At 61.0% G+C, this 110,736-nt stretch carries 116 protein-coding genes and 1 other RNA gene (2 of these 117 cut by a window edge); 61 read left to right on the top strand and 56 right to left on the bottom strand.

The genetic code is table 11. From position 1 onward, the window contains the following. A protein-coding gene (gene trxA / locus ACMU_RS04680; protein ID WP_035256686.1) for a thioredoxin crosses the window boundary here: on the bottom strand, window positions 1–175 show its 5' portion. Its footprint begins 146 nt before the window's first position; only the first 175 of its 321 coding nucleotides appear in the window; it begins with the start codon at window positions 173–175; its stop codon lies off the left edge, out of view. A 75-nt stretch (window positions 176–250) separates the two neighbouring features. On the opposite strand from trxA, the gene ACMU_RS04675 reads away from it, so the two are divergent. Next, window positions 251–811: a TetR/AcrR family transcriptional regulator gene (locus ACMU_RS04675; RefSeq protein ID WP_035256683.1), complete on the top strand. Its 561-nt coding sequence runs from the start codon at window positions 251–253 to the stop codon at window positions 809–811. Here the strand turns inward: ACMU_RS04675 and ACMU_RS04670 are convergent. Further along, window positions 808–1,716, bottom strand: coding sequence for a LysR family transcriptional regulator (locus ACMU_RS04670; RefSeq protein ID WP_035256680.1), 909 nt, complete (start codon window positions 1,714–1,716; stop codon window positions 808–810). The genes ACMU_RS04675 and ACMU_RS04670 overlap by 4 nt on opposite strands. Before the next feature lie 118 nt (window positions 1,717–1,834). On the opposite strand from ACMU_RS04670, the gene metF reads away from it, so the two are divergent. The 3 genes from metF (at window position 1,835) to ACMU_RS04655 (ending at window position 4,175) form a co-directional block, all read left to right on the top strand. Then, a complete protein-coding gene (gene metF, locus ACMU_RS04665; protein ID WP_035256678.1) occupies window positions 1,835–2,710 on the top strand; it encodes a methylenetetrahydrofolate reductase [NAD(P)H] in 876 nt (291 codons plus the stop codon). A 45-nt stretch (window positions 2,711–2,755) separates the two neighbouring features. Continuing rightward, window positions 2,756–3,241: a PaaI family thioesterase gene (locus ACMU_RS04660; RefSeq protein WP_035256674.1), complete on the top strand. Its 486-nt coding sequence runs from the start codon at window positions 2,756–2,758 to the stop codon at window positions 3,239–3,241. A gap of 148 nt (window positions 3,242–3,389) precedes the next feature. Next, window positions 3,390–4,175 (top strand): SDR family NAD(P)-dependent oxidoreductase, encoded by a 786-nt coding sequence (locus ACMU_RS04655; RefSeq protein ID WP_051587980.1) that lies wholly within the window; start codon window positions 3,390–3,392, stop codon window positions 4,173–4,175. Between the two features lie 87 nt (window positions 4,176–4,262). Here the strand turns inward: ACMU_RS04655 and ACMU_RS04650 are convergent, their stop codons facing one another. The 3 genes from ACMU_RS04650 to ACMU_RS04640 form a co-directional block, all read right to left on the bottom strand. Next, on the bottom strand, window positions 4,263–5,321 hold the full coding sequence (locus tag ACMU_RS04650) for a DUF2235 domain-containing protein (protein WP_051587977.1): 1,059 nt from the start codon (window positions 5,319–5,321) through the stop codon (window positions 4,263–4,265). Further along, a complete protein-coding gene (locus tag ACMU_RS04645) occupies window positions 5,308–7,608 on the bottom strand; it encodes a xanthine dehydrogenase family protein molybdopterin-binding subunit (RefSeq protein WP_035257497.1) in 2,301 nt (766 codons plus the stop codon). Before ACMU_RS04645 ends, ACMU_RS04650 begins: the two co-directional genes overlap by 14 nt. 62 nt (window positions 7,609–7,670) lie before the next feature. Beyond that, complete coding sequence (locus ACMU_RS04640) at window positions 7,671–8,804, bottom strand: type III PLP-dependent enzyme (protein ID WP_035256671.1); 1,134 nt, start codon at window positions 8,802–8,804, stop codon at window positions 7,671–7,673. Window positions 8,805–8,927: 123 nt separating this feature from the next. Here ACMU_RS04640 and ACMU_RS04635 point away from each other — a divergent pair, with 123 nt between their 5' ends. From ACMU_RS04635 to ACMU_RS18640, 5 genes are all read left to right on the top strand, one after another. Next, window positions 8,928–9,359 carry an Lrp/AsnC family transcriptional regulator gene (locus ACMU_RS04635; RefSeq protein WP_035256669.1) on the top strand — a complete coding sequence of 144 codons (432 nt, stop codon included), beginning with the start codon at window positions 8,928–8,930 and terminating at the stop codon, window positions 9,357–9,359. A 109-nt stretch (window positions 9,360–9,468) separates the two neighbouring features. Beyond that, window positions 9,469–9,861: a COG4315 family predicted lipoprotein gene (locus ACMU_RS04630; protein ID WP_035256666.1), complete on the top strand. Its 393-nt coding sequence runs from the start codon at window positions 9,469–9,471 to the stop codon at window positions 9,859–9,861. A 160-nt stretch (window positions 9,862–10,021) separates the two neighbouring features. After that, window positions 10,022–13,066 (top strand): valine--tRNA ligase, encoded by a 3,045-nt coding sequence (locus tag ACMU_RS04625; protein ID WP_035256663.1) that lies wholly within the window; start codon window positions 10,022–10,024, stop codon window positions 13,064–13,066. Between the two features lie 170 nt (window positions 13,067–13,236). Next, complete coding sequence (gene thrS / locus ACMU_RS04620) at window positions 13,237–15,168, top strand: threonine--tRNA ligase (protein ID WP_035256660.1); 1,932 nt, start codon at window positions 13,237–13,239, stop codon at window positions 15,166–15,168. Between the two features lie 97 nt (window positions 15,169–15,265). Next, on the top strand, window positions 15,266–16,282 hold the full coding sequence (locus ACMU_RS18640) for a Hint domain-containing protein (protein ID WP_051587974.1): 1,017 nt from the start codon (window positions 15,266–15,268) through the stop codon (window positions 16,280–16,282). On the opposite strand, the gene ACMU_RS04610 is transcribed toward ACMU_RS18640, so the two are convergent. Next, window positions 16,276–16,611, bottom strand: a complete 336-nt coding sequence (locus ACMU_RS04610) for an arsenate reductase family protein (RefSeq protein WP_035256658.1) — start codon at window positions 16,609–16,611, stop codon at window positions 16,276–16,278. The two genes, ACMU_RS18640 and ACMU_RS04610, sit on opposite strands and share 7 nt — an antisense overlap. 204 nt (window positions 16,612–16,815) lie before the next feature. On the opposite strand from ACMU_RS04610, the gene ACMU_RS04605 reads away from it, so the two are divergent. Then, window positions 16,816–17,022, top strand: coding sequence for a cold-shock protein (locus ACMU_RS04605; protein ID WP_035256655.1), 207 nt, complete (start codon window positions 16,816–16,818; stop codon window positions 17,020–17,022). A 63-nt stretch (window positions 17,023–17,085) separates the two neighbouring features. Here ACMU_RS04605 and ACMU_RS04600 read toward each other — a convergent pair whose 3' ends face one another. Both ACMU_RS04600 and ACMU_RS04595 read right to left on the bottom strand, forming a co-directional pair. Then, window positions 17,086–17,328, bottom strand: a complete 243-nt coding sequence (locus ACMU_RS04600) for a hypothetical protein (protein ID WP_051587972.1) — start codon at window positions 17,326–17,328, stop codon at window positions 17,086–17,088. A gap of 146 nt (window positions 17,329–17,474) precedes the next feature. Then, window positions 17,475–17,687 carry a hypothetical protein gene (locus ACMU_RS04595; protein WP_152544509.1) on the bottom strand — a complete coding sequence of 71 codons (213 nt, stop codon included), beginning with the start codon at window positions 17,685–17,687 and terminating at the stop codon, window positions 17,475–17,477. A gap of 220 nt (window positions 17,688–17,907) precedes the next feature. On the opposite strand from ACMU_RS04595, the gene ACMU_RS04590 reads away from it, so the two are divergent. The 3 genes from ACMU_RS04590 to ACMU_RS04580 are packed head-to-tail and all read left to right on the top strand — an operon-like array spanning window position 17,908 to window position 20,756. Next, complete coding sequence (locus tag ACMU_RS04590; RefSeq protein ID WP_035256645.1) at window positions 17,908–18,930, top strand: DctP family TRAP transporter solute-binding subunit; 1,023 nt, start codon at window positions 17,908–17,910, stop codon at window positions 18,928–18,930. Window positions 18,931–18,978: 48 nt separating this feature from the next. Beyond that, a complete protein-coding gene (locus tag ACMU_RS18635) occupies window positions 18,979–19,482 on the top strand; it encodes a TRAP transporter small permease (RefSeq protein WP_161635623.1) in 504 nt (167 codons plus the stop codon). Further along, entirely contained in the window at window positions 19,482–20,756 is a 1,275-nt protein-coding gene (locus ACMU_RS04580) for a TRAP transporter large permease (protein ID WP_035256642.1), read from the top strand. The genes ACMU_RS18635 and ACMU_RS04580 overlap by 1 nt, the downstream gene beginning before the upstream one ends. 5 nt (window positions 20,757–20,761) lie before the next feature. On the opposite strand, the gene thyX is transcribed toward ACMU_RS04580, so the two are convergent. After that, window positions 20,762–21,673 carry an FAD-dependent thymidylate synthase gene (thyX, locus tag ACMU_RS04575; protein WP_035256639.1) on the bottom strand — a complete coding sequence of 304 codons (912 nt, stop codon included), beginning with the start codon at window positions 21,671–21,673 and terminating at the stop codon, window positions 20,762–20,764. A 217-nt stretch (window positions 21,674–21,890) separates the two neighbouring features. Here thyX and ACMU_RS19415 point away from each other — a divergent pair, with 217 nt between their 5' ends. The 4 genes from ACMU_RS19415 (at window position 21,891) to ACMU_RS04555 (ending at window position 25,358) form a co-directional block, all read left to right on the top strand. Next, a complete protein-coding gene (locus tag ACMU_RS19415; protein ID WP_161635622.1) occupies window positions 21,891–22,790 on the top strand; it encodes a hypothetical protein in 900 nt (299 codons plus the stop codon). Window positions 22,791–22,800: 10 nt separating this feature from the next. Further along, on the top strand, window positions 22,801–24,153 hold the full coding sequence (locus ACMU_RS04565) for a surface lipoprotein assembly modifier (protein WP_035256637.1): 1,353 nt from the start codon (window positions 22,801–22,803) through the stop codon (window positions 24,151–24,153). A gap of 72 nt (window positions 24,154–24,225) precedes the next feature. Beyond that, on the top strand, window positions 24,226–24,654 hold the full coding sequence (locus ACMU_RS04560; protein WP_035257490.1) for a VOC family protein: 429 nt from the start codon (window positions 24,226–24,228) through the stop codon (window positions 24,652–24,654). A 14-nt stretch (window positions 24,655–24,668) separates the two neighbouring features. Beyond that, window positions 24,669–25,358, top strand: coding sequence for a DUF1194 domain-containing protein (locus tag ACMU_RS04555; RefSeq protein WP_051587967.1), 690 nt, complete (start codon window positions 24,669–24,671; stop codon window positions 25,356–25,358). Here the strand turns inward: ACMU_RS04555 and ACMU_RS04550 are convergent. Then, window positions 25,355–25,852 (bottom strand): MarR family winged helix-turn-helix transcriptional regulator, encoded by a 498-nt coding sequence (locus ACMU_RS04550; protein ID WP_201769867.1) that lies wholly within the window; start codon window positions 25,850–25,852, stop codon window positions 25,355–25,357. The two genes, ACMU_RS04555 and ACMU_RS04550, sit on opposite strands and share 4 nt — an antisense overlap. A gap of 77 nt (window positions 25,853–25,929) precedes the next feature. Continuing rightward, a complete protein-coding gene (locus ACMU_RS04545) occupies window positions 25,930–26,193 on the bottom strand; it encodes an FAD assembly factor SdhE (protein ID WP_035256634.1) in 264 nt (87 codons plus the stop codon). An 81-nt stretch (window positions 26,194–26,274) separates the two neighbouring features. Here ACMU_RS04545 and ACMU_RS04540 point away from each other — a divergent pair, with 81 nt between their 5' ends. Together ACMU_RS04540 and ACMU_RS04535 are read left to right on the top strand one after the other, a co-directional pair. Then, entirely contained in the window at window positions 26,275–27,477 is a 1,203-nt protein-coding gene (locus ACMU_RS04540) for a pyridoxal phosphate-dependent aminotransferase (RefSeq protein WP_035256632.1), read from the top strand. Window positions 27,478–27,633: 156 nt separating this feature from the next. Continuing rightward, entirely contained in the window at window positions 27,634–28,050 is a 417-nt protein-coding gene (locus ACMU_RS04535) for a hypothetical protein (protein WP_035256630.1), read from the top strand. Here ACMU_RS04535 and ACMU_RS04530 read toward each other — a convergent pair. After that, window positions 28,047–29,393 carry an MATE family efflux transporter gene (locus ACMU_RS04530; RefSeq protein WP_035256629.1) on the bottom strand — a complete coding sequence of 449 codons (1,347 nt, stop codon included), beginning with the start codon at window positions 29,391–29,393 and terminating at the stop codon, window positions 28,047–28,049. The genes ACMU_RS04535 and ACMU_RS04530 overlap by 4 nt on opposite strands. A gap of 75 nt (window positions 29,394–29,468) precedes the next feature. After that, a complete protein-coding gene (ppk2, locus tag ACMU_RS04525; protein WP_035256627.1) occupies window positions 29,469–30,392 on the bottom strand; it encodes a polyphosphate kinase 2 in 924 nt (307 codons plus the stop codon). A 160-nt stretch (window positions 30,393–30,552) separates the two neighbouring features. Here ppk2 and parE point away from each other — a divergent pair, with 160 nt between their 5' ends. Further along, window positions 30,553–32,517 (top strand): DNA topoisomerase IV subunit B, encoded by a 1,965-nt coding sequence (gene parE, locus ACMU_RS04520; RefSeq protein ID WP_035256625.1) that lies wholly within the window; start codon window positions 30,553–30,555, stop codon window positions 32,515–32,517. Window positions 32,518–32,562: 45 nt separating this feature from the next. Beyond that, window positions 32,563–33,735 (top strand): tetratricopeptide repeat protein, encoded by a 1,173-nt coding sequence (locus tag ACMU_RS18630; protein WP_051587965.1) that lies wholly within the window; start codon window positions 32,563–32,565, stop codon window positions 33,733–33,735. Between the two features lies 1 nt (window position 33,736). On the opposite strand, the gene ACMU_RS04510 is transcribed toward ACMU_RS18630, so the two are convergent. After that, window positions 33,737–34,195, bottom strand: coding sequence for a DUF302 domain-containing protein (locus tag ACMU_RS04510; protein WP_035257483.1), 459 nt, complete (start codon window positions 34,193–34,195; stop codon window positions 33,737–33,739). A 133-nt stretch (window positions 34,196–34,328) separates the two neighbouring features. Here ACMU_RS04510 and ACMU_RS04505 point away from each other — a divergent pair, with 133 nt between their 5' ends. After that, entirely contained in the window at window positions 34,329–34,772 is a 444-nt protein-coding gene (locus ACMU_RS04505) for a DMT family transporter (RefSeq protein ID WP_035256622.1), read from the top strand. Window positions 34,773–34,840: 68 nt separating this feature from the next. Here ACMU_RS04505 and ACMU_RS04500 read toward each other — a convergent pair whose 3' ends face one another. From ACMU_RS04500 to ACMU_RS19200, 6 genes are read right to left on the bottom strand one after another with little or no spacing between them, the layout of a single operon-like run. Then, window positions 34,841–35,524: an ABC transporter ATP-binding protein gene (locus tag ACMU_RS04500; protein WP_035256621.1), complete on the bottom strand. Its 684-nt coding sequence runs from the start codon at window positions 35,522–35,524 to the stop codon at window positions 34,841–34,843. Beyond that, complete coding sequence (locus ACMU_RS04495) at window positions 35,517–36,803, bottom strand: lipoprotein-releasing ABC transporter permease subunit (RefSeq protein ID WP_035256619.1); 1,287 nt, start codon at window positions 36,801–36,803, stop codon at window positions 35,517–35,519. The genes ACMU_RS04500 and ACMU_RS04495 overlap by 8 nt, the downstream gene beginning before the upstream one ends. A 52-nt stretch (window positions 36,804–36,855) precedes the next feature. Then, a complete protein-coding gene (locus tag ACMU_RS04490; RefSeq protein WP_035256616.1) occupies window positions 36,856–37,347 on the bottom strand; it encodes a DUF2937 family protein in 492 nt (163 codons plus the stop codon). Window positions 37,348–37,374: 27 nt separating this feature from the next. Further along, window positions 37,375–38,331, bottom strand: a complete 957-nt coding sequence (locus ACMU_RS04485; RefSeq protein WP_035256614.1) for a serine hydrolase domain-containing protein — start codon at window positions 38,329–38,331, stop codon at window positions 37,375–37,377. Continuing rightward, a complete protein-coding gene (proS, locus tag ACMU_RS04480) occupies window positions 38,331–39,662 on the bottom strand; it encodes a proline--tRNA ligase (RefSeq protein WP_035256612.1) in 1,332 nt (443 codons plus the stop codon). The genes ACMU_RS04485 and proS overlap by 1 nt, the downstream gene beginning before the upstream one ends. A 21-nt stretch (window positions 39,663–39,683) precedes the next feature. After that, a complete protein-coding gene (locus ACMU_RS19200; protein ID WP_152544507.1) occupies window positions 39,684–39,899 on the bottom strand; it encodes a hypothetical protein in 216 nt (71 codons plus the stop codon). A 78-nt stretch (window positions 39,900–39,977) separates the two neighbouring features. On the opposite strand from ACMU_RS19200, the gene ACMU_RS04475 reads away from it, so the two are divergent. Genes ACMU_RS04475 through ACMU_RS04455 form a run of 5 tightly spaced genes read left to right on the top strand, consistent with a single transcriptional unit; the run spans window position 39,978 to window position 46,400 of the window. Then, complete coding sequence (locus ACMU_RS04475) at window positions 39,978–40,796, top strand: LysR family transcriptional regulator (protein WP_035256609.1); 819 nt, start codon at window positions 39,978–39,980, stop codon at window positions 40,794–40,796. Between the two features lie 47 nt (window positions 40,797–40,843). After that, window positions 40,844–41,908 (top strand): AI-2E family transporter, encoded by a 1,065-nt coding sequence (locus tag ACMU_RS04470; RefSeq protein ID WP_035256607.1) that lies wholly within the window; start codon window positions 40,844–40,846, stop codon window positions 41,906–41,908. Beyond that, window positions 41,905–42,594 (top strand): HdaA/DnaA family protein, encoded by a 690-nt coding sequence (locus ACMU_RS04465; RefSeq protein ID WP_035256606.1) that lies wholly within the window; start codon window positions 41,905–41,907, stop codon window positions 42,592–42,594. The genes ACMU_RS04470 and ACMU_RS04465 overlap by 4 nt, the downstream gene beginning before the upstream one ends. A 34-nt stretch (window positions 42,595–42,628) precedes the next feature. Then, window positions 42,629–44,797: an RNA degradosome polyphosphate kinase gene (locus ACMU_RS04460; RefSeq protein WP_035257481.1), complete on the top strand. Its 2,169-nt coding sequence runs from the start codon at window positions 42,629–42,631 to the stop codon at window positions 44,795–44,797. Between the two features lie 46 nt (window positions 44,798–44,843). Further along, the gene (locus ACMU_RS04455; protein WP_407636987.1) at window positions 44,844–46,400 is read left to right on the top strand and encodes a Ppx/GppA family phosphatase; all 1,557 of its coding nucleotides are present in this window, start codon (window positions 44,844–44,846) and stop codon (window positions 46,398–46,400) included. On the opposite strand, the gene ACMU_RS04450 is transcribed toward ACMU_RS04455, so the two are convergent. From ACMU_RS04450 to ACMU_RS04425, 6 genes are read right to left on the bottom strand one after another with little or no spacing between them, the layout of a single operon-like run. Beyond that, entirely contained in the window at window positions 46,397–46,753 is a 357-nt protein-coding gene (locus ACMU_RS04450; protein WP_035257477.1) for a hypothetical protein, read from the bottom strand. The two genes, ACMU_RS04455 and ACMU_RS04450, sit on opposite strands and share 4 nt — an antisense overlap. A 37-nt stretch (window positions 46,754–46,790) precedes the next feature. Further along, window positions 46,791–47,825 carry an endonuclease/exonuclease/phosphatase family protein gene (locus tag ACMU_RS04445; protein ID WP_035256604.1) on the bottom strand — a complete coding sequence of 345 codons (1,035 nt, stop codon included), beginning with the start codon at window positions 47,823–47,825 and terminating at the stop codon, window positions 46,791–46,793. Further along, on the bottom strand, window positions 47,822–48,505 hold the full coding sequence (locus tag ACMU_RS04440; RefSeq protein ID WP_035257476.1) for a molecular chaperone DjiA: 684 nt from the start codon (window positions 48,503–48,505) through the stop codon (window positions 47,822–47,824). Before ACMU_RS04440 ends, ACMU_RS04445 begins: the two co-directional genes overlap by 4 nt. A 31-nt stretch (window positions 48,506–48,536) precedes the next feature. Beyond that, entirely contained in the window at window positions 48,537–49,028 is a 492-nt protein-coding gene (locus ACMU_RS04435; RefSeq protein ID WP_328286651.1) for a GNAT family N-acetyltransferase, read from the bottom strand. Then, window positions 49,016–49,642 (bottom strand): VOC family protein, encoded by a 627-nt coding sequence (locus ACMU_RS04430; protein WP_035256601.1) that lies wholly within the window; start codon window positions 49,640–49,642, stop codon window positions 49,016–49,018. Before ACMU_RS04430 ends, ACMU_RS04435 begins: the two co-directional genes overlap by 13 nt. A 3-nt stretch (window positions 49,643–49,645) precedes the next feature. After that, a complete protein-coding gene (locus ACMU_RS04425; protein WP_035257473.1) occupies window positions 49,646–50,002 on the bottom strand; it encodes a VOC family protein in 357 nt (118 codons plus the stop codon). Between the two features lie 141 nt (window positions 50,003–50,143). Between ACMU_RS04425 and nhaA the strand changes: the two genes are divergently transcribed. Beyond that, window positions 50,144–51,331, top strand: a complete 1,188-nt coding sequence (gene nhaA, locus ACMU_RS04420; RefSeq protein ID WP_035256599.1) for a Na+/H+ antiporter NhaA — start codon at window positions 50,144–50,146, stop codon at window positions 51,329–51,331. 90 nt (window positions 51,332–51,421) lie between these two features. Here nhaA and scpA read toward each other — a convergent pair whose 3' ends face one another. Then, window positions 51,422–53,557 (bottom strand): methylmalonyl-CoA mutase, encoded by a 2,136-nt coding sequence (gene scpA / locus ACMU_RS04415; protein WP_035256596.1) that lies wholly within the window; start codon window positions 53,555–53,557, stop codon window positions 51,422–51,424. Window positions 53,558–53,631: 74 nt separating this feature from the next. On the opposite strand from scpA, the gene ACMU_RS04410 reads away from it, so the two are divergent. Continuing rightward, window positions 53,632–54,081: a DUF4174 domain-containing protein gene (locus tag ACMU_RS04410; protein ID WP_035256594.1), complete on the top strand. Its 450-nt coding sequence runs from the start codon at window positions 53,632–53,634 to the stop codon at window positions 54,079–54,081. Window positions 54,082–54,097: 16 nt separating this feature from the next. Here ACMU_RS04410 and ACMU_RS04405 read toward each other — a convergent pair whose 3' ends face one another. From ACMU_RS04405 to ACMU_RS04380, 6 genes are all read right to left on the bottom strand, one after another. After that, on the bottom strand, window positions 54,098–56,095 hold the full coding sequence (locus tag ACMU_RS04405; protein WP_035256592.1) for an acetyl-CoA carboxylase biotin carboxylase subunit: 1,998 nt from the start codon (window positions 56,093–56,095) through the stop codon (window positions 54,098–54,100). Window positions 56,096–56,216: 121 nt separating this feature from the next. Then, window positions 56,217–56,417: a hypothetical protein gene (locus ACMU_RS04400; RefSeq protein WP_035256590.1), complete on the bottom strand. Its 201-nt coding sequence runs from the start codon at window positions 56,415–56,417 to the stop codon at window positions 56,217–56,219. A gap of 322 nt (window positions 56,418–56,739) precedes the next feature. Continuing rightward, window positions 56,740–57,099 (bottom strand): hypothetical protein, encoded by a 360-nt coding sequence (locus tag ACMU_RS04390; protein ID WP_035256588.1) that lies wholly within the window; start codon window positions 57,097–57,099, stop codon window positions 56,740–56,742. 72 nt (window positions 57,100–57,171) lie between these two features. After that, complete coding sequence (locus ACMU_RS19840; protein WP_268870853.1) at window positions 57,172–57,306, bottom strand: hypothetical protein; 135 nt, start codon at window positions 57,304–57,306, stop codon at window positions 57,172–57,174. 234 nt (window positions 57,307–57,540) lie between these two features. Then, window positions 57,541–57,927, bottom strand: coding sequence for a hypothetical protein (locus ACMU_RS04385; RefSeq protein ID WP_236626195.1), 387 nt, complete (start codon window positions 57,925–57,927; stop codon window positions 57,541–57,543). A 79-nt stretch (window positions 57,928–58,006) separates the two neighbouring features. Beyond that, window positions 58,007–59,539 (bottom strand): acyl-CoA carboxylase subunit beta, encoded by a 1,533-nt coding sequence (locus tag ACMU_RS04380; protein ID WP_035256586.1) that lies wholly within the window; start codon window positions 59,537–59,539, stop codon window positions 58,007–58,009. A gap of 179 nt (window positions 59,540–59,718) precedes the next feature. Between ACMU_RS04380 and ACMU_RS04375 the strand changes: the two genes are divergently transcribed. Beyond that, a complete protein-coding gene (locus tag ACMU_RS04375; RefSeq protein WP_035256584.1) occupies window positions 59,719–60,945 on the top strand; it encodes a multidrug effflux MFS transporter in 1,227 nt (408 codons plus the stop codon). Between the two features lie 64 nt (window positions 60,946–61,009). Then, on the top strand, window positions 61,010–62,419 hold the full coding sequence (locus ACMU_RS04370) for a helix-turn-helix domain-containing protein (protein ID WP_035256583.1): 1,410 nt from the start codon (window positions 61,010–61,012) through the stop codon (window positions 62,417–62,419). On the opposite strand, the gene ACMU_RS04365 is transcribed toward ACMU_RS04370, so the two are convergent. Further along, the gene (locus tag ACMU_RS04365) at window positions 62,416–62,661 is read right to left on the bottom strand and encodes a YdcH family protein (protein ID WP_035256581.1); all 246 of its coding nucleotides are present in this window, start codon (window positions 62,659–62,661) and stop codon (window positions 62,416–62,418) included. The genes ACMU_RS04370 and ACMU_RS04365 overlap by 4 nt on opposite strands. Before the next feature lie 67 nt (window positions 62,662–62,728). Continuing rightward, window positions 62,729–63,613, bottom strand: a complete 885-nt coding sequence (locus ACMU_RS04360; RefSeq protein ID WP_035256580.1) for a DMT family transporter — start codon at window positions 63,611–63,613, stop codon at window positions 62,729–62,731. A gap of 146 nt (window positions 63,614–63,759) precedes the next feature. On the opposite strand from ACMU_RS04360, the gene ACMU_RS18625 reads away from it, so the two are divergent. Continuing rightward, window positions 63,760–65,358 (top strand): calcium-binding protein, encoded by a 1,599-nt coding sequence (locus ACMU_RS18625; RefSeq protein WP_051587960.1) that lies wholly within the window; start codon window positions 63,760–63,762, stop codon window positions 65,356–65,358. Between the two features lie 33 nt (window positions 65,359–65,391). Here ACMU_RS18625 and ACMU_RS04350 read toward each other — a convergent pair whose 3' ends face one another. The 3 genes from ACMU_RS04350 to ACMU_RS04340 form a co-directional block, all read right to left on the bottom strand. Continuing rightward, a complete protein-coding gene (locus ACMU_RS04350; RefSeq protein WP_035256579.1) occupies window positions 65,392–66,132 on the bottom strand; it encodes a YebC/PmpR family DNA-binding transcriptional regulator in 741 nt (246 codons plus the stop codon). Between the two features lie 132 nt (window positions 66,133–66,264). Next, on the bottom strand, window positions 66,265–68,043 hold the full coding sequence (locus ACMU_RS04345) for an SLC13 family permease (protein WP_035256577.1): 1,779 nt from the start codon (window positions 68,041–68,043) through the stop codon (window positions 66,265–66,267). 73 nt (window positions 68,044–68,116) lie between these two features. Next, window positions 68,117–68,932, bottom strand: a complete 816-nt coding sequence (locus ACMU_RS04340; protein WP_035256574.1) for a TIGR00282 family metallophosphoesterase — start codon at window positions 68,930–68,932, stop codon at window positions 68,117–68,119. Window positions 68,933–69,071: 139 nt separating this feature from the next. Here ACMU_RS04340 and ACMU_RS04335 point away from each other — a divergent pair, with 139 nt between their 5' ends. The 9 genes from ACMU_RS04335 (at window position 69,072) to ACMU_RS04295 (ending at window position 78,041) form a co-directional block, all read left to right on the top strand. Beyond that, window positions 69,072–70,016: a 2-dehydro-3-deoxygalactonokinase gene (locus tag ACMU_RS04335; RefSeq protein WP_081805391.1), complete on the top strand. Its 945-nt coding sequence runs from the start codon at window positions 69,072–69,074 to the stop codon at window positions 70,014–70,016. Next, window positions 70,009–70,884: an SMP-30/gluconolactonase/LRE family protein gene (locus ACMU_RS04330; protein ID WP_152544506.1), complete on the top strand. Its 876-nt coding sequence runs from the start codon at window positions 70,009–70,011 to the stop codon at window positions 70,882–70,884. Before ACMU_RS04335 ends, ACMU_RS04330 begins: the two co-directional genes overlap by 8 nt. Next, on the top strand, window positions 70,881–72,053 hold the full coding sequence (locus ACMU_RS04325; RefSeq protein WP_035256571.1) for an enolase C-terminal domain-like protein: 1,173 nt from the start codon (window positions 70,881–70,883) through the stop codon (window positions 72,051–72,053). The genes ACMU_RS04330 and ACMU_RS04325 overlap by 4 nt, the downstream gene beginning before the upstream one ends. Window positions 72,054–72,057: 4 nt before the next feature. Beyond that, window positions 72,058–72,831, top strand: a complete 774-nt coding sequence (locus ACMU_RS04320) for an SDR family oxidoreductase (RefSeq protein ID WP_035256569.1) — start codon at window positions 72,058–72,060, stop codon at window positions 72,829–72,831. A 20-nt stretch (window positions 72,832–72,851) separates the two neighbouring features. Further along, entirely contained in the window at window positions 72,852–73,826 is a 975-nt protein-coding gene (locus ACMU_RS04315; RefSeq protein ID WP_051587957.1) for a substrate-binding domain-containing protein, read from the top strand. Window positions 73,827–73,884: 58 nt separating this feature from the next. Then, window positions 73,885–75,387, top strand: coding sequence for a sugar ABC transporter ATP-binding protein (locus tag ACMU_RS04310; RefSeq protein ID WP_035256567.1), 1,503 nt, complete (start codon window positions 73,885–73,887; stop codon window positions 75,385–75,387). 14 nt (window positions 75,388–75,401) lie between these two features. After that, entirely contained in the window at window positions 75,402–76,400 is a 999-nt protein-coding gene (locus ACMU_RS04305) for an ABC transporter permease (RefSeq protein WP_035256565.1), read from the top strand. Between the two features lie 67 nt (window positions 76,401–76,467). Beyond that, window positions 76,468–77,193: a FadR/GntR family transcriptional regulator gene (locus ACMU_RS04300; protein WP_051587954.1), complete on the top strand. Its 726-nt coding sequence runs from the start codon at window positions 76,468–76,470 to the stop codon at window positions 77,191–77,193. Beyond that, window positions 77,190–78,041, top strand: coding sequence for an aldose 1-epimerase (locus tag ACMU_RS04295; protein ID WP_051587950.1), 852 nt, complete (start codon window positions 77,190–77,192; stop codon window positions 78,039–78,041). Before ACMU_RS04300 ends, ACMU_RS04295 begins: the two co-directional genes overlap by 4 nt. On the opposite strand, the gene ACMU_RS04290 is transcribed toward ACMU_RS04295, so the two are convergent. Beyond that, window positions 78,038–78,583, bottom strand: coding sequence for a 5-formyltetrahydrofolate cyclo-ligase (locus ACMU_RS04290; protein WP_035256562.1), 546 nt, complete (start codon window positions 78,581–78,583; stop codon window positions 78,038–78,040). The two genes, ACMU_RS04295 and ACMU_RS04290, sit on opposite strands and share 4 nt — an antisense overlap. Next, window positions 78,580–79,962, bottom strand: a complete 1,383-nt coding sequence (gene mgtE / locus ACMU_RS04285; RefSeq protein WP_035256560.1) for a magnesium transporter — start codon at window positions 79,960–79,962, stop codon at window positions 78,580–78,582. Before mgtE ends, ACMU_RS04290 begins: the two co-directional genes overlap by 4 nt. Before the next feature lie 106 nt (window positions 79,963–80,068). Between mgtE and guaD the strand changes: the two genes are divergently transcribed. Next, entirely contained in the window at window positions 80,069–81,379 is a 1,311-nt protein-coding gene (gene guaD / locus ACMU_RS04280; RefSeq protein ID WP_035256558.1) for a guanine deaminase, read from the top strand. Between the two features lie 64 nt (window positions 81,380–81,443). On the opposite strand, the gene hisN is transcribed toward guaD, so the two are convergent. Beyond that, entirely contained in the window at window positions 81,444–82,238 is a 795-nt protein-coding gene (gene hisN / locus ACMU_RS04275) for a histidinol-phosphatase (protein ID WP_035256555.1), read from the bottom strand. Window positions 82,239–82,322: 84 nt separating this feature from the next. Continuing rightward, window positions 82,323–82,688 carry a helix-turn-helix domain-containing protein gene (locus tag ACMU_RS04270; RefSeq protein ID WP_035256552.1) on the bottom strand — a complete coding sequence of 122 codons (366 nt, stop codon included), beginning with the start codon at window positions 82,686–82,688 and terminating at the stop codon, window positions 82,323–82,325. Window positions 82,689–82,983: 295 nt separating this feature from the next. On the opposite strand from ACMU_RS04270, the gene ACMU_RS04265 reads away from it, so the two are divergent. After that, a complete protein-coding gene (locus ACMU_RS04265; protein ID WP_035256549.1) occupies window positions 82,984–83,955 on the top strand; it encodes an NADPH:quinone oxidoreductase family protein in 972 nt (323 codons plus the stop codon). Here ACMU_RS04265 and ACMU_RS04260 read toward each other — a convergent pair. Further along, window positions 83,914–84,810: a LysR family transcriptional regulator gene (locus tag ACMU_RS04260; protein WP_051587948.1), complete on the bottom strand. Its 897-nt coding sequence runs from the start codon at window positions 84,808–84,810 to the stop codon at window positions 83,914–83,916. The two genes, ACMU_RS04265 and ACMU_RS04260, sit on opposite strands and share 42 nt — an antisense overlap. Before the next feature lie 120 nt (window positions 84,811–84,930). On the opposite strand from ACMU_RS04260, the gene ACMU_RS04255 reads away from it, so the two are divergent. Both ACMU_RS04255 and ACMU_RS04250 read left to right on the top strand, forming a co-directional pair. Beyond that, entirely contained in the window at window positions 84,931–85,143 is a 213-nt protein-coding gene (locus ACMU_RS04255) for a DUF1127 domain-containing protein (protein WP_051588052.1), read from the top strand. A gap of 120 nt (window positions 85,144–85,263) precedes the next feature. Further along, window positions 85,264–86,046, top strand: a complete 783-nt coding sequence (locus ACMU_RS04250; protein ID WP_035256547.1) for a Bax inhibitor-1/YccA family protein — start codon at window positions 85,264–85,266, stop codon at window positions 86,044–86,046. 48 nt (window positions 86,047–86,094) lie between these two features. Here the strand turns inward: ACMU_RS04250 and ACMU_RS04245 are convergent, their stop codons facing one another. The 8 genes from ACMU_RS04245 to ACMU_RS04215 form a co-directional block, all read right to left on the bottom strand. Then, entirely contained in the window at window positions 86,095–86,598 is a 504-nt protein-coding gene (locus ACMU_RS04245) for a GNAT family N-acetyltransferase (RefSeq protein WP_035256545.1), read from the bottom strand. Window positions 86,599–86,670: 72 nt separating this feature from the next. Next, the gene (rpmG, locus tag ACMU_RS04240; protein WP_035256543.1) at window positions 86,671–86,838 is read right to left on the bottom strand and encodes a 50S ribosomal protein L33; all 168 of its coding nucleotides are present in this window, start codon (window positions 86,836–86,838) and stop codon (window positions 86,671–86,673) included. A 285-nt stretch (window positions 86,839–87,123) separates the two neighbouring features. Continuing rightward, window positions 87,124–87,496, bottom strand: an RNA gene (rnpB, locus tag ACMU_RS18665) — RNase P RNA component class A. A gap of 11 nt (window positions 87,497–87,507) precedes the next feature. Next, a complete protein-coding gene (locus ACMU_RS04235; protein ID WP_328286650.1) occupies window positions 87,508–88,020 on the bottom strand; it encodes an N-acetylmuramoyl-L-alanine amidase in 513 nt (170 codons plus the stop codon). A 3-nt stretch (window positions 88,021–88,023) separates the two neighbouring features. Next, window positions 88,024–88,611 (bottom strand): hypothetical protein, encoded by a 588-nt coding sequence (locus ACMU_RS04230; RefSeq protein WP_051587944.1) that lies wholly within the window; start codon window positions 88,609–88,611, stop codon window positions 88,024–88,026. A gap of 91 nt (window positions 88,612–88,702) precedes the next feature. Then, entirely contained in the window at window positions 88,703–90,184 is a 1,482-nt protein-coding gene (gene gatA, locus ACMU_RS04225) for an Asp-tRNA(Asn)/Glu-tRNA(Gln) amidotransferase subunit GatA (RefSeq protein ID WP_035256539.1), read from the bottom strand. Continuing rightward, window positions 90,184–90,471 (bottom strand): Asp-tRNA(Asn)/Glu-tRNA(Gln) amidotransferase subunit GatC, encoded by a 288-nt coding sequence (gene gatC / locus ACMU_RS04220; protein WP_035256535.1) that lies wholly within the window; start codon window positions 90,469–90,471, stop codon window positions 90,184–90,186. Before gatC ends, gatA begins: the two co-directional genes overlap by 1 nt. 36 nt (window positions 90,472–90,507) lie before the next feature. Further along, window positions 90,508–91,170 carry a ceramidase domain-containing protein gene (locus ACMU_RS04215; protein ID WP_035256532.1) on the bottom strand — a complete coding sequence of 221 codons (663 nt, stop codon included), beginning with the start codon at window positions 91,168–91,170 and terminating at the stop codon, window positions 90,508–90,510. Between the two features lie 824 nt (window positions 91,171–91,994). Here ACMU_RS04215 and ACMU_RS04210 point away from each other — a divergent pair. After that, on the top strand, window positions 91,995–92,687 hold the full coding sequence (locus ACMU_RS04210) for a metal-dependent hydrolase (protein WP_035257455.1): 693 nt from the start codon (window positions 91,995–91,997) through the stop codon (window positions 92,685–92,687). On the opposite strand, the gene ACMU_RS04205 is transcribed toward ACMU_RS04210, so the two are convergent. After that, window positions 92,684–93,136 carry a nucleoside deaminase gene (locus ACMU_RS04205; RefSeq protein ID WP_035256529.1) on the bottom strand — a complete coding sequence of 151 codons (453 nt, stop codon included), beginning with the start codon at window positions 93,134–93,136 and terminating at the stop codon, window positions 92,684–92,686. The genes ACMU_RS04210 and ACMU_RS04205 overlap by 4 nt on opposite strands. 51 nt (window positions 93,137–93,187) lie before the next feature. Between ACMU_RS04205 and ACMU_RS04200 the strand changes: the two genes are divergently transcribed. The 10 genes from ACMU_RS04200 to dtd all read left to right on the top strand — a co-directional run bounded on the left by ACMU_RS04200 (window position 93,188) and on the right by dtd (window position 102,275). After that, window positions 93,188–93,988 carry a pseudouridine synthase gene (locus tag ACMU_RS04200; RefSeq protein ID WP_035256527.1) on the top strand — a complete coding sequence of 267 codons (801 nt, stop codon included), beginning with the start codon at window positions 93,188–93,190 and terminating at the stop codon, window positions 93,986–93,988. A 73-nt stretch (window positions 93,989–94,061) separates the two neighbouring features. Next, window positions 94,062–94,883: a TerC family protein gene (locus ACMU_RS04195; protein ID WP_035256524.1), complete on the top strand. Its 822-nt coding sequence runs from the start codon at window positions 94,062–94,064 to the stop codon at window positions 94,881–94,883. Window positions 94,884–95,034: 151 nt separating this feature from the next. Continuing rightward, the gene (locus ACMU_RS04190) at window positions 95,035–95,928 is read left to right on the top strand and encodes a 5-bromo-4-chloroindolyl phosphate hydrolysis family protein (RefSeq protein ID WP_035256523.1); all 894 of its coding nucleotides are present in this window, start codon (window positions 95,035–95,037) and stop codon (window positions 95,926–95,928) included. Window positions 95,929–95,959: 31 nt separating this feature from the next. Then, window positions 95,960–97,153 carry a toxic anion resistance protein gene (locus tag ACMU_RS04185; RefSeq protein WP_035256521.1) on the top strand — a complete coding sequence of 398 codons (1,194 nt, stop codon included), beginning with the start codon at window positions 95,960–95,962 and terminating at the stop codon, window positions 97,151–97,153. Window positions 97,154–97,156: 3 nt separating this feature from the next. After that, a complete protein-coding gene (locus ACMU_RS04180) occupies window positions 97,157–98,101 on the top strand; it encodes a DUF2927 domain-containing protein (RefSeq protein ID WP_236626194.1) in 945 nt (314 codons plus the stop codon). Window positions 98,102–98,192: 91 nt separating this feature from the next. After that, entirely contained in the window at window positions 98,193–99,308 is a 1,116-nt protein-coding gene (locus ACMU_RS04175) for an SPFH domain-containing protein (RefSeq protein ID WP_035256518.1), read from the top strand. Window positions 99,309–99,313: 5 nt separating this feature from the next. After that, window positions 99,314–99,706, top strand: a complete 393-nt coding sequence (locus tag ACMU_RS04170) for a Rid family hydrolase (protein WP_035256514.1) — start codon at window positions 99,314–99,316, stop codon at window positions 99,704–99,706. A gap of 29 nt (window positions 99,707–99,735) precedes the next feature. Then, the gene (locus ACMU_RS04165) at window positions 99,736–100,827 is read left to right on the top strand and encodes a TFIIB-type zinc finger domain-containing protein (RefSeq protein ID WP_035256511.1); all 1,092 of its coding nucleotides are present in this window, start codon (window positions 99,736–99,738) and stop codon (window positions 100,825–100,827) included. A gap of 74 nt (window positions 100,828–100,901) precedes the next feature. Further along, window positions 100,902–101,825 carry a carbohydrate kinase family protein gene (locus ACMU_RS04160; RefSeq protein WP_035256509.1) on the top strand — a complete coding sequence of 308 codons (924 nt, stop codon included), beginning with the start codon at window positions 100,902–100,904 and terminating at the stop codon, window positions 101,823–101,825. Between the two features lie 3 nt (window positions 101,826–101,828). Further along, window positions 101,829–102,275 carry a D-aminoacyl-tRNA deacylase gene (dtd, locus tag ACMU_RS04155; protein ID WP_035256499.1) on the top strand — a complete coding sequence of 149 codons (447 nt, stop codon included), beginning with the start codon at window positions 101,829–101,831 and terminating at the stop codon, window positions 102,273–102,275. On the opposite strand, the gene ACMU_RS04150 is transcribed toward dtd, so the two are convergent. After that, the gene (locus tag ACMU_RS04150; protein ID WP_081805389.1) at window positions 102,266–103,162 is read right to left on the bottom strand and encodes a LysR family transcriptional regulator; all 897 of its coding nucleotides are present in this window, start codon (window positions 103,160–103,162) and stop codon (window positions 102,266–102,268) included. The two genes, dtd and ACMU_RS04150, sit on opposite strands and share 10 nt — an antisense overlap. Window positions 103,163–103,303: 141 nt before the next feature. Between ACMU_RS04150 and urtA the strand changes: the two genes are divergently transcribed. From urtA to urtE, 5 genes are all read left to right on the top strand, one after another. Further along, window positions 103,304–104,566, top strand: a complete 1,263-nt coding sequence (gene urtA, locus ACMU_RS04145; protein ID WP_035257450.1) for an urea ABC transporter substrate-binding protein — start codon at window positions 103,304–103,306, stop codon at window positions 104,564–104,566. A gap of 72 nt (window positions 104,567–104,638) precedes the next feature. Beyond that, entirely contained in the window at window positions 104,639–106,600 is a 1,962-nt protein-coding gene (gene urtB / locus ACMU_RS04140) for an urea ABC transporter permease subunit UrtB (protein ID WP_035256495.1), read from the top strand. Between the two features lie 4 nt (window positions 106,601–106,604). Further along, a complete protein-coding gene (gene urtC, locus ACMU_RS04135) occupies window positions 106,605–107,837 on the top strand; it encodes an urea ABC transporter permease subunit UrtC (protein WP_035256493.1) in 1,233 nt (410 codons plus the stop codon). Beyond that, window positions 107,834–108,574 carry an urea ABC transporter ATP-binding protein UrtD gene (gene urtD, locus ACMU_RS04130; protein WP_035256490.1) on the top strand — a complete coding sequence of 247 codons (741 nt, stop codon included), beginning with the start codon at window positions 107,834–107,836 and terminating at the stop codon, window positions 108,572–108,574. Before urtC ends, urtD begins: the two co-directional genes overlap by 4 nt. A gap of 1 nt (window position 108,575) precedes the next feature. Beyond that, entirely contained in the window at window positions 108,576–109,271 is a 696-nt protein-coding gene (gene urtE / locus ACMU_RS04125) for an urea ABC transporter ATP-binding subunit UrtE (protein WP_035256489.1), read from the top strand. A gap of 37 nt (window positions 109,272–109,308) precedes the next feature. Here the strand turns inward: urtE and ACMU_RS04120 are convergent, their stop codons facing one another. The 3 genes in view from ACMU_RS04120 to ACMU_RS04110 are tightly spaced (at most 13 nt apart) and all read right to left on the bottom strand, a layout consistent with a single transcriptional unit that may run on beyond the window. Beyond that, window positions 109,309–109,632 carry a hypothetical protein gene (locus ACMU_RS04120; RefSeq protein WP_152544504.1) on the bottom strand — a complete coding sequence of 108 codons (324 nt, stop codon included), beginning with the start codon at window positions 109,630–109,632 and terminating at the stop codon, window positions 109,309–109,311. A 13-nt stretch (window positions 109,633–109,645) separates the two neighbouring features. After that, window positions 109,646–110,269 carry a hypothetical protein gene (locus ACMU_RS04115; RefSeq protein ID WP_035256484.1) on the bottom strand — a complete coding sequence of 208 codons (624 nt, stop codon included), beginning with the start codon at window positions 110,267–110,269 and terminating at the stop codon, window positions 109,646–109,648. 11 nt (window positions 110,270–110,280) lie between these two features. After that, window positions 110,281–110,736: the end of a xanthine dehydrogenase family protein molybdopterin-binding subunit gene (locus tag ACMU_RS04110; RefSeq protein ID WP_035256481.1), read on the bottom strand. Its footprint extends 1,797 nt past the window's final position; only the last 456 of its 2,253 coding nucleotides appear in the window; the start codon falls outside the window, past its right edge; its stop codon occupies window positions 110,281–110,283.

The raw sequence follows: 110,736 nt of genomic DNA, 5'->3' as shown, positions 1-110,736 counted from the left end.
AGTTTGCTTTCATGATCTTCACCTTACCATCCATCTCGGCCGCGATTTCCTGCAAAACGGGTTCAATCGCCTTGCAGGGCGCACACCAATCGGTGCCGAAATCAACCAGAACCGGCAGATCGGACTGATGGACTTCGCGTTGAAAGGTTGCATCTGTGACGTTTTCGATTGGCATGCTGCCCTCCTGATAACTGGTTGCAGCAATGGCAGCTCACTATTTATGTTCAAGAACATAAATAGGAGGCCGCACATGCCTTATACGCCGGAACACCGCGCCCAGACCCGGGCGAAGATCGTCACTGCGGCGCGGCAAATGTTCAATCTGCATGGGTTTGACGGAGTGTCGATCGATCAGATCATGGCCCATGCCGGTCTGTCGCGCGGTGGGTTCTATCACCACTTTGTCAGCAAGGAGGCCCTGTTTGCTGAAGCAGTGGTCAGCTTTCTTGACACCGCTCGACCCGCCGAACTGACCGGCCCCGCCCTGATCCGCGCGGCCATGACCGGGTATCTTAGCGAGGCGCATCTGAACGAGGTCGCCGACCAATGCCCAATGATCGCAGTCCCTTCCGACGTGGCCCGAGGTGGGAAAGACGTCAGGCGGTCTTACCAACGGGTGTTTCAGGCGACGTTGAATCAGTTCGAAACCAACCTGCCCGGCCCAACCGAACAGGCGCGCCAAAAGGCGCTGATGCTGTGCATTCTCAGCATTGGCGGCATGATTCTGGCCCGTACGATGGAAGACGCGGCATTGTCAGATGAAATCCGGCAAGCCGCAGCTGGCGCGCCCGACGCGCTTGGGCTCGACTAACCGCGTTGCAGCTTTACGGCCTCGGTCCGGGCCAGGCGGATGAAATGCGCCATAAAAGGTTTGGCCGCGTCGTCATCCCGGATGGCAGCATACATGCGCCGTGTGACGTTGTCCTTTGTCAGGGGGCGCGTCACCAGATCATCGGCCGCCGGGCCACCAACGCGCACCACCCAGTCCGGCAGCACGGCCACCCCGCGCCCCGAGGCCACCAGCATCAGGATCACCGCTGTCAGTTCTACCTGCCGGACTTCGGCCGGTTCAACCCCTGCCGGTGTCAGCAACTCTTTGAAAACATCCAGCCGGGCGCGGTCCATCGGATAGGTGAACAAGGTCTGATCGGCCAGATCCGTGGCCTCGATGAATTCTTTTTCCGCCAACTTATGGCTGCGCGCGGCAATGAAAGCCGGGGAGTAATCAAAGAGTGGTTGAAACGCGACGCCGGTCATATTTTCTGGATCGGACGAGATCACCAGATCCACCTCTTCACGCCCCAGCGCCGGCAGCGCCTCGAAGCTCAGCCCGGCGCGGATATCGACATCCACCTCGGGCCAGACCTTGCGGAAATCTTCCAGCACCGGGATCAGCCAGTCGAAACAGGCGTGGCATTCCATCGCGATATGCAGCCGGCCCACCTTGCCCTCGTGCAGGGCGCGAAACTCTTCCTCGGTGGCGGCGATCTCGGGCAGCACCTTGTCGGCCAGCCGCAACAGGCGCAGGCCCGCCGCCGACAGTTTCAGCGGTTTCGACCGGCGCACGAACAGCTCGGTCCCGACCTGTTCCTCCAGCCCCTTCACCTGATGCGACAGCGCCGATTGTGTCATGTTCAGAAGGTCCGCCGCGCGGGCCAGCCCCCCGGCCTGATGCACCGCGCGGATGGTACGAAGATGTCTCAGCTCCAGATGCATGCCTGCGCGCGCCTCATATTCTTCTTGAGTATTATGAATTTGTTTCACATCGCGGCCTGTGCGACAAGGGGCAGCCCGAACACCCCGCCTGCCCAAACAGACCGCAAGGATTGCCCCGATGTCCGCCCCGACCATCTCGTTCGAATTTTTTCCGCCGCAATCGCTGGAGGCCAGCTTTCGCCTGTGGGACACCGTGCAGGCACTGGCCCCGCTGAAGCCCAAGTTTTCGTCGGTCACCTATGGCGCGGGCGGCACCACGCGCAAGCTGACCCATGACGCGGTGACCACGATCCACAAGAATTACGGGCTGAACGTGGCCGCGCACCTGACCTGCGTAAATGCCAGCCGCGATGAAACGCTGGAAATCGCCAACGCCTATGCCGAGGTGGGCGTGACCGAGATCGTGGCCCTGCGCGGCGACCCGCCCAAGGGCCAGGGGTCGTTCACCCCGCATCCCGATGGTTTTGCCAATTCGGCGGAATTGGTCGCGGCCTTGGCGGAGACCGGCAAATTCACCCTGCATGTGGGCGCCTATCCCGAACCGCATCCCGACGCCAAGGCAGCGGGTGACGACGTCGCGTGGTTGAAACGCAAGGTGGATGCGGGCGCGAATTCGGCCATCACGCAGTTTTTCTTTGAGGCCGACACGTTTTTCCGGTTCCGCGACGCGTGCGTCGCCGCCGGAATCGACGTGCCGATCCTGCCCGGCATCCTTCCGATCGAGAAATGGAAAGGCGCGCGAAATTTTGCGCTGCGCTGTGGTACGCAGGTTCCTGCCTGGCTGGACGCGGCCTATGAGAAAGCTATTGCCGAAGGGCGCGAAGCCGCATTGGGTCAGGAACTGGCCATCAAACTATGCGACGACCTGCTGAGGGGTGGCGTGGACCATCTGCATTTTTACACTCTGAACAAGCCACATCTGACCATGGCGGTATGCGATTCCCTGGGCATCACATCTGACGTAGCGTCAGAGAACACGCCCGAGCTTGCCTGAGTTCAAAAGGCGGACTTTACTGCCCCGTAGGTAACGGAGGCCGCCATGACACAGTTTTTCGCCCAATCGCCCGATCAGGTCTTGCCGCAATCCGAGTTGTTGAAAATCTCGGGCCTTGATTTCATGCAAGGCATCCTTGATGGCAAGATTGCCGGCCCGCCGATCTGTCGCTTGATGAATTTCCACCTGGCGTCAGTTGCCAAGGGCGAGGTTGTGTTCGAGGGCGCGCCGGAATTTGCGGCCTCGAACCCGATTGGGTCCATCCATGGGGGGTGGTACGGCACGGTTCTGGACAGCTGCATGGCCTGTGCGGTAATGACCACGGTGCCGCAGGGCAGTTTTTACACGACGCTGGAATACAAAGTGAACATCACCCGTGCCATTCCGGTGGGTATGGCGATGCGCGCCACGGGCCGCATACAACACGGCGGACGGCGCACCGGCGTTGCCGATGGCGCATTGCGTGGATTGGACGATGGCAAGCTTTATGCCACTGGAACCACCACGTGCTTGATCATGAAAGGTGTCTGATCCAGTAGAGCGCCTGACGGCGCGTGCCTTTGGTCTCGCGCTGCGCCTTTGGCTTCGCGCTCGGGTCAGGCGCGTTGGACACGGTCGCCAAAGCTTTACATCACTATGAAATTGCGATCCAAAGGAAACCAGTGTCTGAGGGGGCGAAATGAAAAGGTTTCTGGAAGGTCAGGTTGCCGTTGTAACGGGGGCCAGCAACGGCCTTGGCGTTGCGACGGCACGTTTCCTGGCACAGGCAGGAGCCGCGGTTGTTGTCTCTGCCCGCCGGGCCGATCCTTTGCGGGCCCTTGCCGCTGAACTCAACGAGTGGCAGTTGCCCGCCGTGCCGTGCACCGCAGATTTACGCAGCGATCAGGACATCGCAAGGCTTTCCCAAACCGCATTGCAGGCGTTTGGCCGTATCGACATCGTGATGAATATCGGGGGAACTGCCGACGGAATTGGACGCAATTTGTGGGACGTCAGCGCGCGGGAATGGGACGAGATTCGCGCCGTCAACATCGATGGGCCGATGTCGTTGGTCCGGCATTTTCTACCCGTAATGTTGCGTCAGGGCGGGGGGCGGATGCTGTTCTTGTCTTCGTCTGCTACACAGCGCCCCGTGCCACGTTCGGGGGCTTACGCGGCATCGAAAATGGCGGTGAATGGTTTGGTTCACAGCTTGCCGTTGGAAATCGGGGAAGTGCCGATTGCGTTTAATGCGTTTAACCCCGGCCCGGTGGACACCGAGACCCATCGTGACGTGATGCGCGGCCTGCAACAGACCGGCCCAACGGTTGTTCGGTCGGCCGAGATGGCTGCGGCGATGCCTCTGTGGCTTTGCGCGCCGCATACTTACGGCATGACGGGACAGTTTCTGCATTGGCGGGACGAAGATATCTACGCGGCGGTGCAGGGTTTTGCAGCCGATGTAAACCTGCCAAACCGGAGGTAATCACCTGGTGCGCCTTGCGGCGCATTTCCCTCGCCTCGCTTTACCGCCAGTTGGCGGCACGCTCAGGCAGGTGGGGGACGATCGGGTTCACATTTGTGGCTGCGGTTCGGATTGCGTTGTACCCGTGGCCGCCTGCGCGGATGGGTGGATGCTTTCCGATGGGTCCTGCCCAACGACACGTTTGCGACGAATGAGGAAGAGTTTGCCCCATCCGCGCAGTGTTCCAACCGATGGGGCAGACGCATCGCAGGGAAACTGCGCGCGCCAACCTTCGGGCAGGGGCACATTGCATCCTTCGAGGCGTTCCAGCATCCAGACCAATGGGATGTTGGCCAGCGGGCGCGCCTCGACAACACCGTTGAGATGCCCGCCAACGTCGCCATGGCTGCCACGGAACCACATCTGGGCAACGCGGCCCTCGCGGCCTTCGTCACATTCCCATAACTCCGGCTGGAAGACGGTGCGCGTTTCGTCCAGAGCGAGCGCGTGGAAGCCGTGTTTCACGACGCTGCTGAGATGGTGGTGGTGGAACGCATGGGCTGGTTCGGTCAACTTCCACAGAAGCGGTAGGCGCAAGCCCAGCGCCTTGACCGTGTCCCAGACGCCGATCATCTCGATCTTTGCATCGCTGTGGCAAAACCTGCGGCGGAACGCGGCACGGATCGTGTCGTCGCCTGCGCATTGGTAGTGCCGATAGGCTTGGCGGATGTTGCGGACGGTTGCCTCTTCTGCCTTGAGCAAGCCAACTTCGTCAACAACCCCGGCCAGAGACCGAACGGCGAAGGCGCCACGTGAATAGCCCATCAGGATAATCCGATCGCCGGGGTGGTATCGCGACGCCAGATAGCCGTAAGCGCGGCGAATTTGCCGGTTGATGCCACGCCCCATCGCCACGTCGCTGGTGGATCGCCAATCGGTCCATTGAATGCCGGCTTCGTAGTAAAGCGAAAGGCCCGCACCGGGCGGAGCCTCGCAAAGCAGTTTATAGGTCAGCCCGGCATTTGTTTCGCGCCCCTCGCTAAGCGAACTGGATGTGCCGTCCAGAATGATAACATGGGTCAGGGCCTGCCGACCGACGGCGCGTGTTTGTTGCGCCGGGGTGCGGCGGCCGGTGATCCAATGCCATATGCGCTTACTGAGCGTCACCCCTGCCTGCCTCTTGCATCATCTCCCACACACGTAAAGGCGTGAACGGCATATCGGCCTGCCTTACGCCCAACGGCCAAAGCGCGTCGAGAACGGCATTGCCAACAGCACCCAGCGCGCCGACAGTGCCAGCCTCGCCACAGCCCTTCATACCCATCATGTTCGCGGTCGAAGGCACGGGTTCGGTGGTAAACCCCATCATGGGAACATTATCGGCCCGCGGCATGCCGTAATCCATGAACGTTGCCGTGAGCAGCTGCCCGTCCTCGTCGAACACCACACGCTCGGTGATGGCTTGGCCGATGCCCTGCACCACGCCGCCATGCACCTGCCCTTCGACCAGGGTAGGATGCAGCATATTGCCGAAATCGTCGGTCACAGTATAGCGCACCACCTCAACCTGCCCTGTTTCGCGGTCAATCTCAACCTCGGCAACGTGGGCGCCATTGGGGAAAGACCGGCCGTCGATCTTTTGGCTGGCCTCTTGCCGCAGCAGGTCTTCGCGACCGGCTTTGCGGGCCATCTCGGCCGCATCCAGCATGCTGGGCGTCTGGTTCGAACCGGGGCTGCGGAAGGTGCCGTCGTCGAAGCTGACACTCTCTCCTTCAACCCCCATCGCATCGGCGACAATGGGCGTGAATGCAGCAATGGTCTGTTGCACGGCCGCATAGTTCGCACCAGTCTGCACCGTGACCGAGCGCGAGCCGCCTGTACCGCCGCCATGGGCGATGCGGTCGCTGTCACCCTGCACCACATCCACCAGTTCAACGGGAATGCCGGTTTCATCGGCCACGTACTGGGCATAAACGGTTTCGTGTCCCTGCCCGGTGGATTGCGTGCCAACATAGACATTCACCCGGCCTTCGTCGGTGAACTCCAACGTCGTGGTCTCGTTATCGTCGCCCAGGATCGATTCAACGTAATAGGACAGGCCCATCCCCCGCAGTTTGCCCGCGTTCTCTGATGCCGTGCGGCGTGCCGCAAATCCGTCGCGATCCGCCTCGGCTTCGACACGGCCCAACACCCGCCGGAAATCCCCCACATCGTAAAGCTCGCCCGAAACGGTCTTGTAGGGGAAATTCGCCACGGGAATGAAGTTTTTGCGGCGCAGCTCCCAGTCATCCACACCCAAAACTTTGGCCGCGTTATCCATGGCACGTTCAAGTACATAGATCGCCTCGGGCCGCCCTGCGCCGCGATAGGCGTCGACCTGCGTTGTGTTGGTATAGACGCCCTGCACGGATTGATGGGCAACCGGCACGTCATAGGCCCCGGTCAACACGCGAGCAAAGAGGTTCGATTGGATGTATTGCGCGAATTGCGAGTTGTAGGCGCCCAGATCCGACCGCGTATGCACACGATAAGCCAGCACCTTGTGGTTCTCGTCAAAGGCCAGTTCAGCCCGGGTTTGCAGCGCGCGGCCACCATTGTCTGACAGCATGGATTCCGTGCGGTCCGCCATCCAGCGCACCGGCTTGCCCAGCACCATCGCCGCATGGGTCAGCGCGATGTATTCGGGATAGCCAAAGGCCTTCATCCCAAATCCACCGCCCACATCGGGCGTCAGTACCTGCACCTGTTCGGGCTCCAGCGACAGGTGCCGAGCCAGGTCGCGTTTCAGCCCCCAGACCCCCTGCCCGCCATAGCCAACCGTCAGCTTGGCGCCATCCCAGTTGGCCCACATTCCACGCGGCTCCAACGAAACGGCCATCACCCGGTTGCCGGTGACATCGGTCGAGACCACATGCGCCGCGCTGTCAAAGGCGGCCTGCGTGGCCTCGGCGTCGCCAAGTTCCCAGTCAAAGGCGATATTGCCCGGTGCCTCGGGGTGGATCTGCGTGCCTTCGCCGCTCAGTGAAAGGGCCGGTTCGATCTCGTCAAAGTCGAACAAGACCATCTCGGCCGCGTCCTGTGCCTGTTCCAGCGTTTCGGCCAGGATCAGGGCAACCGGTTCTCCGACAAACCGTACCCGCCCCTTGGCCAGAGCCGGGCGTTCAGGTGCGGCACCCATAGTGCCGTCGCGGTTCTGAATGGTTGATGCTGCCAGCCCCATCACCACACCGGCGGCCTCCATGTCAGCTGCGGTTATCACCGCATGAACACCATCCGCCGCACGCGCATCGCTTACGTCCAGTTCGGTTATGTCGGCATGTGCGATAGGCGAGCGCAGGAACCAGCCAAACAAGGCCCCATCCGGTGCGCTGTCTTCCACATATTGCCCTTCACCTTTTAGAAGGCGCGGGTCTTCGACACGGTTTACGGTCTGGCTTTTTCCGAATTTTGTCATGGCCTGCTCCCCCAGGTTGTCGATGCCAACGTAATGGCTAATCGCCAACTGTCCAGTGCAGACTAAAGTTCCATAACCACGCAGATTTTATGCCTTCCGTAACCATTGAAATGCGTTACGGTGGTTGTTGAATAGGCCCCGATCCCGGCGATCAGAATATAGTCTCCCTCGGCCAGGGTTTCGGGCAGCATCAGTGAGTCCGGTAACTTGTCGACACTGTCGCAGGTCGGCCCAAAAACCGGCCAGGATTTCGACGGGCCACCCCGGCGTTGCCCATCTGGTCGCAGAACCTGCAAACGGTTGATATTGCCCATCAGGGGCGCTTCGGCCAGGCCACCATAAATGCCATCGTTCAGGAACACCTCGCGGCCATTGCGCACTGCACGCACCTGAACGGCAAGGCTCAATCCCTCGGCAGCCAGCGCCCTGCCCGGCTCGCAAACCAGTTTGGGGGGCAGCCCGCCAAATGCCATATGTGTGGATTCTCGGATGGCATTGAAGATCGGTCGCAACCGGGGGCGATCTCCTGCGCGGTGCGAGGGGAACCCACCCCCAACATTCAAACGAGCCAGCCGCACCCCCGCATTGCGCGCAATATCCGCCGCGGCAAGTATATAGCTGCTCCAGGCAGCCGGGTCCGTGCATTGCGTCCCAGGGTGAAAGGTCAACGACGGCGTCAGACCCGCCGCAGCCACCTTTTGCAGCAATTCGATCGCCGTATCAGGCGTTGCGCCGAACTTGGCACCAAAATCATACACCGCCCCTTTAACCGGCAGTTTGAACCGCACCGACACTTCGGTGCCTTTGGGCAAAACCTCGGCCAGTTTGGTCAGCTCGCACGGCGCATCCACCGAATACGAGGCCACACCCGCCGCCACCGCCGCCGCCACCTCGGCCCGCGACCGCACCGGGTTGTTGTAATGCAGCGCCGCGCCTGGCACCAATTCGCGGATCAAAGCGATCTCGCGTGGCGAGGCAACGTCGAATGCCGTGATCCCCGCCGCGGTCAGATTGCCAATCACCAAGGGGTCGGGGTTTGCCTTCACAGCATAGGTGACCAACCCCGGAAAGCCCGCAATGAACCCGGCGGCTTGTGCCTGAACCTTGGCCGGGCTCAGAAACACCACTGGTGCGTCCGGCCTGTGTCGGGCCAGGTAGCTGGACGGGTCATGATAAATCTGTTGGGACAACTCCATGAACTTGCTCCGATTTTTCCTGCCTCACATTCATTGTGCCCCGGAATCACGGCAATTCCCCTTGTCAGATCGGGTGTTTTGCCCAAAACTCCGATCAATCTGACGAAAGAAGCGGCAATTTGCATGGACACTCTCGACCGCAAGATCATGACTCAGTTGACCGAGGACGCGCGTGTTTCGGTTTCGGTCCTTGCACGGCGTCTGGATGTGGCGCGCACAACTATTCAGGCGCGGATCGAGCGGTTGGAAACAAGTGGCATCATTGGTGGCTATACCCTGCGTCCGGGTCCGGCATTGGTAAAGCACCGCCTGCGGGCAACCGTCCTGATTACAATCGAGCCGCGCGCGCAGCCAACTATCCTGACTCGGTTGCGGGCCATTGACGCGATCATCGCTGTACATACGACCTCGGGCCGGTTCGATCTGTTGGCCGAAGCCGTCGCAGACACCCCCGCCGCGCTGGACGAAGTGCTGGACGAGATTGGCCAGATGCCCGGCATCCGGGGTTCTGAAAGCCTGATCCACCTGTCGACAAAGATCGATCGCGGGCTCTGAGACCATTTTTCAAAAAAAATTCCTTGCGGCGGAATAACCGGGCCAGCCCGTGCGTTACCTCGGTGCAAACGCCGGACAGGCCGGCGGCTAGAACCCAAGGAAGACCCTCATGCGTATTGTTTCGATCCTCACCACCGCCGCCTTCGTCGGCCTGACCACCTTGTCTGCCAATGCCGCCGGTCACGGCGCCGCTGTCGTTGTCGAGACGGAAAGCGCCCTTGGCCAGATCCTGGCCGACGCGAACGGCATGTCGCTTTACACATTCGACAAAGACACCAGCAATGTTTCGAACTGCAATGGTGACTGTGCTGTCAGCTGGCCACCGCTGCTGGCCGCGGACAGTGCCCACGACAATGGCAAACTGACAGTCATTGACCGCAACGATGGCAGCCGCCAGTGGGCCTATGACGGCGAACCGCTGTATTTCTGGGTTGGTGACACCGCGCCAGGTGAGGTGAACGGTGACGGCGTTGGCGGTGTTTGGCACGTCGCCAAACCGTAACGCCCCCTGTTGCGCGGCACCCCCGCGCAACCGCCGCCCGGATCCCGGTTTTCCCCGGTTATGCGCCGCGTCCGGGCGGCAAGCCCCCTGCCCCCTTTCCCTTACCCGTTCCGCACGCTAAGACAGGCAAAATTTGCCACGTAACGCGGGACAGACCTCCATGCCGATGGAAAAGACCTTCAACGCAGCCGAAGCCGAAAATCGCCTTTACCAAGCCTGGGAAGAGGCCGGGTGCTTCACCGCCGGCAAACATGTGCAAAACGCCGAAACCGGCACCTTCTGCGTGATGATCCCGCCCCCCAACGTGACCGGCAGCCTGCATATGGGCCATGCCTTCAACAACACGCTGCAAGACATCCTGACCCGCTGGCACCGAATGCGCGGCTTTGACACGCTGTGGCAGCCCGGCACCGATCACGCCGGCATCGCCACCCAGATGGTGACCGAGCGCGAGATGGCCGCCAACCAGGAACCCAGCCGCGCCGAGATGGGCCGCGAGGCCTTCACAAACCGCGTCTGGCAGCAAAAGGTCAAATCGCGCGGCAATATCGTCGGTCAACTCAAACGCCTCGGGGCCTCCTGCGACTGGTCGCGCGAGGCCTTCACCATGGGCGGCGCGTCCGGCGACCCCGACAAGGGCAAAGGTCCCAATTTCCACGACGCCGTCATCAAGGTCTTTGTCGATCTCTACAACAAGGGCCTGATCTATCGCGGCAAACGCCTGGTCAACTGGGACCCGCATTTCGAAACCGCCATCTCCGATCTCGAGGTCGAGAACATCGAAGTGGCCGGCCACATGTGGCATTTCAAATACCCGCTGGCCGGCGGTGCCACCTATGAATATGTCGAGAAAGACGAAGACGGCAATGTCACCCTGCGCGAAACGCGCGACTATATCTCCATCGCCACCACGCGGCCCGAAACCATGCTGGGCGATGGCGCGGTGGCCGTGCACCCGTCAGATGAACGTTACGCGCCAATTGTCGGAAAGCTCTGCGAAATCCCCGTTGGCCCCAAGGAACACCGCCGCCTGATCCCCATCATCACCGACGAATACCCCGATCCCGACTTCGGCTCGGGCGCGGTGAAAATCACCGGCGCGCATGATTTCAACGACTACCAGGTGGCACGGCGCGGCGACATCCCGATGTACCGCCTGATGGACACCAAGGGCGCCATGCGCGCCGACGGCAACCCCTATGCTGACGAGGCCACCATCGCCATGGCCGTGGCCCAGGGCGCACGCACCCTGACCGAGGGTGAGGCCGACGCCATCAACCTCGTCCCCGACGACCTGCGCGGTCTGGACCGGTTCGAGGCACGCAAACGGGTGGTCAACCAGATCACCGCAGAAGGGCTGGCCGTGATGGTCCCCAACCCCGCCGCCGCTGAAGAGAGCCCCGAAGGGGCCGATGAAGCCCCCGCAAAGATCCCGCTGGTCGAAAACAAACCCATCATGCAGCCCTTCGGTGACCGCTCCAAAGTGGTGATCGAACCGATGCTGACCGACCAATGGTTCGTGGACGCCGAAAAAATCGTCGGCCCGGCGCTGGACAAGGTGCGCGACGGCACGGTGAAAATCCTGCCGGAATCGGGCGAGAAAACCTACTATCACTGGCTCGACAATATTGAGCCCTGGTGCATCAGCCGCCAGCTGTGGTGGGGGCATCAAATTCCGGTTTGGTACGGGCCCAAGGTTGACGCGAAAGAAGCGTGTTTCGGATTGGACTATGACAGCTCCGAGCTGGTTCCATTCTGTGCGGCGAGCGAAGATGAAGCATTTGAACTTGCTCAGGCGTTCTATGAAAAATCCAAAGTCATAGCGCATGTTGAAGGCAATGACATTTTTGAGGATGCAATGGAAACGGCAGTACTAACAGATAGCGATGACTTTGTCATTCTGCGCCGCGACCCCGACGTCCTCGACACCTGGTTCTCGTCGGGCCTCTGGCCCATCGGCACGCTGGGCTGGCCCGAAGACACCGACGAACTCAAACGCTATTTCCCCACCTCCACCCTGATCACCGGCCAGGACATCCTGTTCTTCTGGGTTGCCCGCATGATGATGATGCAACTGGCCGTGGTGGACGAGGTCCCGTTTACCGAGGTCTACCTGCACGGCCTTGTCCGCGACGCCAAAGGCAAGAAGATGTCGAAATCTGTCGGCAACGTCGTCGACCCGCTGGATATCATCGACGAATTCGGTGCCGACGCGCTGCGGTTTTCCTCGGCCGCCATGGCCTCGCTGGGCGGGGTGCTGAAACTCGATATGGAGCGCGTCAAAGGTTACCGCAATTTCGGCAACAAGATCTGGCAATCCCATATCCTGGCCGAGATGAACGGCGTGTTCGAGGTTGACACCACCACCCGCCCCACCCCCACCCATCCGGTGAACAAATGGATCTTGGGCGAGCTGGGCCGCACCCGCGAAACCGTCGACGCCGCGCTGGCGGATTACCGGTTCAACGATGCCGCCCAGGCGCTTTACGCGTTCTTCTGGGGGATGGTCTGCGACAAATACAACGAGTTCACAAAGCCGATGTTCGGCGATGCCTCGGTACGTCTCGAGACACAGCAGACCATGGGCTGGGTGCTGGATCAGTCGCTGATCCTGCTGCACCCGATCATGCCGTTCATCACCGAGGAACTCTGGGCACAGCGCAATCGTGACACAATGCTGATCCACGCCGAATGGCCCAGCTATGGCGCCGAGCTGGTGGATGCGGCTTCGGATGAAGAGATCCATTGGGTGATCAACCTCATCGAAAGCATCCGGTCTGTCCGCGCGCAAATGAACGTGCCCGCCGGTGACTTCGTGCCCTTGGTGCAGGTCGCCGCCGATGACGCCGCACGGAACGCCTGGGCAAACAACGCGCCGCTGATCCAGAAACTGGCCCGCGTGTCCGAGTTGACCGAGGCCGATGCGGTGCCCAAAGGCTCGGCCCCGATCACGGCCAAAGGCGCAACCATCGTGCTGCCGCTGGCGGGTCTGATCGATGTCGAGGCTGAAAAGGCCCGGCTCGAGAAAAAGCTGGCCAAGCTGGCCAAGGAGCTGGGCGGCCTGCAGGGGCGTTTGAAGAACCCCAAATTCGTCGCCTCGGCCCCGGCCGAAGTGATCGAGGAAACCAAGGAACTGGCGGCCGAGAAAGAAGACGAAAAAGCCAAGCTTGATGCCGCATTGCAGCGACTTGCCGAAATGGCCTAACACATTGCTCATCGGACCCTCCGGGCCCTTTTCGCAACCCCGCGCGAAAAGGGCCGCAAGGCCCGATGAGCGGCCTTGACAGCCCCTCGTTTCCCCGCCAAAACGCCCCGCAACACTATAACCCGCAACCGGGCGTTCCGTGGGCGCCAAACCGACGAGGAGCCAGCAGAATGGCCACAATCTCTCTCACTTTTCCCGATGGCAATGCGCGCGACTATGACGCCGGTGTAACGCCGGGTGAAGTTGCGGAAAGCATTTCCAAATCGCTGTCCAAAAAGGCCATTTCGGCCACGGTGAACGGCGCGCATTGGGACATGCAGTGGCCCATCGATAACGATGCGTCCATCGCAATTCACACGCTCGCCGACGACGCACAGGCGCTGGAACTGATCCGTCACGACTGCGCCCATATCATGGCCCGCGCCGTGCAGGAGATCTGGCCCGACACCAAGGTCACCATCGGCCCGGTGATCAAGGATGGCTGGTATTATGACTTTGACCGCGCCGAGCCGTTCACGCCCGAAGACCTGGCACTGATCGAAAAGAAGATGAAGGACATCATCAACCTGCGCGACCCTGTCCGGACCGAGGTCTGGGACCGGCCGCGCGCGATCAAGCACTACGAGGACAATGGCGAGCCCTATAAGGTGGAGCTGATCGATGCCATCCCCGGCGACGAACCGCTGCGCATGTATTGGCATGGCGACTGGCAGGACCTGTGCCGCGGCCCGCACTTGCAGCACACAGGCCAGGTGCCCGCCGATGCGTTCAAGCTGATGTCGGTGGCCGGTGCCTATTGGCGCGGCGACAGCGACAACGCAATGCTGCAGCGCATCTATGGCGTGGCCTTCAAAAACCGCAAAGACCTGCAAGCCCACCTGACCATGCTGGAGGAGGCCGCCAAGCGCGATCACCGCAAGCTGGGCCGCGAGATGGACCTTTTCCACTTCGAAGAGGTCGCCCCGGGCTCCATCTTCTGGCACCCGTCGGGTTGGCGAATGTTCCAGTCGCTGATCGCCTATATGCGCCGCCGGCAGGAGGCCGCGGGCTATGTCGAGGTCAACTCGCCCGACATCATGGACAAAGCCCTGTGGGAGCTGTCGGGCCACTGGCAGAACTACCGCGAAAACATGTTTCTGGCCGAAACGCAGGATGACCGCGAATACGCGCTCAAACCGATGAACTGCCCCGGACACATGATGATTTTCAACCAGGGCATCAAAAGCTACCGCGACCTGCCGGTAAAAATCGCCGAATTTGGCAAGGTGCACCGGTACGAGCCCTCGGGCGCATTGCATGGCCTGTTGCGGGTACGCAGCTTTACGCAGGACGACGCGCATATCTATTGCACGGATGAACAGCTGACCGAGGAATGCCTGAAGGTCAACGACCTGATCCTGTCGATCTACAGCGATTTCGGCTTTGACGATGTGCATGTGAAACTGTCCACCCGACCCGAGAACCGCATTGGCAGCGATGAAAGCTGGGACCGGTCCGAGGGTGCGTTGAAAACAGCGCTGGACCAGGCCGGGATGAGCTATACGATCTTTGAAGGCGAAGGGGCGTTTTATGGACCCAAGCTGGAATATGTCCTGCGCGACGCCATCGGACGCGACTGGCAATGCGGGACGTTGCAAGTCGACTATAACCTGCCCGAACGTTTCAGCTCCACTTACGTGACGCAGTCGGGTGAAAAACGCGCGCCGATCATGTTGCACCGGGCGCTGTTTGGCTCGTTGGAACGTTTCACCGGCATCCTGATCGAACAACACGCCGGCAAGTTGCCGTTCTGGTTGGCGCCCCGCCAGGTTGTCGTGGCTTCCATCGTTTCAGACGCCGACGCCTATGTGCACGAAGTGGTTGCCACTTTGCGGGCCAAGGGTATTCAGGCCGAAGCAGACATTCGCAACGAAAAGATCAACTACAAGGTCCGCGAACACTCGTTGGGCAAGGTTCCTGTGATTCTGGCCGTTGGCATGAAAGAGGTAGAGGACCGCACCGTAACTGTTCGAAAACTGGGCGAAAAATCCACCGCTGTTGTCGATTTGAACACTGTTGCGACAGAGCTTGCGGCCGAGGCCACCCCACCCGACCTGAAGTAGGTCATAATTTACTTGTTGCCCTGAAAATGCCCCGGTCGATCCGCATTTCGGCCGGGCTCGGCTCGCAGATACGAGCCGTGTAATCAGGGAATGTTAAATGGCGAACTACTTTGTACAAGGGTACCATATCGAGGATTTTTCCGGCCGCTTGGGCAGCAATCGGACCATCAACAAGGAAACAACGGGGTCAAGGCTGGAAGGTACCAGCACGACATTGTCCGGTGACGCTGAAACTGTGGGGTTTTCAGTAACGGATGACGACGCAATGTTCGAAGACGCCTTTCAGGAAACGGGTGATTTTTCGGTCCTGAACAGTGACCTGACCCTTGGCGACACGACCTTTCCCGCCGGCTCGCATATCGAGTTGGAGTTCAGCCTGACAACCGAAGAAGGCATCACATTATGGGTTGCCAGGATCGGCGATGGCACCTCGAATTCCGGTCAAAACCAGATCATCCTGTCCTCAGAGCCGCTGACACCCGGGCAGACTTACACGATCGCGGACTCGCAAGACGGTGTCGATATCCCATTTTCGTCGATCTGCTTTGTCAAAGGCACCCGGATCGCGACACCGGACGGTTACACGCTTGTTCAGGATCTGCGGCCCGGCGATTTGGTGCGCACGCGGGATGACGGGACACAGCCGGTTCAATGGGTTGGTTCGCGTCTTTTGTCTTTGTGGCATCTTGCGCGCGCGCCGCAGCTGGCGCCGATCCGTATTCGCAAAGGCGCGCTGGGGAACGGCACGCCGCGTCGCGACCTGCTGGTCTCGCCACAGCATCGCATGGCGATCAATGGATGGCGGGCAGAATTGTTGTTTGGCGCACCTTCGGTTTTGGTCTCTGCAAAGGCCTTGCTGAACGACACAACCATTACCGTTGAACGCGGCACGCCTTCGGTGGCCTATTTCCACATCCTGCTGCCCAAGCACTCACTGGTCCTTGCGAACGGGGCGTGGTCCGAAACACTTTTGACCGGCCCCGAGGCGCGGGCAACGCTTTCAGCGGAACAACTCAACGAATTGAATGCCCTTGTACCGGATTGGCAGAGCAAGGCGGTGCAGTCCGCCCTGCCCACCATTCGGTCGGCTGATGCGCGGTTGTTGGTCTATTGACCTAAGGCCGCTTTCGTCGATGCCGACCAACCCAGAAACAGCTGGTCGCCGGATTGAATTACGGGGCGTTTCATCAATGTTGGGTGGGCTTGCAGCAAAGCCAACGGATCACCTGTGCGTTCCTCGTCGGACAGCGTTCGCCATGTGGTGGAACGACGATTGACCAACGCTTCACCAAAGGCATCAAGGAACGTCTGCAGTTCTGCTTCGGTCAGCGGGGCCTCGCGCACGTCTTGCAGGGAAACCGTGTCATCCCCCGCCTGCAGCGCCTTCAAGGCCTTGCGACACGTGTCGCAATTCTTCAGTCCCAGAATTTTTTTTTCTGTCATCTCACCCTCGATACGGACACCGCTCAACTTATGGCAGTTTCCAGTTATTTCTTGATTTTAGCGCGATTCGCCCCCCATGCTTTGTCCACGACGACAGAATTTCAATGCCCCCGCTACTCCTTAAGTTGCAGCAGGACGAATTGGAACAATCTGGCTGTGAATTGCCCCACCAGTACGGGGCGCAAGATACGAAGGAGATCCGGGATGCCCACCGGTACCGTAAAGTGGTTCAATACAACCAAAGGCTATGGCTTCATCGCACCTGATGACGGCGGCAAAGACGTTTTTGTTCATATCTCGGCAGTTGAGCGTGCCGGCCTGACAGGTCTGCGCGACAACATGAAAATCGAATTTGAAATGATTGATGGCCGTGATGGTCGCCAGTCTGCTGGCGATCTGAAACCCCTTTAAATCTTTAGACATGACACAAAGCGCTGCCCCGCCGGGTGGCGCTTTCTTGATATCCGTTGCTGCTTAAGCCGGATCGCGGGGCAAACTGGGCACAAAATGCTCGCCCATCGCCACGATACAACTGTGCCCGGCGGCATAGGTCATCACCAACGTCCAGTCTCCGCGGTCGGACGACCACATTTCCATAATCTCTTCTGGCCCACGTAAACCGCTGGCCACTTTGCGCTCGCCCATTTGCCGCTCCAGTCGCTGTACCATCTCGTCGCGTGGGGCACAGACAACCTCTGCGATCGGTGACGCAGACATTGCGGATTGTCCGGATAGAACCAAACCAAATACGATTAGAACACGGAAAATGGACACGGGCGTTTTCACCTCACGACTGCTTCGTGAAGTTATTGTAACAGAATTACGACACTTTTGTTACACAAATACGCGAGACAGCCCGCGCCCTATTCCGGCGGCCCGGCAAAGAGCGTGCGCACCTTGGTGTAAATGTATTCAGGGCCAGGCAGGCACGTGGCCGGCGTGTCTTGCGAAGGCGCCGTCGCGCCGCAAGCCCCCGGCGCCCCATAGCTGAGGCGATCCGCCGGCCCGCCATGCCGCGACACCAGCACCAGGCAAATCGTCAGCGCACAGATCGTGCACGCAGCAATTCTCAGCATTTGCGCCCCCATTTGCGCCATGCGCGATTGAAATCATTGGATAAACGGTAGTCGCGCATGGGTTGAAGTCAATGCGCCTGCGGCCGGGAAACGGATTGTCGCGCGCGTTGCAACAAGATGCGGGGGTTAAATTCGCTTGACTCATTCATATTCGAACTGCTTCTATTCAAATGCGAACTATCCATTGCAAGTTGGAATCGATTTCTGGGAGGAAAATCCAATGTTCGACACACTATCCAAATGGGCTGCGGCCGCCGTTTTGACGGTTGGCGCGACCACCGCTGTGCACGCGGCCGACGTGACGGTGAAATTCGCCAGCGCCTTCGCGTCACCCGAAATTGCCGAGTATCAGGCCATTGCCGCCTTCAAGGATTTCGTCGAATCCCGCAGCGGCGGCGAGATCGAGATCAAGCTGTTCGCCCAATCGCTGGGTGGCGACCGCGAGATGTTCGAACAGGTTCAACAAGGCTCGCTGGAAATGTCGTTCCCGGCTGATGGCGCGATCGCTGGCTTTTATCCGCCGGTTCAGGTGCTGTCGATTCCCTATGCGGTGCCCAGTTCCACCGTGGCCTGGCGGCTTTTTGAAAGCGACTTCATGAAGGGCCTGACCGACGACATGCGCGAACAAACCGGCGTGCGCACGCTGGCCTTGTCGGAAAGCGGGTTCCGATCGATGAGCAACAATGTCCGCACCATCAAGACCCCCGAAGATATGGTGGGCCTGAAGATGCGCACCATGGAAAGCCCGGTCTTTATGGAACTGATGCGGTCACTGGGTTCGGTGCCCACGCCGCTGCCGGCAACCGAGATCGTGATCTCGTTGAAACAAGGCGTGGTGGACGGGCAGGAAAACCCGATCCCGACCATCGCCAATTCGGGCATCGGCGAGGTGCAGAAATTTGTGTCGGCCGACGAACACGTGCTGGGCGTACAGTTTGTCATCACCAATGACGAATGGTGGAACGGACTGGAGGCCAAGCATCAGCAGATCCTCAAAGACGGCTCGATCCTGCTGGCGCAGCTGTCGCAGGCCACCAAACAGGCGCAGATGGACGAGGCCATTGCCAAGCTGGAAGGCATGGGGACCGAGGTCTATATCAACTCGCTGGCTGAAAAGCGGATGTTCCGCGACGTGGCCCAGCCCGGTGTGCGCGCCTATATCGAGGGCCTTCTGGGCACCGAGATCGTGGCCGATTACCTGGCCGCAGTCGACCTCGCGACCGAGCAGGTCTACGGCAACTGACGAAATTCTCCCGCCCCTTCCCGCGGCAACGCGGGTGGGGGTCTGGTGGTGGGTGAGCAGATGAATTTCCTGAACGGATACAGCCGGTTGGTACGCGGCGTTGACCAATGGGCGCTGAACCTGGCGGCGGCGATGCTGCTGGCGATTGTCTGCGTGAACGCACTGTCGATCTTCTTTCGCTACGTGGTAGAGGCGCCGTTGTCGTGGAGCGAAGAGGCCATGCGATACGGCAATATCTGGGTCACCTATCTGGGGGCCATTGCCGCGCAGGTGCGGTCTGACCACATGCGGTTAGAGCTGCCCTATGCCAGCCACCCGACGATGGGCCAAGTGCTGCGGCTGTTCGGGGCGGCGGCGGCGATTGTTCTGGCGCTGTTTCTGGTCTGGCTGGGCACGCGCGGGGCGCTGGCCGCACTTGGACAACGCTCGCCCTCGGCCCGCATCCCGATGAGCCTGCCTTATGCCGCCGTGCCGTTGGCGGGCATCGGTATCTTGCTGGCCGCCGGTTACAGCTTTCTGTGCGCGTTGCGGCGCGTGGAAGAGGTGCGCTGATGCCCGTTGTCATCGGCGCCTTTATCCTGTTCCTGTTGCTGGGTCTGCCGCTGGCTTATGCCTTCGGGCTTGCCGGATTGTGGGGCATTCACGAGACCGGTCTGAACCTGAAAGTGGTGCCCACCCGCCTGATCACCACGATCGACAGCATGACGCTGCTGGCAGCGCCGTTCTATATTCTGGCGGGCGAGATCATGAATGCCGCCGGCATCACCGACCGGCTGGTGCTGCTCAGCCGCCGGATCGTGGGCGGCATCCGCGGCGCGACGGCTTATGCCAATGTTCTGGCCTCGATCTTTTTCTCTGGCATCTCGGGCAGCTCGGTCGCCGACACTGCCGCCCTGGGCCAGATCTTCGTGCACGGCATGGCGCGCGAGGGGTATTCGCGCGCCTTCTCGTCGGCCGTCACCGTGGCCAGCGCGATTATCGGCCCGATCATCCCGCCCTCGATCACCGCGGTGATTTATTCTGCGATTACGGGGGTTTCGGTGATCTCGCTGTTTGTGGCGGGCGTGGTGCCGGGGCTTTTGTTCGGGCTGGCCTGTTTCGCGGTGATCTTTGTGAAGGGCCGGCGCGGCGGTCTGCCCGAACCGCAACGCGTCGCCGACGACGGCACGCCCACATGGCGGTTGCTGATCGACGGGCTCGCGGTTTTGTCACTGCCGGTGGTGATTGTCTGGGGCACGGTGGGTGGCGTCTTCACCCCGACCGAGGCCGGGGGCGTTGCCTGCCTGCACGCGCTGTTGCTGGGTGTGTTCGTGTTCCGGTCGATCACGCTCAAAAGCTTCTGGACCGGCCTGCAAAACGCCGCGCGGTCCAGCGCCACGGTGTTTTTCCTGGTGGCGATGGTGTCGCTGGCCTCGTATGTGCTGATCATCGAGGGCATCGGCTCGATCACGCAAATCCTGCAGATCTGGTTCGCCGATCAGCCGGTGCGGTTCATGCTGGGCAGCGTCGGGTTGCTGCTGGTGCTGGGCATGTTCCTGGAGCCGACGATCATCATCATCGTCTTTATCCCGCTGCTGACCCCGGTGGCGCGCAACCTGGGCATTGATGATGTGCATTTCGCCATGGTGGCGATCCTGACGCTGACCATGGGGATGATCACGCCGCCGGTGGGGATCAACCTGTTCATCATCCTGCGCATCGCCAAGATCGGCATGCTGCCATTGCTGCGCGAACTTTCCGCCTTTCTGGTGGCCGAGTTTGTCGTGATCCTGCTGATCATCTTGGTACCGGCGCTGTCAGTGTGGTTGCCGAACCTGCTGACCTGACCCGGTCAGCCGTCGCTCAGCACCGCCTGAAACTCGCGCCATTCGCCCTTGGACATGCCCGATGCCTCTTGCGTGACCTCTTCGCCCTTCAGCATGCGGCGGATACAGTCGATGGCCGAGCCCGACAGGTTCACCCCGCCCATGCGGTAATCAGCGAACGCGGCATAGGCGTGCGGCACCCAGTCGGCGACAATCTTGCAGATCTCGTCGGCATAGACGCGGATCTCATATTGCGCATGAGCATCGGCCCGCAAGCGCAGGAAATGAAACAGATTATGCAGATCAACCTTCCAATACCACTGGGTATAGACATTGGCCGGCAGGTTCATCCGCGCCAGCTCGCGCGCCAACCCGTCCTGGCCGTCCTGGCTGATCATCTGTTCGTAATTGTCATAGGCGCGGTGGCTGTCGGATTTCAGAATCTCCAGCACCCGCGCAGCCTCGGCCCCCTGCAGCGCCGCCCCGCGCCCCTGGTTGTTCACCGTTGACTGCGCCGCCAGCGCGTCGGGCTCGGGGATATAGAATTCGCGGTCCAGGATCGAATAGCGGGCCGAGTATTCGTTCACATTCGCGGTGCGGTGGCGGATCCATTGCCGCGCCACAAAAACCGGCAGCTTCACGTGCAGCTTAACCTCGCACATCTCGAACGGGGTCGAGTGCCAGTGCCGCATCAGATAGCGGATCAACCCGGCATCGTTGCTGACCGATTTGGTGCCCTTGCCATAGCTGACCCGCGCCGCCTGACAGATCGCCGCGTCATCGCCCATATAGTCGATCACCCGCACGAACCCGTGGTCCAACACCGGATAGGCGGTGTACAGATGCCCCTCCATCCCTTCGGACACGGCGCGCAGCGTTGGCGTGGCATTGGCGCGCAGGGCGTCGATCTCGGCAATCTGCTCGGGGCTCAGCGGCATGGGTGTTGATCCTCTTGGTCTGGGGCATGAGTCGCTCTGCCACTATATCTATGGCGTGCGCGCCCGAAAACCGCCACATACGGTTTGGCGACGATTTTTTGCCGCGGGCATTTCGGCAACGGGTCATCAGGGGCGAATCAATAATCGTTGACTTTTGGGCCCTTAACCCGGACCCTTGCCAACAAAAATACGAAGCAGTCAAAAAAAGAGCAGGTTCATGTTTCGGCAAGCAGCAACAATAGCCGCCATTATGGCGGTTGCCTCCTGCAGTGGCAGTGCAGGTGATGATGGCACCAACTTGGTAACCATTGGTGTCTCTGGCGACATTGACGACGTGGGAGACCCCACGCTGGGCCCCGGCGATCCGATTGAACGCTTCGAGGAAGAGGGGCAGGCAAGCGCCATTACCTATGACCCCGGCACAGATACCTTCACCGTGGATAACCTGGCCTTTGATGGCACCGGTGTCTACGACCGCGACGACGAGGTTGCGACCCTGAACGGGTTCCGCGTCTATGAAAACAACAACCCCACCGAACGGCGCGCGTACAAGGCGCTGTATCTGGAAAGTGCCAGCGGGCTGAGCCGTGTCGCCGTTGTTCGTACAGGCTCCTACCTGGGCTTTGGTTTTGGGGGGTTTGTCTATGCCCGTGACGGTGAGGTTGTGCTGCCAACCACCGGTCAGGCAACGTTTCAGGGTGACTATGCCGGTCTGCGCGTGTTCAGCGGCCAGGGCGGCATTCAATACACCACCGCCGATGCCGAGTTGATTGTCGATTTCGAAGACTTCGTGTCGACCCGTGCCGTTGAAGGCACACTGACCAATCGGCAAATCTTCGACACAAGCGGCGCATTGGTGGACACCTTGCCCACCTTGATCCTTGCCACGGGTGACATCTCGGATGCCGGCGAACTGACCGGCAATGCCAGCAGTCAGCGGTTCGATGCGGGCGCCGGTGCCTTTGTCGATTTCGAAGAGGGCAACTATTACGGCATCATTGGCGGCGCTGATGCGGACGAAATCGTGGGCGTCATCGTTGTTCAAGGCACGGATCCGGACGACGCCACCATCGGTTTCCAGGAAACCGGCGCCTTCATCGCGATCGAGACGCCATAAGGGGGCCGTCATGCGGCGCGCCCTTCTTTTTGCGGCTTGGCTGGCGCTCTGCCCTGCCCTGAGCTTTGCCGAAGCGACGGATCTGTCCCCCGGACAGATCCGAGATGCAGCACGAACGGCCCTGAAAACCGGGCAGCCCGAGATTGCACGCGATCTGGCTGCGGCCCTTCTTGAACGCGACGCCAGCGATATCTCGGCCAAGCTTTTGCAGGCACGCGCTGTCCGGGATCTTCGGGAATTCGACCAATCGATTGCCTTGGCCAAAGATGCGTTTGATCTGGCCCAGACAGACCTTCAGCGCTATGCAGCCGCCATGGTTGTTGCGCAGGCGCTGTCGTCCAAAGGCGCGCGCACCCGGGCACAGCTTTGGCTGCGACGCGCCGTGGATCTGGCACCCGACGAACGGCTAAAAGCAAACGCCATTCGCGACTTTCAATATGTGCGCGACCGCAATCCCTGGTCATCCAATCTGAGCTTCGGGGCAACGCCAAATTCCAACGTCAACAATGGCTCCAAGTCCGACACCGTCATTATTGACGGAATCGAGCAGACCCTGAACGGGGATGCCAAAGCCCTCTCCGGCATGGAATACCAACTGAGCGCCGACACGGAATACAGCCGGCAATTGTCCGAGAGGATGTGGGTCTTTGGCGGCGGCGCGGTTGAAATGCGGCGCTACACCTTGTCCTCGGCCGCGAAAGCACAGGCCGTGTCGCTGACCGGCAGCGACCTGCGATATGACGAAGCGGAACTGACATTTGGCACCACGTTCTTTGCGACCCCATCGGCAGGTCCAACCACGGCTGCCGTCAGTGCGGGCCGGGGGTGGTACGCAGGTGCGCCCCTGGTCGACTTCGTGCGGCTGTCTGTGGACCAAACGGTTCCAATTTCGCAGACCAAACGCCTCAGCTTTGCGTTGCTGGGCGACAGCCAAACCCGAATCAATGATCCTATCAATTCCTCGGTTTCATGGACGGCACAGACCGCCTTGAGCCAGAAAATGGGCAATGGTGACCGCCTGCAATACAGTCTTTCACTGCGCGACACGGCGTCGGACGGTGGCGCAACCGCCCATGAAGGATGGAGCGCTGGCATCACCTGGACACGGGCAAAACCGGTTGCCGGAATGCAGCTTTCCGCGGGATTGACCTTTGACGGGCGTCACTATGACGAGGCCTTTTTCGGCACCGAACGCCGCGCGGACCGGGGGGTTTCGGCCGAGATCTCGGTCGTTTTACCCAAATTGGAAAAATTCGGATTTGCACCAGAAATCAGCTTTTCGGCGGCCCAAAATCTTTCTAACGTGGGTCTATATGAGACCCGTGATTACGGAGTGACTTTCGGATTTCGCTCGGCTTTTTGATTTTTTAGGCCGCGCCCCTAACACTGTCACAGATTAATGATAATCTGAGGCCACTAAACAGGAGTGACCTTCGTGAAAGTCAAATATCTGCACACCATGGTCCGGGTTAAGGACCTGGACAAATCTATTGCGTTCTATGAGTTGCTGGGTCTGCGCGAAACGCGTCGGCATGAAAGCGAAGGGGGTCGTTTTACCCTGGTCTTCATGGCTGCCGAGGGCGACGAGGACTGCCCGGTTGAGCTGACCTATAACTGGGACGGTGACGAGGGGCTGCCATCGGACGGGCGCCATTTCGGCCACCTTGCCTATGCGGTCGAGGATATCTATGCGATGTGCCAATCGTTGATGGATGCCGGCGTTACGATCAACCGCCCGCCCCATGACGGCCGTATGGCCTTCGTTCGCAGCCCCGACAATATCTCGATCGAGATCCTTCAGGACGGCGAAGCCAAAGAGCCGGCCGAACCCTGGACCTCGATGGGAAATACCGGACATTGGTAAGGGCATTTGCCCTTTTGGCGGCCCTTTGCGGGGCCGCCGCACCGGCGCAGGCGGCGTGTCGGCTGGCCTTGTTGATCGGTTTGGATATCTCATCCTCGGTGGATGCCCGCGAAGACGCGTTGCAACGCGCCGGTATGGCCGCGGCCCTGCGCGCACCAGATGTTCAGAAAGCCCTGCTAACACCGCAAGGTGCCTCTGTCGCCTTGGCGATCTACGAGTGGAGCGGGCGCTATAAGCAGGTCGTGGTTGTCGATTGGCGCGTTTTGGACAGCGTACAAGCTATAAATGCCGTCGCCTCACAGGTTGAAACGTCACGACGGACCCTGCGCGGCGATCCGACCGCCATAGGACACAGTCTTGATTTTGCCGACCAGATGTTTGCCGACGCCCCGCGATGCGATTTCCAAACGCTGGACCTGACAAGTGACGGTGTGAATAACGACGGCTACGGACCGGCGGTTGCGTATCGACGGGGTGTTCTGGCCGAAACGACGGTGAATGTTCTGGCTGTGGGCGGCAGTACCACGGACGACCAAACCTTGTACGATTTCCACATCGACAAGGTCCTGCGGGGCCCCGGCTCGTTTATCGAGATTGCGCGTGATTACAGTGACTTCGCACGTGCAATGCACAAGAAACTGTACCGCGAGGTTGAATTGCAGGTGTTCGGGAACACGACTATCCAAGCACCCAAAGGCGGCTAATAGATATAGCGGATCTGATCCGTCCAGTACCGCTCCATCCGGCGCAAAGCAGCGGTAATATCTTCAAGCGTTTCAAAGCCAACGGCGCCTTTTTCTTCAAGACCAACAGCGTGGCGGGCAAAGAGATCCGCGACCAGGTCGCGAATATCCCGCCCGCGCGCCGTCAGCCTGACACGCACTGACCTCCGATCAATCTCGCACCGCTGGTGGTGCATATAGCCTGCTTCGACAAGTTTCTTGAGATTGTAGGACACGTTGGAGCCTTGGTAATACCCCCGGCTCTTCAATTCGCCCGCTGTTACCTCGTTGTCGCCGACATTAAAAAGCAACAATGCCTGAACCGGGTTGATTTCCAACTCGCCAACACGCTCAAACTCGTCCTTGATCACGTCGAGCAAAAGGCGGTGCAGCCGCTCAACCAGCGCCAGCGCCTCGAGGTAGCCCGTCATGTACCCGCGCGTCTTGGCCGCGGCAAAGGGGGCTTGCATGCTCATAATCTTCTCCGTCCATTTCTGGTCAGAGCCGACCTTGGGCCAGATGTTCAAAGATTCGGTTAAAGAAAATTGTCTGTTCAGCGCGGTGTCGCGACCGAGGTGATACGGGCAACCAGATCTGCAAATTCAGGCGCCGCCTCGACGCGCCCCGTAACCCAGGTAAACAGCTCCTGATCGTTTTCCTGCATCATCGCCTCGAACTGATCCAGCGTTGCATCATCCAGCGTGGCCAACTCGGCATCGCAGAACCGGCCAAGGATCACATCCATTTCCTTCATGCCCCGGTGCGTGGCGCGCATATAAATCCGTTTCAGGCGTATGTCGCGGGGCAATTCAGTCATTTCACGATCCTTTCGCGCTTGAACGCCGGGTGCCCTGCTCTTATGACGGAGCCGGTTTAACTTCAATCCCGGAGCTTTCAGATGCCGTTCCTGTCCGATACCCTGTCGCGTGTCAAACCCTCGCCGACCATCGCGGTCACGAACAAGGCGCGCGAGCTGAAGGCCGCGGGCAAAGACGTGATCGGCCTTGGCGCCGGTGAGCCCGATTTCGACACGCCGCAAAACATCAAGGATGCCGCCAAGGCCGCCATTGATGCGGGCGAGACGAAATACACCGCCGTTGACGGCATCCCGCCGCTGAAAGATGCGATTTGTGCCAAGCTGAAACGCGACAATGGCCTGACTTACGAGCCCGCGCAGGTGTCGGTTGGCACGGGCGGCAAACAAATCCTCTATAACGCCCTGATGGCCACGCTGAATCCCGGCGACGAGGTGATCATCCCTGCACCATACTGGGTCAGCTATCCCGATATGGTTCTGCTGGCTGGCGGCACGCCGGTTGCGGTGGAATGCGGGATCGAAAACAGCTTCAAGATGACGGCAGAGCAGCTTGAGGCGGCGATCACGCCCAAGACCAAGTGGCTGATCTTCAACTCGCCGTCGAATCCCACCGGGGCCGGTTACAGCTGGGACGAGCTGAAGGGGTTGACCGAGGTGTTGATGCGCCACCCGCATGTCTGGGTAATGACCGACGACATGTACGAACACCTCGTCTATGACGTGTTCGAGTTTTGCACGCCCGCGCAGGTGGAACCGGGTCTTTATGACCGCACGCTGACCTGCAACGGGGTGTCGAAAGCCTATGCCATGACCGGCTGGCGGATCGGCTATGCGGCCGGTCCGGTGGAGTTGATCGCGGCCATGCGCAAGGTGCAAAGCCAAAGCACGTCGAACCCCTGTTCGGTCAGCCAGTTCGCCGCATTGGAGGCGCTGAACGGCCCGCAGGATTTCCTGGCTCCGAATAACGAGACCTTTGTGCGCCGCCGCAACCTGGTGGTTGAAATGCTGAACGCGGCCGAAGGGATCGCATGCCCGACACCCGAAGGCGCGTTCTACGTGTACCCGTCGGTTGCAGGTTGCATTGGCAAAACCTCGGCCGGTGGAACGGTGATTGCCGATGACGAAGCTTTTGCCAGTGCACTGCTGGAAGAAGAAGGTGTAGCGGTGGTGTTTGGTGCGGCCTTTGGCCTGAGCCCGAATTTTCGCGTTTCCTACGCAACTTCGGACGAGGCGTTGAAAGAGGCTTGCACACGGATCCAACGCTTCTGCGCTGGTCTTAGCTGAACTGTTGCCTAATTGTGCGCCTTTGGCGCGCTGCCCTGATCTCGTGGCCCGCCTTTCGGCGGGTCCCCTCGGGCTGTCGCCTGCCTTGGGGTTTGCGCAGCACGCGGGTGGCTGGTATGGCTTGAAGGGCAAGAAAACCTGAACCAAGGCAAGGGCATGGCCGGCGATCTTCCAGAGTACTTTTACCGGGTTCGCGAGAACGGGGCCGTTGTGTTCCGGATTGACACCGAGAACAGGCATCGGCGGATCGACATGGACCAGATTGCCGTCGTTAACGTCAAGAACGGCGAGATCAAAGCCCATGGCGACAGGGTCTTGTCCGAAGACGATCTGGCCGAGATCACGGAATGGATGGAAGCGCGTCAGGCGCTTTTGGCCGAGCGGGATGTTGATGACATCCTGCGTGCAGTGGATCACCTGAACCTGACTGCGCAATGGGCGCAATCCCGTGCCAGCGAAGATCAACTGGAAGAAGTCACGGATGCGTTGCTGTTGGCGATGCACGACTTGCGATCGGTTCTGGTGCGCAAGAAATCTGACCGCCTGATGAAAGCGTCTCGCGACAAAGGCTAGATCCTGACACCACGCGTCCAGAACCGGTGCATCAACAGCACCGCTGCCACTCCGAGACCGACGGCGAGGCCGATCCAGACGCCAACACCTTCCCAACCCAGCGGAAAGCCAAGCAGATAGCTGACAGGCGCGCCGATGGCCCAATAACTGATCGCGGCGATGACCATGGGCACCCGTGTGTCCTGAATACCGCGCAGCAGGCCAAGCGCCATGGCCTGGCACGCATCCGCCAACTGGAACACAGCCGCAGCGGCAAGGAACACCGCACCCAATGCGATAACCGCGTCACGCTGTGGATCGTCGGGGGCTATGAATGAGCCAACAAGCACATCACCGAAGGTGAGGAAAACAAAGATTGTCAGCGCGGTAAACGCCAATGACACGCAAATGGCGACCTGCGCACCGTGGCGCAATCCGACAGGATCATTTCGACCCAGCGCACGCCCTGCCCGCACCGTCGCGGCCCCCGATAAGCCCAGATGAAACATAAAGGCCAAAGCCGAGATATTCAGCGCGATCCCATGCGCCGCCAGCGGCAGTTTACCCAACCAGCCCAACATAATCTGCGAGGCATTGAACAGGCCCACCTCGGCCAGGTTCGTCAGCCCAATGGGCCAACCCAGGCGAAATACCTGTGCCATCGCATCTGCGTCACGCCGCCACAACCTCTCGAACATCGCGTGTTCGGGCAAGGCGCGCGCGACATAACCCGCCGTCAAGAGCAAGGTCAGCACATGGACCGCAACCGACGCCAGGGCAGCGCCCCGGATGCCGAGCTCGGGCGCCCCCCAATTGCCAAAGATCAACGCGTAGTTCACCACCGCATTCAACAGAACGGACAGCAGGGTGATGGCCAAGACCACTTGTGTACGTTCCAGCCCGGCCAGGTAATTCCGCAAGACGAGCGCCACAAGCGCCGGAAAGATCGACAGTCCCATCAGGCGGGTGTATTCCTGTGCGATCGCCGCAAGCTCGGGGTCTTGGCCAAGCGTGATCAAAACCGCCTCTGCCCAGAAAAGCGGTGGTATCGTCACCAATCCGTAAATCACCGAAACCCACATGCCCATGCGCGTGATCCGGCGCACCTGTGGACGGTCACCAGCAGATTCAGCCCGCGCCACCATGGGCATCACTGCAAAGGCAAACCCGGCGCCCAGGATGAACAGGATAAAGAACACCCCACCGCCCAGAACCTGCGCACCAAGCGCGTCCAGATCGTACCATCCCAGCATTACCGTGTCGGTCATCACGATGGCAAACTGCGCCACCTGGCTGCCAATCATCGGCAGGCCAAGCGTCAAAAGCGCCCGCAGGTGCTGCATATGAGACATGGGTGTGGTCATCCCCCACCCTTATGCCCGGCGCGGGTTCAGGACAAGCGGCAGAATTGTCTGGTTACGATTGGAATTGTGACGCCCCTATGCAGTGTCAGATTGCCCCGGACGTTTCACGCGGTGGTCGGGATGCAGCGACGTTCCAAGGATGTGGTCGGCCCGGTGGATCACGTGGCTGGCCTGCCCCACGATCAGCGGGTCAGGGGCGCGGGCGATCTTGGTATCCTTGCCCGGATAATCAAGCGAAGACAGGAAATGCCGCATACATTCCAGCCGTGCGCGTTTCTTGTCGTTGGACTTTATGATCGTCCAGGGCGCATCGGCGGTGTCGGTGTAAAAGAACATCGCCTCCTTGGCCTCGGTGTAGTCTTCCCATTTGTTCAAAGAGGCTTTGTCGATGGGCGACAGTTTCCAACGTTTCAGCGGGTCGGTCTCGCGCGACTTGAACCGCAGGCGCTGCTCCTCCTGAGTGACCGAGAACCAGTATTTGTACAGGCGAATGCCTGACCGCACCAACATCTGTTCCATCAGTGGGGTCTGACGCATGAACTCAAGGTATTCATTGGGTGAACAAAACCCCATAACCCTCTCAACCCCGGCGCGGTTGTACCAGGAGCGGTCATAGAACACCATCTCGCCGGTGGTTGGCAGCTCGGTGATGTATCGTTGAAAGAACCACTGTCCTTTCTCTTCCACCGTAGGCTTGTTCAATGCCACCACGCGGGCCGAGCGCGGATTCAGATGCTCGGTGAACCGCTTGATGGTGCCGCCCTTGCCCGCTGCATCGCGCCCTTCAAATAACAGAACAAATTTCTGCCCGCTTTCCTGTGCCCAAAGCTGCACTTTCAAAAGCTCGGCCTGAAGTGCGGCCTTTTGACGTTCATAGCTGCGGCGCGACAGCTTGGTGTCATAAGGGTATTGCCCGGTTTCAAAGGCATGCGCGACCTTGTCGGCGCTGATCTGTTGACCGTTGGCGCGGCGGGGTTGGGTGATGGCTCCGTTTTCCATGGTTGCTCCTTGCTGTTGTGACCACTGCTATCGCGAATGAATTCGCCGCGCCTTGATGCGTGTCAAAAAGCTGTTACAAAAACTCTGCGCCGAATTGCCATTGCCCCTTCACCGCAAGGGATGCTCTAATAGGTGCAAGCAACCACAATATCGAGCACCCATGTCCGCACCCGACCTCCTTTCGCAGGGCGAAGACCCTTCTGACTACAACGCCGCCTCGATCGAGGTTCTTGAAGGGCTGGAGCCTGTGCGCCAGCGCCCGGGCATGTATATCGGCGGCACGGATGAACGCGCGCTGCACCACATGGTGGCCGAGATCCTCGATAACTCGATGGACGAGGCCGTGGCTGGTCACGCCAACCGGATCGAGATCGAGTTGCACGAAGATTTCTCGGTCACCGTCCGCGACAATGGCCGTGGCATCCCCATCGACCCACATCCCAAATTCCCCGACAAGTCCGCGCTGGAGGTGATCTTGTGCACCTTGCACGCGGGCGGCAAGTTCTCGGGCAAGGCCTATCAAACCTCGGGCGGCCTGCACGGCGTCGGCTCGTCGGTCGTGAACGCGCTGTCGGATTCGCTGGTGGTGCAAGTCGCCAAGAACAAAGAGCTGTTCGAACAACGCTTTTCGCGCGGTCTGCCGCTGGGCGGGGTGGAAAAGGTTGGATCGGCACCCAACCGGCGCGGCACCACCGTGACCTTCCACGCCGACGACCAGATCTTTGGCCACCACCGGTTCAAACCCAAGCGCCTGTTCACGCTGGCCCGGTCCAAGGCCTATCTGTATTCGGGCGTCGAAATCCGCTGGAAATCTGCCATCGAAGATGGCGAAACCCCAACCGAGGCCGTGTTCCACTTTCCCGGCGGTCTGAAGGACTATCTAGGCGAGGTTTTGGGCAAGGCCACCACCTATGCCGAGGTGCCATTTGGTGGAAAGGTCGAGTTCAAAGAGAAGTTCGGCGAACCCGGCTATGTGGAGTGGGCCATCAACTGGACCCCGTCTCGCGACGGGTTCATCCAGTCCTATTGCAACACCGTGCCCACCCCGGAAGGCGGCACCCATGTCACCGGTTTCTGGGCCGCGATCCTGAAAGGTATCAAGGCTTATGGCGAGCTGTCGGGCAACAAGAAAGCCGCCCAGATCACCCGCGACGACCTGATGACGGGCGGTTGCGCGCTGGTCAGCTGCTTCATCGCCGATCCGTCCTTTGTCGGCCAGACCAAAGACCGCCTTTCGACCGAGGCCGCCGCCAAGATGGTGGAAAACTCGGTCCGCGACCATTTTGACAACTGGCTGGCGGCCGACACAAAATCCGCCGGTGCGATCCTCGATTTCCTTGTGCTGCGGGCCGAGGAACGCCTGCGCCGCAAGCAAGAGAAAGAGACCGCCCGAAAATCCGCTACCAAACGGCTGCGCCTGCCCGGCAAGCTGGTCGACTGCACCCGCCAGCAACGCGACGGGACCGAGCTGTTCCTGGTCGAGGGCGACAGCGCCGGCGGCTCGGGCAAAGGCGCCCGCTCGCGCGAGACACAGGCGATGCTGCCCCTGCGCGGCAAGATCCTGAACGTGCTGGGCGCGGCCAGCTCGAAACTGGGCTCAAACGCCGAGATCAACGACCTGTGTCAGGCGCTGGGTGTCGGCATGGGCACCAAGTTCAACATCGACGATCTGCGCTATGACAAGGTCATCATCATGACCGACGCCGATGTCGACGGCGCCCATATCGCCAGCCTGCTGATGACGTTTTTCTTCACCCAGATGCGCCCGCTGATCGACCACGGCCACCTCTACCTCGCCTGCCCGCCGCTGTTCTGTCTGAAACAAGGCGCCAAGCGCGTCTATTGCCTGAACGAGGCCGAACGCGACGCCTGGCTGGAAAAGGGCCTGGGCGGGTCCGGCAAGATCGAGGTCTCGCGCTTCAAAGGTCTGGGCGAGATGAACGCCAAGGATCTGAAAGAAACCACGATGGACCCAGAAACCCGCAAACTGATCCGGGTGACCATCGACGAGGATGAACCCGGCGAAACCGCAGACCTGGTGGAGCGCCTTATGGGTAAAAAGCCGGAAATGCGGTTTCAATACATCCAGGAAAACGCTAGATTTGTTGCAGAGCTGGACTTATAAAGCCCATATTCTGCGATTTTCAACATTTGGCGTACAGGTGATTCAATGAGGTGTTTTATTATCAGCCCTATTGGGGCAGAAGATTCTCCAAGCAGACAGGTGGGAGATGACTTTTTTAATTTGCTCATGGTGCCCGCCTTACGCGGGTACAAATTTGAACCAATCCGCGCAGACAAGATTTCGAAGTCCAGTCAGATTACTGAGGAAATCGTTGAACTAATTCAGAACTCAGAACTTTGCATTGCGGATCTGACAATGCAAAATCCCAACGTATTCTATGAAGTCGGGCGTCGACATGAAACGGGCCGACCAATTATTCTGCTTGCGCGCAAGGGCGAAAACGTGCCGTTCGATTTGGCGGGAAACAGAATTATTTTTTATGATTTGTCCAACGCAAAGAGTACAATTGAGACCATAAATTATATTTGCTCGTTCATTGACGAGTTGACCGCAACCGGCCAGATACTTGGAAGCTCGAAGAACGCTACTTTATCCACAATTCTCGTGGAAGTTGAAAAAGTTCACACTCTACTAAAGGGTGGGCTTCAAAAAATTGCACGGCCGGATCATCAGGTCGGTGCGCCACGAAGTCAAAGAGTAAAAGATATTGAGCTGCTAAAGATGCCGCCCGCCCATGCATTTATTACAGCATTGGAATCTGGCGATATTGAAGGTGCTAGGTCTGTATTGCCGCGCGTAAAGGAGTTTCTTGGAAAAGAACAGTATTTATCTGCCCTTGCGAGTCTTGCAGAGGTTGGTGACTCCGACGCAAAGGACGAGCTTGTTTCACAATTTATGGAGCTTGCGGAGTCTGCTTCAGAATCGAGCGTTTTGGTTATTCTGGCAGGGCTACGCGACTATTTTACGAATACGTCACAATTGGAACCAGGGCTTGAAGTTTTCAGAGACCTTCTGTCGCACTATCAGGGTTCAGGCGCCGGGAACGTATCAGTTTTGTCGAATATTTTTAATCGTCTCCAACAATTGTCATTTTCAAATAATGATTTTTTGGATGCGTTGCAATACGCCCTTGAGGCAGTACGACTTTCACCGGACGATGACAGCTATACCTACAATGCGTATCTCATCGAACGTGAACTGGGGAATACTGAAGAAGCAGTACAATACGCGCAGAGGTTTCTTGAGCTTACTGAAGACATGGAAAGTAGATTTGCAGTCTTGGCGAAAGAGTATCTGGCAATTGAAGGCGCAGCCTGACTTAGTATGCCATTTGCAGGATCGCCTCAAACACCCCATCCAACTCACCCGCCGCGGCCGCCAAATCCGCCCCGCCCTCATCCATATAGGGCGCAAACACATAGCTGGGCGTCTTATAGCTCAGAAACCCCGAGCCATCCGGCTCTTCGGTCACGTAAATCCGGATCGGCGCCTCGATCATCGCCGCCGTGCTCAGCCCAAGAATGCGCACCGCGTAGACGTTGTTGAAAATCCCGATCACCCGGTTGCCCGGAATGGTGATCCCGCGCGACTTCGCGGCACCCGTGGGCCCGGCCTGCGTGACCACACCCATGCCATTGGCCTTGGCCGCCGCGCGCACGTCCTTGACCAGCTGCGCATAAGGTTTGTCGCTGTCCATCACCACCCACCCCTCGCGCGGGTCCACCGATTGGGCATGGGCCGGCATGGCAAGGGCAATCATCAACAATAAGGCGCGCATAGGGTCCTCCTGACGCTTCAGTGCGGCCACCCTAGCACCGTGGTCCAAAGACCCAGGTCACAAAGCCGCGAGACGGGGCTTGCCCCCTGCCCCCACCTGAGACAGGCTGCCAACAACCGTGGGAGGGCACCGAATGAACACCGCACCGTTTTATGCCTCAGTCATGCTGGCCGCAGGTATCGGCATCCCGATCCTCGCCGCGCTGAACGCAAGGCTGGGTCAGCATATGGGCTCGCCGGTCGCGGCCGCCGTGGTGCTGTTTGTCGTGGCCTTCCTGACCGCAACGGCGGTGGTTCTTGTCGCCGGGCCCGGCGCGTTGAGCCAGGTGACAACCGCCCCCCGCCACCTGCTGCTGGCCGGATGCCTGATCGCGTTCTACGTGCTGACCATCACCTGGATCGCGCCAAAATTCGGCGTCGGCAACGCGGTGTTCTTTGTGCTGCTGGGCCAGCTGATCTCGGCCGCCGCGATTGACCATTTCGGCCTCTTCGGCGCGCAGATCAGCCCCCTGTCGCTGGCCCGTGCCGCCGGTATCGGCGTCATGGCCCTTGGTGTCGCCATCACCCAAATGGCCTAAGCCCCACAGGCCCAGCCGCCTTTGGGCGCGTCGGGGGCGGGCGGGTGGGACGCGCCCAAAGGCGGCGCTCAGCCCGCGATAAGGCGACCACCCTCCAACCGCACCATGCGTGTCATCCGCGCCGCAAGTTCCAGGTTATGTGTGGCGATTACTGCCGACAGCCCGGTCTCTTGCACCAGGTTCACCAACGCCGCGAACACCCGATCCGCGGTATCGGGGTCCAGATTTCCGGTCGGCTCATCTGCCAACAACAGTTGCGGCGCGTTGGCCAGCGCCCGGCAAAACGCCACCCGCTGCTGCTCGCCCCCCGACAAGGCCGCTGGCCGATGCCCGGCACGTTCAGCCACACCAACCCGGTTCAACAAATCCTCCGCCCGCGCCCGTGCCGCCGCCGCTGAAACACCGTTCGCCAACTGTGGCAACACGATATTCTCCAATGCTGTGAACTCGGGCAGCAAATGGTGGAACTGATAGACAAATCCCACGTTCTGCCGCCGTATGGCCGTGCGCCGTCGGTCACCAAGGCCCGCGGCATCCTGGCCCGCAATGGCGACGCGCCCCGCATCCGCGCCATCCAGCAACCCTGCAATATGCAGCAAGGTGGACTTACCCGCCCCGGACGGCGCCACAAGGGCAACAATCTCACCCGGTGCAACCTGCAGATCAGCGCCACGCAGCACCACCAGCTCGTTGGGTTTCCCGCGGTTATAGGCCTTTTCAACGCCGGCAAGCTCCAACACCAGATCACTCATAGCGCAACGCCTCCACCGGGTTCATCCGCGCCGCGCGCCGGGCTGGAAAAATCGTGATGACAAAGGACAAAAACAACGACAATCCCACCGCTGATAACACATCGACCAATTGCAGTTTCGCCGGCAGCTTATAGATCCCGCGGATCGACGCATCCCAGACCCCGCCCCCCGAGGCACCGTTCACAAAGGCCAGGATCGCGTCGAAATAGGCCGCAAACAGGCAACCCAAGATTACCCCCAAAGCTGTACCCACCAGCCCCACCAGCGCACCGCACAAAAAGAAGACCCGCAGAACCGAACCCTCGCTCAGCCCCATCGTGCGCAAAATCCCAATGTCGCGCCCCTTGTTCTTCACCAGCATCACAAGGCCCGAGATGATGTTCATCGAGGCGATCAACACCAACACCGACATCAGCACGAACATCACCGTGTCTTCCACGTCCAGCGCCCGCAGGAACGAACTGGCACTGTCGCGCCACGTCCACAAAAGCGTGCGTTCGCCGCCCGCTTTCAACAGGTCAAGGCTGTAACCTTCAATCTGATCGGGATCTTCGACGATCACTTCGATCTCGTCGGCAACCCCCTCGCGGTTGAAATAGATTTGCGCCTCGGCAAAGGGCATGTAGACGCGGGTCTTGTCCACGTCGTAGCGCCCCGCCGAGAAGACATAGACCACCTCATAGGCTTTCACGCGTGGGCTGCGGCCCAGAGGGGTCTGAACACCGTTCGGCGAGATCAACTTGATCTTGTCACCGACGTCCACGCCCAGCGTTCGTGCGATGCCTGAACCGATGGCGATCCCTTCGTCAAACCGCTCGATATCCCCTTTGGCCGTTTCTTCACGCACAACGCCGGGAATTGTTTTCAGGTCTTCGGCCGCAATGCCGTACACCTCGACCCCGGCGTTCTGGCTGCGCAGATTGGCCATGACCTGCCCTTTGATCAAAGGCGCTGCGCGCAAAACACCCTCAACATCGGCAATACGCGCCGCCATGTCCTGATATTCGGTAATCACGCGGGTGGTTTGGCCGGTTTCGGTGACATAAACGGTGGAATACACGGTGACATGCGCGTTCACGCCCAGGATCGTGTCGACGAACTCGGCCCGAAACCCGGCCCGCACCGCCAACGTGATGATCAGGGCGGCAACCGCCAACATGATGCCGATCAGGCTGATCCAGGTCATCACGCTGACCCCGCCTTCGGCCCTGCGGGCGCGCAGGTAACGCCACGCGATCATCCATTCATACCGTGAAAACGGAGGGGTCTGCCCGGCCATGACGGCTCCTTTTATGGTTCACGCGGCAAACTGGGGCCGATCGCCCCGCAGGTCAAGCGCGACGGCGGAACGGTCGGCGAAGAAGGGCCGCCAAGGCACTGATAAGCCCCCACCCCGCCAAAAACCCGATCCCGGCACAGATCAGCCCATCGGTCGTCACCGGCACCGCCGGCTTGTAATCGTCCCATGTACGCCGCGCGAGGTCCACATCGGCAAATCGCCAGGGCTGCGACAACCGTTGCAGCGCAGTTTTACCCGACAAGGTGTCATAGTCGGCGCTCAGCCGGTCAAAGCGAACCAGACTGTTTACCAGGTTGTCCCGCAAGGTGGTCTGAAACTCGGTGCCGCGCTGCATCTGCGCCAGCGCCTCGTCGCGGGTCAGCCCCGCCGCCTTGGCCGAGATATCAAACCCCGTAGCCACGATCCGCAATTCGTCCACCGCGCCCGACAGCCGCTGCAGATATTGCTGCGAGAATTCAGGGAACTGCGACAGGCCCACTGCCCCTGACAACCCACCCACCATGGTCAGCATTCTAAGGATCATGCCCGCCTCCGATCGTTTAGATCTGCCTCAATTCGAGAATAGCGCTTGGATCAGGCTGCGATCAAGCGCGCCCATGGCATTCCCGTCTATACAAGCCTCGTAGGCGGCAAAGAACGACCACGTTTTGCCCCAACTGACAGTATAGCTGCCGCCGTTGCCTCTGCCGTCGCCAAAACACAACGATCCAAAATGCCAATGATTAAAACCGTTGCCGCTCGCACGTCCAATCATACCCATGCCGTAAAACGCCCCGCCGCCCATATCTGCCCGCGGCAAGTTGCCTGCATCCGAACGCACATGGGTGGAACGATGGAACCGGGCATAATCTTCAGCGGACATGCGCCAGCCGCCCCACGGCCCAAACGCGCCTGAAACTGGTGACAATTCGCCCGACGCGATACCCAGCGGTTTGAGCACCCGACGGGCGCAAAAACTGTCATAGGCTTCACCAGCCACAGCTCCGATTACCACGCCAAGGATGGCGTAATTCTCGTTGTTATAGGCAAAAGTTTTCGGCCCAAGCTTCTTGCGTTCCAAAGCGCGCTTCGTTGCCTTGCCCCAGCGGGGGCGCGGGTCAAATCGCCACCTCCCCATAGGTCTCTGGGTTTCGTCCGGCGTCAGGCCACTTGAATGGGTCAACAGCTGCGCGATCGTGATGTCACCGCCCTGTCCCAGCAGGTCTTGAAGCGTTGCATCAAAGGTCAGGCGGCTTTCATCGACGAGCGATTTAATGCAGGCGGCGGTGATGGATTTGGAAGTACTTTGCAGCTCGACCGGTTGATCGGCGGCGAATCCGCGTGCATAGCGCTTAACAACCTTGTCACCGCGCATAAGAACACCAACCGAAGGTGGGTTTCCAACGCTGTCCAACCAGCTATCGAAGAAGACACCTACCTTGGCCGTATCCGCCACAGCGGCCCCGGCCCCGATCACCATAGCCAAGGCAAGACGGAACGCACCTCGCCACAGCGCCCGCTTTGCCATTAGGTGTAAATCTCGATGATCCGCGCCACGGCGGCTTCGGGCGCCATCTCGACGCTTTCGCCGGTTTTGCGGCTGGTCAGTTCCACAACCCCGTTTTTCAGCCCCCGCGGGCCAACGGTGATGCGCCAGGGCAGCCCGATCAGGTCCATCGTTGCAAACTTGCCGCCGGCGCGTTCGTTGCGGTCGTCGTAAAGCGGATCCAGACCGGCATTGGTCAGCTGTTCATACAGCGCCTCGCAGGCCGCATCGGCCGCTTCGTCGCCCTGGCGCAGGTTCACGATGCCGCAATGGAACGGCGTCACGCCTTCGGGCCAGATGATGCCGTTGTCGTCATGGCTGGCCTCGATGATCGCGCCGATCAGGCGGCTGACGCCGATCCCGTGGCTGCCCATATGCACCGGCACCTGCTCCTGCTGGTCGTTGACCACGGTGGCGCCCATCGCCTCGGAATACTTGGTGCCGAAATAGAAGATCTGGCCCACCTCGATCCCGCGCGCGCTGCGGCGGCGATCCTCGGGTATCTCGTTAAACAGCGCTTCGTCATGGGTTTCATCGGTGCGGGCGTATTTGGTGGTGAACTCTTCCATGATCGACTGGCATTGCACCACATCGTCATAGTCGATCGCCCGGTCGCCAAAGCTCAGGTCGGTGACCGCGCTGTCATAAAACACCTCGGACTCGCCCGTTTCGGCCAGTACCAGGAACTCATGCGTGTCGTCGCCGCCGATGGGTCCACTGTCAGCGCGCATCGGGATGGCTTGCAGGCCCATCCGTTCAAACGTGCGCAAATAGGTCACCAGATGGCGGTTATAGGCGTGCAGCGCGGCTTCTTTCGTGAGGTCGAAGTTGTAGCCGTCCTTCATCAGGAACTCGCGCCCGCGCATCACGCCGAACCGCGGCCGGCGTTCATCGCGGAACTTCCACTGGATGTGATACAGCGTCAGCGGCAGGTCCTTGTAGCTGTTCACATAGGACCGGAAGATATCGGTGATCAGCTCTTCGTTGGTGGGGCCATACAACATGTCGCGCCCGTGCCGGTCGGTGATACGCAGCATCTCTTCGCCGTAATCGTCATACCGCCCGCTTTCGCGCCACAGATCGGCCGATTGCAGCGTCGGCATCAACAGCGGGATGTGGCCGGCACGCTGCTGTTCCTCATGCACGATCTGTTCCAGCTTTTGCAGCACTTTATAGCCCAGCGGCAGCCACGAATAGATCCCCGCCGACGATTGCCGGATCATGCCCGCGCGCAGCATCAGACGATGGCTGACAATCTGCGCCTCGGCGGGCGTTTCTTTCAGAACGGGCAGGAAATAGCGGCTCAGGCGCATTGGCGTCTCTTTTGCAAGTATTCAGTGGCTTTTTTGCCTTTTCGCCGATGTGATGTGCAATAGCAAGCGCCGCCAGCGGCTGTGCACATGGTGAAATGCGGCCACGATCCCACGCTTGCGCGCTTGGCGCGCCTTTCGCCGCCTTTCTTCTTCCATTTTCGTAAATGTTTCTTGTTCGGCGCGATAGGACGTGAACGGCTGCTCGGCTCGAATTTTTCCTGTAAATATTGGCATCATGACGCTTCTCCTGTAGCCTAAGTTTACGCTCAAACACGTGGCCGCGCCGCCACCACTTGCACAAGTAGGTTTGCAAAAATGAAAGCCAGCCTGGATGACATCGCCCTGTTTCTCGACGTTGCCAGCCATGGCGGGCTGGCAGGCGCGGCGCAGGTCAGTGGCACCTCGCAAGCCACGGTCAGCCGGCGTATGACGCGCCTGGAGCGGGATCTGGGCAAGCGGCTGTTCCTGCGCGGGCGACACGGGTATGCCCTGTCCGCCGAGGGGCGCGCCCTATTGCCTCTGGCCCGCGCCTTGCGGCAAAGCGGTCAGCAGGTGGAAGACTGGACACTGGCAGAGGCACGCCCGGCCCCCGTGCGCATTTCGGGCGGAACCTGGACGTCGCTTTGGATGGCCACCCGTATCGGGCAGGTCTGGCGGCCCGATCTCAACTGGGCGCCGGTCTTTGTGCCTTCGGAGGCCCGGCTGGACATCGCCCGCCGCGAAGTGGATATCGGCATTCGCAATGACAAGCCGACCCAGCCATGGCTGGCCGCGCAACCACTGCGCCATATCCATTACGCCGCCTTTGCCCGCGACGCCGCCTGCGGGGGGTGGATCACATCGGGCAATATCGCCCACCCCACCCCGTCGGCGCGATGGATTCGCGCGCAAGACGGCCCCGCCGCGCTGCATGCCGACGATCCTCGCCTCGCCGCGCAACTGGCACAGCAAGGGCTGGGCCGCGTCGTGTTGCCCACCTTCGCCGCCGGTCTGATCCCCGGCCTACAGCAGGTCAGCGACCCGATCGCGGATCTGTCTCACCGCGAATGGTTGGTCAGCCACCATGACGGTCGGCACGATCCCCCAACCCGAACCGCGCTGCGCGCTATTGCAACACTGGCGCGAGGCGCTTGAAACTTATGCGCCAATGGTCAAAGTAGGGCCAAGCAAGCGAGGGTTTCATGGCACTGCCGATTGACAAGCAACTCAGGTATTGGGGCATCGTGTTGGCGGTTATGCTGTTGGCACTTTGGTTTCTGGGCGGTGTGCTGTTGCCCTTCGTGATTGGGGCTGCAATCGCTTATTTCCTTGATCCCGTGGCAGATCGGTTAGAGATCATGGGGTTCAGCCGTGTCTGGGCCACGGTGACCATCACATTGATTGCATTGGTGATTTTCGTGATTATGGCGCTGGCCATCATCCCGTTGATGATCGACCAATCCCTGGCGCTGGTCAATATCGCCCCGCAAGCTGCCAGCGATCTGCAGGCCTATCTGACCGCGCGCTTTCCGTCCCTTGCCGACAGCGACAGCGTGATCCGGCAGTCTTTGCACTCGCTGGGCCAGACGATCCAGTCGCGCGGCGGCGAGCTGGTGAATGCAGTGGCCAATTCGGCCCTGTCGCTGCTGAATGTGCTGACGCTGGTGGTTCTGGTGCCGGTAATCACCTTCTACCTGTTGATGGATTGGGACCGGATGGTGGCAGAGATCGACGCGCTTTTGCCCCGCGACCACGCCCCGGTAATCCGCGATCTAGCTGGTCAGGTTGACCGCACATTGGCCAGTTTCATTCGCGGCCAAGGCATGGTTTGCGTGATCCAGGGCACGTTTTATGCCGTGGCGCTGATGATCGCGGGGCTGCAATTTGGTCTGATCGTCGGGTTCATCGCCGGGCTGATCTCGTTCATCCCCTATGTGGGCGCGCTGGTGGGCGGCGCATTGGCGCTGGGTCTGGCGGTGTTCCAATTCTGGGGCGATTGGCTGATGATCGGGGTGATCGGCGCCATCTTTGCCGCCGGACAAGTGATCGAGGGCAATTTCCTGACCCCCAAACTTGTGGGCGGCTCGGTTGGGTTGCACCCGGTCTGGCTGATCTTCGCGCTGTCGGTCTTTGGGTCGGCTTTCGGATTTGTCGGCATGTTGGTCGCTGTGCCCGTTGCGGCCTCCATCGGGGTGCTGATGCGGTTTGGCGTGGGGCGCTACATGCAAAGCCGCCTGTATCAGGGTCGCGGCACCACAGACGAATGACCGGTCAACAACTGCCCCTGAACCTGCCCCACCGCACCGCGTTGGAGCGCGGAGATTTTTTTGTCGCCGCCCCCAACGCCGTGGCCGTTGCGCAGATCGACGCCTGGCCCGACTGGCCGCAACGCAAACTGCTGTTGTTGGGCCCTGTGGGCGCGGGCAAGACACATCTGGCACATGTCTGGGCGGCGCAAACCGGTGCCTTGGTCTTTGATGCCAATATGCTTGCCCAGGCGGATATCGACGGGCTGGCTCAATGTGGCGCGGTTGTGGTCGAAGATTGCGACGCACTTGCCGGGAACCAACCCTGCGAAGAGCAATTGTTTCACCTGCATAACTTGCTTTTGGCCGAAGGCGGCAGCCTGTTGATGACCGGCCGCAACGCGCCGAAACTCTGGCCGTTTGTCCTGCCCGATCTGGCCAGCCGTATTCAGGGCACCGCCGCTGTCACGCTGCAGGCACCTGACGACACGCTTCTGGCGGAAGTGCTGAAGAAACTGCTGGCCGACCGGCAACTGACGGTTGCCGATGGCTTGATCCCTTACCTGTTGGGACGGATGGAGCGGTCTTTCGCTGCTGCCCAATGGGTGGTCGATGCATTGGACCGACAGGCACTGGCAGAAAATCGCAAAGTAACCACACGTTTGGCCGCGCAGATACTGGACAATCCCAAGGGTTCTGCCCCATAAACTGCGCCTCTTTTTAAGGTTTCCTGCCCCCATGATCTCGCCTGCTGATTTCCTGAAATCCCCTTTGCCTGCCCCGATCGACGTGCCCGAAACGCACCGCACCGGCCCCAAACGGTTCGGCAATCGCGAGCTCAGCTGGCTGGGTTTCAACTGGCGTGTGCTGGACGAGGCCCGCAACCCCCGCGTGCCCTTGCTGGAACGGTTGCGGTTTGTGTCAATCTCGGCGACCAATCTGGACGAGTTTTATACCGTCCGTGTTGCGGGGCTGCGGGAACTGGCGCGCAAGGGGGTAACCACGCCCGCCGCCGACGGTCTGACACCGCACGAACAGTTGCGCCTGATCGACAAGGACGCGCGCAAGCTGATGCAGGCGCAACAGACCGTCTGGAACCAGCTCAAGCGCGAGATCGAGGCCGAGGGCATTCAGATCCTAAGCCCGTCAAAGTTGACCAAGGCCGACAAGGGCCATCTGGCCGAATACTTCCTGCAAGGGGTCTTCCCGATGCTATCGCCACTGGCGATTGACCCGGCGCACCCTTTCCCGTTTATCGCCAATACCGGATTTTGCCTTGCGCTGCAGCTTGAGCGCAAAAAAGACGGCCGACCCCTGCGCGCCATCCTGCCCATCCCGGCCCAGACCAACCGCTTTGTCCCCCTGCCCGATCGCAACGGCAACAAGCGTTTCTTGCCATTGGAAGACCTGCTGGTGATGCATATCGACCAGTTGTTCCCCGGCTATGCCCCCACCGGCAGCTGTACGTTCCGCGTTCTGCGTGACAGCGATCTGGAGGTCGAGGAAGAGGCCGAAGACCTGGTACGCGAATTCGAGGTTGCCCTGAAACGCCGCCGCCGCGGTGAGGTGGTGCGCCTGAAGATGTCAGCAGGCGCGCCCGAGGACCTGCGCCGTGTGATCGTGTCGGAACTGGACATCACCGAGGCCGAAGTGGTCGAGGTGCGCGGGTTGATTGGGGTTGGCGACCTGTCGGAACTGGTGGTCGACGACAGGCCCGACCTTTTGTGGCCCGCCTTTGCGCCGCGTGTGCCCGAACGGGTGCAGGACCACGACGGCGACATGTTCGCCGCGATCAAGCAGAAAGACATGCTGCTGCATCACCCTTACGAGACCTTCGACATGGTGGTGCGGTTCCTGCAACAGGCCGCGCGCGACCCCGACGTGGTGGCGATCAAACAGACGCTTTACCGCACCTCGAAGAACTCGCCGATTGTCGAGGCACTGTGCGAGGCCGCCGAGGATGGCAAATCGGTCACCGCGCTGGTGGAGCTTAAGGCGCGTTTCGACGAGGCCGCGAACATCCGTCAGTCGCGCCGTCTGGAGCGATCCGGTGCGCACGTGACCTATGGTTTCATCAACTACAAGACCCACGCCAAAATCTCGACCGTGGTGCGGCGCGAGGGCGATCAGCTGGTGACCTATACCCATTACGGCACCGGCAACTATCACCCGATCACTGCCAAGATCTACACCGATCTGTCGTTTTTCACCTGCGACCCGGCGCTGGGGCGCGACGCGACCAAAGTGTTCAACTATGTCGGTGGCTATGCCGAGCCGGACGGGTTGGAAAACCTGTCCATCTCGCCCCATTCGATGAAATCCACCCTGATCGACTGTATCCGCCGCGAGGCCGAGTTTGCCCGCAACGGTCGCCCGGCCGAGATCTGGGGCAAGGTGAACTCGTTGATCGAGCCCGACATGATCGACGCGTTCTACGAGGCCAGCCAGGCCGGCGTGAAGATCAACCTGGTGATCCGCGGCATCTGCGGGCTGCGGCCCGGCATCAAGGGGTTGTCGGACAATATCCGGGTGAAATCGGTGGTGGGCCGTTATCTGGAGCATTCGCGCATCGCGTGCTTTGGCAATGGCCACGGGCTGCCGTCGAAAAAGGCGCGGGTGTTCTTTTCCTCGGCCGACTGGATGGGGCGCAACCTGAACCGGCGCGTCGAAACGCTGATCGATGTCAAGAACCCCACCGTCAAGGCACAGATCGTCAGCCAGATCATGGCCGCCAACCTGGCCGATACCGAACAAAGCTGGGTGATGAACGCGGATAACAGCTATACCCGCCACCCGGTCAACGGCAACGGCTTCAATTGCCACCGGTTCTTCATGGAAAACCCATCGCTGTCGGGCCGGGGATCAGCGGGCGCTGCCGACGTGCCGAAACTGGCGCATTCCAAGGATTGACGCGGGCCACCGCGTCCGGGCAAGATCAGATAAAAAACAAGGGGATATGCCAATGAGCGGCGAGATGGCTGCCGAGGCCCACGAAGATTGGGGCCCGTTTGGCGAACCAATTTTCGAAAGCCCCTCGGCCCGGGCCTTGTCACGGGTCGGCGTTGTGGATGTCGGCTCGAACTCGGTTCGATTGGTGGTGTTTGACGGCGCTGCACGCAGCCCCGCGTATTTTTTTAACGAAAAGCTCATGTGCGGCCTGGGTGCCGGGTTGTCTGAAACCGGGCGGCTGAACCCCAAGGGACGCGAACGCGCGTTGGAGGCACTGCGCCGGTTTGCTTTGCTGGCCGAGGGCATGGGCGCCTCGCCCATGACAGTGATCGCCACCGCCGCCATGCGCGAGGCCAAGGATGGCCCTGACTTTGTGAAACAGGTCAAAAAGGAAACCGGCCTGCGCATGTGGGTCATCGACGGCAAGGAAGAGGCCCGCCTGACCGCGCAGGGCGTTTTGTTGGGCTGGCCCGGTGCCGACGGGATCGTGTGCGATATCGGCGGCTCGTCGATGGAGCTGGCACAGGTGCGCGACGGTGGGGTTGGCAAACGCGAAACGTCCCCCCTTGGCCCGCTGAAACTGGCCGGTGTTCAGGGTGGCAACAAGGCAGTGTCCAAAGTCATCCGGTCCGAGGTGAACAAATTGGTCAAGGCCGTCGGCAATCACCGGCGATTGTACCTTGTGGGCGGTTCGTGGCGCGCAATCGCGCGATTGGATATGGAGCGGCGCGGCTATCCACTGTTGGTTTTGCACGATTATCATATGACGCCCAAAGCCATCCGCGAAACAATCAAATGGATTGGACAGAACGATCTGGAAGAACTGCGCACACGCACCGGCACCTCGGCAACGCGTATGGCGCTGGTCCCGATGGCCTGCGAGGTTCTGGAGACGCTGATCGACCGGCTGAAGCCCGAGGACATCTTTGTCTCAAGCTATGGGGTGCGCGAGGGCCTGCTTTATGAACAGATGTCCGATGAACAGCGCCGGCGCGATCCCCTGATCGAGGCCTGCCAATTCGCCGAGGCCTCTTCGTCGCGCATCCCTGGTTTTGGTCGCAGGCTTTATGACTTTGTCCGCCCTGTTTTTGCCGATGCCGTCCCCGAGCAACGCCGCCTCGCCCGTGCCGCCTGCCTGCTGCACGACACTGCATGGCGCGCGCATCCCGATTACCGGCACGAGGTTTGCTTCGACAACGCCACGCGCGCCAACCTGGGCGGCTTGGACCATCAGGGCCGCGTGTTCCTTGGGTTGGCCTTGCTGCACCGTTACAAGAACAACCGCGAGGGCACCCGGTTCGAAGCGATGTTCAGCCTTTTGGACAAAGACCACCTGCGCATGGCCGAGACACTGGGCAAAGCGATGCGGTTTGGGGCCATGTTCACCATGAAGAACCCCGAACAGATGGCCACCCTGCACCCGCGTCCGGATGAGGGCGTATTGGAATTGCAGCTCAGCGGTGATGCGCTGGGGCTTTTTGGCGAAGTGGCCGAGGCACGGTTTCAGTCGCTGGCCCGCGCGATGGACCTGCGCACCATGGTCACGGTGACCAAGGCCGGCTAGATCTCGATATCTGGCGCCTGTTCGGGAAGGGTTTGCATCTCGGACGGGGACTTCCGGCGGATGATAATGTCGCCATTAGGCAGACGCTCGGGCATGTGATAGGCATCCAGATTGTCGATCATGCCCAGCAATTCCTGCATCGCCGGTTCCATCTGCTGCATCAGTTGACGCATGGCTGGTTCGACATTGTCGGTCAGTTCGCGCAGGGCCGGTTCCATTTCGTCTGCGAGGCCGCGCATGAATAATTGCGCGCCCTGCTCCAGCAGCGACAAACCTTCGCGCATGTCACCCTCGGCCCGCGCCGCACCCGTGGTTGCCAAAGCCACTGCACCAATAATAAGAACCTGTTTCATGTGCATATCATAGCCCATTTCGCTTCCATTCCAAAGCTCAGAGGTTCAGGTCAACCGAAACCGGGAAGTGATCGGACGCAGTCAACAGAGCTTCGCGCAGTTCGGGCATGGCATAGCAATCGGGGTCATCAAATGGATGCCAGATACGCCAGTTGGGTGCGCGTTGCCGCAAGTCAGGCGAGACCATGACATAGTCCAGCAAAGCCGAGAGATATCGTTTTTGATCAGACAGATAGAACCGGGCGCTGGCCAGGAACGCCGTCGCGCGACCCTGCAGGATCATCCGCGCATGCGGATCGAACAGACGATGGCCGGCATCCTCCAACGCGGTGCCCAACACAATCTCGACCCCCGACCGGCCAAACAGCTTTTCATATTCGTCCAGCCCGGGGCCGTCGTTGAAATCACCCAGCACGATCAGCGGATCACCGCCCAAAAGGTGGCCGGTCACCCGCTGACGCAGCCAGATGCACTGTGCCAATTGCTTGCGGCGGTTCTGAATTGAAATGCGGATCTCATCCTCGCGCGATTTTGCGCCATGCGGGGCCTTGGACTTGGCATGCACCCCGATCATCCGAAAGGCAAAACCGTCCTTGGTTTCCATCGCCAGTTCCAACGGAGGTTTCGACCAGCGGATGGGCTCGGGCGCTGCATCCACGTCAAGGTCCCACCGAAAAACGCTGTCAAAACGCGGGGCATCGGAATTGCCCTTTTTGCCGGTCTCCATCCCGATGGGGTCGTGGCGCGCGGTCAGTTTGTCAGGGTCGTAAAGCAGCGCGATTTCCTGCTGCGTCTCGTTGCCGAACCCGATGACCGCTTTGCGGGCACGAATGCCAGCAAAGGTTGCAAATTGCTCCAAAGCCGGGACGGTGGCCCGGCGGCTTCCCTGATCCGGCGCTTCAACGACCATGACAGCGTCGGCATCTAACGCGTTGAAAACAATACCAAGCGAGGCAATCTGATCGCGTCGCGTCACATTCCAGCGTGCCGACCACTCGCCATCATCCAGCAACTGCCCCTGATCATCGAATAGCGCGTTGAACCATTCGACATTGTAGGTGGCAATCCTCAAGCGGCGCGTTCCTGTTGGATTTCTTCCCAGGCACGGTTCACGGCGATCAGGCGCGCCTCGGCCATCTTGATGGCTTCTTCGGGCACACCACGCGCTACCAGCCGGTCGGGGTGCGATTCGCGCACTGTGTGCCGCCATGCCGCCCGGATATCGGCCATGGGTGTTTCCGGCGTAACGCGCAGTACCGAATAGGGGTCAGGATCGGCATCCGGTACAAACCGTGTTTTCAATGACCGGAAACAGGGCTGCGCAATGCCCAGAATATCGGACACTCGGGTCAGAAACTCATCTTCGTTCGGGTGATACTCACCATCTGCCACGGCGATGTAGAACAGCCCCTCAACCAGATCGACCAGCGGCTGGTATTCGTCGCCGAACATCCGCTTGATCCGCTGCGCGTATTCTTCGTACCCGGCCACGTCCTGGCGGGCCAGGTTGAACACCTTGGCCGCCGAATCCATCGCGTGCGGCGGAATGTCGAACACTTCGCGAAAGGCCGTGACCTCGTCGCGGGTCACCTGCCCGTCCGCCTTTGCCATTTTCGCGCCAAGGGCGATCACGGCAATGGTAAAACCCACGGATTTCTCAGGGCTCGACCGCAAACGGTCGAACACTTCAGTCAGCGATTCGCCCTGCGCAAGGGCAGAGACAGCGTCGGCAATGCGGTTCCAGATCGACATGATCACAATCTAGTGGCTCAATCGCCGCTTGTCAGGGCGACAAATGGACAATTTTTTGCACGAGCACGAGATCGAGCCATTGGCCCGCTTTGCGCCCAACATGCGGCATATGGCCGGTTTGGCTGTACCCCCGGGCCAGATGGAACCGCAAACCGGCGGAGTTGGTGCCACTCAGCGCGCCGACCAGAACGTGGATACCTTGCTGCGCGGCGCGGTGTTCCAACGCATCCATCAAGGCGCGACCTGCCCCCTGCCCCTGCGCATCCGGCGACAGATAAACCGTATGCTCGGCGGTATGCGCATAACCCGGACCGCCCCGAAACGGTCCATACGTGGCAAACCCCCGAACCCGATCGTCACATGCAACCAGACATGGCCCCCGTCGGATGCGGTCTGCAATTTCCGCAACGGTCTTTTCAACGGTGGTGAATGTCGACAGGCCGTCGCGGATCTCGGCGTTCCAGATTTCAGCGATGGCCGGGGCGTCGCCGGATGTGGCATCGCGAATGGTCAGCTGATCCAAACGCTGCCTCCTGGTGTTTCGATCTGCGCCCGCAGCTGTTTTGCCGGGCCTTTCAACACCACGATTCGCGGGTCCAAAACATGGTCCAGCGCAACCGTCAGTGCCGCTGCGTCGGGATGGATCACCTCCAGCCGCGTCAGGCGGCAGCCGCGGTCGGGCAATCGTTCCGCCGGGTGCTGGACATCGGGCGGCCAGCTGAGCAAGGCCGGCGCCGCGCCGTCAAAGGCAATCCGCCCATCCTCTGGCACCGCCATCTGCCAGCGCAGGTCCCCCCGGGACAATTCCAGCACCGGGGTTTCGTCGAATCCCAACGCGCCCTGTACCGCCTCGGCGTCATCGCATCTGAGCGCCCAATGGCTGAGGCGCGGCGGCCCCGCAAACCGGTCCAGATCGAACCACCGTGGCCGCCCCGGCGCGGGGGCCGAGGGATTGACCGCGATCACCTCGAAATATTCTGCCGGGCCCAAGGACAGCAGCCGGTTATGCGTACCGAACTTCGGGTGTTGCCCCCCGGGTTCCAGCGGCACCCCCAACAGGTGCTCGATGGCTGTGGCGCCTTGTTCAAGATCGGTACAACTGACCACCAAATGGTCCATTCGCAAGGAACGCGGCATCTCTTACCCCTCTGCCGGTGGTTGCCAAAGTTCAATCGGCGTGCCCTCGGGGTCATAGATCCGGGCAAAATCGCCATAGGGCGTGCCGATCCAGTCGTCCTGCTGCGTCACGTCGATCCCGGCAGCGCGCAGATCGCCCATCAGCGCGGCCAGGTCGGCAACCTTGAGGTTGATCATCCACTGCTTGCCCTCGGGCCAATAGTCAGTGTCGTCCTTGAAGGGCGCAAAAACAGCCGGGCCTGCCGGTTGCGGCCATGGCTCGATCGAGGGCACGCCAAGATAGGTGCGATACCATTCCATCAACGCATCCGGGTTGCGCGACCGAAAGAAGATGCCGCCAATACCGCTCACTTGTGCCATTTCGCCGCCTTTTATCGGTTTTGCCCGGGATTTCGGGCAGGTGCGACAAAGTTTACGCCGCTTTTGGTCCAAATCCATTTGAAAAGCGCGCCGCATGTGCCATTTCGTTCATAAGGATTTTTGTCAGATAAGGATAACTCCATGCTTTTGCGCGCTATTGACCGGTTTTTCAGCCACGAGGCCTCGGGCGGCTTGTTGCTGATGTTCTCGGCCATTGCGGCTTTGTTGGTGGCCAACTCGACGTTTCAGCCGCTCTATGATGGGGCCCTCGGCAGCTACCTGGCGGTGACAATCAATGGGGACGGCCTGAACAAACCCATCCTTCTGTGGATCAATGACGGGTTGATGGCCGTGTTTTTCTTTCTGATCGGGCTGGAGCTTAAGCGCGAGATGCTGGAAGGCAAGCTGAAGAACCCGCGCGACGTGGTGCTGCCCGGCATGGCGGCCGTGGGTGGCATGCTTGTGCCCGCCGCGATCTATCTGGCATTGAACTGGGGGAACCCGGCGACCATCGGCGGCTGGGCCATCCCGGCGGCCACGGATATTGCCTTTGCTCTTGGCGTTTTGGCTTTGATCGGCACGCGCGCGCCGTCTTCGCTGAAGGTGTTTCTGCTGACGCTGGCCATTCTGGACGATATGGGCGCAATCCTGATCATCGCGCTATTTTATACCAGCGAGCTGAAGGTGGACTATTTGCTATATGCGCTGGTGCCACTGGCGATCATGATCATTCGTCAGCAACGCGGGGCGCACCGTATGGCGCCAACACTGTTGTTGGGTGTGGTGATGTGGGTTTTCGTGCTGAAATCCGGCGTACATGCGACCCTCGCGGGCGTGATCACCGCCTTCTGCATCCCGCTGAAGGACAAATGGGGCAAGTCGCCCCTGCATGCGATCGAACATGGTCTGAGCCCGTATGTTTTTTACGCCATTGTGCCCATTTTTGCGTTCGCCAATTCGGGCGTGGTTCTGACCGGTCTGACCCTTAATGACCTTCTGGCACCGTTGCCTCTGGGCATTGCGCTGGGTCTGTTTGTGGGCAAGCAGATCGGCGTGTTTGGATTGACCTGGGTGATGGTGAAAACAGGCCTGGCGCGTCTGCCGCACGGGGCCAACTGGTTGCATATCTATGGCGTGGCCTGTCTGGCGGGGATCGGGTTCACCATGTCACTGTTCATCGGTTCGCTTAGCTTCACAACAGCGGCCGAGATGAACGGTGTGCGCCTTGGTGTTCTGCTGGGTTCGATCCTGTCCGGGATCGTTGGCTATGCGGTTCTGCGCTTTGCCCCGCAAGAACAGCCGGACGAACCCGAAGCCGTCGCCGCCTGATCCGGTTCTGTTACCAAAAGGAATCCCCTGCCCCATGCGGGACAGGGGATGCTGTTTTGGGTCGCTGGCGCTCCGTTGGGTGTTCGGTTGTCAGCCTTGGCGCGCATCCGCGATGAGGCGCAAGATATCTTGCGCGGCTTGCGGGATATTGGTGCCCGGACCGAAGATGGCCTTGACCCCGTTTTCATAGAGATAGTCGTAATCCTGCTGCGGGATCACACCGCCGCAGATCACGATGATATCTTCGGCGCCTGCCTCTTTCAGGGCTTGAACAAGTTTGGGGGCAAGCGTCTTGTGGCCTGCCGCCTGCGACGAGATGCCGACGATATGCACGTCATTGTCGACCGCGTCCTGCGCGGCCTCTTCGGGTGTTTGAAAGAGCGGGCCCACATCCACGTCAAAGCCGATATCGGCGAAGGCGGTGGCGATGACCTTGGCACCGCGGTCGTGGCCATCCTGGCCCATCTTGACCACCAGCATACGCGGGCGACGGCCCTCGGCCGTGGCGAAATCTTCAACCGATTTCTGGATGGCTGCGAAGTCTTCATCACCTTCGTAAGCCGCGCCATAGACGCCGGCGAGGGTCTTAACCTCGGCGCGGTGACGGCCAAAGGCCTTTTCCATTGCCATACTAATCTCTCCTACCGTTGCGCGGGCACGTGCCGCCTCAACCGCCAGTCGCAGAAGGTTGCCCTGACCGCTTGACGCCCCGGCCTGCAGCGCGTCCAGCGCGGTGTCGCAAGCGGCCTGGTCGCGGCTTGCGCGGGTGCGTTCGATGCGCGCAACCTGCGCTTCGCGCACGGCCACGTTGTCGACATCCAGAATGTCGATCGGATCTTCCTTTTCCAGACGGAACTTGTTCACGCCCACGATCACCTCGTCGCCGCGATCCACGGCGGCCTGGTAACGGGCGGCGGATTCCTCGATCCGCAGCTTGGGCATGCCGGTGCCCACGGCCTTGGTCATGCCGCCCATCTCGTCGACCTCTTCGATGATCTTCCAGGCCTCTTCGATCAGCTCGTTGGTCAGGCTTTCCACGTAATACGACCCCGCCAGCGGATCGACGACCTTGGTCACCTTGGTCTCGTTTTGCAGGATCAGCTGCGTGTTGCGCGCCACGCGGGCCGAAAACTCGGTGGGCAGCGCAATGGCCTCGTCAAACGCGTTGGTGTGCAGCGACTGGGTGCCGCCCAGAACCGCGCTCATCGCCTCGTAGGCGGTGCGCACGATGTTGTTATAGGGGTCCTGTTCCTGCAAGCTGACGCCCGAGGTCTGGCAATGGGTGCGCAGCATCAGCGATTTGGGGTTTTGCGGGTTGAACCCCGACATGATGCGATGCCACAGGAAGCGCGCGGCGCGCAGCTTGGCGATCTCCATGAAGAAATTGGTGCCGATGGCAAAGAAGAAACTCAGCCGCCCGGCAAACGCGTCGACATCCATGCCCGCATCCAGCGCCGCGCGCACGTATTCCTTGCCGTCGGCCAGGGTGAAGGCCAGCTCTTGCACCAGGTTCGCGCCGGCCTCTTGCATGTGATAACCCGAGATCGAGATCGAGTTGAACTTGGGCATATCGGTCGAGGTATATTCGATAATGTCCGAGATAATTCGCATGCTGGGTTCGGGCGGATAGATATAGGTGTTGCGCACCATGAACTCTTTCAGAATGTCGTTCTGAATGGTGCCCGACAGCACGCTGCGATCCACGCCCTGTTCCTCGCCCGTCACGATGAAATTCGCCAGGATCGGGATCACCGCACCGTTCATCGTCATCGAGACCGAGACCTTGTCCAGCGGGATGCCGTCAAAGAGGATCTTCATGTCCTCGACGCTGTCGATGGCCACGCCGGCCTTGCCCACATCACCCACCACGCGGGGGTGATCGCTGTCATAGCCACGGTGGGTGGCCAGGTCGAAGGCGACCGATACGCCCTGCTGCCCGGCATCCAGCGCCTTGCGGTAAAAGGCGTTGCTTTCCTCGGCGGTAGAAAACCCAGCATATTGGCGGATCGTCCACGGGCGGCCGGCATACATCGTGGCCTTGGGCCCGCGCGTGAACGGCGCCGAACCGGGGACCGAGCCCATATGCGCCAGACCTTCGGTATCTTCGGCGGTGTAAAGCGGCTTGACGTCGATGCCTTCGCGCGTGTGCCAGGTCAGGTCGTCCAGCGGGCGGCCCCGCAGCTCTTTTTCGGCCATTTTGGCCCAATCAATGCGCTTGTCCGTCATCGCCTTATCCTTTTGCCGGGGCAAAGGCCGGGCGGGCCTTCGCAAAGCCGCAATCGCGGCCTATATCTAAATGTATGAAACTGTTGATCAGCCTAGCCGCGGCGCTGATGCCGCTGGCCGTTTTGGCCTCCGAAGCGCCCACTCCGCTCAGCCAGTGGCAAGAGGATCCCACCGTGATCCTGCCTGCAGGCGAACTGAAACTGGAAGAGTTCCAATGGGTTGCGCGGCCCGTGGTGATTTTCGCCGACAACCCGGCCGACCCGCGTTTTGCCGAGCAGCTGGACCTGCTGACGCGCGATTTCGACCTGCTGGTGGACCGCGACGTTGTTGTCATAGTTGACACCAACCCGGCCGACCGCTCGGCTCTGCGGACCGAGCTGCGCCCCCGAGGTTTCATGATCGCGCTGGTGGCCAAGGATGGCCGCGTGAACCTGCGCAAACCCCGCCCCTGGAGCGTGCGCGAACTGTCCCGCGCCATCGACAAGATGCCGCTGCGCCAGGACGAAATCGGCCGCGCCAAGTGATATGCGGGGCTAAGGCTCACTCGAACTCCATGATCACGTCATCCACCGCCAGGCTGTCACCGGCACCGGCGTTGATCTTCGAAATCGTTGCGCGTTTCTCGGCCCGCAGGATGTTTTCCATCTTCATCGCTTCGACCGTGCACAGGGCCTGACCTTCCTGCACCTCGTCACCCACCGCGACATCCACCTTCACGATCAGGCCAGGCATCGGACAAAGCAGCATTTTCGAGGTGTCGGGCGGCAGCTTCTCGGGCATCAACGCGGCCAGTTCGGCCTGTCGCGGGCTGTAGATTTTTACATCCAGATCGGCGCCGCGATTGCGGATGCGGAACCCGTTGGTAATCTGATCCACTTTCAGAACCAACGGCGTGTCGCCCACAGTCAGCCGCGCCAGCGATTGACCGGACACCCAGTCCGAGGTGACGCGCAGCGTATCGTCGTTCAGGAACACCGTTGCACCATCGGCATCGGCATCGATCTCCAGCGCAAAACTCTCACCCTGCAGCGAAACCACCCAGTTGCGGCCCACCTTGCGTTCGTGATTGTCCAAACGGCCCGAGATACGGCTGCGGCGAATTTCGGCAACACGGTACATGGCAGCAGTGGCAGCAGCGATCCGTTCCAACGCGGCATTGTCCAACTGCACGCCTTCAAACCCGTCAGGGTATTCTTCGGCGATAAAGGCCGTGGTCATGTCGCCCGACACAAATTTCGGATGGTCCATAACGGCGGAACAAAACGGCAGGTTGTGGCCGATCCCCTCCACCTCGAACGCGTCCAGCGCCTTGCGCATCTCTTCGATGGCCTCGCCGCGGGTTGGGGCCCATGTGCACAGCTTGGCGATCATGGGGTCGTAATACATCGAGATCTCGCCGCCTTCGTAGACGCCAGTATCGTTGCGCACCGCGTGCGTGTCATCGGCCACCTCGGCAGGCGGACGATAGCGGGTCAAACGCCCGATCGACGGCAGGAAGTTGCGATAGGGATCTTCGGCATAAAGACGGCTTTCCATCGCCCAACCGTTGATCTGCACATCGTCTTGCGTGATCGTCAGCGCCTCGCCATTGGCCACGCGGATCATCTGTTCCACAAGGTCCACACCGGTGATCAACTCGGTCACCGGGTGTTCCACCTGCAGCCGCGTGTTCATTTCTAGGAAATAGAAGTTCCGGTCGCCATCCACGATGAATTCGACCGTGCCCGCGCTGGTATAGCCCACCGCCTTGGCCAGTGCGACCGATTGCTCGCCCATGGCTTTTCGCGTGGCGGCGTCCAGGAACGGGCTGGGCGCTTCTTCGATCACCTTCTGGTTCCGCCGCTGGATCGAGCATTCGCGCTCGTTCAGGTAAATCCCGTTGCCATGGGCATCGCACAGCACCTGAATTTCGATATGGCGCGGCTGGGTCACAAATTTCTCGATAAAGATCCGGTCATCGCCAAAACTGTTGGCCGCCTCGTTTTTCGAGCTTTGGAACCCCTCGCGCGCCTCTTCATCGCTCCAGGCGATGCGCATACCCTTGCCGCCGCCGCCGGCACTGGCCTTGATCATCACCGGATAGCCGATCTCGTTCGAAATCTTGACCGCCTCATCGGCGTCCTCGATCAGGCCCATATAGCCCGGCACGGTGCTGACGCCTGCGTCCTGCGCGATCTTCTTCGATGTGATCTTGTCGCCCATCGCCTCGATCGCGCCTTTGGGTGGGCCGATAAACGCCACGCCCGCGGCTTCCAGCGCCTCGGCAAATTTCGCGTTCTCGGACAGAAAGCCATAGCCCGGATGCACTGCCTGCGCGCCGGTCTGGGTGATGGCATCCATCACCTTGTCGATCACAATATAGGATTGGTTGGCCGGCGGCGGGCCGATATGCACCGCCTCATCCGCCATTTCCACATGCAGCGCATTGCGGTCAGCATCAGAATAGATGGCGACAGTCCCGATCCCCATCTTGCGGGCGGTCTTGATGACCCGGCAAGCAATCTCGCCGCGGTTGGCAATCAGGATCTTGTCAAACATCTCTGTGTCCTTCCTTTAGGCCGCGCCAAACAAGCGCGCAAAAAAATGACCGCGCGGGCGGGTTGCCCGGCGGTCATCGGTTGTTGGGTTCGTTGTCCGGCCGGATTGGCCTGCTATCTTGTTAGTTACATACGCCTGCGTCGTCACACAGGGCGCCACCTGCGGCACCCACGGCTGCACCGGCGGCAACATTGTTACCCGTTGCATCGGCGATAAGGGCCCCTGCGGCCGCGCCGGCAAGCGCCCGTTCCGCATCCGTGTCCAGACACCCGGCCAGGGCCAGGACAAAAACCGGTGCAACTGCAAGTTTGAAAATACGCATACTGCTCTGCCTTCCTTTGCTATTTCCGCAATAACCTTAGCACAAAGGCCCATGTTATCCGCTAGCAAAGAAGGTTTTCGGGGGGGATTGTCGGCAAATGCCCGCCCATATCGCCCTTGATAAAAAGCTGGTTCGACCAAAACACGGCCGAACCAGCCAGAAGGGGAAGGGTAACGGTTTGTACCACCGGGCAACCTTTGGGGATTTGCAGCTGCCCGGACAATTCCGACGCTGGCGCAGTTCCGATCCAACGCAAAGCCCGTCACGCGCCGCGCGTCGGATTGAGCCGAAATTCGCCCAAAACTTGTGCCCGCTGGCAAAATCACGCCGAATACCCCCCGTCGATCGCTTCGGGGAACGAGGCCTGTGCGACACCGACATCAATTTGCAGCAGCGCGTCATAGCTTTCGGCGTCAAACGGGTCTTCGGCCGGAATCACTTCGCGCCCGAACAGCCACGACAGCCGACCGGCATCCAGATTGCCACGTTCAAACGGCTGGTCGCCAAACTGCTCCCACAACGCCTTTATGAACCCGGCATCCGCGCGGCGATCGGCCGGGCGACGGTCCGCATAGCGTTCGCGCGCCACCAGCTTGGTAGCACCCGATTTGCTTTCGCGACGAATTGTGAATTGATAGTCGGTGCCGGGAAGTCGGCTGGGAAACCCGCGGTGTTTCAGCATGCCAGGCCTCCGTTCGCGAACGGGCCTGCAAGGCGGGTTTCTTGGGCGGCAGCGAACTGCCGCCCAAAGAGATTATTTGTATTTGCCGCCGGCGGTGTCGACTTCGACTTCGGTTTCAACAAATACGGGAGGCTCTTCCTGTTGGGCGCAAGCTGCAACAACGGCAACGAACGACAGGGCAACCAGGCCTTTAACGAATTTCGACATCTGTCTCTCCAACACAAGTTTCGCGCAGCGAGACCTCCGAACTGGGGGCCCAACCGCGTCATTTTTCGACAGACCACGTGTTTATGGTCAGCGCATATCTTATCCAAGCAAGAACCAAATGCACGCGCCCAATTACCCAAACCACCATTTTGTGACGAGAAAGCCGCATTTTTCGGTGGAATTCGGCCGACAATCTTTAACGCGCGTTTTGCCGGATTCGGCTTAGGGGAAAGTTTACTGATCATGGGCAGGCCTCCGTTTCGCATGCGTAATCCAACGCGCGCGATATTCGGGGTTTGCCAGCAGATCGGCAATCGTCTGTTCGATCGAAGATTTGGGGTAGGTCCGGGCAGAGACCTCTCCTCCCGCCCGGACCCGAAGGTGCGTGCCGTCCTCCTCGACCCGCACCATTGGACAGAACCCCCTTACACGCCGCAGCGCGCGCCATAGATCCTGTCTGATCTGCGTTGCCAGCCGGACCTTGTTCACCCGGGGCAAAACCGTATCTGCCGCGACATGAAACCGCAGGTTTGGCCGTCGCGCAAGCGTGAATGCATCGGGTTCGTACAAAAAGTACCATCCGTTCCGCTTCTCTTTTGCAAATGTTGCGCGATTGGTCATACCGAACCTTGTTCATGGCCGTCACATCTGACGCGACGGAAAGAGTTTACCGCAGTCGGGCCGCCCTGATTCCTGCAGGTCAGAGGGGGATATTGTCGTGCTTCTTCCAAGGGTTCTGCAGCCTTTTCCCCTTTAACGAGGCAAAGGCCCGCGTCACCCGGCGCCGGGTTGAATGCGGCTGAATCACCTCGTCGATGAAACCGCGTTCAGCGGCCACAAACGGGTTGGCGAACCGGTCTTCGTAATTCGCCGTGTGCTGCGCGATCTTGTCGGCATCGGCCAGATCGGCGCGGTGGATGATCTCTGTCGCGCCCTTGGCGCCCATCACCGCGATCTCGGCAGTGGGCCAGGCATAGTTGAAATCGCCGCGCAGGTGCTTTGACGCCATCACGTCATAGGCCCCGCCATAGGCTTTGCGGGTGATCACGGTGACCTTGGGCACCGTCGCCTCGCCATAGGCAAACAGCAGCTTGGCACCGTGTTTGATCACCCCGCCATATTCCTGGCTGGTGCCGGGCAAAAAGCCGGGCACATCCACCAGCGTCAGGATCGGAATCTCAAACGCGTCACAGAAACGTACGAAGCGGGCTGCCTTACGAGAGCTATCAATATCAAGGCAGCCCGCTAAAACCATGGGTTGGTTGGCCACCACCCCAACGGTTTGTCCTTCCAACCGGACAAAGCCGGTCAGGATGTTCTTGGCGAAATCCTCTTGGATTTCAAAAAAGTCGCCCTCATCCGCCAGCTTCGCGATCAGTTCCTTCATGTCGTAAGGCTGGTTGGGGTTGTCGGGGATCAGCGTGTCCAGGCTCAGCTCGACCCGGTCGGGCGCGTCAAAGAACGGGCGCACGGGTGGCTTTTCGCGGTTGTTCAGCGGCAGGAAATCCACCAGCCGTCGCACCTCGGCCAGCGCCTCGACATCATTGTCAAAGGCGCCGTCGGCGACACTGGATTTCTTGGTGTGGGTGCTGGCACCACCCAGTTCCTCGGCGGTGACGACCTCGTTGGTGACGGTTTTCACCACGTCGGGGCCGGTCACGAACATGTAGGAACTGTCGCGCACCATAAAGATGAAATCGGTCATTGCAGGTGAATACACCGCACCGCCCGCGCAGGGCCCCATGATCAAGCTGATCTGCGGCACCACGCCCGAGGCCATGATATTACGCTGAAACACCTCGGCATAGCCCGCCAGCGAGGCCACGCCTTCCTGAATGCGCGCCCCGCCCGAGTCGTTGATCCCGATCACCGGCGCGCCGTTCTGCACCGCCATGTCCATGATCTTGCAGATCTTTTGTGCGTGCGTTTCCGACAGCGAGCCGCCGAACACGGTGAAATCCTGGCTGAACACATAGACCATGCGCCCGTTGATCGTGCCCCAGCCGGTGACCACGCCGTCGCCTGCGGGCCGGTCCTTCTCCATCCCGAAATCGGTGCAGCGATGGGCCACGAACATGTCGAACTCTTCGAACGAGCCCTCGTCCAGCAAAAGTTCAATCCGTTCGCGCGCCGTCAGCTTGCCTTTCTTGTGCTGGCTGTCGATACGGCGCTGACCGCCGCCCAGACGGGCGGCATCGCGGCGGGTTTCAAGCTCTTGCAGAATGTCTTTCATGACGGGGCTCCCTGACCTTTGACGCGGTGATAGGCGAAAATGCTGCGCCGCCAAAGAAATTTCCGGCAAATTTGCAAATACTTGGCAACAGTCATCGCGCGAATTGGAAAGTTGCAAATTATCAAAAATTCACCCGGTCCAGACTGGAAACGCGCCTCAAGTCAGCATAGCTGACATGTATGAGCTCTGAACAACCGGCGCGGTTTCTCGACCGCTCCACGCCACCCCATGTTGTCACACTGGTATTGATGGCGGGCCTTTCGGCCGCCGCAATGAACCTGTTCCTGCCGTCGCTGCCCTCGTTGGCGGCACATTTTGACGTGGAATACGGCACTATCGGTTTGGCGGTTGGCCTGTACCTGGCCGTGAACGCGCCCATGCAGATCCTGATTGGCCCCCTGTCGGACCGATATGGGCGGCGGGCGATCACCTTGATCGGCTTTGCCGTGTTTGTTGTGGCCACGCTGGGCTGCATTCTGGCCCCGAATGTCGAAGTCTTCCTGTTGATGCGCATGCTGCAAGCCACCGCCGTGGCCGGTATCGTGATCGGCAGGGCCGTGATCCGCGACGTGGTGTCAAACCCGGACGATGCGGCGTCGATGATTGGCTATGTCACGATGGGCATGGCCCTTGTCCCGATGGTGGCGCCGGCCTTGGGCGGCGTGCTGGACACCTATTTCGGCTGGCAGGCAACTTTTGTTGCGCTGTTGATCATGGGGATGGCAATGCTGACACTGGTCTGGGCAGATATGGGGGAAACCTTCACGCCACGCCCGATCACACTGGCCAAGCAATTCTCGGAATACCCTGAACTATTTCGCTCGCGCCGGTTCTGGGGATACGCTCTGATCTCGGGCTTTTCCTCGGGCGCTTTCTTTGCCTATCTGGGCGGCGGTCCGAAAATCGGCGAGGAGGTCTATGGCCTGACCCCCGCCATGGTGGGCGCGTTCTTTGGCATGCCTGCGCTGGGATACATGATGGGCAACTTCCTGTCGGGCCGCTTTTCCGGGCGCCTTGGCCTGGGCCGCATGATTTTTGCGGGCACCTATACGGTATCGGCCGGCATGCTATTGGCGCTGTTTACAACGTCGCTGAACCTTGGCCATCCGCTGGCTTTCTTTGGCCCCATGGTTCTTTTGGGCCTTGGCAACGGTCTGGTGATCCCCAACGCCACGGCGGGCATGATCTCGGTCCGGCCACATCTGGCCGGCAGCGCCTCGGGGCTGGGCGGGGCGATCATGCTGGGTGGTGGTGCGACCCTGTCGATGATCGCAGGCAACCTGATGGACCACGGCGCGGCGGAACGCCCGTTGCTGCTGCTGATGCTGGCCAGCTCTGTCGCGGGGATCGTGACGATGCTGTATGTTCGCCACGTGGACCGCAAAGAGGCCGCGGCCACCGCCTGACTTGACGCCCGGGTTTGCAAACCCCATTCTGGCCACCAGAATAATTGCAAACTTCAGGACCTGAATGGCGAACCAGAAACTCTATGCCGGCGTCAAACTGCGCGAAACCCGCAACCGGCTGGGCCTGACGCAAAAGGATTTTGCCGCCAAGCTGGGTGTCAGCCTGCCCTATCTGAACCAGATGGAGAACAACAACCGCCCGGTATCCACCGGCGTGGTTCTGGCCCTTGCGCAGGAGTTCGGGTTCGATGTGACCGAGCTCAGCACCGGCGATGCCGAACGCGTGGTGACCGACATGCGCGAGGCACTGGCCGATCCGGTATTCGCCGAAGACGCGCAACCGCCCCTTGCGGACCTGCGCCTTGCGGCCTCGAACGCGCCCATGTTGGCCCGCGCCTTTCTGGACCTGCACCGGGCCTACCGTCAGATGCATGAACGCCTCGCTTCACTGGACGAGGCATTGGGTCGCGCCGATGCGCATATTCAGCCAAGCCCGTGGGAAGAGGTGCGCGACTTCTTCCACTATTGTGACAATTACATCGACGCCGTGGATCACGCGGCAGAGCGTTTCGCCACCGAAGACGGACCGGCAGATATCGAACACCGCGCTGACGAAGCACTGGCAATGCTGGGCGTCCGGGTCGCTGCCGGGCCGGCCGATACGCTGCGCGGCTATGACCCCGAGGCCAAGCGCCTGACCATCGCCGCCAGCGCCGATGGGCCCACGCGCCGGTTCCAGATGCTGCATCAACTGGCCTTGCTGCAACAAGGCGCCTTATTGGACGCGACGCTCGACTTCGCCCGGTTTCAAACCGACGAGGCCCGGGCCATCGCGCGGATCGGTTTGGCAAACTATTTCGCCGGCGCGGCGCTTATGCCCTATGGCCCGTTTCTGCAGGCCGCGCAGGACACGCGTCACGATCTGGAACGTCTGGCCCGGCGGTTTGGCGCCTCGATCGAACAGGTGGCGCACCGGCTGTCCACCCTGCAACGGCCCGGTGCCAAGGGTGTGCCGTTCTTTTTTGTGCGTGTCGATCAGGCCGGCACCATCACCAAACGCCATTCCGCCACGCGGCTGCAGTTTGCCCGGTTCGGCGGGGCCTGCCCTTTGTGGAACGTACATTCGGCGTTCGAAACACCCGGCCAGTTCCTGCGCCAATTGGCGGAAACGCCCGACGGTGTGCGCTTTTTCTGCCTGGCCCGCGACGTGTCGAAACCGGCCGGCGCCTGGGGCGCGCCGGTCCGGCGGTTTGCGATCGGGCTGGGATGCGAAGTGCAGCACGCACCCCAGATCGTCTATGCCGACGGGATGGATCATGGCCACCGGTCGGCCTTTGCACCGATCGGTATTTCCTGCCGGATCTGCGAGCGGGCCGATTGCCACCAACGTTCGGTTCCCCCACTGGAACGTAAGCTGAGCGTTGATCACAACCGCCACGCCACCCTGCCCTACGCAATCAGCGATCAGGGTTAGGCCGCTTCGCGTGCGAGGATCGCGGCGATCTGATCCTTCAGCCACATCCGCTCGCGCCGCATGTCGGCCTCGTGCGTATCATCGGTGGCTTCGACCTGGGTTTCTGCCCGATGCACCGCGCGATTGATCTCGTGATAGGTGTCGGCTAACCGGGCAAAATGCGCGTCGTGCAGGCGCAGCTTGCGCATCAGTTCGATCTTGTCCGGAAACTCCTCGGCCAGTTCATGGGGCGTGTGGGACATTTGGGCCTCTCCTCGTTGCTTTCGCAAGAAGGTTAATCCGGCCCGAAACCGCGCACCTTGATCCCGATCAAACCCGGCCCTCGCGGCGCAGCTGTGCCTCGCGCAGGGCTATAAAACTGGCCGCCGCCATGATCACCACACCGCCGACAATCACCCAGACATCCACCGCCTCGGCAAACAGCGCCCAGCCCAGCAGCACCGACCAGACAAGCTGCAGAAACGTAACAGGCTGCGTCACCGACAGGGGCGCCACCGCAAAGGCCCGGGTCATGGTATAATGGCCCGCCGTCGCCAAAGCCGCGACGATGAACAGCCAGACCAGTTGCTCCAGTGTCGGTGGGATCCACACCGCAAAGGCCAGCGGTGCCAACCCGATGGTCACCGTCACAGACAACATGCCGACAATCGCCGTCGCACCGATCTTGCCACTCAGCTTGCCGGTCAACAGATAACTGGCCGCAAACATGACGGCCGTGAACAACATCCCCGTATGCCCCGGTCCGATCTCACGCAGGCCGGGGCGCAGGATAATCGCCGCGCCGACCAATGCCGCAACCACCGCGGCAATCCGACGCGCTGCCAGCCGCTCGCCCAGAAAGATCGCGGCGCCGATGGTCACGTAGACCGGCGTCAGGTATCCCATCGCCGTCACCTCGGCCATCGGGATACGGGCCATGGCAAAGAACCACATCGCCACCCCCAGCGTATGCACCACGCCACGCGCGCCCCCCAACAGCAGGATTTCGCGCGTCCAACGCGTGGCGCGCATTGGTCCGATCATCGGGATCAAAAAGACCAGCCCCAGCACATAGCGCAAAAAAGCCGCCTGCGCCGCGGGCAGGCTGTCGCCGACAACCTTCACCGTCGCGGTGACACCGACAAAACAGAAACCGGTCGCCAGCATCCACAAGGCACCGACCAGCGGCTTCGAATTATCGGCAGAGGTTTGCATGGCATCATCAAGGCGGAATCACGGGAAAACACAAGCGCAATCGCCGGTGGCTATCGGTGGCGCAGAAAATCAGCTAAGGTGGTGCGAATTTTGAATTAATGATTACGGCGGTGGTCTTGGCGATCCGTCGAATAGGGGAGATGACTATGGCTTCTGCAAAGGCATATTTTGATACAGTGAACGAAGTTCAGGGCGATCTGGACACACTTTCCGATCTTTCCGGCGATATAGGCACGGCCGCCACGCTGGCCACCGAAGTTCTGGAGCTTCCTGGCGATCTTGAGGCCAAACTGCGTGAAAAGGCCGATCTGGTTGATCTGCCGAATTCGATCGTGACGCTTCTGGGCGCGCTGCCCTTTGGCATCGGCACCGCGATCAAACAACTGGACAACATCGCCAACTCGGTTTCCGGCACCATCGATGCGCAGGCCGATGTTCTGGGCGCGCTGGATGACGCATGGGCACCCGCCCGCAATGCCGTGGACCAGATCGACAGCGCCAACGACACCGCGGGCGGCATCATCGACGGTCTGTCGGCCGAAAACCAGCCGCGCGTGGCCGAGGCGGCGCTGATCTTTGACGCGATGGGCTCCGAGAGCTTTTATAACGACACCGCATTGGCCGGGCGCATGGGGCAATACCAGTTTCTGGCCGATGGGTGGTTCACCATCCGAGACGGCGCCCTTGCCCCTCTGCAGGCGGCGATTTCCGGTATCAACAGCGCCATCACAGCCATCGACAATGCCGTGCCTGATCTTTCTGCGGTAACCAAGGCGCTGGACGACGCGCTGGGTGTATTCAACGGTGCCAAATCGGTGGCAAACTCGATCAGGGATGCCATTGATATCTCGATCAAGATCCCGCCTTTCGGCCCAACGATCAACATTCTGAACGTTCTGGAAACGATCACCAGCTGGATTGATCTGGTGGTGGGGTTCGTCGAGGATTTCGTGATCGACGTATTTGCCAATCTTGGCATTAACATCAACTCGGTCTTCAACTCCATTGCCTCGGAAATGTTGGGCTTTCTCAATCCGTTCTTCGATATCTTCGATACCTTGCAGGCGGTCACGGCACCGCTTTTGGGGCAGCTTGAAGGTGTCATGAACTCGGCCCTCAATCAGCTGAACGCGCTGATCAGCAGCGTCGACGCCGTGGTGGAACCCGGTGGTTTGTTCGACAACATCATCGAAGGCGACGCGGCGGATAACGACATCGCGGGCACCAACATGGAGGACGCGATTTTTGGCAAAGCCGGCGAAGACATGATTAACGGCGGATTTGGCAGCGACTTCCTGTTCGGTGGCGCCGACGGCGACACGATCATCGGTGGGTTTGGCAATGACGAGATGTTCGGCGGATCTGGCGGCGACGTGATCCTGGGGATCTTCGGAAACAACTATTACGATGGCGGGCTGGGCGACGATATCCTGCTGGCCCAGGACGGCGACGACACGCTGAACGGCGGCGCCGGGTCGCGCGACTTCCTGATTGGCGGCGGCGGAGCGGATGATTTCCTGTTCCTTGCCGGCAATGAAACCGACATCATCTTTGATTTCGAAGACAATATCGACGACCTGCTGATCGACGCCAGCCTTATGGCAGGTGCCACGGATGCGCAGGATTTCCTGAACCGCGAGGCATTTGATATCGGTGGCAACACGATCATCAGCCTGACCGGTGACGTGATCATCCTGCTGGGCATATCGACCACCGAATTGGTGGACGATATTCAATTCGTCTGAGCCAGAGCCCGTTTTCCAAAGAATTGGCGCAGCTTACAGCTGCGCCATTACCTCGTCCGGGGCTTCGAAATTGGTGGTGACGCGCTGAATGTCGTCGTCATCTTCCAAGGCATCCACCAGCTTCATCAGTTTTTGCAGGCCAACCAGGTCCAGTTCGGTTGTTGTTGTGGGCTGCCAGATCAGCTTGGTCGATTCTGATTCGCCCAGCTCGGATTCCAACGCATTCGACACGTCGTTCAGATCGGTATCGCCGCAGATGATGCGGTGCCCGTCTTCGCTGCTTTCCACGTCATCGGCGCCGGCCTCGATCGCGGCCATCATCACCGTGTCGGCGTCGCCCGCATCGGCGGGGTAAAGAACCTCGCCCTTGCGTTCGAACATGAACCCTACCGAGCCGGTCTCGCCCAGGTTGCCACCGTTCTTGGAGAAGGTCGAACGCACGGTGGACGCGGTGCGGTTGCGGTTGTCGGTCATCGCCTCGACGATCACCGCCACGCCATTGGGGCCATACCCTTCATAGCGGATTTCCTCGTAATCCTCGGCATCGCCGCCGGTAGCCTTCTTGATCGCGCGTTCGATGTTGTCCTTGGGCATCGACTGGCCCTTGGCTTCTTTCACCGCAAGGCGCAGGCGCGGGTTCTTCTCGGGATCGGGGTCGCCCATCTTGGCGGCCACGGTGATCTCTTTCGAGAGTTTGGAAAACAGTTTCGACCGCACGGCGTCCTGGCGCCCTTTGCGGTGCTGAATATTGGCCCATTTAGAGTGGCCTGCCATGGGAAGCTCCGAGATGTCTGAACAGTTCCGAAACTCTATATGTCAGGCAGGGGCGCGGGGGCAAGCCCGGGTGGCGTGCTCGTCGGACTCGCGCCGGCGGCGCGGCCCTTCTCGCACGGGTGGCGCCTGTCCTCAGAGAGGCCAGATAAACGGGATTGCGGCCGAGGCGATCAGGCCCACCGACAGGTTCAGCGGGATGCCCACCCGCAGAAAGTCGGTGAACTTGTAGCCGCCGGGACCATAGACCAGCATGTTGGTCTGGTACCCGATTGGCGTTGCAAAACTGGCCGAGGCGGCAACCATCACCGCGATGACCAAGGGCCGCGGATCAACCCCCAGCGCGCTGGCCAACCCCACCGCCACGGGTGTCACAACCACCGCGACGGCGTTGTTGGATACCAGTTCGGTCAGGATCGAGGTCAGCAAATAGATGGCCCAGACGATCAGGAAGGGCGGCAAGCCTTGCAGATAGGGTGCAACGGCCTCGACGATCTTCTCCACCGCGCCTGAAGCCTGCAACGCCGCTCCCACCGCCAGCATAGAGAAAATCAGCGCCAGCAACCGACCATCGACAAAGGAAAACGCCTCGTCTGCATCGATACAGCGGGTGATCAGCACAAAGGCCACGGCCAGAACGGCCAAAAGGAAGATCGGCGCGATGCCGAAGGCGGCCAGGGCCACCATGGCCAGCAACGTGCCAATGGCCAGCGGTGCGTGGCGACGGCGATAAGCGCGCGCGGTGGTCTGCGAAATATCGACAAGGTCCATATCAACGGCCAGCCGCTGAATGTCTTCCGGCGCGCCTTCCAGCAACAGCGTGTCACCCACGCGCACCACGAGGTCGTCCAGCTGCCGCCCGATATTCTGGTTCCGGCGGTGCACGGCCAACGGGTACACACCGTAGCGACGGCGCAGGCGCAGGGTGCCAAGGCTGCGCCCCACCATCCGGCAACCCGGCGTGATCAGCACCTCGACGGTTGAGGTTGCGACCTGGCTCAACTCGTCCACGGCCCGCACGGATTTGGATTTGCGAATACCCAGAACCTCGTCCGCGCCGGTCCTTAGAACCACACGGTCACCCCGTTCCAGCACAACATCAGACATTTCGCGCCTCAGCGAGGCGTCGCCGCGCAACACGTCGATCAGGCGGACGCCGCCGCGCTTAAACATGTCCACATCGGTCACGTTGCGCCCGATCAGCTCGCTGCTTTCGGGGATCGCCACCTCGGTAAAGAACTTCATCTTGGACCGATCCGTCAGCATCCCGGCCATCGTCTCGCGCCGGGGCAAAAGCTTGGGCGCAATGAAGCGCAGATAGATCATGCCCCAGGCCACCACGATGATACCCAGCGGCGTGACCTCGAAAATCGTGAACGGCTCCAACCCCTGGGCGCGGGCAACGCCGTCCACCAACAGGTTGGTCGAGGTTCCGATCAGCGTCAGCGTGCCGCCCAGAATGGCGGCGTAAGACAGCGGGATCAGCAGTTTCGAGGCCGACCGTCCCAAGGTCTGGGCCAGCTGGACGAAAACTGGGATCATCACAACAACCACCGGTGTGTTCGACACGATGGCCGAGCTGAGCGCGACAAATCCCAGCAACACGGCCACTGCCAGCACCGGGCGCTTGCCCGCCGATTGCACCGTTCTCTGCGTGAATGAATCCAAGGCACCGGTCCGGACCAGGGCCCCCATGACAACAAACATCGCCGCAATGGTCCACGGGGCCGGGTTCGACAGAACCTCCAACGCGGCGTCGTAAGGCAGGATTCCCAGAACCAGCATCAGTGCTGCACCCGAAATGGCAACAACTTCAGCGGGATACGTCTCGCGGATGAACAGGACGAACATGATCGCCACGACCGTCAGCGACAGGATAGCCTGCGCGTCCGGCGAGAAAAAAGAGCTGAGCATCAAGTGGATTCTTCTGCAGCCAAATCGATCGCATTCTGTCGGTCTGCTGCCCCGGGGGCAAGCAGAACATGTATCAATCCGCGTGTGTTTGCGCCAGGACGCCCCCATGACGCAACATTGCCACGTTTTTGGTCAGCCCCGTGCGGTCATCGGTCTCGATCACGACGCCCGACAAAGTTGCGGCCCCGTCGGCAGGGGTAAAGCGGCCCTTTGACATGCCGGTGATAAAGCGGCGCATCGGCTCGGCCTTGTCCATACCGATGACCGAGTGATAGTCACCGCACATTCCCGCATCGGTCTGATACGCGGTGCCCTTGGGCAGGATCATGGCATCACCGGTCGGTACATGGGTGTGGGTGCCGACCACAAGGCTGACCCCGCCATCGCACCAATGGCCCAACGCCATTTTCTCAGATGTCGCCTCGGCATGCACATCCAGGATCACCGCCTGAACCGTCGCCCCCAGGGGGTGACTTTTGATCACTTGTTCCACCGCCGAGAACGGATCGTCGAACGGGCGCTTCATGAACACCTGTCCCAGCACCTGCATCACCAGCACCTTGCGCCCACCCGGCGCGTTATAGATGCGGAACCCCCGCCCCGGCGCGGCCTTGGCAAAGTTCAGCGGACGCACAATGCGCGAATCCTGCTCGATGAAGGTCAGCATGTCCTTTTGATCAAAGGCATGGTCGCCAAGCGTCAGACAATCGACACCGGATTCGAGCAATTGCCTGGCATGTGCGGGCGAAAGCCCGGCCCCCGACGTTGCGTTTTCACCGTTCACCACAACAAAATCCAGCCCCAGCTGCGCGCGCAGCGGGCCGATGCCCTCGATCACGGCTGTGCGGCCGGATCGGCCAACGATGTCTCCGAGAAACAGTATTTTCATGGGCTTAAGCCCTAGGACGCGGCCCGGCAAAGCGCAAGGGGCGTTCGTCAATCCCCCCTTGTCGGGGGGCTTTCCTCACGAGGCGGCGGCCGGGGCGGATGAATAAATACTACTTTTTAATTGACTCATACTATTTTAAATGTTTCGATCCCCCCAAGCCAAACACAGGGAGGACGTGGTGGGCGCCGAGGGCACATTCATTCTGGGGGACTGGGGCACATCCGCGCTGCGCCTTTGGCTCGTGGACGCTGACGGTTTCGTTTTGGACCGTCTGCAGACCACGGACGGGGCCGGCACCCTTCAGGGTGATGCGGCGGGCGCGGTGTTCTCTCGTGTCACCCAGCCGTGGCGGGCCAAGCATTCTCCCCGAATTGCCATCCTTTGCGGGATGGTGGGGCGCCGCGGCGGCTGGGTTGAAGCTCCTTACCTGACGCCTGATCGCTGGTCAGAGCTGCCACAACACGTGGCGCATCTGCGCCTGCCGGACATGGATGTGCGCGTTGTGCCGGGCCTGCGGACCCGCGCTGCAGATGACGTGATGCGTGGCGAGGAGACTCAAATCCTTGGCCTGACGCGGCATCAGCCGGATTTTGACGGCGCAATCTGCCTGCCGGGCACCCATACGAAATGGTGCCAGCTGGCCGGGGGACAAATTGCCAGTTTCCGCACCGAGATGACGGGCGAGCTGTTCGCGCTTTTGTCGCGATCCTCGGTCCTGCGCGATGCGGTAGGACCGGGCTTTGACGATGCAGCCTTTGACATCGCCACCGCCGAAGCCCTGAACGATCCGCGCGCCATGGGCCGCCTTTTTGGCATCCGCGCCGATTGGCTGCTGCGGGATACCGATCCTGCGGCGGGCCTCAGCCGCCTGTCTGGCCTTTTGATCGGGGCCGAGGTTGCCCGCGCGATACCTGACATCAACGGGCAGAACGTTGCGCTGATCGGCACCGGAGAGCTTACCGACAAATATGCCCGCGTCCTGCGCTTTGCCGGGTATGACGTACAGATCCAATCGGGTGAGGAAATGGCCATCGCGGGCCTGACCTCCATTGCCAACCAGATGTTTGAGCTGACCGATGGATAGTGTGACCTGCACCACTTTCGACGCTCGAAAATGCACCTTGGGCGAAGGGCCGTTCTGGCACCCCCTGCTGGGGCAACTGTTCTGGTTCGACATTCCGAACCGCAAGCTGATGACCACTGGACAGGATTGGGCCCTGCCCGTCACCGGCAGCGCCGCCGGCGTGATCGACCACGACCGCCTGTTGATGGCCACCGAACGCGGGGTGGAACAGTTCGACCTGCATACCGGCAACATGACGCTGCTGCACCCGGTCGAGCAGGACAACGCCGTCACACGCTCCAATGACGGGCGCGTGGACCGGCAGGGCGGGTTGTGGTTCTCGACCATGGGGTGGAACGCCGAACCGGGCGCCGGCGCGATCTATCGCTATGCCGACGGCGAGGTGCGTCAGTTGCATCCCGGCATCACCATCCCCAACGCGATCTGTTTCGCACCAAATGGTGGCCGCGCCTATTTCGCCGATACCGCGCAGCAACTGCTGTTCAGCCAGGTACTGGACCGCGACACCGGCTGGCCCGTGGCCGCGGCGCGTGTGCTGGTCGATTTCACCGAAACCGGCCTGAACCCCGACGGCGCGATCACCGACACCGACGGCAATGTCTGGATCGCCATGTGGGGCGACGCATCGCTGACCGGCATCGCCCCCGATGGCACGCAGATCGGCCGCATCCCCCTGCCCGCGCCCCATGTGACCTGCCCTGCCGCAGATGGCGACGGGTGCATCTATGTCACCTCGGCCCTGCAGGGCCTGCCCGATACCGCCCGCGCCGAGGCCGACCCCTCGGGCAAGACCTTTGTGCTGCAGGACGCCTTCGCCGCCTTGCCCGACCGCCCCGTCCTATTCTTCAACCCGGAACCCGCTTCATGAAAATCACTGCCATCACCTCTCATGTCTGCAATGCCGGGATGCGCAACTGGATCTTCGTGAAGGTCGAGACCGACCAGCCCGGACTGGTCGGATGGGGCGAAGCGACGCTGGAATGGAAGACGCGCGCGGTGACCGGCGCCATCGACGATCTGGCCCCGCTGATGATCGGCACCGACCCGCGCGACATCGAGCAGGCAATGCAGCGCATGCTGCGCCACGGGTTCTGGCGGCTGGGTGTTGTGGGGATGAGCGCGGTCAGCGGTATCGAAATCGCCCTGTGGGACATCCTCGGCAAATCGCTGAACGTGCCGGTCTGGCGCCTGCTGGGCGGCAAAACCCGCGACCACCTGCGCAGCTATACCCATCTGGGTCTCGGCAATCAGCAGGCCGTTTATAACTCGGACACCGCCGCTTCGCTGAAGGACCGCGCGCTGGAAGTGGTCGAAATGGGCTATGACGCGATCAAGGTTGTCTGCGTGCCCTATACCCATTACCTCAGCACCCCCGCCGCCGTGCAGGATCTGGACAACCTGATGTCCACCCTGCGACAGGCCGTGGGTGGCAAGGTCGACATCATGGTCGATTTCCACGGCCGCCCGGCCTCGGCCGCCGCGGCGCGCCCCTATCTGGACGTGCTTAGCCATTACAACGTGATGTTCGCCGAAGAGCCCGTCCCGCCCGAGGATATGGCCGGCCATGCCGCGCTGACCGCCGAAGGCCGCGTGCCGATTGCCAGTGGTGAACGCCTGATTGGCCGTCGCGAGTTCGACCCCGCCATTGCTGCGCGCGCCTTCGACATCGCGCAGCCCGATATCGTGCATGCGGGCGGGCTGTGGGAAACGCGCAAGATCGCCGCGCGGGCCGAAACCGCCGGTATCGGCCTTGCCCCGCACAACCCGCTGGGCCCCATCGCCGGGGTTGCGGCGCTGCATTTCGGCATCGCCACGCCCAACGTGGTGATACAGGAGGAAATGACCGGCGCTGTGCCGTGGTATGATCAGGTTGTGGGCTGGCCCATCACGCGAAAACCGGGCAAATGGGACTTGCCGACTGCTGCGGGCCTTGGCGTTACGGTTGATGAAGCCGCCATTGCAGCGCATCCCTTCCAACAGGAACCCTTCGTTGCGGCCGATGCGGTCGGGCGCGACGGGACCATTCTGGATTGGTAGGCACATGCACAGATTGAACGGAAAAACAGCCATCATCACCGGCGCCGGGCGCGGCATCGGCGCTGCCACGGCACAGCGCTTTGCCCAGGAAGGCGCCGCCGTTGCGATCCTCGAGATCGACGCCGCGGCGGGGCAGGCACAGGCCGACGCCATCACGCAGGCCGGGGGCAAATGCGCGCATTTCACCTGCGACGTCACCGATACCGGCAGCGTCGAGCGCGCGGTGGCCGAGGTCACCGATATCTTCGCCGCACCCAATGTGCTGGTGAACAATGCCGGCGTGAACGTGTTTCACAAGCCGCTCGAGATGGCGCAGGACGATTGGGACCGCTGTATGCGGCTGGATCTTGATGCCGCATGGATCTGCGCCCGCGCGGTCCTGCCGGGCATGCGCGCGCAGCGCACCGGCAGCATCATCAACATCGCCTCGACCCATGCGATGCAGATCATCCCGCATACCTTCCCCTATCCCGTCGCCAAGCACGGCCTGATCGGGCTGACACGGGCGCTGGGGATCGAATACGCCGCCGACGGCATCCGGGTGAACGCGATTGCGCCCGGCTATGTCGAAACCCAGCTGGCGCTGGATTACTGGGCTGGCTTCCCCAACCCCGAGGCCGAGCGGCAAAAGGCGATGGACCTGCATCCGCCCCGCCGCATCGGCCAGCCGGTCGAGGTGGCCAATACCGCGCTGTTCCTGGCCTCGGACGAGGCCCCGTTCATCAACGCCGAAACCATCGCCATCGATGGGGGGCGGACGAAACTCTACCACGAGTAATTCAACTGAGGAGGAATTGAATGAAACTCGCTGTGCAAACTACTGCTATTGCTGCGCTTTTGGCTGGTATCGCCGGAACCGCTGCTGCCGATGACATCCGCATCGGCTATATCAACAAGATGGGCGATCACCCCTGGTTCGTGGCCGAGGTCGAAGGCGCCCGTGGCGCCGCCGAGGCCGCCGGTGCCAGCTTCACCGTGCAGGACGTTCAGTTCAACGCCGACATGGCCATCACCGCGCTGGATACGATGATCGGCGACGGCGTTGACGGTATCGCCATCGTTGTACCTGACCGCGGCATCGGCCCGGTGGTCGCCGCGCGCGCGGCCGAGGCTGGTATCAAGCTGGTTGCCGTCGATGACGACATCTATCACCAGGACGGTACCAAGGTGCCTTTCGTGGGGCTGGACAGCTATAATATCGGTCAGGCCGTTGGCAATGAACTGGCGCGCCAGTTCACCGCCTCGGGCTGGGATGCCGGCAGCCTGCGCCTTGCCTCGATCGAGGATCGCAAGGCCGATACCTGCATGCAGCGCAACAAGGGTGCCGAGGATGCGTTCCTTGCCGCTGTGCCCGGTGTCAGCGCCGATCAGGTGGTGCGCGTCGCCTATGACAACACCATGGTCAACGCCATCGACGTGATGACCACCACCCTGACCGCCAACCCCACCGTCGAGAACTGGATCTTCTATTCCTGCAACGACGATGGTGTGCTGGGGGCCGCGCGCGCGCTGGAAAACTCCGGCTATTCCGCTGATCAGGGCATTGGCATCGGCATCGATGGCAGCCGCGCCTGCGACGCCTTCGGCAATGGCCGCGCCTCGACCTTCAAGGGCACGATGTGGTTCAATGCGGCCAATCACGGCAAAGATGCAGTGAACCTGCTGATCTCGGCCATCAAGGACGGCGCCGATATGCCCGAGAACACCTTCTCGCAGCCCGAGTTGGTGAACCTGGACAATTTCGGCGACTACAAAGACGGGTTGTGCGGCTAAGCCCACGGGCGGCGGGTCCTGCGACCTGCCGCCACCCAACCGCCTAAAGGGACAAGGCATGCAAGACATCATTGAAATGACAGGGATTTCCAAGCGCTTCGGCGTGGTGCAGGCCCTGGCCGAGGTTGATCTGAGCTTTCGCCCGGCCGAGGTTCTGGCCCTTGTCGGCGAAAACGGCGCGGGCAAGTCGACGCTGATGCGTATCCTCGAAGGGGTATTTCCGCCCGATACCGGGGCCGTGGTGGTCGATGGCACCCCTGCTGCCTTTGCCGAATCCCGCGACGCCCATGCGGCGGGCATCCGTGTGATCCATCAGGAGCCCGAGATCGTGCCCGACATGACGGTGGCCGAAAACATCTTTGTCGGCGACATGCCACGGCAGGGCAAATGGTTCCTTGATCGCGGTGCGCTGAACCGGCGCACGGCCGAACTGCTGGCCGAGTTCGGCATGTCCGGCGATCTGCGCCCCACGCAGAAATGCGACCGTCTGGGCCCCGCGCAGCGCCAGATGATCGAGATCATCCGCGCCGTGCGCGCCGGTGGCCGCCTGATCGCCTTTGACGAGCCCACCTCGTCGCTCACCGATGACGAGGCGCGGCGGCTCTTTCGCATCATCCGTCGCCTGCGGTCCGAAGGCACCGCGGTGATCTATATCTCGCACCGCCTGAACGAGGTGATCGACCTGGCCGACCGCATCTCGGTCCTGCGCGACGGGCGCATTGTGTCAACCACCCCGGTGGCCGAGGAAACCCCCGACACAATCGCGCAGAAAATGGTGGGGCGCGAGTTGAACACCCTGTTCCACCGCACGCCGAAACTGCAGGGCGAGTTGGTGCTTGAGGTTGCCAATGTCTCGTCCGCCCATGTGCAGGAAACCAACCTGCAAATCCGCGCGGGCGAGGTTGTGGGGCTTGGCGGCCTGATGGGCGCGGGCCGGTCGGAACTGGCCAAGGCGATCTTCGGCTTTGACCGCACCACCGCCGGCACCGTGCGCATGGGGGGCAAAACCCTGCCGCCGGGCAACACGGCGGCGGCCATTCAGGCCGGCATCGGCTTTGCCCCCGAGGATCGCAAACATGAATCGCTGCTACTGATGCGCTCGATCCTTGAAAACGGCTCGATGGTGATCCCCGATCTGGTCTCGACCTATGGGTTCTTCAACCGCTCCCGCGCCAAAGACGTCGTGGGCGAGGCCGCCAAGGCCATGAAGATTAAGGCGCCCAGCCTGGACACGCTGGCCGGCGACCTGTCCGGTGGCAACCAGCAAAAGGTGGTTCTGGCACGCTGGCTGGCCCGTTCGCCCAAACTGCTGATCCTTGACGAACCCACCCGCGGCATCGACGTGGGTGCCAAATCCGAGATCTACAAGCTGATCGATGACCTGGCGTCGCGCGGCATCGCGATCCTGCTGATCTCGTCCGAAATGCCCGAGCTGATCGGCCTGTCCGACCGTGCATTGGTGATGGCCGATGGCCGCATCCAGGCCGAGTTGGCCGGTGACCAGTTGACCGAACAAAACATCCTGAAACACGCCATGCCCGAAACGGCAACAGCGGCTTGAACGGACCCAAGACCATGACAGACGAAACACTGAATACCTCCAGCGCCACCGCAAGGCAGTCGCTCTACGAGATCACCGTGGGCCGGATCGGCATCCACAACCTGTCGCTGATGCTGGCGCTGCTGGTGCTGATCGTCGTTTTCGGCAGCCTGCGCGGCGACGTGTTCTTTTCCACCCGCAACCTGCTGAACATGGGCATGGGCATCGCCATCCTTGGCGTGCTGGCCATTTCGCAGACGGCGGTGATCGTGTCGGGGGGCCTCGATATCTCGGTCGGCTCCATTGTCGGGCTCACCACGGTGGCCGTCGCCTCGGCCATCCAGTCCTCCGAGGCCGCGGGGCTGGGCATTGCCGCCGGTATCCTTGTGGGTGCCATGGCCGGGCTGGTGAACGGGGTGATCATCACCTATGGCCGGGTGAACGCGGTGATCGTGACGCTGGGCACAATGGCGATCTTTCGCGGTATCGCCTTCATCATCTCGAACGGCCAGTCGATCTCGATCTTCAACGACGCGTTCCGCCAGATCGGCATTGGCCGCATCCTTGGCATTCCTTTCCCGATCTGGGTGCTGGTCGCCACCGCGATCCTGTTCCAGGTGTTTTTGTCGAAATCCATCGTCGGGCGCAATTTCTACGCCATCGGCGGCAACCCCGTGGTGGCCAAGTTCGCCGGTATCAACCTGAACCGCTATCGCGTCGGCACCTATGTCATGAGCGGCGCGGTCGCCGGCATTGGCGGCATTCTTCTGGCCGCGCGCACCGGTTCCGGACAGCCGATCTCGGGCAGCCAGGGGTTGGAGCTTGAGGCGATCACCGCCGCCTTCCTCGGCGGCTGCGCCATGCAGGGCGGCAAAGGCACGGTGGCCGGCGCCTTGCTGGGCGTGGCGGTGATCGGCATCCTGAACAACGGCATGATCTTGACCTCGGTCCCAACTTTCTATCAGTTACTGGCCAAAGGGTCGTTGCTGATCCTGGCGGTGATCTTCGCCGAGTATCAGCAAAACCGCACATGATCGCGTTTGATCCAAAGGGCCCGCCTGATCTGACAGGCGGGCTTTTGACCAACCAGAGGCCCCGCGTTTGAACGACCTGCCCAACCAACCCAAACATGCCCGCCTGACCCGCGACATCGCGGTCAGGATCCTGACCGGCGAATACCCCGTCGGCCACCGCCTGCCGGTCGAGGCTGACCTGATCGAAGGGCTCCAGGTGTCGCGCACCGCCCTGCGCGAGGGGCTGCGCACGCTGGCGGCCAAGGGGTTGGTGGTGTCGCGCAAGCGGCTGGGCACCATGGTCAATGACCGTGACAAATGGAACCTTCTGGACCCCGACGTGCTGGGCTGGATGGACAATACCGACATCCACCTCGATTTCCTGCGCCAGGTCAGCGAGGCACGCCTGATCTTCGAACCGCAAGCCGCCCGCCTTGCCGCACGCCGCGCCACCGCCGTGCAGGTTGCAGAGATCGAAACCGCGTTCACCGCCATGACCGCCGCCGATACCGAGACCAGCCGCATCGATGCCGACGTGGCCTTTCACGTGGGCATCCTGAACGCCTCGCAGAACCACGTGCTGCAAAATTTCGGCGCGATCATCCGCACGGCGCTGCGCGCCTCGTTCCGGCTGTCGGATCAGGCGACCGAAAGCTACACCAACACACTGGACCTGCACGGTGCCGTCCTGCGTGCGATCCGCCTGCAGGACGAGGAAAACGCGTCCCAGCGCATGTTCGAGCTGCTGAACAAATCGGTGGCCGATCTGGGCCTGCGCCCGTTGGCCATGCCAGCCGCCGCGACCGAGCAATGACGCCCCTGACCCACCTGCGCGCCGGGCCTGCTCATCTGCAGCTTGCGCCCGAACTGGGGGGTGCCATCGCCGCGCTGACGGCGGATGGCCGCCCGGTGCTGCATCCCTGGTCGAACGACCCGGCGCGGTTCAACCCGGCATCCATGGTACTGGTGCCTTTCTCGAACCGTATCTCTGGCGGTGGGTTCACGTGGCATGGGCGGCGCCACGACGTCCCATGCGACGCGGACCGCCCGCTGCCCATCCACGGTGACGGCTATCGACGGGCATGGGAGATTGTGGTTGATGGTGCTGCCGCTCGCATGACCCTTGCACAGGGCGCCATCGGCCCGTGGCGCTATACGGCCGCGCAGGACATCACCCTTGCGCCGGACGCCCTGTCGGTCACCATGACGCTGACCAACACCGGCCCGCATCCCCTGCCCTTTGGCGGTGGGTTCCACCCCGGCCTCCCGCGCAGCGCGGATACCCGTTTGCAATTTGACGCCGCAACCGTGTGGCTTGAGGACAACAGCCACCTGCCAACGCAGGAATTGCCGCTGGCAAGCGCGCCGGAATGGCGGTTCGACACCCCGCGCGCCCTGCCCGACGGGTTGATCAATAACGGCTATACAGGCTGGACCGGCGCCGCCCGGATCACCCAGGGACCGGACGCGGTGTCCTGTGTTATCCGTGGCATAGGGGCCCCCTTTGCACAGGTCTATTCGACGGGCGCACAGGCGGATTTCTTTTGTTTCGAACCGGTCTCACACCCGGTCGACGCCGTGAACCTGCCGGGTCAGCCGGGCTTGGCCGACCTGCCGCCCGGCGTCAATATGCAGATCGGCATGCACATCGCCTGGGGTTAACCCAACACGCCCTCTTCGGTGACAATCAGGTCCAGCGCCTGATCAAAGGGGTCCAGCGGCAAGGCGTCCGCCCGTTGCGCCGCGTATGCCAGCCCCACCGCAAGACATTCGCCATTGGCGCGCAACGCGGCAAGGGTGCGGTCGTAAAACCCGCCGCCATAGCCCAACCGGAACCCGGCGCCGTCAAAGGCCAGCATTGGCACGATCACCACATCGGGCACCACGATGGGTGTGCCCTCGGGCACCATCACGCCAAACGCCCCTGCAACCAGCGGCGCCTCGGGCGTCCAGCGGCGGAATTGCAGCGGCTGGCCCTTGCCCGGAACCTCGGGCACGCAGGCGTTTTTCAACGCGCCCATAGCCGGGCGCGGGTCCATCTCGTCGCGAATTGGCAGGTATCCCGCGATCACCCGATCCGCGTGCGGGGCCAACACCGCGCGCAGCGCCTCCAACGCCGGGTTTGGGTCTACTTCGGCAAAGGCTTTGGCCCTGCGCACCTTGGCCGCCGCCCGCGCCGCCTTCTTGTCCTGTGCGATGCTCACAACAGGATCACCGCCGCCAATCCAAGGAAAGCGAAAAAGCCCACCACGTCGGTCACCGTTGTCACAAACGCGCCCGAGGCCAGCGCCGGGTCGGCCCCGGCCTTTTCCAGCGCCACCGGGATCACGATACCGGCCAGCCCCGCAATCACCAGGTTCACCACCATCGCTACGCCGATCACCACACCCAGCATGGGTGATCCGAACCAGATCAGCGCAATCGCCCCCATCACGACCGCAAAGATCACCCCGTTGACCAGCCCCACCAAAACCTCGCGCCGCACCACCCGCCAGATGTTCGACACCGTCAAATCCTTGGTCGCCAACGCCCGCACCGCCACCGTCAGCGACTGCGTGCCCGCATTGCCGCCCATCGACGCCACGATCGGCATCAGCACCGCCAGCGCCACCAGCTGCGCAATGGTGGCCTCAAAAGTCGAGATCACCATCGACGCCAATATCGCCGTGATCAAATTCACGAAAAGCCACGGGAATCGCCGCTTCGTCGTCGCCACGATGCCATCCGATGGGTTGGATTCGCTGATGCCCGCCAGACGCAGGATGTCCTCTTCGTGCTCCTCGTCCAGCACGTTCATCGCGTCGTCGATGGTGATCACGCCCACCAGGCGCTCTTGGGCGTCGACCACGGGGGCCGAGATCAGGTGGTACTGGTTGAACGCATAGGCCACCTCGGCCTCGTCCTGGGCGGCCGGGATCACGCGAAAGCTTTCTTCGAAAATCTCGGTCAGCGGCACCGCGCGTTTCGACGCCAGCAGCCGGCCCAGCGTCACATAGCCCACCGGCCGCATCGCCGGGTCCACCACGATGATGTGATAAAACTGGTCGGGCAGCTTTTTCTTGTTCGACCGCAGGAAATCAATGGCGTCGCCCACGTTCCAATGCTCCGGCGCGGCCACCAGCTCGCGCTGCATCAGCCGCCCGGCCGAGGTTTCGGGATAGGCCAGCGCCTGTTCCACCGCCACCCGGTCGGCCACGTCCAGCGCGTTCAGAATCGCCTGCTGCTCGGGCACTTCCAGATCTTCAACCAGATCGACCACGTCGTCCGATTCCAGATCGCGCACCGCCTCGGCCACCGCCGCATCCGGCAGGAACCCGATCACCTGACGCCGCACATCCTCGTTCAGTTCGGAAAGAACGTCGCCGTCCACCAGATGACCGGCCAACAGCAGGATCTCGCGCCGATGCCCGCCATCCACCTGTTCCAGAAGGTCAGCAATATCCGCCGGGTGCAGGCCGGAAAACAGCGCGTCCATCCGCACCTTGTCGCCCGCGGCAACCGCCAACCTGACAGAGGAAAACAAGTCCTTTTCAAGCGCATAGCCGTCTTCAGCTTCAGCCTCTTGAAGGGGTTCGTCCAGCATAGCCCTGCCCTCGTTCTGCTCTTGCAGGCAGCATAGACAATGCCACGGCCGGAAAACAGAGCCTCTTGCGATTTACCTCTGCGCCGTTTCGCCCTATGCCTGAGATATGCCTGAAACCAACACGAACCGCCCGAAAATCCTGCTTGGCCAAACCTTGGCCTTTGACGGCAGCCCGTTCGATACGGGCGTTGATGCGGCGCGCTATGAACGGCGCGGCGCGGTGGCGGTGGTGGATGGAAAGATCGCCAAAAGCGGCAATGCGGACGACATCAGGAATCATTTTCCTGATGCAGAAACAGTGGATTACGGCGGATACCTCATCCTCGCGGGTTTTATCGATGCCCATGTGCATTACCCGCAGACCGCGATGATCGCCAGTTGGGGCAAGCGGCTGATCGACTGGCTGAACACCTATACCTTCCCCGAGGAATCGAAATTCGGTGACCGCGCCTATGCCGATGACATTGCCGGGCGACACCTCGACATCACGCTGACCCATGGTACCACCACGGTGGCCAGTTTCTGCACCTCGCACCCCGAAAGCGCCGAGGCGTTCTTTGCCGCGGCCAAGGCCCGCAATATGCGCGTGGCCGGTGGCAAAACCTGCATGGACCGTAACGCGCCCGATACGCTCTGCGACACGCCACAGCGCGCTTATGACGAAAGCGCCGCCCTGATCGCCAAGTGGCACGGGCGGGGCCGCGCGGTTTATGCGGTTACGCCGCGTTTTTCGCCCACGTCGACGCCCGAGCAGCTGGCTGCGATGGGGGCGCTCTGGGCCGAGAACCCGACAACCCTGATGCAGACCCATCTCAGCGAGCAGGTGGACGAGATCGAATGGGTCAAATCCCTTTACCCCACCGCGCGCGACTATCTGGACACGTACGAGGCGCACGGCCTTCTGGGCCCCGGCGCGATGTTCGGCCACGCCATCCATCTGGAAGACCGCGAGCGGGACCGGCTGCACGAGGCCGGCGCCGCGTTGATCCACTGCCCCACCTCGAACTGCTTCATCGGCTCTGGCCTGTTTGACATGGGCGGGCTGATGGCGGCTGGGCATCTGGTGGGGCTGGCCACCGATACCGGCGGCGGGTCCAGCTTTTCGATGCTGCGCACCATGGCGGCGGCCTATGACATCGCACAGCTGCGCGGCACCGCCCTGCACCCCAGTCAGCTGATCTGGCTGGCCACGGTTGGCTCGGCCCGCGCCATGCGCATGGCGCATCAGATCGGAAATCTTGAACAAGGTCTTGAGGCCGACTTAACCATTCTTAACCTCGCCTCAACCCCGGCCATCGCACAGCGTCACGCCATGGCCGACGATATCTGGGAGGCGCTGTTCCCCACCATCATGATGGGCGACGACCGCGCCATTGCTGACGTTTGGGTCGCGGGAACACGGGTCGAAAAGTTGTAACTTTGCGATGTTGGTATGGTCTGAACTTTAACAAACTCGTTAAAGTTTTTCACAAATCCCACATTTACGGATTGTTAAGAAGTTTCAACGCCTCTGCATGAATTTCTGGATTCGCCGCCGCCAGAACCCGCCCACCATCATGGGCTTTGCCGCCCTGCCAATCGGTCACAATGCCGCCCGCCGCCTCGATCACCGCGATTGGCGCGTGGATATCGTAAGGGTGCAGCCCGGCCTCGATCACCAGGTCAATCTGCCCCGCCGCCAATAGCGCATAAGCATAGCAATCGCAGCCATAGCGTGTAAGGCGCACTTCCCGCTCAACCCTCTGAAATAACAGGCGTTCTTCGTTGCTGCCGACCTCGGGGAAGGTGGTGAACAGGATCGCTTCGGACAAAGGCCGCGCGGCGCGCGTTTGCAGTTCTCGTCGCCCCAGAGGGCCTTCAACCCAGGCCTGCCCAAAACCGCCAAGGAACCGCTCGCCGATATAGGGCTGATCAATCACGCCCAACATGGGGCCGTCTGCCCCGGAGGCCGCGATCAGCACACCCCATGTTGGTGTACCGGACAAGTATCCGCGGGTCCCGTCAATCGGGTCCAAAACCCAGGTTATCCCTGTTTTTCCAATGGTTTGCCCATATTCTTCGCCAAGGATGCCGTCCTCGGGACGCCGCCCTTGCAGGACATCGCGCATGACCCGCTCTGCCGCTTTGTCGGCAGCGGTGACCGGATCGAATCCCCCGTCGGCCTTGTTGTCGACCCCCAGATCAAGCGATCGAAAATGTCGCAGCGTCGCCGGGCGCGCCGCGTCAGCCAGCGCAAGCGCGGTGTCAATCAGGTCTGTGTGAAGGTCGTTGGTCATGATGCCCCCTTGGCGTGTATCGCGGGGGACATCCCCGTCCGGGCCGAGCGTTAGCGCCGCGCGGCCCGGGCGTCAATCATCGCCTCAGGCAGCGTCACTCAGAACACGGGCCAGTTCGAACAAACGGCGGCGCTGGTTCTCGGGGATGGCATAGTAGGACCGCACCAGCTCCAACGCTTCCTTGTCGCTCAGCAGATCAGCCGGCACGCCGGCTTCCTCGGCTGCGGTCTCACCCACCAGACCTTCGAAGAAAAAGCTGACCGGAACTTCAAGCGCGTCAGAAATATCCCAAAGACGCGAGGCACTTACGCGGTTCATACCTGTTTCGTATTTCTGGATCTGCTGGAACTTAATTCCCACACGTTCCGCAAGTTGTTGTTGTGTCATACCCACCATCCAACGGCGGTGACGGATACGTTTTCCCACATGGACATCTACAGGATGTTTCATTTTGTTATCTCCTTCTCTACCCCTCACTTAAGCAATTTCCGTGCCAAGGTGAGCGGAAAGGTTAAAAAAATGTGAAAAATCGCTTTATGCGGGAGATATCAATGGCTTTAGACACGTGTCTTTTAAGGTGAATTTCTGGTAGACCAGTAAGCCAGCGGTCCGAATTTGCACAACGCATTTCTCCTTCTGCGTGTTTTGCATTTTGCAATGCATTTTGCAAATTGGTCAAAAATTTGCTGTGGTATTTTGCAACTCAAACAACTACATCTGCGCAAGATTATTGCTTGGAGGCCACATGAAGTGCTTTGAGATCCCAGAGAAGGGCAAGAATGGTGCCATAGTTGACCGGGACGCGCCGGAAGCGCAGAGCGGGCAGTACCTGATCGATGTGACAGCATGTGGCCTGAACTTTGCAGACCTGTTGATGGGCGAAGGCAAATACCAAGAGCGTCTGCCGTTCCCCCTGATCCCGGGGATGGAGGTGGCCGGTGTTGTCCGCGCGGTTGGCAAAGGTGTTGATCCTGCTGCGGTTGGCCAACGGGTGGCAGCTTTCTGCGGTGCAGGCGGGTTGGCAGAACAGGTGGCCGTACCGGCAGAACGTTGCCTGCCTGTCCCGGAAGATATGACAGATATCGAGGCGGCAGGTTTCCAGATTGCGTACGGAACCTCGCATGTGGCGCTGGACCATTTGGCGCGCCTCAAACCCGGTGAAACCCTTGTGGTTACGGGGGCTGCGGGCGGTGTGGGCCTGACGGCGGTTGAGATTGGAGCACTCATGGGGGCCAAGGTCGTTGCCTGCGCCCGTGGGGCAGACAAGCTGCGCGTGGCGCAAGAGGCGGGTGCCCACCACCTGCTGGATAGCGACACCGCCGACCTGCGCGCGGAAATCAAGGCGCTGGGTGGTGCAGACGTTGTGTATGACGCAATCGGTGGCGAACAGTTCGACGCCATCCTGCGTGCAACCAATCCCGGTGCGCGCTTGCTGCCCATCGGCTTTGCAGGCGGTGCGGTACCGCAAATCCCAGCCAACTATCTGTTGGTCAAGAACCTGACCGTCTTTGGTTTTTATTGGGGTGGATACCTAAAACTGCACCCCGAGGTCGTCACGGGTTCCATGTCCACGCTCATGTCGTGGTTTGCACAAGGAAGACTGCGTCCAGTGGTCAGCCAGGCCACCCCCCTGCCCCAGGCTGCGCAGGCTTTGGATGACCTGCGCGCCCGGCGATCAACCGGCAAGGTTGTAATCACTGTCAACCAATCGGGGTGAACCGCGTTTGCAATAGTTCTGCCGCAACAGGTCCCGCATCGCACGAACGGCTTGCGGACGTGCGCCCTCGGCGGTGTACATGATCACCCGTGTCAGGGGCAATTCAGGCAACGCGCCGGCGTGATTGACCTCCTCTAGGTAGCGCGGCACATGGCCCTCCATGGCAGAATGCACCGCCAGGTCGGCACTGACCGAGGCCTCGATGGTGCGGGTCGAATCGCTTTCGACCGCCATTTCCCACGCAATGCCGGCGTCATCCAAGGCGCTCTGAACAAGGGGGCGGAAGAAACAATTGTACTCGTAAGCCAGCCGCAACGGCCGCCCGCGCCATGCAGCCCCCCCCGGCGCGCCAACCCAAACCAGGCGCTGCTCGACCAGAACTTCGCCCCCGGCATCGGGCTGTTCTTCTGTTGTCAGAATGATGTCAACCTTACCCTGCGCGAACTGCTCTTTCAGCTTCGTCGTGTAAGACGACAGCAAGTTCACCTTCACGCGCGGCATTTCCTGTGCAAAACGCTGCAGAACCTGCGGGATGAACGGATAGACAATGTCATGCGGCACCCCCAGCACCAGCTCGCCTTCATAGTCGGTTGAGGTCATGCGGCTGAGCAACTCGTCGTTCAATTGCAGCATCCGGCGGGCATAACCCAGCAGTTGCTCCCCCTCGCCCGTCAGCGCAATCTTGCGGGCACTGCGATCAAGAAGCGTGGTGTCCAGCATCTCTTCAAGGCGCTTGATCTGCATTGATACGGCCGACTGTGTCAGGTTCAGGAAACCCGCGGCACGCGTCACGCCTCCAGTTTCGGCAACCACGACAAAGCTGCGCAAGGCGGTCAGGTCCAGATTTCGCGGCATATCAATTCCCCTGATGGTTCACATGAAAAACATTCGTTTGAGAAATGATAGCGGATCGCACAAATACATCAATAGAAATGATGAAGAACACGGAACACATCACGAAACCAGGAGATGAAAATGTCTGACTTTACGCATATCGCCCCCTTCCGCCACGCCAAAGGTTTCTCGTTTTTGCGCCTTTTGAACCGCATCAGCGCCGTTTCTCGGCAAAGACGCGCACTTGCGAAGCTGACCGACCACGAACTGGAAGATATCGGCATCACTCGCGCACAGGCTGAAGCCGAAGCAAAGCGTCCCGCATGGGACGCACCGCACGGCTGGCGGCAATAGCTCAAATTGAAGGCAACGCACGTGAAAAGCTTGAATTTCCAGTCCAGACGACCAATATTCTGTCATTAAAGCCGGGGGCAATATGCCCGCCGGGCTGCCCCACTGATTTTGGAGGATTTGATGGCAGAATATGAAACGATCCGCACCGGCCGCATCGGCGCAGCCGCTGCGCAGATCGATGCGGGTCTGAAGGCCCACATGAACAAAGTCTACGGCACGATGTCGGTTGGCATGCTGATTACAGCGCTGGCGGCCTGGGCCATTGCGGGCCTTGCCGTCACCACCGATCCGTCGACAGCCGCCGTGCAGCTGAATAACGGCACATTGTTGACCGCCTTTGGCTCGGCCATCTACCTGTCGCCCCTGCGCTGGGTGATCATGCTGGCCCCGCTGGCGGTTCTGTTCCTTGGCATGGGGGCGGTGATGCGCCGTGCCTCGGCATCGGCGGCACAGCTGTTCTTCTTCGTCTTTGCCGTTCTGATCGGCCTGTCGCTGAGCTCGATCTTCATCGTCTACACGGCCTTCTCGATCGTGCAGACGTTCCTGGTGACCGCGGTCGCCTTTGCCGGCCTGTCGCTTTATGGCTACACAACCAAGCGCGACCTGTCGGGCATGGGCACCTTCCTGGTGATGGGCCTGATTGGCCTGATCGTGGCGATGATCGTGAACATCTTCCTTGGTTCCGGCATTCTTGCGCTGGCCATTTCGGCGATCGGCGTGCTGATCTTTGCCGGTCTCACCGCCTATGACACGCAGACGATCAAAACCGAATACCTGGCCCACGCCCATCACGGCGATCAGGAATGGCTGGACAAATCGGCCACCTTCGGTGCGCTGAGCCTGTATCTGGACTTCCTGAACATGTTCCAGTTCCTGCTGATGTTCATGGGCAACCAAGAATAGATCTGGTTCCCAAAGCGTTTGAAAGCCGGCCCGACGTGGTCGGCTTTTTTATTGAACGCGCCACATATCAATCGCCGGAAACTGAATGCCGGGCCGAAGTGTCAGGTCTACCGCACCACGGGAATTAAACCCCATCGCGCGATAAAAGGGCTCTGCCGTACGGGTCGACAGGCATTCCAACCGCACCACGCCGGCGTCCAACGCCCGATCAATGACATGTGTCATCAGCTTGCGACCGACGCCTTGGCGCGTTGCACGGTGGTCTGTGACCACGTGGCGAATATGGCCCACGCCCGATTGAATTCCCCCACCACCCGGCGCGGATCGCGTCCAGCCACCGGCCCCAACAATCTGACCCGCTTCGTCTGTTACAACGTAGTAGCTGCCACACGTGACCAAACCGGGATTTGCATACGAGATCAGCGGCAGTGCAGTAACCAGTACCGAAGGGGGATAATCCGCTTTGAGAAGCGCCGGGTAACTGCGTGCCAACAGCAAATCAATTGCCGAAATGTCGCGCTTTGTGGCCGTGCGGACATGAAAACCGGACATGGATCCTGCCTTTGCCAAAACACAAAAGGCCGCGCAGATGCGCGGCCTTTGTACCCTCAAAGAACAGCAAGATTACTTGATCTTGCCTTCCTTGTATTCCACATGCTTGCGCGCAACCGGGTCGTATTTGTTGACCACCATTTTCTCGGTCATGGTGCGTGCGTTTTTCTTGGTCACATAGAAGTGGCCGGTGCCTGCGCTCGAGTTCAGGCGGATCTTGATTGTTGTCGGCTTCGCCATGGTCAGTCTCCGTCGCGCGGGCAGCGTGATGCGGCCCGGGAAATTCCTAGAAACCCGCCTTTTAAGGAACACGTGCGCAGAGTCAACACAGACGTGGGGATTTTCTTGCCCGATGGTGTCAAAAGGCGCGCCTTTTCAGGACGCACATGACGCATTTGCGTTCAGGCCACGCAGGCCTTGGGGGCAAGCCCCCAAACCCCGCCGCACAACGCCCATCGGAGCGCCCGAGGCCGGGAAGGCCGAAGCGCGACATATCACTTGCGCCGGCAGGCGCCCATTTAAGTAAACCGCGGATGGCCTGTAAGCCGGATTCTGTTCCGGGCGGACCCGGTGATGACCATTCCTCTCGTGCGCTTGTTACCAAGCGCCTCCAGCTGCCAACCCGAACCTGCTGGGGCCGAGGCAGCCCCGGAGTTGCCTCCGCGCGGTTCCTATTTGGCATTGCTCCCGGTGGGGCTTGCCGTGCCGGGGCTGTTGCCAGCCCCGCGGTGGGCTCTTACCCCACCGTTTCACCCTTACCCGGCCAGGCCGGGCGGTCTGTTCTCTGTGGCGCTTTCCCTCGGGTTACCCCGGCCGGGTGTTACCCGGCACCGTTGCCTCGGGGAGTCCGGACTTTCCTCGGGGGGCCGAGGCCCCGCGCGGCCATCCAGCCATCCGCGTGGGCGCGGTTTATCCGGTTGCCTCGCCCGGGTCAACGCGCCGGACGCAAGCCAGCCCCTGGCGTTGAAGCCGCAGCCAATCAAATCGGGGGCCGGGGTCAATCTTCCGTCCCGGGGCGGTATCGCTGTGTCCCAGGACACAATCAGCCCCGATTGCCCATCGGTTCATGATCTGGCGCAGCAGCGCGTCGAGCGTGTCCATCGCCGGTGCAGCGAACGGAGAAAGCCCATCATTGTCGATTTCTATCCCGATGGAATGCGAGTTGATGTCGTTGCAGCTGCCCCATAGCCCGGCCCCGGCATGCCATGCCCGGTTCACCTCATCGACCAGCTGATAGACATCGCCATTACGCGCGATGAGATAGTGCGCCGACACCTCATAGGCAGGATCGCAAAGCCGCTCCAGCGCCGCTTCGCAGCTTGGCATCGCCGTATAGTGCAACACGATCAAAGACGGCGTGGCGGCGTCTTTTCTTGTGCCAAAATTTGGCGATGGACGGGAAATGACAGGTGGCAGGTCCACCTTCTAGCGTGAAATGTTGCGGAAGGGTGCCGGGTCCCAGAAGCAGGCATAACCGTCGCCGTCTGGGTCGAGGTTCATTCGGTCTCTTTGTGGCCCGCCTGCCAACAGGAACGCCTCCTGCGCCAAGTCATCCGACGCGTAACCCGCACACTTTCGCAAATAGGCGTTGTTGCTGCGCAACCCACTGCGGCGGTACAGCGCCTGCCCCACCGGGTGCGATGTTCCGAGCGCATATTGCACCACATTCCCGCTGTTGCCGCCAACACGGGTGGGCAGCGCCGTGGGCTCGATCACTTGGTATTGCGAGCGTTGACGCGCCAGGCGTTCGGCATCGCTTTCGATCGTTTCACGGCTGCTGACCGCGTTGAAATCCTGCTCGTCCGAAATGCCGGGATTGCCAACGGGCTGTGCCTGCGCCGGGGTTGCCACCGCTGTCTGGGTATTCGCGGCAGGGCTTTCCGACTGTGTGGCACCGTTTTCCGGCAGTTGCACCGTGTCCGGTTGCGTTGTCTGGCCCGCCAGCTGCGCGTCGCGTTGCGCCTGATACGTGGCATAGTCGCCGAAACCCACACCGGCTGCCGAATCCGGCACCGGAGGGGCGCACGCTGCGAGGCCCATAAGGGCCAATCCTGCAAAAACTACACGCATGATCGAAACCTGCTCGCTTCTTTTCAGACGGTTTTTACCACCATTTCGACGGTTTGGAAACAAAGCCCGCGGCGCGTTCCAGCACATAGGCGGTGTTCAGCATCTCGTCCTCGGCCCAGGGTTTGCCGATCAGTTGCAGTCCCAGCGGCAGGCCCGATTTGTCCAGCCCTGTCGGCACCGCGATGCCGGGCAGACCAGCCAGGTTCACCGTCACGGTGAAGACATCGTTCAGATACATCTGCACCGGGTCGGCATCGGCCATCTCGCCCAGACCAAACGCCGCCGAGGGCGTGGCGGGCGTCAGGATCGCGTCGATCCCGGCGGCAAAGACATCCTCGAAATCTTTCTTGATCAGCGCGCGCACCTTGCGGGCGCGGTTGTAATAGGCGTCGTAGAACCCCGCCGACAACACATAGGTGCCGATCATCACGCGGCGCTGCACCTCGGGTCCAAAGCCTTGCGCGCGGGTCTTTTCATACATCTGTTCGATGCCATCGCCGGCGGCCAGCGTGGCGCGGTGGCCGTAACGCACGCCGTCATAGCGCGCCAGGTTCGATGACGCCTCGGCCGGGGCCACAACGTAATAGGCGGGCAGCGCGTATTTAGTGTGCGGCAGGCTGATATCGACGATCTCGGCGCCCGCATCCTGCAGCATCTTGCGGCCTTCGGCCCACAGCGCCTCGATCTCATCCGGCATGCCATCCATGCGGTATTCCGCCGGAATGCCGATGCGTTTGCCGCGAATGTCGCCGGTCAGCGCCGCCTCAAAATCGGGCAGTGCCAGATCGGCGCTGGTGCTGTCTTTCGGGTCGTGGCCCGCCATCGATTGCAGCATGATCGCCGCGTCGCGCACCGATTTGGTCATTGGCCCCGCTTGGTCGAGGCTGGAGGCAAAGGCCACCACCCCCCAACGCGAACAGCGCCCATAGGTGGGTTTCAGCCCGGTGATGCCCACGAAGGCCGCAGGCTGCCGGATCGAGCCGCCGGTATCGGTGCCGGTGGCCGCAAGGCACAGATCGGCCGCCACGGCGCTGGCCGAGCCGCCCGAACTGCCGCCCGGTGTCAGATCGCGGTCATCCACCTTCCAGGGGTTCACCGCATTGCCATAGGTCGAGGTTTCGTTCGAGCTGCCCATGGCGAACTCGTCCATGTTCAGCTTGCCCAGCATCACCGCGCCGTCATCGGCCAGGTTCTGGCTGACGGTTGATTCGTATTCCGGCGTGAACCCTTCGAGGATGGCCGAGGCCGCCTGCGAGGCCACGCCCTTGGTGCAAAACAGGTCCTTGATGCCCACCGGGATGCCGCACATATCCGGCGCCTCGCCCGCCTTGATCCGCGCATCGGCGGCGGCGGCACGTTCCAGCGCGATCTCGGGCGTTTTGTGCACAAACGCGCCCAGCGCATCGGCGCCGTCAATCTCGGCCAGACAATCGCGCGTCAGCTCCACCGACGAAACCTCGCCCGCGCGCAGCTTGTCGCGCGCCTCGGCGATGGTCAGTTTAGACAGCTCACCCATTATTCCACCACCTTCGGTACGGCAAAGAAGCCCTCGCGCGCGTCGGGCGCGTTCGACAGGATCTGCTCCTGGTAATCGCCATCGGTGACCTTGTCTTCGCGCCGTTTCAGCCGCATCGGCGTGACCGAGGTCATAGGCGCCACGCCCTCGACATCCACTTCGTTCAGCTGCTCCATGAAGGTCAGGATATTGGACAGCTCGCCGGCCAGCGCCGGCAGGTCTTTTTCATCCACGGCAATCCGGGCCAGATGGGCCACGCGCCGCGCGGTATCAATGTCGATCGACATGTGTCAGGGGCTCCGTCATAGAGATCGACACCGGGTTTAGCCCTGCGCGCGCGCCTCTGCAACCATGTGGCGGCGGTAAACCTCGATCATCCAGCCCAGCATCACCGCGTTCAGGCAATGCCACAGGAAATGTGTGCCCAGCGGGATGGTGTCGCAAAGCGGCTCGTCAATGGTGCGGAAGGTCAGCGAGGCGCACAGGATCGCCACCCCGATGGCCAGCCCGCGGGCGGTTTCGGGGTGCCGGTTGCGCAGGGCAAAGGCATAGATCGTGATCAGCAGCGGCACCGGGCCGTATGACGCGGACGAGCCCAGAAAGCCCAGCGCGTCAAAGACCGGGATCGTGGCGGCGGCATAGGGAATGAACGCCGCCGTGCCCAGCGCCGACAGCCACAGGGGCCAGCGCCAGAAATGCAGGTTCGCGACAAAGACATAAAGCAGCACGAAGATCACGATCGGCACCACATCCGCCGTCACGGCCCAGATCGTGGCATGGGTGTGAAACAGGTACGACCCCACCCCGATCGCCGCCAACACAGCGCACAGCGCCCAGGCCAAAGGCAACCCGCTGCCCCGCAAGCGCCACGCCATCCACAGAGCAGCAATCAGAAAAGCGGCATTGGTGACCGCATTCACCGGCTCGGCCCAATAGGTGAAATCCACCCGCTCGCAATAGCTGTCGATCTGCTCGTGCCAATCCATGGCGCAATGGTGCGCAGGCAGACAGGGTACGTGCAAGTGGAAATGAAGGTGAGGAACCGTAGGTCTGCTTTGCGGACTAGAGCGGACCTAGCAATGCGGCTCCTCAACGCCGGCTTTTGGTAATGCGATAGAGGTTGCTTTGGAAGATCACCAATGCTGAGAAAGTGACTAGATATCCGTAGGGATGCCCCAGAAAAACTGACAGCCAATGGGATAGGTGAAAAAATAAAATATACAAAACCAAGGTGATAGCTAAGTTGACGAAGAAGCTATTTGCCAGTCTGGACCAAATCGCAGTGATTTTGCATGTGGTAAATTTCATTAATGATACCAAGATAACGAATAACGCTACAACAAAGTGGCATGCACCGTTGATGCCAGTCAAACCCAACCAACGACAGCCGACACTTTTCGTCCTCGCAGCATTTTGCGCTTTGGGCTCAGTGCGGTCATTGGAGGATTTTGGTCGGTTGGCCGGAGCCAGAACCAACCAGACATTTTTCTGAACGGCCTGTTGGCGACTATGGGACAGAGCAAAGTTTGAAGCCAAATGCCCACCCACCGAAGGCCAGCGCCAGCCCCTGGGGTGGCGATCCTACGTGAGGTGTAGGGCGCTTTATGGTTGCCAGGTCCTTCCACGGAACGATCCGCACGCCAATGTCCACCAAATCGTCAGTCCGGGAGAGGGGCTGGCAATGGCCGGGCCGCGGTGCGGCTGTTAACCGGCTGGGTGCGCTGCGGTGGCGTCCGTTTCAGCCTCATTCCAGACCTTGACCGAAGCCCCCATTCCAACGTTCACTTGGGCAAAGCAGGGAGGGCTTATGATGGATATTATCTGGCTGGGCCATGGCTCGTTTCGGATCGAGACCGAGGGCAAGGTACTACTTATCGACCCGTGGCTGACCGGCAACCCGATGTTGCCCGAGGATCAGCATGAGGCGGCGGTGGCCGGCGCCACGCATCTGATCCTGACGCATGCGCATTTTGACCACGTGGCCGATATTCTGCCGCTGGCGCGTCGGCTGCGGGTGCCGGTGGTGGGGCAGTATGACCTGATGGGCTATTGGGCCGAGCATGAGCATATCGAGACCATCGGCTTCAACAAGGGTGGCACGGTGGACCTGGGGGGCATTGGGCTGAGCATGGTGCCAGCCTGCCATTCCTCGACCTTTGGCACCGATGAGGGGCCCAAGACGGCGGGCTCGGAAGTGGGCTATATGCTGAATGCCGAGGGCAAGACGGTTTATATTTCGGGCGACACCGGCATCATGGCCGATATGGACTGGATGGGTGATTACTATAAGCCGCAGGTTGGCATCCTGTCGGCGGGCGGTCATTTCACCATGGATATGGCCGGCGCGGCCTATGCGGCGAAACGGTATTTCAGTTTTAACACCGTCATCCCCTGCCATTACCGGACCTTCCCGCTGCTGGAACAATCGGCCGATGCGCTGAAGGCGGCCTTGCCGGATGTGGACGTGGTCGAGCCGCAGGTGATGCAGGCGATCACGGTCTAGCGTTTGGCGGCAAAGAAGTCTTTCAGCATCGCCTCGGCCTGGGATGCGGCGATGCCGTCATAGACCTCGGGGCGGTGGTGGCTTTGGGGGTGGCTCAGCACCCGCGGCCCCTGCCCGATGCCACCCGATTTCGGGTCCGCCGCGCCGTAGTAAAGCCGCGCAATCCGCGCCTGGCTGATGGCCGAGGCGCACATCGGGCACGGCTCCAGCGTCACATAAATATCGCACCCGATCAGCCGTTCGCTGCCCAGCACCGCGCAGGCGGCGCGGATGGCCAGCATCTCGGCATGGGCGGTGGGGTCGCGCAGTTCCATCACGCGGTTGCCCTCGGCCGCCAGCACGGCGCCATCGGGCCCCACGATCACCGCACCCACCGGCACCTCGCCGCGTTGAGCGGCGGCGCGGGCCTGGTCCAGAGCGGCATCCATATGGCTGTGAAAGGGCGACATGGCCCTTGATGCCCTTGCACCCGGGCGCATGCAAGGCGTAAAGGGGCGGCTATGACCGACAAAACCCCTCCCGGCGACCGGATCGCCAAGGTGCTGGCCCGCGCTGGTGTTGCTTCGCGCCGCGAGGCAGAGCGTATGATCGAGGCCGGCCGCGTGACCGTAAACGGCAAGGCGATCGACAGCCCGGCGCTGAACGTGACGGCCAAGGATCGCATCACCGTCGACGGCAAACCCCTGGCCGAACCGGAAAAACCACGCCTGTGGCTGTATCACAAACCCGCCGGGCTGGTGACGACCGAGCGGGACGAGAAGGGCCGCAAGACCGTCTTTGACGCGCTGCCCGAGGGTATGCCGCGGGTGATGTCGGTGGGCCGGCTGGACCTGAACTCCGAAGGTCTGTTGCTGCTGACCAATGATGGAGAGATCAAGCGCCGGATGGAGCTGCCCTCCACCGGCTGGCTGCGCCGCTATCGGGTGCGGGTGCGCGGCTATCCCACCGACGACACGCTGAAACCGCTGCGTGATGGCATCACCGTGGATCGGATCACCTATCAGCCGATGATCATCACGCTGGATCGCCAACAGGGCGGCAACGCGTGGCTGACCGTGTCGATCCGCGAAGGTAAGAACCGCGAAATTCGGCGCGCGATGGAAGCAGTCGACCTGACGGTAAATCGCTTGCTGCGGTTATCCTATGGCCCGTTTCAGCTGGGTGACCTGAAACCCGGCGCGGTCGAGGAAGTGCGCAGCCGGGTATTCCGCGACCAATTGGGTCTGGACGCCGAGTTCAAACCAAACCCCACACCGAAACCCCGCCGAAATGTCCGCCGGACACCACGGGGAAAACGTTAGGCGCAGAAACCTTGCCCTGACGGTCGGCATATGGCTTTGTTACGCCAAGTGATTTTCGTAACGGAGCGCCCCAATGGCCGACCTTCTGACCCTTGAAAACCTTGGCAACCTGCTGATGCTGTGCTTTTTGCAAGCTGTGCTGGGCTTCGACAACCTGCTTTATATCAGCATCGAAAGCCAGCGCGCGCCCGTGGCGCAACAGGCGGCGGTACGGCGTGTGGGCATTATGATTGCCGTGGCCCTGCGGCTTGTTCTGCTTTTCCTGATGATCCGGCTGATCGACGCGATGGCGGAACCTTTCTTTGTTCTGAATTGGGTCGGCGTTCTGGAGGGCGGCGTAAACTTCTCGACCATCGTGTTCATCCTTGGTGGGATTTTCATTATCTACACTGCGGTCAAAGAAATCAGCCACATGTTGTCAGTGGATCACCTCGACCATGACGTAGAAGGCAAGTCGGGGAAATCTGCCCTTCAGGTGATCACGCTGATTGTTTTTATGAACCTGATCTTCAGCTTCGATTCTATCCTGTCGGCCATCGCGATCACGGATGTTTTCCCCGTTCTTGCGGCAGCAATCCTGGCCTCGGGGGCGGCGATGATCTTGCTGGCCAACTCGGTCACGGCCTTTTTGCAGAAAAACCGTATGTACGAGGTGCTGGGTCTGTTCATCCTACTGATCGTCGGCGTGGTGTTGCTGGGCGAAAGCGGTCAGGCGGCGGCGCATGCGATGCATGACGAAAGCCTGGCGTTGAAGGTGTTCGGCTATGAAATCATCCCGATGTCTAAATCCACATTCTACTTCGCGGTGATTGTCCTTTTTGCGGTAGAGTTCCTGCAATCGGGATACCAGAAGAAACTGGATGCCGAGCGTCACGCCGAACAGTCGCGTCACTGATTGGGCTTTGTGGAAATGTTGCATTCACGGTATAACCCGGCGCGGTGCGAGGGGGCCAATACGGCATGAGTGACACAGGATTGCAGAAACTGGCCTATGCCCTGCTGCTGGCATTGATCCTTTATGTCTCGATCACGGGCGGGGGCGCGTAATGGCTCAGCGGTATGGTGGGCAGTTCAGCCCCGACGGAAAACCCGACGATTCCCGCCCCGAGGTTCAGGCCCCGACCGCCAAGAACCCATTCCACGGCGCCAAACCCACCCGGGTTGGCGGGCGGGTGAACTTTCTGTTCGTCGCTCCCTTGCCGTTGGCGTTTCGCGCATTCTTTTCTGAACCGGTGGTCATGGCGCAGTTTCTGGCTGCGCTGGCCCTGATGCTGTTTGCCGCATGGATGACACGGGAAGGGCTTAAAGCGGAAGACGCCTATAATGCCCGCACCATCGCCAAGCGCCCTGCGATGCCGCGCAAGATTTTTGGATCGGTTCTGACCGGTTTGGGACTGGGCCTTGCGGGCTTGGCCGGCCACGGACCAATCGAGGCTGCGATTTTTGCAGCCGTCGGCGCCGGGCTGCACCTGTTCTCCTTCGGGCTGGACCCGATGCGCGACAAAGGCGCCGAGGGCATCGACCAGTTCCAACAAGACCGCGTGGCCCGCGTGGTGGACGAGGCCGAGGCAACGCTCGACGCGATGTCGGACGCGATTTTGCGGGCCGGTGACCGGGGTCTGATGAAACGGGTAGAACAGTTCCAGGCCACGGTGCGCGACATGGTTCGAACCGTTGAAGAAGACCCCCGCGACCTGACAGCCGCGCGCAAATATCTGGGCGTCTATCTGCAGGGCGCGCGCGACGCCACGGTCAAGTTCGCCGATATCTACGCCCGCAGCCGCGATGCCGGCGCGCGCGCCGACTACGAGGCGCTTCTGGGGGACCTTGAAGAGAATTTTGCCCTTAGAACGCGCAAATTATTGCTGGATAACAAGGTAGACCTCGATGTCGAGATTGAAGTCTTGCGCGAAAGATTGCAGCGTGACGGGACCCGTTAGCGCCCGACCACGCGAAACAGGAGAGATTTGAATGTCTGAAGACGTACGCAAACAAGCCGAGGCCGCCTTGGCCGAAGTGGAAAAGGTGACCGCCACCATCCTGCCCGAGCCCAGTAACGCGCTGGTGCCGCTGGCCGAGGTCGAGGCCCCCGTGGCCGCCGACATCCGTACCCGGATGGACGAGATCGACATTGCCAACACGCAATCGATCATCGAGTTCGGCTCAGGCGCGCAGGCGGAACTGCAACAGATCTCGACCGCGATGCTCAGCGATGTGCGCAACAAGGATGTGGGCCCGGCCGGCGACAGCCTGCGCAATATCGTCTCGACGATCCGCGGCTTCTCGATCTCGGAAATGGACGTGCGCCGCGAGCGCAGCTTCTGGGAAAAGCTGATGGGCCGCGTGGCGCCCTTTGCCAAATTCATGGCGCGGTTCGAAACCGTGCAGGGCCAGATCGACAAGATCACCGATGACCTTCTGAAGCACGAACACACGCTGCTCAAAGACATCAAGTCGCTGGACATGCTGTATGAAAAGACGCTGGCCTTTTACGACGAGCTGGCTCTGTACATCACCGCCGGCGAGGAAAAGCTGAAAGAGCTGGACGAAACCGTGATCCCGGCCAAGGTTGCCGAGGTGGACGCCGCCCCCGAAGACCAACAGGTGATCCGCGCGCAAGAGCTGCGCGACATGCGCGCCGCGCGTGATGATCTGGAACGCCGCGTGCATGACCTGAAGCTGACGCGCCAGGTGACCATGCAGTCGCTGCCCTCGATCCGCCTGGTTCAGGAAAACGACAAGTCGCTTGTGACCAAGATCAACTCGACCCTGGTGAACACCGTTCCGCTGTGGGAAACGCAGCTGGCGCAGGCGGTGACGATTCAGCGCTCGCGCGAGGCGGCCGAGGCCGTGCGCGGTGCCACTGATCTGACCAACGAGCTGCTGACAGCCAATGCCGAGAACCTGCAGGAAGCCAACCGCGTTGTGCGCCAGGAGATGGAGCGCGGCATCTTCGATATCGAAGCTGTGAAGTCGGCGAACGCCACGTTGATCTCGACGATCGAGGAAAGCCTTGCTATCGCAGACGAGGGCAAGGCCAAACGTGCCGCTGCCGAGGAGGATCTGCAGAAGATGGAAACCGAATTGCGCGATACGCTGGCCTCGGCGCGCGCACGCGGCGACAAGACCGGCGACAATGTCGGCACATCGACGGCAGAAGTGTAACACGTGAAAAAGACCCGGCGCTTTTCTTTCCTTTCGGTCTTGGCTGTGTCCGCAGGCCTGTTTGTTGCTGGATGCGAAGCGCCGGTGACCCAAACCTCGCCCACAACTGCCCCGACGGGCAGCGGTGGGCCCGAGGCACGTTCGGCCGCCAGCCGCGCGGTTTCGAAGCATTTTGCGCGTGTACAATCCGATTTCCTGTCGCGTGGGCTGATGCGAACAGATCTTGGCACCACTGACGCCCCGTTTTCCCGAACTCAGCTTGAGGACAATTTCGTTCGAATTGCCCTGTTCGACGAATACACCTCGTCGGGCGGTCGGATCATCGCACAACGCACCCCCAGCAATCTGCGTCGCTGGCAACAACCGGTCCGCATGCGTGTCGAATTCGGACCCTCCATTGGCGAAGAACAACGCGCGCTCGACAGAAAGTCGATCAATGACTTTGCCCGGCGGTTGGGCAAGGTGACCCGGCACGACATCGCACCGACAAGTGCTGCAACCGCGAACTTCCATGTACTGGTCCTGAACGAGGATGACCGCCGCGGCTATGGCCCGCGTTTGCGGCAATTGGTGCCGGGCATCGACGACATTGCGGTGCGTACCATCACTTCGATGCCGCGGTCGACTTTTTGTCTGGTCTTCGCGTTTTCACGGTCGATCGAAGAAGGTTATATCCACGCCATTGCCGTTATCCGCGGGGAACACCCGGACCTTCTGCGCCTTTCCTGCATTCACGAGGAACTGGCCCAGGGCCTGGGCCTTGCCAATGACAGCCCCGAGGCCCGCCCTTCGGTCTTCAACGACGATGAAGAATTTGCCTTGTTGACCAAACATGATGAACTGTTGCTGCGCATTCTTTACGACCGCCGCCTGCAGCCGGGGATGAGCGCCGCCGAGGTGCGCCCCATCCTGCGCCAGATCACCACCGAGCTTGTGGGCGCTGGATAGGTTTCAAGGGGGTAAAGGCGAGGCCTTCTCCCCATGGAAATGTGCACCGGTCGGGGTATAGTTGCGCAAACCACCCTGGGAGAACCGATTCATGGGAATTTTCGACTTTCTGTCCGGCGAATTCATCGACGTCATCCACTGGGTCGACGACACGCGCGACACCATGGTCTGGCGGTTCGAACGTGAGGGGCATGAGATCAAGTATGGCGCCAAGCTGACCGTGCGCGAGGGCCAGGCGGCGGTGTTCGTGCACGAAGGCCAGCTGGCCGATGTGTTCACCCCCGGCATGTACATGCTGGAAACGAACAACATGCCGATCATGACCACCTTGCAGCACTGGGATCACGGCTTTCAAAGCCCGTTCAAGTCCGAGATCTATTTCGTCGACACCACCCGGTTCAACGATCTCAAATGGGGCACCAAGAACCCGATCATGCTGCGCGACCCCGAGTTCGGACCGGTCCGCATCCGCGCCTTTGGCACCTATTCGGTGCGCGTGGCCGACGCGGCGCGGTTCTTGTCCGAGATCGTGGGCACCGATGGGGAATTCACCACCGACGAGATCAGCTTTCAGATCCGCAACATCATCGTGCAGGAGTTTTCGCGCGTGATTGCCGGCTCGGGCATTCCGGTGCTGGACATGGCGGCCAACACCGCCGATCTGGGCCGCGTCATCGCGCAGGCGATGGAGGGCACGATTGCCGAATACGGGTTGTCGATCCCCGAGCTTTACATCGAAAACATCTCGCTGCCGCCAGCGGTGGAAAAGGCGATGGACACGCGCACGTCGCGCGGGATTGCCGGCAATCTGGACGAGCATATGAAATACATGGCCGCCGAGGCGCTGAGCCAGCCGGGCAATGGCATGGGTCAGGCCATGGGTATGGGAATGGGTGCAGGCCTTGGCATGCAGATGGCCAATACCGGCCCATGGGGCGCCGCCCCGCAGGCCGCCGCCCCCGCTGCCGCCGCACCAATGGCTCCGCCGCCCCCGCCGGTGGAACATGTCTGGCACGTGGCCGAAAACGGCGCCACCAAGGGCCCGTTCTCGAAGGCCGATCTTGGCCGCATGGCCGCGGATGGCGGCCTGACCCGCGAAACGCATGTCTGGACCCCCGGTCAGGACGGTTGGCAGAAAGCCGGCGACGTGGCCGAACTGGCGCAGCTCTTTACCATCCTGCCCCCGCCCCCGCCGCCGGGTGTGTAAACCCGATGCGCGATGCGGTGTTTCCAGAAGCGTTGCGCGAAGCCGTGGCAGCAACAGGGTTTTCCCCGGCCATCCGCGCCGGAGATTTCCTGTTTCTAACCGGCGCGACAGGAGGAGCGCCGGATGGCAGCATGCCGGCGACATCCGCCGAACAGACGCAGGTCGCCTTCGCCAAAGTGCAGGAAATCCTTAATTCGGCGCAGGCCTCCGTTGCCGCAATTGCCGAGGTGACCAGCTACCACACCCATCTGCGCGACGACTTCGACGAAGTTGACGCCGTGCTTCGCGAAACGCTTGGTTTGCCTTTGCCTGCGTGGACAGCGGTCGAAGTCGCCGGGCTGCGCCGACCGGGCGCGCGGGTCGAGTTTCGCATCGTCGCTCATTTACCCCAATCTTGACCATCAGAACTGAACGAGGGCCACCCCGTATGGACAGCTCACCGCAAGAACATCGTTTCCCATGCGACCAATGCGGGGCGGATTTTCGGTTTGACCCTGTTGCCAAACGTCTTGTCTGCGATTTCTGCGGCAACACTGCCGAGGCCGAAGACCCCACGCCAACCGAAGCCATTCGCGAGCTTGATTTCCGCGCTGCGATCGAGGCCCGGTTGCCCGAGGCCGAGATCGAGGAAACCCGCGTTCTGTCCTGCCCCAATTGCGCCGCGCAGGTAGAGATTTCGGGCCCCGACCACGCCACCGAATGCCCGTTTTGCGCCACGCCCGTGGTCACGGATACCGGCACGCATCGGCATATCAAACCCAAAGGCGTGCTGCCCTTTGCCCTGACCGAGGACGCCGCGCGCGACGCGATGAACGACTGGCTGGGCCGGCTGTGGTTCGCGCCCGGTGGGTTGCAGGAATACGCCCGCAAGGGCCGCAAGATGCAGGGCATCTATGTGCCCTACTGGACTTTCGATGCGGACACCAAAACCGCCTATCGCGGCGAGCGTGGCACCGTCTATTACGAAACCCGCACGGTGATGCGAGATGGCGAGCAGGTGCAGGAGCGCGTGCAAAAGGTACGCTGGTCACCCAAACGTGGGCGGGTCGCGCGGTTCTTCGACGATGTACTTGTTCTGGCCTCGCGGTCATTACCCAAACGCTTCACCGACGCGTTAGAGCCGTGGGATCTGACCGCGCTGGAGCCCTATCGCCCCGACTATCTGGCCGGGTTCCGGGCCGAGGGGTATGCGGTTGAACTGACCGATGGATTCTCGGAAGCCCGCGCCCATATGGACCGTCAGATCGAGCGCGACGTGCGGTTCGACATCGGCGGTGACCGGCAGCGCATCCACAGTCTGGACACCGCGATCAGCGACGTGACCTTCAAACATATCCTGCTGCCGGTCTGGCTGGCGGCCTATAAGTATCGCGGCAAAACCTATCGCTTTGTGGTCAACGGACAGTCAGGCCGGGTACGCGGCGAACGGCCCTGGTCGGCCTGGAAAATTGCGGTGGCCGTGGTGCTGGGCCTGGCGGTTGCAGCCGGAATTGGCTTCGTTCTGGCGCAGCAGGGTTGATTTAGCTGTTGCACATCGTGGGCTGATCGGTCAGATGCTTAATTCAGGCAAAGTGAATTAAAAGGAGCCGCCTGATGATCCTCTGCTGTGGCGAGGCGCTGATCGACATGTTGCCGCGCAAAAGCACCGCCGGCGAACCGGCCTTTGCGCCTTATCCGGGTGGGGCGGTGTTCAACTCGGCCATCGCGCTGGGGCGACTTGGGGCCAAGCCGGGTTTTTTGTGCGGCTTGTCGACGGACATGTTTGGCCGGCAACTGACCGAAACTCTGGAAGCCGCGGGTGTGGACCACAGTCTCTGCCCCCGTGCTGATTTGCCTACCACCCTTGCCTTTGTGGAACTTGTCGATGGCCAGGCGCGTTATGCGTTCTACGATGAAAACACGGCCGCGCGCAGCTTAACCGAAGACCGTTTACCGGACTTGCCGAACCGGGTTCACGCGTTGCTTTTTGGGGGCATATCTTTGGTCTCGGAACCCTGCGGCGGCACGTTGGAGGCACTGATGCTGGACGCTTCGGCAACCCGCGTCACAATGGTTGACCCGAACATTCGCCCCGGTTTTATCACTGACGAAGAAACCTATCGCGCCCGGATCGCCCGGATGCTTGCCGCAGCGGACATCGTCAAACTGTCAGACGAAGACTTGTTTTGGCTGACCGGCGATGGGGCTGATGCATACCTGCATGACCTGTTGGCGGGGGCCACCTCGCTGATCGTATTAACCGAGGGAGCGAAAGGTGCGCGGGTGCTGACAACCAGCGGTGAGGACATCTTTGTACCCGCCCAGAAGGTAGAGGTCGTAGATACTGTTGGCGCGGGCGACACCCTGAACGCGGCGGTTCTTTGGGCCCTGCAAGAGGCGGGCACGTTGAACAAAGATGCTTTGTCTGCGATCGACGCGGAGACCGCGCGCAAGGCGGTGGAAACCGGCGTGCGCGCCGCGGCCATCACGGTGTCGCGGGCTGGCGCCAACCCGCCCACCGCGGCCGAGCTGGGCTGAGCCATGCGAGCGCTGGTGCAGCGGGTGTCTGAGGCCCGCGTCGATGTGGATGGCCAGACCATCGGACGCTGCGGGCCGGGGCTGTTGGTGCTGATCTGCGCGATGCAGGGCGATACCGAGGTTCAGGCGCAGAAGCTGGCATCCAAGATCGCCAAATTGCGGATTTTCCGCGATGATCAGGGGCGCATGAACCGCAGCGTGCTGGATGTCGGCGGGTCGGCGCTGGTGGTCAGCCAGTTCACGTTGGCCGGAGACACGTCGCGCGGCAACCGCCCGGGGTTTTCGGCGGCGGCCGACCCGGTGACCGGGCAGGCGCTCTATCAGGCCTTTGCAGGCCTTCTTCGCGCCACGGGGGTGCCGGTTGAAACAGGGGAATTTGGCGCCGACATGGCGGTGCACCTGGTCAATGATGGGCCGGTGACCCTGTGGATGGACACCGATCAGGGTTGAAGCGCCTCAAGCTCGGCCACCAGCATCTGCGCGAATTTCTCGACCGCTACCGGAAGGATGCGCCCGGCGCGTTTGCACAGCATGACCTGCGCGGGGGCAAAGCGCGCCACCGGCACCAACGCGGCCGCATTGGCCACCAGCCAGCCACCAGCCACCGTGCCATCCAGACAGAACTGGGCGCTGGGTTTCACCGGCCCCTCGCCGCGCCACGGGCGCAACAGGATTGGGCTCTCCAATGCCGGGTCAAACGCCACGCGATTGCGTTTTGCCTGCGCCTCCAGATGGCTGCGGAACCCGGCCGGGCCAACGGGCAGCACAAGATCGAACTCGGACAATTGCGCCAGACTAATCCCGTCCGCCTTGTGATCAGCGCGCGCCACCACGGCGCGGACGGGGATATGAGCGGCGGCCAGTGTCTCGGTTGTCTCGGATGTCAGCGGCTGGGTGATCAGCGCAAGATCCACCGAATCATCTGTCAGCAGCTGGGCAAACCCTTCGGCTCCCGTCGGCTGGATGCTGAAATTTACGCGCGGATGCTCAATTCGAAAGCCCTGTACTGCTTTCTGCAACAGGCCGGCCTCAACCGAGCGACTTACTGCAACACGTATATGCCCGATTCTGACCCCCTGCAGATCGGAAATCGTTTCGAAAGCGCGGTCAATCTCGGCAAGGTGATGAATAAATGTGCGATAGTAGATTTCCCCCGCCGTGGACAAACGCACGCCAACGGGCAAACGCTCAAAAAATGGAACTCCCAACTCTTCTTCGAGCGACAGGATCTGCCGGTTCAATGCCGAGGGAGAAATTGCCAATCTTTCCGCACCCTTACGGATCGACCCCTCTTGCACCACGGCCCTGACGGACCGGTAAATCTGTAAGTGGCGCATTGGCGGAAATCCCTACCTGTTGCAGAATTTGCAACGCCTTAAACCGTTTTTTGCAGGAGACAGCAACACGATTTCGCAACAAATGTGATCCCCGGCGGGGCCGCAAGGCCTCGGGAAATGCAAAGGGGACTCTTGCAAATGATGAAAACACTTCTTTCCGCTGCCGCTGCTTCGGCGCTGATCGCTGGTGCTGCTCAAGCCGAAATCAAAGTAGGCATCCTGCACTCGCTGTCGGGCACCATGGCCATCTCGGAAACCACGCTGAAAGACACCATGCTGCTGCTGATCGAAGAGCAGAACAAAAAAGGTGGTCTGCTGGGCGAAGAGATTGTGCCCGTTGTTGTTGACCCGGCATCGGACTGGCCGCTGTTTGCGGAAAAAGCACGCGAGCTGCTGACCGTGCACGATGTGGACGTGATCTTTGGCAACTGGACATCGGTATCGCGCAAATCGGTTCTGCCGGTGATCGAGGAGCTGAACGGCCTGCTGTTCTACCCGGTTCAGTATGAAGGCGAAGAATCGTCCAAGAACGTGTTCTACACCGGCGCGGCCCCCAACCAGCAGGCCATCCCGGCCACCGATTACTTCCTGGAAGAACTGGAAGTTGAGAAATTCGCGCTGTTGGGCACCGACTATGTGTACCCGCGTACCACCAACAACATCCTGGAAAGCTACCTGAAAGACAAAGGTATCGCGGCCGAGGATATCTTTGTGAACTACACGCCCTTTGGTCACTCGGACTGGTCCAAGATCGTGGCTGACGTGGTCGCCCTGGGCGCGGACGGCAAGAAAGTTGGCGTGATCTCGACCATCAACGGCGACGCGAATATCGGCTTCTACAAAGAACTGGCCGCGGCTGGCGTCTCGGCGGACGACATTCCCGTTGTGGCCTTCTCGGTTGGTGAGGAAGAGCTGTCGGGCCTGGACACCTCGAACCTGGTGGGGCACCTGGCTGCTTGGAACTACTTCCAGTCGGCTGAATCGGATGCCAACGACGAATTCATCGCCGCCTGGAAAGCCAAGATGGGCGAAGAGCGTGTGACCAACGACCCGATGGAAGCCCACTATATCGGCTTCAACATGTGGGTTCAGGCAGTTGAGGCCGCAGGCACCACCGATGTGGACGCTGTGCGGACCGCCATGTATGGCCAGACCTTCCCGAACCTGACCGGCGGCACCGCCGAGATGCTGGTGAACCACCACTTGGCCAAGCCGGTCCTGATCGGTGAAATCCTGGAAGACGGTCAGTTCGACATCATCAGCCAGACCACCGAAGTTCCGGGCGACGCCTGGACCGACTTCCTGCCGGAATCGGCCGTGCTGGTCTCGGACTGGAAAGATCTGGGTTGCGGTATGTACAACACCGACACCAAGACCTGCGTTCAGCTGAAATCGAACTACTAAGCGCCTGCCCGCTTAGTCAAAAAAACGGAGGGGGCCGCGCGCCCCCTTCACTCTCTCAGGGCCTTTTCTCACATGTTCCGCACTCTGCTCATTGCGCTGCGACTGGCAACGCTCTGGTTGGCGCTTGGCTTTGCCGCGCTGGCACAGGACGCTCCGCTGCAAAGCGTTCTGCAAGACAACCGCGCCGGGTTTGAAAAGCCCAGCCGCAAAACCGTCGACGGCGTGATCGCCGCGCTGCTGGACGCGCAGCTGCCCAATGCGCCCGCGTTTCTGACCCGCTGGCGCGAGAAAGAGGTGTGGCAGCGCAAGGAAGACAAGCTGTTCTTTTACGCGCGCGACAATGGCGACAAGACCTATACGCTGATCGATGTCGATACCGGCGCCGAGGATGGCCCGTATGACAAGAAAGCGCTGAAGCAGCTAAAGCCCAATTCGGGTGTGCGCGGTGTGATCGCCACGGCGCTGGTGGTGTTTCAGCTGACCGACCCCGACCCGGCGGTGCGCGAGGCCGGGCTGACAGCCATCGAACGCGGCCCCGAAGCCAGCCACCTGGCCGCCCTGCGTGGGTCAACCGAGGGCGAGGATGTGCCGGCGCTGAAGGCCCGCAAGCAGCGGCTGGAACGGCTGCTGACCATCACCTATGACAAAGACAGCGCCGCGCGTGTGGCCGCCATCGAAAGCTTTGCCGGCGATCTGGGCGTGGATGCGCGCGCCGCGTTGAACCCGCTGCTAACCACCACCCGTCGCGCCTCTGCCGAACGGCCCGCTGACATCAATGTAGCCGCCGTTCTGGCCCCGGGTATCGACCTGCCCCGTGCCGAGGCTTATGCGCTGTTGGTCGAGGCCGGGCTGGCCCCGCCGCAGATCACCGCCGCCGAACGCAAGGCCGCGCTGATCGCCAATATCGAAAACGGCGCCATCGCCGGCACGCCGATCCATACGCTGAACACCGACGCGGCGCGCGATGCGACCTATGCCAAGCTGGCCGCCGCCGGGCTGGTGGCCGAACCGGTGGATACCGCGTTTATCGACGCCGCGCTGGCGGACAATGTTTTCTTCGATGCCTATGACGAGCCCGACACCGCCGTGACCACCGCCGCCGCCGCAACGCTGGAGGCGATCGAGATGCGCGTGGGCCTGAACCAGATGGCCGACCTGGCGCTGGACGGGTTGTCGCTGGCCTCGATCTATTTCCTGGCCGCCATCGGGCTGGCCATCACCTTTGGGGTGATGGGCGTGATCAACATGGCCCATGGCGAGTTCATCATGATGGGCGCCTATACCGGCTATGTGATCCAGCAGGTGATCCCGGATTACACCGTGTCGATCATCGTGGCGATCCCGGTGGCCTTTGCGGTGACCTTTGCCGCCGGCGTGGCAATGGAGCGGCTGGTGATCCGCTGGCTTTATAACCGGCCGCTGGAGACGCTGCTGGCCACCTTCGGTATCTCCATCGCGCTGCAACAACTGGCCAAGAACATCTTTGGCACGCAGGCGCGCCCGCTGACCTCGCCCGGGTGGCTGGACGGGGCGCTGGTGATCAATGACGTGGTGTCGATCAGCTATATCCGCATCGCGATCTTTGTGCTGTCGCTGATTTTCCTGGTGGTGCTGCTGTTCATCCTGAACCGCACCCGGCTGGGGCTGGAGGTGCGCGCCGTCACGCAGAACCCGCGCATGGCGGCATCCATGGGAATCAACCCCGACCGTATCAACATGCTGACCTTCGGGCTGGGCTCGGGCATTGCCGGGATCGCCGGGGTGGCCATCGGGCTTTACGCCAAGGTCACGTCCGAGCTGGGCGCCGATTACATCGTGCAAAGCTTCATGACCGTTGTGGTCGGTGGGGTCGGCAATATCTGGGGCACGCTCTTTGGTGCCACGATGATCGGTTTCCTGCAGAAAGGGATCGAGTGGCTGAACCCATCCAACACGCTGGCCGCGCAGACCTATATGATCATCTTCATCATCATCTTCATCCAGTTCCGGCCCAAGGGTATCATCGCCCTCAAAGGCCGCGCGGCAGGGGACTAAGCCCATGGAACGCAGCTTTTTCGCCCGAAACCCGTCGGCGCTGATCTTTATCGCCTGTCTGGCCGGGTTCACCCTGCTGATCACGGTTCTGGCCGAAGGGTTCGGCGCCGACGTGATCTCGACCTCGATGGTCAAGACGCTGGGCAAAACCCTGTGCCTGTGCCTGATCGCCATCGCGATGGACCTTGTCTGGGGCTATTGCGGCATTCTGAGCCTGGGGCATTTCGCGTTTTTTGGGCTGGGCGGCTATATGCTGGGCATGTGGCTGATGTTTGAGCGCACCAAAGAGATCGTGGTGTCGTCCATGGCCAACGCCCCCCTGCCCCCCACCGCACAAGAAATCCGCGACGGCATCGGCACGCAGATCTTCGGCGTGGTCGGCGGGTCGGAAATCCCCGGCATCTGGCTGTTTGCCGACAGCCTGTTCGCACAGCTGGCGCTCGTCGTCCTGGTGCCAGGACTTCTCGCTCTGGTGTTCGGATGGCTGGCGTTTCGCAGCCGGGTGACCGGCGTTTACCTGTCGATCCTGACGCAGGCGATGACGCTGGCGCTGGCGCTGTACCTGTTTCAGAACGACAGCGGCCTGCGCGGCAATAATGGCCTGTCGGGCCTGCAGAACCTGCCCGGTGCCGACGCCATCCCGCAATCCACCATGTCGATCTGGTTCCTCTGGGCCTCGGCCGCGGCGCTGGCGCTGGGATACCTTCTGGCGGCATGGATCGTGGGCGGCAAGTTCGGCAGCGTCATCCGCGGTATCCGCGATGATGAGGCGCGCGTGCGGTTCCTTGGCTATAATGTCGAGGGCTACAAGCTGTTCATCTTCACCGTTACCGCGGTGATCGCCGCCATTGCCGGGGCGCTTTATTATCCGCAGGCGGGCATCATCAACCCGGCCGAGATCGCACCCATTGCCTCGATCTATCTGGCGGTCTGGGTCGCCATTGGCGGGCGCGGGCGCATCTATGGCGCGGTGATCGGGGCGGCGTTTGTCTCGCTGGTCTCGACCTGGTTCACCGGCGGTCAGGCGCCCGACATCCCGCTGGGCTTCTATACGATCAAATGGGTCGACTGGTGGCTGATCCTGCTGGGCCTGTCCTTTGTCGCCGTCACCCTGTTTGCCCCCAAGGGTATTGGTGGTCTGTTCGATCTGATCGAGGGCCGCATCGCCCCCAACCGCCACGGCGCCGATCTGGGCCCTGACATGAGCGCCCTGCGTGAAAAGGAGGCCAGCGAATGAGCACCCTTCTGGAAGTTTCCGGTATCTCGGTCACCTTTGACGGTTTCCGCGCCATCAACAACCTGTCGTTTCAGATCGGCAGTGCCGAGTTGCGCGCCATCATCGGGCCCAACGGGGCGGGCAAAACCACGTTCATGGATATCGTCACCGGCAAGACGCGGCCCGATGAGGGCCGGGTGATCTGGGGCGAGAAATCGGAAAACCTGCTGAAACTGAACGAAAGCCAGATCGCCCGCAAAGGCATTGGCCGCAAGTTTCAGCGCCCCACGGTGTTCGAGGACCAGACGGTGTTCGAAAACCTGCTGATGGCATTGAAGAAGGCACGTTCGCCTTTTGACGTTCTGTTTTATCGCCGCTCGGGGCACGATCGCGACAAGGTCGAGGAACTGGCCGAGGAAATCGGCCTGAAGGACGAACTGCAGCGCAAATCGGGCGAGCTGGCGCATGGCCAGAAACAGTGGCTTGAGATCGGCATGCTGCTGGCGCAGGAGCCGCGCCTGTTGTTGGTCGACGAACCCGCCGCCGGGATGAGCCCGGTTGAGCGCGAGCACACCACCAACCTGCTGGTCGAGGCCGCCAAGACCCGCGCCGTGGTGGTGGTGGAACACGATATGGAGTTTGTGCGCCGCCTGAACTGCAAGGTTACCGTGTTCCACGAAGGCTCGGTTCTGGCCGAAGGCAGCCTGGACCACGTGACCGCAAACCAAGACGTCATCGACGTATATCTGGGACGCTAAGATGCTGACAACCGAGAACCTGACCCTGCATTACGGCGGATCGCAGATCCTCTATGGCATTGATATGGTGGCGGAAACCGGGCAGATCACCTGCGTGATGGGCACCAATGGCGTAGGCAAAACCTCGCTGTTAAAGGCCCTGTCGGGCACCCATCACCGCACCGACGGCGCCCTGACGCTGGACGGCGAGGCGCTGGCCAAACCCGCCGCGCATGTGCTGGCGCAAAAGGGTGTGGGCTATGTGCCGCAGGGCCGCATGATCTTTCCGCTGCTGACCGTCAAAGAGAACATGGAAACCGCCTATGCCTGCCTGCCGCGCGCCGAACATATGGTGCCCGACGAGATCTACGAGCTGTTCCCGGTGCTGAAGGAAATGCAGAACCGCCGCGGCGGCGATTTGTCGGGCGGGCAACAACAGCAGCTGGCCATTGCGCGCGCGATGATCACAAAGCCCAAGCTGTTGCTGCTGGACGAACCCACCGAAGGCATTCAGCCCAACATCATTCAGCAGATCGGCAAGGTGATCGAATATCTGCGCGACCAGAACAATATGGCGATTGTCCTGGTCGAGCAGTTCTTTGCCTTCGCCTATGGGTTGGCGGATCGGTTCTATGTGCTGAACCAAGGCCGCGTGACCCTGAGTGGTGACAAGGCGGATGTATCCGAAGACGCGCTGATGAAGGCGGTCTCGGTCTAGGCAAAGACGCGCGCGGCTAATTCCGCGCGCGTTGGGGTTACTTGCGCCAGATATACAGGAACAGCGCCACCAACCCGGCGACATCAGCCGCGATGATCAGACCGGTCAGCCAGATCGGAACCGCGCCGCCCATGCTGCCAAAGGCCATCAGCACCAGGATCAGCACGATCAGATAGGTGGCACAGGCCAACCGCGACCAGCCGCGCATCAGGCCCCAGCCCAACAGAGCGTAGACGATGCCAATCGGCACCAGTTGCAGCCCTGCGGCTGAGAACCCGGTGAAAACCGGCGCGACGATATGCAGGATCCCGCTGATCAGGATGAACAGCCCGGCCCAGCCCAGCATGCCTTGGGGTTTCATTGAGGCCTCCATCTCAGTCATTTTCACACGGGTAGCCGGCCACGCCCCAGGCCAGCACATCGTTTACATGGTCTTGCAGGTTGTAAGGCGCCGGTTCGCGCCCGCCGCCTGGGTTCCAGGCCCAGTGAAGGATCAGGTCGTGATCCAGATGCTCTGCCAGATCCAGATAGGTGCGATCGCCGTTGCGTTCGGGGTCGCGCAGCTGGTTGCAGATCTCGACCGACGACTTGCCAAACCATTCAGCTTCGACCGGGGCCAGCTGCCAATCCATTGCCACACGCGGTGCTGCATGGGGTTTCTGGTTGGCGTTGTCCCAATCTTCAAGCTTAGTGGTGTGGCAGGTTGAGCAAAGGATGAACTCGGCCCCAATCCGGCTTTCACCGCCATTGATGTTCATCCCGTGCGGGCGCGCCTTGCCATAGGCAGGACCGGACCACATGGGCACGTTATCCTCGCCCACGTGACAGTTCGAACAACGCGGGTGGCTGGCAACCTCGTAGATACGACCCCATGCCTCCAACCCTTCGGCACGGCTGATCGAACCTTCGACGGGTGGATTGATCTCTACCGTTTCGCCCGCAATGGCGGTGCTGACGGCAAACAGCCCAAGGGCTGCAGTTACAGAAATGACTTTCATCTTGCAGTCCCTCACACGAAATCGACGAATTTGTTGAACGGCATCTCGCGCAACCTTGTCCCGGTTGCCGCAAAAATCGCACCTGCCAGCGCCGGCGCGGCGGGTGGCAGGCCGGGCTCGCCGACACCGCGAATCTTGGGTCCGTTTTCCAACACCTTCACCTCGAATTCAGGGGTCTGGTAAAGACGCATCCCCTCATACTGGTGATAGTTGTTCTGCAGCGGCGCGTAGTTTTCATATGTCAGCTCGCAGTTCATCGCGTGCGACAAACCGAAGATGACGCCACCAAACAGCTGCGCGTCAATGTTGGTCGGGTCCAGAACACGGCCAACATCGGCTGCCACAAAGACCTTGTCGATCTTGATGCCCTGATCCGTGTTTGTCACGTCGATCACCTGTGCACAGGGCACACCAAAGGACAGGGTGAACGCAACGCCACGGCCGCGGTTTTCGCCAATGTCCGTGCC

Origin of the sequence: Actibacterium mucosum KCTC 23349 (assembly GCF_000647975.1) — a bacterium.
Taxonomy (GTDB): Bacteria; Pseudomonadota; Alphaproteobacteria; order Rhodobacterales; family Rhodobacteraceae; genus Actibacterium; species Actibacterium mucosum.
The sequence above is the reverse complement of the archived record's forward strand: the minus strand, read 5'-3'. Positions and strand labels throughout refer to the sequence as shown.

Bases quoted from the DNA above. Each gene is read 5' to 3' on its own strand.
- ACMU_RS04335 (WP_081805391.1), top strand. From the start codon at position 69,072: ATGTTTCGATCCCCCCAAGCCAAACACAGGGAGGACGTGGTGGGCGCC.
- ACMU_RS04345 (WP_035256577.1), bottom strand. From the start codon at position 68,043: ATGCTCAGCTCTTTTTTCTCGCCGGACGCGCAGGCTATCCTGTCGCTG.
- ACMU_RS04385 (WP_236626195.1), bottom strand. From the start codon at position 57,927: ATGACCAATCGCGCAACATTTGCAAAAGAGAAGCGGAACGGATGGTAC.
- ACMU_RS04440 (WP_035257476.1), bottom strand. From the start codon at position 48,505: ATGTCGATCTGGAACCGCATTGCCGACGCTGTCTCTGCCCTTGCGCAG.
- ACMU_RS04660 (WP_035256674.1), top strand. From the start codon at position 2,756: ATGACACAGTTTTTCGCCCAATCGCCCGATCAGGTCTTGCCGCAATCC.
- ACMU_RS04640 (WP_035256671.1), bottom strand. From the start codon at position 8,804: ATGGAGTTGTCCCAACAGATTTATCATGACCCGTCCAGCTACCTGGCC.
- ACMU_RS19200 (WP_152544507.1), bottom strand. From the start codon at position 39,899: ATGATGCCAATATTTACAGGAAAAATTCGAGCCGAGCAGCCGTTCACG.
- ACMU_RS04250 (WP_035256547.1), top strand. From the start codon at position 85,264: ATGGCAGAATATGAAACGATCCGCACCGGCCGCATCGGCGCAGCCGCT.
- ACMU_RS04610 (WP_035256658.1), bottom strand. From the start codon at position 16,611: ATGACAGAAAAAAAAATTCTGGGACTGAAGAATTGCGACACGTGTCGC.
- ACMU_RS04485 (WP_035256614.1), bottom strand. From the start codon at position 38,331: ATGGCAAAGCGGGCGCTGTGGCGAGGTGCGTTCCGTCTTGCCTTGGCT.
- ACMU_RS04210 (WP_035257455.1), top strand. From the start codon at position 91,995: ATGGATATTATCTGGCTGGGCCATGGCTCGTTTCGGATCGAGACCGAG.
- ACMU_RS04375 (WP_035256584.1), top strand. From the start codon at position 59,719: ATGAGCTCTGAACAACCGGCGCGGTTTCTCGACCGCTCCACGCCACCC.
- ACMU_RS04505 (WP_035256622.1), top strand. From the start codon at position 34,329: ATGAACACCGCACCGTTTTATGCCTCAGTCATGCTGGCCGCAGGTATC.
- ACMU_RS04165 (WP_035256511.1), top strand. From the start codon at position 99,736: ATGGACAGCTCACCGCAAGAACATCGTTTCCCATGCGACCAATGCGGG.
- ACMU_RS04170 (WP_035256514.1), top strand. From the start codon at position 99,314: ATGCGCGATGCGGTGTTTCCAGAAGCGTTGCGCGAAGCCGTGGCAGCA.
- ACMU_RS04205 (WP_035256529.1), bottom strand. From the start codon at position 93,136: ATGTCGCCCTTTCACAGCCATATGGATGCCGCTCTGGACCAGGCCCGC.
- ACMU_RS04260 (WP_051587948.1), bottom strand. From the start codon at position 84,810: ATGCCGCGAAATCTGGACCTGACCGCCTTGCGCAGCTTTGTCGTGGTT.
- ACMU_RS19840 (WP_268870853.1), bottom strand. From the start codon at position 57,306: ATGTCGAAATTCGTTAAAGGCCTGGTTGCCCTGTCGTTCGTTGCCGTT.
- ACMU_RS04530 (WP_035256629.1), bottom strand. From the start codon at position 29,393: ATGACCACACCCATGTCTCATATGCAGCACCTGCGGGCGCTTTTGACG.
- ppk2 (WP_035256627.1), bottom strand. From the start codon at position 30,392: ATGGAAAACGGAGCCATCACCCAACCCCGCCGCGCCAACGGTCAACAG.
- ACMU_RS04495 (WP_035256619.1), bottom strand. From the start codon at position 36,803: ATGGCCGGGCAGACCCCTCCGTTTTCACGGTATGAATGGATGATCGCG.
- gatA (WP_035256539.1), bottom strand. From the start codon at position 90,184: ATGGGTGAGCTGTCTAAACTGACCATCGCCGAGGCGCGCGACAAGCTG.
- ACMU_RS04655 (WP_051587980.1), top strand. From the start codon at position 3,390: ATGAAAAGGTTTCTGGAAGGTCAGGTTGCCGTTGTAACGGGGGCCAGC.
- ACMU_RS18640 (WP_051587974.1), top strand. From the start codon at position 15,266: ATGGCGAACTACTTTGTACAAGGGTACCATATCGAGGATTTTTCCGGC.
- ACMU_RS04465 (WP_035256606.1), top strand. From the start codon at position 41,905: ATGACCGGTCAACAACTGCCCCTGAACCTGCCCCACCGCACCGCGTTG.
- ACMU_RS04310 (WP_035256567.1), top strand. From the start codon at position 73,885: ATGCAAGACATCATTGAAATGACAGGGATTTCCAAGCGCTTCGGCGTG.
- thyX (WP_035256639.1), bottom strand. From the start codon at position 21,673: ATGCCGCTGAGCCCCGAGCAGATTGCCGAGATCGACGCCCTGCGCGCC.
- ACMU_RS04365 (WP_035256581.1), bottom strand. From the start codon at position 62,661: ATGTCCCACACGCCCCATGAACTGGCCGAGGAGTTTCCGGACAAGATC.
- parE (WP_035256625.1), top strand. From the start codon at position 30,553: ATGTCCGCACCCGACCTCCTTTCGCAGGGCGAAGACCCTTCTGACTAC.
- nhaA (WP_035256599.1), top strand. From the start codon at position 50,144: ATGCTTTTGCGCGCTATTGACCGGTTTTTCAGCCACGAGGCCTCGGGC.
- ACMU_RS04115 (WP_035256484.1), bottom strand. From the start codon at position 110,269: ATGAAAGTCATTTCTGTAACTGCAGCCCTTGGGCTGTTTGCCGTCAGC.
- ACMU_RS04470 (WP_035256607.1), top strand. From the start codon at position 40,844: ATGGCACTGCCGATTGACAAGCAACTCAGGTATTGGGGCATCGTGTTG.
- ACMU_RS04400 (WP_035256590.1), bottom strand. From the start codon at position 56,417: ATGCGTATTTTCAAACTTGCAGTTGCACCGGTTTTTGTCCTGGCCCTG.
- ACMU_RS04215 (WP_035256532.1), bottom strand. From the start codon at position 91,170: ATGGATTGGCACGAGCAGATCGACAGCTATTGCGAGCGGGTGGATTTC.
- ACMU_RS04635 (WP_035256669.1), top strand. From the start codon at position 8,928: ATGGACACTCTCGACCGCAAGATCATGACTCAGTTGACCGAGGACGCG.
- urtA (WP_035257450.1), top strand. From the start codon at position 103,304: ATGAAAACACTTCTTTCCGCTGCCGCTGCTTCGGCGCTGATCGCTGGT.
- ACMU_RS04175 (WP_035256518.1), top strand. From the start codon at position 98,193: ATGGGAATTTTCGACTTTCTGTCCGGCGAATTCATCGACGTCATCCAC.
- ACMU_RS04430 (WP_035256601.1), bottom strand. From the start codon at position 49,642: ATGCCGCGTTCCTTGCGAATGGACCATTTGGTGGTCAGTTGTACCGAT.
- ACMU_RS04475 (WP_035256609.1), top strand. From the start codon at position 39,978: ATGAAAGCCAGCCTGGATGACATCGCCCTGTTTCTCGACGTTGCCAGC.
- ACMU_RS04325 (WP_035256571.1), top strand. From the start codon at position 70,881: ATGAAAATCACTGCCATCACCTCTCATGTCTGCAATGCCGGGATGCGC.
- ACMU_RS04245 (WP_035256545.1), bottom strand. From the start codon at position 86,598: ATGTCCGGTTTTCATGTCCGCACGGCCACAAAGCGCGACATTTCGGCA.
- ACMU_RS04350 (WP_035256579.1), bottom strand. From the start codon at position 66,132: ATGGCAGGCCACTCTAAATGGGCCAATATTCAGCACCGCAAAGGGCGC.
- ACMU_RS04565 (WP_035256637.1), top strand. From the start codon at position 22,801: ATGCGGCGCGCCCTTCTTTTTGCGGCTTGGCTGGCGCTCTGCCCTGCC.
- ACMU_RS04305 (WP_035256565.1), top strand. From the start codon at position 75,402: ATGACAGACGAAACACTGAATACCTCCAGCGCCACCGCAAGGCAGTCG.
- ACMU_RS04195 (WP_035256524.1), top strand. From the start codon at position 94,062: ATGGCCGACCTTCTGACCCTTGAAAACCTTGGCAACCTGCTGATGCTG.
- ACMU_RS04190 (WP_035256523.1), top strand. From the start codon at position 95,035: ATGGCTCAGCGGTATGGTGGGCAGTTCAGCCCCGACGGAAAACCCGAC.
- ACMU_RS04450 (WP_035257477.1), bottom strand. From the start codon at position 46,753: ATGAAACAGGTTCTTATTATTGGTGCAGTGGCTTTGGCAACCACGGGT.
- ACMU_RS04265 (WP_035256549.1), top strand. From the start codon at position 82,984: ATGAAGTGCTTTGAGATCCCAGAGAAGGGCAAGAATGGTGCCATAGTT.
- ACMU_RS04255 (WP_051588052.1), top strand. From the start codon at position 84,931: ATGTCTGACTTTACGCATATCGCCCCCTTCCGCCACGCCAAAGGTTTC.
- guaD (WP_035256558.1), top strand. From the start codon at position 80,069: ATGCCTGAAACCAACACGAACCGCCCGAAAATCCTGCTTGGCCAAACC.
- ACMU_RS04645 (WP_035257497.1), bottom strand. From the start codon at position 7,608: ATGACAAAATTCGGAAAAAGCCAGACCGTAAACCGTGTCGAAGACCCG.
- ACMU_RS04625 (WP_035256663.1), top strand. From the start codon at position 10,022: ATGCCGATGGAAAAGACCTTCAACGCAGCCGAAGCCGAAAATCGCCTT.
- ACMU_RS04630 (WP_035256666.1), top strand. From the start codon at position 9,469: ATGCGTATTGTTTCGATCCTCACCACCGCCGCCTTCGTCGGCCTGACC.
- ACMU_RS04670 (WP_035256680.1), bottom strand. From the start codon at position 1,716: ATGCATCTGGAGCTGAGACATCTTCGTACCATCCGCGCGGTGCATCAG.
- ACMU_RS04500 (WP_035256621.1), bottom strand. From the start codon at position 35,524: ATGAGTGATCTGGTGTTGGAGCTTGCCGGCGTTGAAAAGGCCTATAAC.
- ACMU_RS04295 (WP_051587950.1), top strand. From the start codon at position 77,190: ATGACGCCCCTGACCCACCTGCGCGCCGGGCCTGCTCATCTGCAGCTT.
- scpA (WP_035256596.1), bottom strand. From the start codon at position 53,557: ATGACGGACAAGCGCATTGATTGGGCCAAAATGGCCGAAAAAGAGCTG.
- ACMU_RS04200 (WP_035256527.1), top strand. From the start codon at position 93,188: ATGACCGACAAAACCCCTCCCGGCGACCGGATCGCCAAGGTGCTGGCC.
- ACMU_RS04550 (WP_201769867.1), bottom strand. From the start codon at position 25,852: ATGAGCATGCAAGCCCCCTTTGCCGCGGCCAAGACGCGCGGGTACATG.
- mgtE (WP_035256560.1), bottom strand. From the start codon at position 79,962: ATGCTGGACGAACCCCTTCAAGAGGCTGAAGCTGAAGACGGCTATGCG.
- ACMU_RS04545 (WP_035256634.1), bottom strand. From the start codon at position 26,193: ATGACTGAATTGCCCCGCGACATACGCCTGAAACGGATTTATATGCGC.
- urtD (WP_035256490.1), top strand. From the start codon at position 107,834: ATGAGCACCCTTCTGGAAGTTTCCGGTATCTCGGTCACCTTTGACGGT.
- ACMU_RS04330 (WP_152544506.1), top strand. From the start codon at position 70,009: ATGGATAGTGTGACCTGCACCACTTTCGACGCTCGAAAATGCACCTTG.
- urtB (WP_035256495.1), top strand. From the start codon at position 104,639: ATGTTCCGCACTCTGCTCATTGCGCTGCGACTGGCAACGCTCTGGTTG.
- ACMU_RS04320 (WP_035256569.1), top strand. From the start codon at position 72,058: ATGCACAGATTGAACGGAAAAACAGCCATCATCACCGGCGCCGGGCGC.
- ACMU_RS04455 (WP_407636987.1), top strand. From the start codon at position 44,844: ATGCCAATGAGCGGCGAGATGGCTGCCGAGGCCCACGAAGATTGGGGC.
- ACMU_RS04405 (WP_035256592.1), bottom strand. From the start codon at position 56,095: ATGTTTGACAAGATCCTGATTGCCAACCGCGGCGAGATTGCTTGCCGG.
- ACMU_RS04150 (WP_081805389.1), bottom strand. From the start codon at position 103,162: ATGCGCCACTTACAGATTTACCGGTCCGTCAGGGCCGTGGTGCAAGAG.
- ACMU_RS04160 (WP_035256509.1), top strand. From the start codon at position 100,902: ATGATCCTCTGCTGTGGCGAGGCGCTGATCGACATGTTGCCGCGCAAA.
- ACMU_RS04270 (WP_035256552.1), bottom strand. From the start codon at position 82,688: ATGAAACATCCTGTAGATGTCCATGTGGGAAAACGTATCCGTCACCGC.
- ACMU_RS04580 (WP_035256642.1), top strand. From the start codon at position 19,482: ATGCCCGTTGTCATCGGCGCCTTTATCCTGTTCCTGTTGCTGGGTCTG.
- ACMU_RS04605 (WP_035256655.1), top strand. From the start codon at position 16,816: ATGCCCACCGGTACCGTAAAGTGGTTCAATACAACCAAAGGCTATGGC.
- ACMU_RS04410 (WP_035256594.1), top strand. From the start codon at position 53,632: ATGAAACTGTTGATCAGCCTAGCCGCGGCGCTGATGCCGCTGGCCGTT.
- ACMU_RS18625 (WP_051587960.1), top strand. From the start codon at position 63,760: ATGGCTTCTGCAAAGGCATATTTTGATACAGTGAACGAAGTTCAGGGC.
- ACMU_RS04535 (WP_035256630.1), top strand. From the start codon at position 27,634: ATGGCCGGCGATCTTCCAGAGTACTTTTACCGGGTTCGCGAGAACGGG.
- ACMU_RS04390 (WP_035256588.1), bottom strand. From the start codon at position 57,099: ATGCTGAAACACCGCGGGTTTCCCAGCCGACTTCCCGGCACCGACTAT.
- ACMU_RS04340 (WP_035256574.1), bottom strand. From the start codon at position 68,932: ATGAAAATACTGTTTCTCGGAGACATCGTTGGCCGATCCGGCCGCACA.
- metF (WP_035256678.1), top strand. From the start codon at position 1,835: ATGTCCGCCCCGACCATCTCGTTCGAATTTTTTCCGCCGCAATCGCTG.
- urtE (WP_035256489.1), top strand. From the start codon at position 108,576: ATGCTGACAACCGAGAACCTGACCCTGCATTACGGCGGATCGCAGATC.
- ACMU_RS04425 (WP_035257473.1), bottom strand. From the start codon at position 50,002: ATGGCACAAGTGAGCGGTATTGGCGGCATCTTCTTTCGGTCGCGCAAC.
- ACMU_RS04490 (WP_035256616.1), bottom strand. From the start codon at position 37,347: ATGATCCTTAGAATGCTGACCATGGTGGGTGGGTTGTCAGGGGCAGTG.
- ACMU_RS18630 (WP_051587965.1), top strand. From the start codon at position 32,563: ATGAGGTGTTTTATTATCAGCCCTATTGGGGCAGAAGATTCTCCAAGC.
- ACMU_RS04510 (WP_035257483.1), bottom strand. From the start codon at position 34,195: ATGCGCGCCTTATTGTTGATGATTGCCCTTGCCATGCCGGCCCATGCC.
- ACMU_RS19415 (WP_161635622.1), top strand. From the start codon at position 21,891: ATGTTTCGGCAAGCAGCAACAATAGCCGCCATTATGGCGGTTGCCTCC.
- ACMU_RS04370 (WP_035256583.1), top strand. From the start codon at position 61,010: ATGGCGAACCAGAAACTCTATGCCGGCGTCAAACTGCGCGAAACCCGC.
- ACMU_RS04595 (WP_152544509.1), bottom strand. From the start codon at position 17,687: ATGCTGAGAATTGCTGCGTGCACGATCTGTGCGCTGACGATTTGCCTG.
- ACMU_RS04600 (WP_051587972.1), bottom strand. From the start codon at position 17,328: ATGTCTGCGTCACCGATCGCAGAGGTTGTCTGTGCCCCACGCGACGAG.
- ACMU_RS04380 (WP_035256586.1), bottom strand. From the start codon at position 59,539: ATGAAAGACATTCTGCAAGAGCTTGAAACCCGCCGCGATGCCGCCCGT.
- ACMU_RS04315 (WP_051587957.1), top strand. From the start codon at position 72,852: ATGAAACTCGCTGTGCAAACTACTGCTATTGCTGCGCTTTTGGCTGGT.
- urtC (WP_035256493.1), top strand. From the start codon at position 106,605: ATGGAACGCAGCTTTTTCGCCCGAAACCCGTCGGCGCTGATCTTTATC.
- ACMU_RS04120 (WP_152544504.1), bottom strand. From the start codon at position 109,632: ATGAAACCCCAAGGCATGCTGGGCTGGGCCGGGCTGTTCATCCTGATC.
- proS (WP_035256612.1), bottom strand. From the start codon at position 39,662: ATGCGCCTGAGCCGCTATTTCCTGCCCGTTCTGAAAGAAACGCCCGCC.
- thrS (WP_035256660.1), top strand. From the start codon at position 13,237: ATGGCCACAATCTCTCTCACTTTTCCCGATGGCAATGCGCGCGACTAT.
- ACMU_RS04590 (WP_035256645.1), top strand. From the start codon at position 17,908: ATGTTCGACACACTATCCAAATGGGCTGCGGCCGCCGTTTTGACGGTT.
- gatC (WP_035256535.1), bottom strand. From the start codon at position 90,471: ATGTCGATCGACATTGATACCGCGCGGCGCGTGGCCCATCTGGCCCGG.
- ACMU_RS04540 (WP_035256632.1), top strand. From the start codon at position 26,275: ATGCCGTTCCTGTCCGATACCCTGTCGCGTGTCAAACCCTCGCCGACC.
- ACMU_RS04675 (WP_035256683.1), top strand. From the start codon at position 251: ATGCCTTATACGCCGGAACACCGCGCCCAGACCCGGGCGAAGATCGTC.
- ACMU_RS04185 (WP_035256521.1), top strand. From the start codon at position 95,960: ATGTCTGAAGACGTACGCAAACAAGCCGAGGCCGCCTTGGCCGAAGTG.
- dtd (WP_035256499.1), top strand. From the start codon at position 101,829: ATGCGAGCGCTGGTGCAGCGGGTGTCTGAGGCCCGCGTCGATGTGGAT.
- ACMU_RS04360 (WP_035256580.1), bottom strand. From the start codon at position 63,613: ATGCAAACCTCTGCCGATAATTCGAAGCCGCTGGTCGGTGCCTTGTGG.
- rpmG (WP_035256543.1), bottom strand. From the start codon at position 86,838: ATGGCGAAGCCGACAACAATCAAGATCCGCCTGAACTCGAGCGCAGGC.
- hisN (WP_035256555.1), bottom strand. From the start codon at position 82,238: ATGACCAACGACCTTCACACAGACCTGATTGACACCGCGCTTGCGCTG.